Below are 112,867 nucleotides of genomic sequence, written 5' to 3'. Positions count from 1 at the left end.
CACGATGGTCGACGTGGACGCGGTGGTGATGTACCCCAACATCGTGGATTCCTTGTCGGCGTTCACCATTCACCGCACCGACGGTGAGATCCAGATCGACGACGAGGTTCCTTTCGTGCAGGCCGCGGCTGCGGCGATGGGTATCGACCGGTTGCGGGTGATCGACACCGGGCTCGATCCGGTGACCGCCGAACGCGAGCAGTGGGACGACGGCAACAACACCCTGGCCCTGGCGCCCGGCGTGGTGGTGGCCTACGAGCGGAACTCCGAAACCAATGCGCGGCTGGTTGATTCGGGCATCGAGGTGCTGCCGATCGAAGCCTCCGAGCTGGGTACCGGCCGGGGCGGGCCACGCTGCATGTCATGTCCGGCGGCGCGCGACCCGGTGATCTCGGCGCACACCTAACGCCAGGACGGCAGCCAGATCTCCAGGTTCCACGTCGCCTGCGAGATCGGAATCCCGGTGAGGACCGGATACAGCCACGCGAAATTGGCGATCACCAGCGCCAGGTACAGGCACACCGCCAGCAGCCCCAACGTCCGGCGCTCCGGATTCTGGTTGGGTTTGTAGAGGATGTCGCCGAGGATCAACGCGATCGCCAGCACCAGGAACGGCGCCATCACGGTGGCGTAGAAGAAGTACATCTGCCGGTCGATGTCGAAGAACCACGGCAGGAAACCGGCCGAATACCCGACCAGCACCACGCCGTAACGCCAGTCCCGGTGCACCACCGCCCGCCACAGCGACCAGCCCAGCACCGGCACCGCGATGAACCACATCGCCGGAGTCCCCACCAGCATCACGGCTTTCACGCAGGACTGCGCGCCGCAGCCGGCCACATCCTGGTTGTCGATCGCGTAGAGCACCGGCCGCAACGACATCGGCCACGTCCACGGCTTGGATTCCCACGGGTGGTGGTTGCCGTCGGCGTTGGTCAGCCCGGCGTGGAAACGGTAAGCCGCATAGGTGTAATGCCACAGTGAGCGCAGCGCGTCGGGCATCGGGATGATGCTGTTCTCACCGATGGACTGGCCGGCCTCGTAGCGGTTGATGCCGGTCTCGGAGGCGAACCACGGCCCGTAGGAGGCCAGGTACACCGCGACCGGGATCAGTCCGAACACGTAGGCGGCCGGCCCCAGATCGCGGCGCAACGTGCCCCGCCAGGGCTGCGGCACGTGGTACTGCTTGCGCGCGATCGCGTCGAGCACCAGCGTCATGACGGCGAAGAACGCCACGAAGTACAGCCCGGACCACTTCGTCGCGCAGGCCAGACCGAGCAGCACCCCGGCGCCGAACCGCCACCACCGCACACCCAGCCGCGGACCCCACGGCGTCTCCGCGATCCGACCTGCCATGAACGCGTTGTGCATGCGTCGGCGGACGTCGTCGCGGTCGACCATCAAACAGGCGAAGGCCGCCACCACGAACATCACCAGGAACACGTCCAGCAGCGCGGTACGGGCCGAGACGAAGCTGACCCCGTCGGCGATCAACAGCAACCCGGCGATGCCACCCACCAGGGTGGAGCGGCTGATCCGGCGGGCGATGCGCACCACGAGCAGCACCAGCACCACCCCGCACATCGCCCCGGAGAACCGCCAGCCCAGGCCGTTGTAACCGAACAGCGCCTCGCCGATCGCGATGAGTTGCTTGCCCACCGGCGGATGCACCACGAGCCCGTAGCCCGGGTTGTCCTCGACGCCGTGATTGTGCAGCATCTGCCAGGCCTGCGGCGCGTAGTGCTTCTCGTCGAAGACAGGCGTGCCGGCATCGGTCGGTGACCCCAGGTTCAGGAATCGGCTGATCGCGGCCAGCGCCGTGATGATGGCCGTCATGGCCCAGCCCTGCAGTCGGTCCGTCGGCCCGAAATCCGGGGCCGGGATCAGCGGGGCGGGGCTGATCAACGGGACCGAGCGACCAGCCGACGGCGTTGCGGTGGCGGTGGCGGTCACGCAAGCGATCGTAGGCTGTCGGGCGTGACACCCGGCAAACTACTGATCGGCGCCACGCCGCTGGGTCGGCCCGATGATGCCTCGGCCCGTCTGATCGAGGCGCTGTCGACGGCCGACATCGTGGCGGCCGAGGACACCCGGCGGGTCCGCGCGCTGGCCCAAGCGCTGGGCGTGCAACCGGCCGGCCGGATCATGAGCTTCTTCGACCAGAACGAGGCGAGCCGGGTGCCCGGCCTGCTCGACGAGATCGCCGCGGGTGCGACGGTGCTGGTGGTCAGCGATGCCGGCATGCCGCTGATCAACGATCCGGGCTATCGGCTGGTGGCGGCCTGCGCCGAGGCTGATCTGCCGGTGACGTGCCTGCCCGGTCCGAGTGCGGTGACGACGGCGTTGGCGGTGTCCGGGCTGGCCTCGGACCGGTTCTGCTTCGAGGGCTTCGCCCCGCGCAAACACGCCGCCCGGCGGGCCTGGCTGCAGACCCTGGCCGCCGAACCACGCACCTGCGTGTTCTTCGAGTCCCCGCGCCGGCTGGCCGAGACCCTGCGCGACGCCGTCGAGGTGCTGGGGCCCGAGCGGCGCGCCGTGGTGTGCCGCGAACTGACCAAGACCCACGAGGAGATCCGCCGCGGCCGCCTGGGCGAGCTCGCCGAGTGGGCCGCCGACGGCGTGCTGGGCGAGATCACCGTGGTGCTGGCCGGGGGCACGCCGACCGTGGAGCTGGCGACGCTGGTGGCGCAGGTCGAAGAACTGGTGGCCGACGGGGCCCGGGTCAAGGACGCCTGTGCCCAGGTCATCGCCGCGCACCCGGGCGCACCGTCGCGGAATGAGCTCTACGATGCGGTGCTGCGCGCCCGCGACTGACACCACGGCTGCCGCGGCGGTGGCATATTTTCGTGCATCTGAGGGTGTGCGACCGCGGTTAGGGTGGGGCCATGGGTCCGGATTTCTCTATGGTCGATTCCGCGGAAAAGGCCGAACAGCTTTGTGCACAGGGACAACTGGAGCGGGTACTTCTCACCCCGGCGGAGTTCGGCGGGCCCGACCATCCCCAGAACGTGGTGTACTGTCCGCTCGGTTCGACGGAGTCGAAGGCCGGTGTCGACCTCAACATCATCGCTCCGCTCATCCAGGAGGGCAGGGTGCAGGCGTACGCCGCGATGCCCAAGTATGAAGGCAACAGCTTCGTACCCATCGCCCTTGAGATAACGGCCTGGCACCCCGAGTCCCCGGATGCGGGGGTGTTCGCCGCCACGCTCGCGATGTGGGGTTCGGCGCTGACGGCCGGCCCGGCCATCGCGGACGGCGGCCAGTTGCCCTGACCGCTGCGGTCAAACCCGTTGTACGCCAGGCGGAGTGAGGGCCGGAAGCTGCACGATCGATGCGGCCTTGTGCAGGCATTCGTCCCATTCGGCATCGACATCGGAATCGGCGGTGATACCGCCACCGACGCCGAGGATCGCCGAGCCGTCGGCGCCGAACTCCACGGTGCGGATCGCCACGTTGAGTTCGGTGCCGGCCACTGGTGAAGCGAGCCCAACTGTGCCGCAATAGATTCCGCGTCGATGCGGCTCCCAGTGCTGCAACAGCTGCCGGGCCCGCCGTTTGGGGGTGCCGGTGACCGAGGCCGGCGGGAAGGTGGCGTCCAGCAGTGCGCCCATCGGTACCCGCTCCGGCACCTCGGCGGTGACGGTGGAGACCAGGTGCCAGACCCCCGGCGCCGGGCGCACCGCGAGGAGCTCGGGCACCGTGACGCTGCCCGTCGCCGCCACCCGGCCCAGGTCGTTGCGCACCAGGTCGACGATCATGATGTTCTCGGCGACGTCCTTGACCGAGGTCAGCAGCCCGGCCGGGTCGGCGTCGCGGGGCAGGGTGCCCTTGATCGGGCTGGACGCCACGAGCGTCCCGGCCCGGTACAGGAACAGTTCGGGCGACAACGAGGCCACCGCGCCCCACTCGCCGGCCACGTATGCGGCCCGCGCCGGTGCGGTGCGGGCCACCGCGTCGGTGAAGAAGTCGAGGGGGTCCCCGTCGATGCGGCCGGTGAACCGGGTGCACACGCAGGCCTGATACACCTCGCCGGCGGCGATGGCCTCCAGGCAGGCCAGCACACCGCGGCGGTGCCGGTCCCGGTCAGGGGCGGTCCAGGTGAGCTGGTAGGGCCCGGGCGCGGCCGGCTGCAGGTGCCCGAGCCAGGTGGGAAGTGTTGTGCCGCTGAGGCTTTCGAACCACCAAACGTCGTCGGCGTCCTGGCGCAGCACGCAGTCCGACCAGCCGCCGGCGGCCACCGGGATGCGCGGCTCAGCGCCGTCGGAACCGGGGTCCGGGTAACACAGGTGGCCGAACCACCCGCCGCCGACGGCACCGGCCGGCCCCGAAGCCTGTTGCGCCACATCGAAGGCCGCGCCGGGGGCGACCGGCACCACCGACACCGACGGGGCGATGACCGCCCGGGAGGAAAACCAATCGCCGATCACCGCGGCCGGTGGGGGCAGACCGGCGACCCGGGCGGCCGCGGCCACGCCGCGCAACACCGCCGGGGCATCGCCCAGGGCACCGAGCCGCTCGATCCGCATGCCATCAGCTTGGCAGAACCTCAGCGGCTGATCACCCGCGGGACATCCACGCCGGTCAGCTTGTCGGGATTGCGCATGGCGTAGAAGTGGGTGATCTTGCCGTCGATGACCTCGATGGTGAACACCCCTTCCATGCCGGCATCGCTGCGGATCAGCATCGCCGGTTCGCCGTTGCACGTGATCAGTTCGAACTGCAGCCCCGGGATGCGGTCGGCGGCGCGGAACAGACCGACCAGCATTGCCGCCACCTTCGGCGCTCCCACGACAGGTCGCCGGGCCGCGCTGGCCTTACCGCCGCTGTCGGCGGTGTAGACCGCATCCGGTGCCAGCAGGGCCAGCAGGCCGTCCACGTCACCGGTGGACGCCGCTGCCAGGAACTGCTCGGTGACCCGGGTGGACTCGGCGAGGTCGACGGGCTCGAAGCGCTTGCGCCGCGCCTGCACGTGCTCGCGGGCCCGATGGGCCATCTGACGCACCGCGCTCGCGGATTTGCCGATGGCCGAGGCGATCTCGTCGTGGCTGAAGCCGAACACCTCGCGCAGCACGAACACCGCGCGTTCGTCGGGGGTCAGGGTTTCCAACACCACCAGCATGGCCATCGACACCGACTCGGCCAGCACCACATCTGCTGAAGCGTCACGCTCCTCGAGCAGCAGCGGCTCGGGTAGCCATGGGCCGACATACTCCTCGCGCCGGCGTGACTGGGCGCGCAGTGCGTTGAGTGCCTGGCGGGTCACCAGCTGGGCCAGGTACGCCTTGGTGTCCTGCACGGTATCGAGGTCCACCTCGGACCAGCGCAGGTAACTCTCCTGCAGCACATCATCGGATTCGGTTGCTGTTCCGAGGATTTCGTAAGCAATCGTGAACAGCAGCGGCCGCAGCAGCGTGAACCGTTCGGCGTGCTCGTTCGAGTTACCTGCGCCGGCGCCGTTCATCGGACCGGTGCCTCCTGCTGCGCTTCGGCGAGCTGGCGGGCCCGGTTGCCGCCCTTGAACCAGAAGTACGACCCCGGCTTGAGGCCCTCCTTGCGCATGAACGTCACGGTCGCGCGGCACACCTGCTCCTTGACGAAAGCCCCGGTGCGCCCGCCGAGGTAGGCCCGGCGCGGGCTGTCGTCGGAATGGCACAGCTGCACGGTCCCGGCGTGGCGTCCGACGCTCACGCACTGCCCGGCGAATGCCTGGTTGAGCACGGCCGGTTGCTCCCCGGCGATGCGGGCCAGCACGGTGTTGGCGGCCTGGATGCCCATCGGGCCCGCCGACTGGCAGCTCATCCGCAGCGGAACGCCCGACGGCGCGGCCGCATCGCCGGCGGCCACGATGCGGGCGTCGTCGATGCTGGTCAGGGTTTCATCGGTGAGCAGCCGGCCCAGCTCGTCGGTGCGCAGGCCGCTGGCGGCGCCCAGTCCGGGCACCCGGAATCCGGTGGTCCACACCGTCACCGCGCTGGGCAGCCGGTTTCCGTCGGCCAGCGTGACAGCGTCGGCCTCGACTCCGGTCACCAGGATCTCGGGTCCGTCGATGATCGAGACACCCAGCTTGGTCAGCGCCTTGACGATCGAGCGGCGCGCCCCAGTGCCCACCGAGGCGCCCACCACATCGGTGACCAGGGTGACGGCCCGGCCCGCCTCGGCAAGCTCGGCGGCCGCCTCGATCCCGGTCAGGCCACCGCCCACCACGACCACCGGCGCGGACGTCGGGACATCCTGCAGCCGGGCCCGCAGCCGGTGGGCTTCTTCGAGTTCCGAAAGGGGATAGGCGAATTCAGCGGCGCCGGGCACCGAGGCAGGCACCCCGCCGGTGCTGCCGACGGCATAGATCAGATAGTCGTAATCGAGCACCGTGCCGGACGTCAGCTGCACCTGCCGTAGGCCGGCGTCGATGCGCTCGGCACCGTCGACCACGAGCCGCACTCCGGCACCGAGCAACTCGGCGTAGTCAGCAGTGGCGGTGTGGTTGCCGGCGGCAAGCTGGTGCAGCCGGATCCGCTCGACGAACTCGGGTCGTGGATTCACCAGCGTGACAGCCACTCCGGGCCCGCTCTGCAGATGGTTGGCCGCCAGCACCCCGGCGTATCCGCCGCCGATCACGACAACCCGGGTGTGCTGTGCAGTTCTGTCGGTCATGGTGTCTCCTCTCAAAAGGCTTGTGCCCTCAAGACACCGCGCGACCCGGTTTTGTGACAGACCCTGCGAGGATGTGGGTCAGATCACGGTGCGCCTACACCACGCCCAGGGCCAGCATCGCGTCGGCCACCCGGATGAACCCGGCGATGTTGGCGCCGGCCACGTAGTTGCCCGGCTGGTCGTACTCGTCGGCGGTGGACAGGCAGCGGTCGTGGATGCGACGCATGATCTCGGCCAGCCGCGCCTCGGTGTCGTCGAACGTCCAGGAGTCGCGTGACGCGTTCTGCTGCATCTCCAGCGCGCTGGTGGCCACGCCGCCGGCGTTGGCGGCCTTGCCCGGGGCGAACTTGATCCCGGCCTCCTCGAAGTTCTTTACCGCCTCGGGGGTGCACGGCATGTTCGCGCCCTCGGCCACGATCTGGCAGCCATTCTTGATCAGCATGGCCGCGTCGTCGCCGGAAACCTCGTTCTGGGTGGCGCACGGCAACGCGATGTCGCACGGCACCTCCCACACGCTGCGGCCGGTCACCACGTGGGCGGCGCCGCCACGGGCCTCGGCGTAATCCTCGACGCGGCCCCGGCGCAGTTCCTTGACCTCTTTGAGCAGGTCGAGGTCGATGCCCTTGTCGTCGCGGACGTAACCGCTGGAGTCCGAGCAGGCCACCACGGTGCCGCCGAGTGCGTGCACCTTCTCGATCGCGTAGATCGCCACGTTGCCCGACCCGGACACCACCACCTGCTTGCCGTCGAAGGACTGCCCGCTGGAACGCAGGATCTCGTCGACGAAGAACACCGTGCCGTACCCGGTGGCCTCGGTGCGCACCTGCGACCCGCCCCAGGTCAGGCCCTTGCCGGTGAACACACCCGACTCGTAGCGGTTGGTGATCCGCTTGTACTGGCCGAACATGTAACCGATTTCGCGGCCGCCGACCCCGATGTCGCCGGCGGGCACGTCGGTGTACTCGCCGATGTGCCGGTACAGCTCGGTCATGAAGGACTGACAGAACCGCATCACCTCGTTGTCGGAGCGGCCCTTGGGATCGAAGTCCGATCCGCCTTTGCCGCCGCCGATCGGCAGGCCGGTCAGCGAGTTCTTGAAGATCTGCTCGAACCCGAGGAACTTCACGATGCCGAGGTAGACCGACGGGTGGAACCGCAACCCGCCCTTGAACGGCCCCAGCGCCGAGTTGAACTCGACGCGGAAGCCCCGGTTGATCTGGACGGTGCCCGAATCGTCGATCCAGGGCACCCGGAAGATGATCTGGCGTTCGGGTTCGCACAGCCGGCGGATGATGGCCCCGTCGGCGTAATCGGGATGCTTGGCGACGACCGGACCGAGGCTGTTGAGCACCTCGTACACGGCCTGGTGGAATTCCTGCTCACCACCGTTGCGTTGCGCCACCTCGTCGTAGATCGCGTGCAGATTCTCGTGTAGTCCAGCCATGTCAGTCCATCTGATAGCGGGGGAAAACCCCGGTCGGAGCGGGCAATTCGGTACCGGGCTTGATCCGGGTGCCGATCGAGCCGAAGTCACGGGCATCGGTCGGCTGGCCGAGCAGGTCCAGCAGCTTGGCCGTCGAGTCCGGCATCACCGGCTGCGTCAGCAGCGCGGCGATCCGCACCACCTCCAGCGTCGTGTACAGCACGGTACCGAACCGCTGTTGGTCGACGGGATCCTCGGACTTGCGCAGCACCCACGGTTCCTGCGCGGAGAAGTAGCGGTTGGCCGCACCCAGCACCGACCAGATCGCTTCCAGGGCAAGGTGCATCGCCGGCACGTCGTAGTGCGCACGCACCTGGCCGAGCAGATCATCGGCCAGGTCCAGCAGCGCGGTGTCCTCGTCGTCGAGCGTGCCCGGGTCGGGCACGATGCCGTCGAGGTTCTTGGCCACCATCGACAGCGAGCGTTGCGCCAGGTTGCCGAGTTCGTTGGCCAGGTCGGCGTTGATCCGGCCGATGATGGCTTCCTCGCTGTAGCTGCCGTCCTGACCGAACGACACCTCGCGCAGGAAGAAGTAGCGCACCTGGTCGAGCCCGAAGGTGTCGACGAGCGCGATGGGATCCACCACGTTGCCGACCGACTTGCTCATCTTCTCGCCCTTGACGTTGATGAACCCGTGCGCGAAAACCCGTTCGGGCAGCGCGATCCCGGCCGACATCAAGAACGCCGGCCAGTACACGCTGTGGAACCGGATGATGTCCTTGCCGATCATGTGCAGCTTGGCCGGCCAGTACTTCTGAAAGGACTCCGAGGCGGTGTCCGGAAAACCCACGCCGGTCAGGTAATTCGTCAGCGCGTCCACCCAGACGTACATGACGTGGTCGGGATGGTCGGGGACCGGCACACCCCAATCGAACGTGGTTCGCGAGATCGACAGGTCTTTGAGGCCGCCGGAGACGAAGCTGACGATCTCGTTGCGGCGCACGTCGGGGCCGATGAACTCGGGGTGGGCCTGGTAGTGGGCGAGCAGGCGCTCGGCATAGGCCGACAACCGGAAGAAGTAGGTCTGTTCCTCGGTCCAGGTGACCGGCGTGCCGGTCTCGATCGCGGTGCGGGTGCCGTCGGGACCTTCGATGGTCTCGTCCTCGGCGAAGAAGCGTTCGTCGCGCACCGAGTACCAGCCGGAGTAGGTGCCCAGGTAGATGTCTCCGGCCTCGTTCATACGGCGCCAGATCTCCTTGGACGCCGCATAGTGGTCGGCATCGGAGGTGCGGATGAACCGGTCGAAGGAGATGTTGAGCTTGCGTTGCAGCTGCTCGAACACGTCGGAGTTGCGGTTGGCCAGGTCGGCCACTGCGATGCCTTCGGCCGCGGCCGTCTCGGCCATCTTCTGGCCGTGCACATCGGTGCCGGTCAGGTAGCGCACGTCGTAGCCGTCGAGGCGCTTGAACCGGGCGATCGCGTCGGTGGCGATGTACTCGTAGGCGTGCCCGATGTGCGGCGCACCGTTGGGGTAGGCGATGGCCGTAGTTATGTAGAAAGGCTCACTCATTTGGTCCCACCTTATGGTGTTGCGGTGGGTTCGAAACGCTCAGCCAGGGAGAAGCCGCCGGCGCCGGAGCCGCTGGCGCCGTTGGTCGACGCGCACACGCACCTGGACGCCTGCGGCGCGCAGAGCGCCGAGGAGGTCCGGGCGATCGTGGACCGCGCGGCCGCCGTCGGGGTCGGCCAGGTGGTCACCATCGCCGATGACCTGGACTCGGCGCGCTGGGTGACGACGGCCGTGGAGGCCGACGACCGGGTCTTCGGGGCGGTGGCACTGCATCCCACCCGGGCCAATGCGCTCGACGAGGGGGCCAGGGCGGAGCTGGAGCGCCTCGCCGTGCACCCCCGTGTCGTGGCGGTCGGGGAGACCGGGATGGACCTGTACTGGCCGGGCCGGTTGGAGGGGTGCGCGACGCCGGCGCAGCAGCGTGACGGTTTCGCCTGGCACATCGATCTGGCCAAGCGCACCGGCAAGCCGCTGATGATCCACAACCGGGACGCCGACGCCGACGTGCTCGACGTGCTGCGCGCCGAAGGGGCGCCCGAGACAGTGATCTTCCACTGTTTTTCGTCGGGACCGGAGATGGCCCACACGTGTGTGGCGGCCGGCTGGGTGCTGAGCCTGTCGGGCACGGTGAGCTTCCGAAACGCCGCTGAGCTGCGGGAAGCCGCCCGGTTGATCCCGCCCGGGCAGCTCCTGGTGGAGACCGACGCGCCGTTTCTGACCCCGCACCCGTTCCGCGGCGCGCCGAACGAGCCGTACTGCCTGCCATACACTGTCCGGGCACTCGCAGAGTTGCTGGACCGGCCCGCCGAGGAGGTCGCGTCCGAGACCGCAGCCACTGCGGCGCGGGTGTACGGACTTAACGGGAGTTCCCGGCTCTAGTTGCCGCGGCTCGACCTTTTCGTTACCGTCTTGTGATCAAACCTCTACCGTCGGCGCTGACCGCTGCCGTCGGGCCGAAATGCGGGTGATATGGACGCGCTCAACAAACTTCATGAATCCCGATCGCCGCTGCTGCGTGGCGTGGTCGGGGCCCTGCTGGTCACGCTCACCGCGGCCGGCGGCTACGCCGTCGAGTCGCACAAGACCGTCACCTTGAGCGTCGACGGCGCGCCGATGACCGTGACCACGATGAAGTCCCGGGTGATCGATGTGGTCGAGGAGAACGGATTTTCCGTCGGTGACCGTGACGATCTCTACCCGGCCGCCGGGGAGGACGTGCACCAGTCCGACACCATCGTGTTGCGCCGCAGCCGGCCGCTGGAATTGTCGCTGGACGGTGAAGACAGCAAGCAGGTGTGGACCACCGCCTCCACGGTGGACGAGGCCCTGGCACAGCTGAAGATGACCGACAAGGCGCCGGCGGCGGCGTCTCGCGGTAGCCGGGTGCCGTTGGCCGGGATGGCCCTGCCGGTGGTCAGTGCCAAGGACGTCACCATCGACGACGGCGGCAAGGTGTCGACGGTGCATCTGGCCGCCCCGAACGTGGCCGGTCTGCTGGCCGCGGCCGGCGCGCCGCTGGAGCAGAACGACACCGTGGATCCGCCGGCATCGAGCCCGGTCACCGAGGGTATGCAGGTCCACGTGACCCGTATTCGGATCGAGAAGGTGACCGAGCGGGCGCCGTTGGCTCCGGACAACAAGCGCATCGAGGACACCACGCTCAACATGAGCCGTCAGGTCGTGGAGGATCCCGGCGCCCCGGGCACCCAGGACGTGACGTACGCGGTAGCCAAGGTCAACGGGGTGGAGACCGGCAGGCTGCCAGTAGCCAATGTCGTCATCACACCGGCCCGGGACGGCGTGCTGCGGGTCGGAGCAAAGCCCGGCACCGAAGTTCCGCCGGTCAGCAACGGGGCCCAGTGGGACTCGCTCGCGCAGTGCGAAGCGGGAGGTAACTGGGCCATTAACACAGGTAACGGATTTTTTGGCGGCGTCCAATTCGACCAAAACACCTGGGAGCGACAGGGCGGTCTGCGGTATGCTCCGAGGGCCGATCTGGCGACAAGAGAAGAGCAGATTGCGATTGCTACGGTGACGCAGGCCCGGCAGGGTTGGGGAGCTTGGCCAGTGTGTAGCGGGAGGATTGGGGCGCGCTGACTATTCGATTGCTCGGGCGGACCGAGATAAGACGCTTGGCGAAAGAAATCGACTTTCGGCCACGCAAGGCCTTTGGCCAGAATTTCGTTCATGATGCGAACACTGTTCGGCGCATCGTGTCGGCCTCCGGTATCCACCGGAACGACCATGTGCTGGAGGTTGGACCGGGTCTGGGGTCACTGACCCTGCCGCTGCTGGATCGCGGCGCGCGGGTGACCGCTGTGGAGATCGACCCGGTACTGGCCAAGCAATTGCCGGCCACCATCGCCGACCATTCACACAGCGAGATCAACCGGCTCACCGTTATCAACCAGGACATCCTGACGCTGATGCCGTCGGATCTGACCGAGCAGCCGACCGCGCTGGTGGCGAACCTGCCTTACAACGTGGCGGTGCCCGCGCTGCTGCACCTGCTGGCCGAATTCCCATCGATTCGCACGGTCATGGTCATGGTGCAGGCCGAGGTGGCCGAGCGTTTGGGGGCCGAACCGGGTGGCAAGGACTACGGCGTGCCCAGTGCCAAGGTGCGTTTCTACGGAAACGTGCGCCGGCACGGCATGGTGTCGCCGACGGTGTTCTGGCCCATCCCGCGGGTGTACTCCGGGCTGGTCCGGATCGACCGGTACGAGACGTCGCCGTGGCCCACCGACGCTGCGTTCCGCGATGAGGTGTTCGGGCTCATCGACATCGGTTTCGCGCAGCGCCGCAAGACCTCGCGCAACGCGTTCGCGGACTGGGCCGGGTCGGGCAACGAGTCGGCCGAGCGGCTGCTGGCCGCCAGCATCGACCCGTCGCGCCGCGGCGAGACGCTGGGGATCGCCGACTTCGTCCGGCTGCTGCAGCGGGCCAAGGAGGCCGAGGTCGAGGCCGCACACTAGGTCCGTGCCGAATGTGAAGAAGGTCGCGAGATTATCCGATAATCTCGCGACCTTCTTCACGTTGGGGAGCTGACCGCCGCGGTGAGCAGGCCGATGAACTCGGTGCACGACGCGTGCCGCCGTTCGGGGTCCTTGGCCAAGGCCCTGGCGATGATCGAGTCCGCGGTCCGCGGGATCTGACTGCAGCGCCGCGATATTCGTGGTGGCGGGCTGTGTAGCTGCTGGTCGATCAGGCTCGACGCGGTATCTGCGGTAAACGGTGGTGATCCGGTCAGCAGTTCGACGGCGGTGCAGGCCAGCGCGTACTGATCGGTGGCCGACACCGGATTGCGGCCGCACAGGAGTTCGGGGGCCGAATACGGCAGTGACGCTTGGACGTTCGGGTGCGGTGCGCGGGCCTGACGGGTGATGCGTCTGGCCGGGTCGAGGCTCAGCCGGGTGCCCGGGCCGTGGGCCAGTCGGGCGGCCACATCCTCGGCCATCGAATGCGCGACGCCGAAGTCCACCAGCACGGCACGGGAAAAGGGTTTGTCGACAAGGATGTTGGCGGGTTTGACGTCGCAGTGCACGATGCCGCGGCGGTGTGCGTGGTCGAGTGCGGCGGCGATCTGGGTCGACGCCAGAAACCGTTGTGCCGGGCCGGGCAGCTGGGTCACCGTGCCACCGCTGAGCAGTTCCATCACCAGCCAGCCCGGGCCCGCGTCGTACACCGTGACGATGCCGGGGTCGGAGAGCCGGCGGGCGAAGTCGACCTCGCGCTGGAGCCGGGCCAGCTGCTCGGGTGCGCGGTGCGCCTCGTCGAGAACCTTGAGTGCGACGGTGGCGCCGTCGGCGGAGCGGGCCGCATAGACCACCGCCGAGCCGCCGTGGCCTATGACGTCGACCGCGGTGTAGCCGGCGACGAACACCTGCGGTGAGGGCACCGTCTCAGCTTAAGTTCACCGACAATCGGGCGGGGGCGGCGATAGTGTCGTGGCCGTGTCAGCATCCGACGGCAGCACCGCGTCCGAGTGGGTCCCCACCGGCTCGGTGACCGTACGCGTCCCCGGCAAGGTCAATCTGTACCTGGCGGTCGGGGACACCCGCGACGACGGCTATCACGACCTCACCACGGTGTTCCACGCCGTGTCGCTGCTCGACGAGGTGACGGTGCGCAACGCCGACATGCTGTCGCTGACGGTCGAGGGGGAAGGCGTGGAGTCGGTGCCCACCGACGAACGCAACCTGGCCTGGCAGGCCGCCGAACTGATGGCCGAGCACGTGGGCCGCTCACCGGACGTGGCGATCAGCATCGACAAGTCGATCCCGGTGGCCGGGGGCATGGCCGGTGGCAGCGCTGACGCGGCCGCGGTGCTGGTGGCCATGAACACGCTGTGGGAGCTCGGGGTGCCCCGGCGTGATCTGCACGCCCTGGCCGCCCAACTGGGCAGTGACGTGCCGTTCGCCCTGCACGGCGGTACCGCCCTGGGCTCGGGCCGGGGCGAGGAACTGGCCACCGTGCTGGCCCGTAACACCTTCCACTGGGTGCTGGCCTTCGCGCACCGCGGGTTGTCCACCCCGAAGGTGTTCGGTGAGCTGGACCGGTTGCGGGCCGACGCCTCGGCCGGCGGCCCGCCGCGGGTCGAGGATCCGGAACCGGTACTGGCCGCGCTGGCGTCCGGTGATGCGGCCGAACTGGCCGCCCTGCTGGGCAATGACCTGCAATCGGCGGCGCTGAGCCTGTATCCGGATCTGCGCCGCACGCTGCGGGCCGGGGTGGAGGCCGGTGCGCTGGCCGGCATCGTGTCCGGATCGGGCCCGACGTGCGCGTTCCTGTGTCCGTCGTCGACGACGGCGGTGGACGTCGGGGTGCAATTGGCCGGCGCCGGGGTGTGCCGGACGGTGCGGGTGGCCAGCGGGCCGGTCAGTGGTGCCCGGGTGGTTCCGGCGCCGTCCACCTCGGTATGAGCCCTGCGGTGAGGTGTGACCCAAGACTCAATCGACGCGAGGGTTTGGCAGTTACTTAAGGGTCTCTTAAGATGATCGACGGTGAATGCTAGCGGTCTTTCTTCGGAGTCGACTTCCGCGCCCGCCACCTCTGCGGGTGGACGGTCGCCCAGGTGTGAAACCGGTCCGGCAGCATCACCTGATCGAGACATAACTGCTCCCCAATTGTGTGCGCGCGCCTATCCAAAAGCGGTGCACGGCGGGCGGAGCATGGATACCCGGGCTACTGCACGCGGCGCACTGTCGTCTGCGGCGGGGCCGCGGAAGCCAAGGAGGTCGTCGTGAGCAGATTCACCGAGAAGATGTTCCGCAATGCTCGGGAGAGCAAACGCGGCATGGTGACCGGCGAGCCGCACGAGCCGATTCGCCACACCTGGGGTGAGGTTCACGAGCGGGCTCGGCGCATCGCAGGCGGTCTGGCCGCCGCCGGTATCGGTCACGGCGACGCCGTCGGCGTGCTGGCCGGCTTCCCGGTCGAGATCGCCCCGACCGCCCAGGGCGTCTGGATGCGCGGCGCGAGCCTGACCATGCTGCACCAGCCGACCCCGCGCACCGACCTCGCGGTGTGGGCCGAAGACACCATGAACGTGATCGGCATGATCGAGGCCGACGCGGTCATCGTCTCCGAGCCGTTCCTGGTGGCCATCCCGGTGCTCGAAGAAAAAGGCATCAAGGTCGTCAAGATCGCCGACCTGCTGGCCGCCGACCCGATCGACCCGGTGGAGACCGGCGAGGACGATCTGGCGCTCATGCAGCTGACCTCCGGATCCACCGGATCGCCCAAGGCCGTGCAGATCACCCACCGCAACATCCACTCCAACGCCGAGGCGATGTTCATCGGCGCCCAGTACGACGTCGACAAGGACGTCATGGTGAGCTGGCTGCCCTGCTTCCACGACATGGGCATGGTCGGCTTCCTGACCATTCCGATGTACTTCGGCGCCGAGCTGGTCAAGGTGACGCCGATGGACTTCCTGCGCGACACCCTGCTGTGGGCCAAGCTCATCACCAAATACAAGGGCACCATGACCGCGGCGCCCAACTTCGCCTACGCGCTGTTCGCCAAGCGGCTGCGTCGCCAGGCCAAGCCCGGCGAGTACGACCTGTCCACGCTGCGCTTCGCGCTGTCGGGCGCCGAGCCGGTGGAGCCGGCCGACGTCGAGGACCTGATCGATGCGGGTAAGCCGTTCGGGCTGGCGCCGTCGGCGATCCTGCCGGCCTACGGCATGGCCGAGACCTGCCTGGCAGTGTCGTTCTCACCGTGCGACGCCGGCCTGGTGGTCGACGAGGTCGACGCCGACCTGTTGGCCGCGCTGCGCCGCGCCGTGCCCGCCACCAAGGGCAACACCCGGCGGCTGGCCTCGCTCGGCCCGCTGCTGCAGGACCTGGAGGCCCGCGTCGTCGACGAGAACGGCGACGTGATGCCGGCCCGCGGCGTCGGCGTCATCGAGTTGCGCGGCGAATCGCTGACCCCGGGCTACATCACCATGGGTGGCTTCCTGCCGGCCCAGGATGAGCACGGCTGGTACGACACCGGCGACCTCGGCTACATCACCGAGGAGGGCAACGTCATCGTGTGTGGCCGCGTCAAGGACGTGATCATCATGGCCGGACGCAACATCTACCCGACCGACATCGAACGAGCGGCGGGCCGGGTGGAGGGCGTGCGCCCCGGCTGTGCCGTGGCGGTCCGGCTGGATGCCGGGCACTCGCGCGAAACCTTCGCTGTCGCAGTGGAATCCAATGCCTGGCAGGATCCGGCCGAGGTGCGCCGGATCGAGCATCAGGTGGCCCACGAGGTGGTCTCCGAGGTCGACATGCGGCCGCGCAACGTCGTGGTGCTCGGGCCGGGCAGCATCCCGAAGACCCCGTCGGGCAAGCTGCGCCGGGCGAACTCGGTTTCTCTCGTCACCCAGTAACCCGTTATCGGGACTTGTCTGCGGGTTGAACACTGCCCGTCGGCGCGTTTTGTTGTCGCGCGAAACGGCGAACATGCTGGTTATACTGCTGCAGAATTCAATAAGACGAGAGGACCAGCATGGTCAATACCCGCTTGATTTCGGCGATCGCGGCAGCGGGCGTTATCGCTGCGGGCGTCACGGCAGGCACTGCATGGGCCGGTGGTCCAGGTGGCTATGTCGAGGATCCTGAAGACATCTTTGCCGCCGTCGGTACCGGCGAATTCATCGACACCATTGCGGGTTTCACCGCCACCGGTGACACCAGTGAAGAGGCCTCGGCCGCGGTGATCGCGGCGTGCACGCAGGCTGGTGGTGTCGAGTGCACCGCCGACGAGGTCACCAACGACAGGCTGTGCATCGTGTCGGTGGCCAGCCCCAGCAACCATGCCGTGGCCGGCGGCGCCGGGACCACCGTCGAGGATGCTCGTGCGGATGCCTTCAACCGGGCGGCGGCGAACAACACCCCGCTCGATGCGGATTCTCCTGTCGTCGTATCGGCCTGCCCCTGATGAGCGAGCGGATGCCAGCGCCTATCGCGCCTGACAACTCTGGTATCTCGGTCGTAGCCCGGAAGGGGAAATTGATGATGACAACTCGCAGCAAGACGGCGTTGCTGATGGCGGGTTTGGCTGCGGTGTCGATGATTTCGGCTCCGGTCGCCAGCGCCCGGCCGACGTGCCAGGACACCGCCACCAAGACCATCTGCACCACCAACGGCAGCACGTCGATCAAGGCCCGGCCCGGCACCGTGGCGCCGCCGGCCAACATCCCGGTGTTCCCGTGGCTCGGTATGCCCGGTGGCCGCCGGTAACTGCCGCTGACTGCCGGCACTGCCGGTAACCAACGCTGCACCGCGAGCGTGCGTGTCTGCCTTGCCGACACGCCGCTCGCGGCATCATTTTGCGCACCTTCGCGGGCTGTCCACCCGTCGAATCACGATGAGGACAATGGCCGACCAGCCCCGCCGCGGCGACTAGCGTTCTGCGGCAATGGGGACACAGCATGACGAGTTTCGGCTCTGGGCATTCGGTGACGCCCACGTCGGTACCGACAAGCCCTTCGGCAGAGACAGCCTGGCCGAGGCCATCGGGCACTCCGAATTCGGCGGTGCACAGGGTGGTCCGCCATTCGACTGGGACATCGCCGTGGACGTCGGGGACATGTCCGGTGCGCATCTCAGCCTCCCCGACGACGCCGAGGGCCGCGAGGTCGTCCGGCAGTTCGCGGCGCTGCGCAGGCACCGCCGCGAGGATGTCTACTCCGTCTGCGGAAACCACGATCGCAGTGGGCTTTGCGAACCCGACGCGTGGTGGTGGCAGAAGTGGATCGACCCACTGGGTGCGCACACCGCGCATTCGGGCGTCGACGCCGGCGCCCGGCCCTACCCGGTCAGCGGGACCTGGGAACGGTATTCGTTCCGGGTGGGCAACCTGCTGTTCCTGATGCTCAGTGACCGCAACGAGCCGTCACAGACGGTCGGCAGGGGCACCCTCGGCGGCAACCCCGGCGGCGTCGTGTCCGCCGAGACATTCCAGTGGTGGGCGAACATGGTTGAGCATAACCGTGATTCGATCATCATCACGGTGCACCACTACGTCCTCAAGGACACCACGGTGGCGTCCGGGGAGTGGGAAGGAGTGCGTCGCGGTGCCGACGGGAAACTCTACGAGCACTACCACCGGCCGTTCCTGGAGGGGACGCCGCAGGCCGCGTCCTATCTTTACTGGGTGGGCGGCAAGCCGGATTCCGGGGCCTTCGAGCGCTACCTCAGCGAGCATCCAGGTGCGGTGGCACTGTGGTTGGCCGGACACACGCACACCCATCCCGACGACCGTCACGGCGGCAAGTCGCATATCGAGAAGGCTTGGGGTGAAACGTATTTCATGAATGTGGCGTCGCTCAGTCGCCATCACATGCCGATCACAACACTACCGATCAGCCGGCTGCTCACCTTCCGCCCGGGCAGCCGCGAGGTGCGGGTGCAGTGTTACCTGCACACTGACCAATACGCACCGCAGGGCTGGTATGGGCCGGCCGAACGGATCCTGACCCTCGACCGCGCGTTTTCCTGGTGAGGTGCTCGCGCGGGGAAATCACCAGGCGTGCACGGTGTTCTGGGCCGGCTCGAGGCCTTGGGCGATCAACAGCTCGGTGGCGTCGGCGGCCTGCTCGCAGATCGTCGGCACCTCGGCGCGTTCGGCGGCGGTGAACGCCTCCAGCACGAAAGCAGCCGGATCCTTGCGACCCGGGGGGCGTCCTACGCCGATGCGGACGCGTTGAAAGTCCTTGCTGCCCAAGGCTGCTGCCACCGAACGCAATCCGTTGTGGCCGCCCTCGCCGCCACCGACCTTGAGCCGGATGCGGCCGAAATCAATGTCGAGCTCGTCGTGGATCACCACCACCCGGCCCGGCGGCACCGAGTAGAACTTGGCCAACGGCCCCACCTGACGGCCGGACTCGTTCATGTAGCACCGTGGTTTGGCCAGCACCACCGGAGCCCCGGCGAGCCGTCCGGTGATCACCTCGGCGCCGGATTTCTTGTGCACCTTGAAGGCCGAGCCGATGCGGGCGGCCAGCACGTCGGCAACCATGAACCCGACGTTGTGTCTGGTCTTGGCGTAGGCGGGCCCGGGATTTCCCAGGCCCACCACCAGCAGCGGCTCGGCCATTCGTGGAATGCCCTGAGTGTCTCGGCTCAGTGACTACTCGGACTCTTCGACGGCCTCGGCAGCCGGCTCCTCGGCCGGAGCCTCGGCGGCCTCGCCGGCGCCCTCGGACTCGAGTGCCTCGGCGCTCGGCGCCTCGACGATGTTGATCACCAGCAGCTCGGGGTCCGACACCAGCGACACGCCGGCGGGCAGCTCGATCTGGCCGGCCAGGATCTGGGTGCCGGCCTCGAAGCCCTCGATCGACACGGTCAGGTGCTCGGGGATGGACAGCGCCTCGGCCTCGATCTCGATGGTGTTGGTGTCCTGGGTCACCAGGGTGCCCGGCGCGGCGTCACCTTCGACGGTGATGGTGACCTCGACGTTCACCTTCTCGCCGCGGCGCACGACCAGGAGGTCGGCGTGCTGGATGTTGCGTCGGATCGGGTGGATGTCCAGGGCCTTGGTCAGGGCCAGCTGCTCGGTGCCCTCGATGTCCAGGGTCAGCACCGCGTTGGTGCCCGCGTGGCGCAGCACCGCGGCGAACTCGCGGGCGTTGATCTCCAGGTGCTGGGGGTCGGTGCCGTGGCCGTAGAGCACGGCGGGCACCTTGCCGTCCCGACGGGCCTGACGCGATGCGCCCTTACCGGTGCGGGTGCGCACGGCGGCGGTGAGCTTGTTGGGGACGTTGGCTTTGGTCTTGGCCATGATGTTGCTCCTCTATTGCGGTACTGCGGTCAGATCGTCAGCACGGCAAGGTCGCAACACTTGAGAAGTTCCCGTCGATAACGGTGGTCCACAGGGTCCACCCTCGCCGTGACGCCAGGTCAGGGTAGCAAAGAAGGCCGCCGGGCAAAAAATCGCGCCGCCGGCCTACAACGGATACCGGGTGCCGGTGAGCTGCTCGGAAAGCCGCCACAGCGCCTTCTGCGTCTCGACTTTGCGGGCCAGCGGGCTGCGCCCGACCGGCTGGCTGGGGCCGAACTGGCCGAACCGCGGGCCGATGAAGCTGTCCCCGGGGACGTCCTGGGACACGGCGTACAGCGTCTGACGGGCACCGAACGTCGGGTCGCTGGCGAATACCCGGTTGGCGACATCCATCATCCGCTCGCCGAACTTGTTGCCGGTCTGGCCCTGCAGGTTGGTGGCCGAGTAGCCGGGGTGGGCGGCCAGCGCGCGCACCTGCGAGCCCGACGCCGTCAACCGCCGCTGCAGCTCGGAGGCGAACATCAGATTGGCCAGCTTGGACTGCCCGTAGGCCAGCCACGCGGAGTACGGCCGCGACTTCCAGTTCAGATCCCGCAGGCTGATGTGCCCGATCCAGTGCATCAGCGACGACACCGTGACCACCCGGTCGGCGATCTTCGGCAGCAGCAGGTTGGTCAGCGCGAAATGGCCCAGGTGGTTGGTGCCGATCTGGCTCTCGAAGCCGTCGACGGTCCGGCTCAGCGGAACCGCCATGATGCCGGCGTTGTTGACCAGCACGTCGACGCTCTCGACGGTGTCGGCGAACTCGTGCACCGAGGCCAGGTTCTGCAGGTCGAGTTTGCGTACCTCGACCTGACCACCGGTCATGGTCTCGGCGGCTGCGGTGCCCTTCTCCAGGTTGCGCACCGCGACGGTGACCTTGGCGCCGGCTCGGGCGAGCTCACGGGCGGTGACGAGACCGAGCCCGCTGTTGGCGCCGGTGACGATCACCCTGCGGCCGGAAAACGAGGGCAGGTCGGCGCTGGTCCATCCACTCATGCCGATACCTTACGGTTACTTCTTGGCGATGTTGAAGCCCGCGATGATCGATTCGATGTCAGGCCCCTGCTGCTGGGCCTCGTCGGCGTAGGTGGTGACGGTCAGCTGCACGAGGTAGCGCTGTGGGGGTTGCAGGCTGTCGGCTGCGATGACGACGCGGTTGTAGGTCTGCATGCGCTTGCCGTTGAGGTCGTAGCTACCCTCGATCATCGACGACGGAAAGCCCTTCCAGTCGTCGTGGGAGGCGTTGAGCTGCTTGAAGTTTTCCGACAGTTTGGCGTCGGCGTTGCCGTGTTCTCTGAGCGCCTTGGGCACGTCGAAATCACCGTGCAATGCGAACACCAGCAGCATCGCGGTGGGATAGGTGTTGCCCTTGGCGATCATCCGGGTGCCCGGAGCCAGGTTCGGGTTGTTGTAGGGGTGCCATCCCCCCGGTGTCGGCATGGTGACGGTCAGGTGCGGGATCTTCTCCGGCGCAACGGGTTCGCCGACCACCCCGGACTCCTCCAGGTACTGCCACAGCGGTACCGGCTGACCTTCGGCGTCCGGGGGCGGAGTCGTCGAACTCGTGGTCCAGATCGACTGGTAGTCCGGGGTTTCGGAGCCACAACCGGTGAGCACGACCGCCAGCGCACCGGCCGTGGCGAGCAGCCGCCTCACAGAATCTCGCGCACCGAATCGATCGGCCGGGCCAACCGGGTGCCGTTGTCGGTGACGACGAAGGGACGTTCGATCAGGATCGGATGCTCGGCCATGGCGTCGAGCAGTTGCTCGTCGGTCGCGTCGGCCAAACCGAGTTCGGTGTAGAGGGATTCGCGTTTGCGTACCGCGGTGCGCACGTCGATCCCGGCGTCGGCGATCAGCTGCTTGATCTCGTCACGCGTCGGCGGGGTCTTGAGGTACTGCACCACCTCAGGCTCGATCCCGTTCTCGCGCAACAGCTCCAGGGTCTTGCGGGAGGTCGAGCATTTCGGGTTGTGATAGATGACAGCCACTGTATTGAATTACTCCTCGCGCAAGCGCTCGTCGTTAGGCCGACCCGTCGAACAGCCCGGTCACCGAACCGTTCTCGAACACCGCGCGGATGGTGCTGGCCAGCAGCGGCGCGATCGACAGCACGGTCAGCTGCGGGAACTGCTTGTCCTCGGTGATCGGCAGCGTGTTGGTGACGATCACCTCGCGGGCGCCGCTGTCGGCCAGACGCTGGGGCGCCGGTTCGGACAGCACACCGTGGGTGGCCGCGATCACCACGTCCTTGGCGCCGTCCTGCTTGAGCAGTTTGACCGCGCCGGCGATGGTGCCGCCGGTGTCGATCATGTCGTCGGTCAGGATGCAGGTCTTGCCCTTGACGTCACCGACCACCCGGTTGGACACCACCTGGTTGGGCACCAGCGGGTCGCGGGTCTTGTGGATGAAGGCCAGCGGGACGCCGCCGAGCGAGTCGGCCCACTTCTCGGCCACCCGCACGCGGCCCGAGTCGGGGGAGACGACCACCATGTCCGAGCCGGCGTAGTTGTCGGCGATGTAGCCGCACAGCAGGGACTGCCCCCGCATGTGATCGACGGGGCCGTCGAAGAAGCCCTGGATCTGATCGGTGTGCAGATCCACTGAGACGATGCGATCGGCACCGGCGGTCTTGAGCAGGTCGGCGACCAGGCGGGCCGAGATGGGCTCGCGGCCGCGGTGCTTCTTGTCCTGACGCGCATACGGGTAGAACGGCAGGATCGCGGTGATCCGCTTGGCGCTACCGCGCTTGAGCGCGTCGATCATGATGAGCTGTTCCATCAACCACTGGTTCAGCGGTGCCGGGTGGCTCTGCAGGACGAACGCGTCGCAACCGCGAACAGACTCGTCGAACCGGACGAAGATCTCGCCGTTGGCAAAGTCCCGGGCAGTCTGTGCGGTGACCTCGATGCCGAGTTCCTTGGCCACCTGCTCCGCCAACTCGGGGTGCGCACGCCCCGAGAACAGCATCAAGTTTTTTCGATTGTCGGTCCAGTCCGTGGCCACTATGGCTGCCTTCGCGGTTGGGGATCGATACGGAGCAATCGTACGTAGCGTTTCTGGTTGTTCGTAGCCGGGTTACCAGATTGCCAACGCGAAACGTCGGACAAAGACCATCAGCGCCGCGATCTGCAGCCGCATGCTGACCCCAAATCGCGGCACAACGGGTTATCCACAGACCGTCGATGCGGTACTGGTGGCTGGTGGCTGGTGGCTGGGGCGTACCACCATGGCAGCGTGGATATCGACCACGTGCTTCGACACCAGGCTGGGGTCATCTCGCGCCGACAAGCGCTCGATGCAGGAATGGAGCAGCACGATATCCGGAGGTTGCTCAGGCGCAACGAGTGGGCGCGGGTCCACGATGGCGTGTACGTCGACCACACCGGACCGTTGAGCTGGTTGCAACGGGCCTGGGCGGCAGTGCTTTATGCGGCTCCGGCCGCACTGTGCCTCGAATCGGTCTTGTCGGACGATGGCTCTGTGATCCACGTCGGCGTCGCCCGCAAACGGACCTCGTTGGCAGAGCCGCCCGGCGTCCGTATCCACCATTTCGCGCACCTCGAGGAGCGGGTCCTGTGGCATGTCGGGCCGCCGCGGATGCGCTACGAGGAAGCTGCGCTCGACGTTGCCTGCCGTGCGACGACCGAATTGGGCGCTGTTGCGGTCCTGGCCAATGCCTGTCAGTCGCGGCGGACCACAGCGCGGCATTTGCTCTCCGCACTCGATGCTCGCCGACGAGTGCGCCGTCGCCGCTGGATACGGGCAATACTGCTGGATATCGCCGAGGGCACGTGCTCGGTCCTCGAACACGGGTATCTCAGTCGCGTGGAGCGGGCGCACGGGCTGCCGCGGGCGGATAGGCAGAAACGGTCTACCTCGTCGGTAGGTGTTTGTTATCGCGATACCGAGTACGGGCAACGGCTTGTGGTCGAACTCGACGGTCGCGTGTTCCACGATTCGTTGTCGGCGCGGAACAAGGATTTCGAGCGTGATCTCGATGCCGCGGTGGAGGGCTTGTCGACTGTCCGGCTGTCATACCGGCAGGTATTCGACCGACCGTGTCGGACTGCTGCGAAGGTTGCCCAAGTGATGCGGCGGCACGGGATCGAGGTGAGCGGGCATGTCTGTGGGCCGGGCTGCGAGTTCGATCTGCTCGACCTGGCGGCCTGACTGGGCTTTTGAAATCTCGGACAAAGACCGTCAGCGCCGCGATCTGCAGCCACATGCTGACCCCAAATCGCGGCACAACGCGTTCTCAACGCTCAGTCGTCGGCCTCATTTGCCTTGCGGGCCGCTTCCGCGGCGGCCGAGCCGGGACGCTTGCGTTCCACCCAGCCCTCGAACACACGCTGGGCGTTGTCGGAGACTGCCAGCGCACCGGGCGGGACGTCGTCGCGCAGCACGGTGCCGGCACCGGTGTAGGCACCGTCGCCGACGGTGACCGGGGCGATGAACATGGTGTCCGAGCCGGTACGCACGTGGGAGCCGACGGTGGTGCGGTGCTTGCTCTCGCCGTCGTAGTTGACGAACACGCTGGAGGCGCCGATGTTGCTGTGCTCGCCGATGTCGGCGTCGCCCACGTAGGTCAGGTGCGGCACCTTGGTGCCGGTGCCGATGGTCGAGTTCTTGGTCTCGACAAACGCGCCGAGCTTGGCGTCGGTGCCCAGGACGGTGCCGGGCCGCAGGTAGGTGAACGGGCCGACGGTGGCGCCGGGCCCGATCACGGCGAGCTGACCGTGGGTGCGTACCACCGACGCGCCGTCACCGACCTCGACGTCGGTCAGCGTGGTGTCGGGTCCGATCTCGGCATGGGCGCCGATCTCGGTGGTGCCGAGCAGCTGGGTGCCGGGGCGGACGACGGTGTCGCGGCCGATGGTGACGTCGACGTCGATCCAGGTGGTGGCCGGGTCGACGATCGTCACCCCGGCGCGCTGGTGGCGGGCCACGATGCGGCGGTTGAGCTCGGCGGCCAGATCGGCCAGCTGCACCCGGTCGTTGATGCCGGCCACCAGGGCACTGTCGTCGACGTGCATGGCCCGTACGGCGCGGCCGTCCTGGCGCACGATCGCGATGACGTCGGTGAGGTAGAGCTCCTGCTGGGCGTTGTTCGAGCTCAGCCGGCTCAGCGCCGAGCGCAGGTCGGCGATGTCGAAGGCGTAGACCCCGGCGTTGATTTCCCGGATCGCCCGTTGCGACTCGGTGGCGTCGGCCTGCTCGACGATGCCGATCACTTCGTTGTCCTGCGTGCGCAGGATGCGACCGTAGCCGGTGGGGTCGGGCACGGTGGTGGTGACCACGGTGGCCGCCGCCGTCGCGGCGCTGTGGGTTTCGATGAGCCCGGCCAGGGTGTCGGCGTCGAGCAGTGGGACGTCACCGGAGGTCACCACGACCGTGCCGGCGAATGTGTCGGGCAGTGAGCTGAGGCCGCAGGCCACGGCGTGGCCGGTGCCCAGCTGCTGGTCCTGGATGGCGATGTCGATGGTGCGGCCCAGCTTGTCGGCCAGTTCGCCGACCGCGGGGGCGATGCGCTCCCGGTCGTGGCCGAGCACCACCACGAGGTGCTGGGCGGTGGCGTTGGCCACGGTGTGCACCGCGTGGGCGAGCATGCTGCGCCCGGCCAGGGTGTGCAGGACCTTGGGGGTGTCCGAGCGCATTCGGGTCCCGGCACCTGCTGCCAGTACGACGACTGCGGCCTCGGTCGACACAGGGGTTCCCCTCTCTCCGCGAGCGACGGTGTCTGTGCATCGACACGCACGCAGCACTGGCCTTTGGCGGTCATTCGCCGAAGTTTGAGCTCCGTCGCCAGGACTCGAACCTGAACTATCTGAACCAAAATCAGAGGTGCTGCCGATTACACCACGACGGAATGTTCGGGAGAGACTCTAGTCGAACGGTCTAGCCTGATACGCGTGGCAGCACCCGACAAGGAAGTGCGGGCTCCCCGGGCCCGGATGACCGGTAACGAACGACGACAGCAACTGATCGAAATCGCCAAGTCGTTGTTCGCCGAGCGGGGCTATGAGGGCACCTCGATCGAGGAGATCGCGCTCCGCGCCAACGTCTCCAAACCGGTGGTCTACGAGCATTTCGGCGGCAAAGAAGGCCTCTATGCCGTGGTGGTGGACCGGGAGATGTCGGCGCTGCTGGACGGCATCACGTCGTCGCTGACCAACAACCGGTCGCGGGTCAGGGTCGAGCGGGTGGCATTGGCGCTGCTCACCTACGTCGAGGAGCACACCGACGGCTTCCGCATCCTGATCCGGGACTCACCGGCGGCGATCACCTCGGGCACCTACGCCACGCTGCTCAACGACGCGGTCAACCAGGTGTCCTCGATCCTGGCCGGCGACTTCTCCCGGCGCGGGCTCGATCCGGACCTGGCGCCGCTGTACGCCCAGGCGCTGGTCGGTTCGGTGTCGATGACCGCGCAGTGGTGGCTCGACGTGCGCGAACCGAAGAAAGAGGTGGTGGCCGCGCACGTGGTGAACCTGGCCTGGAACGGGCTGACCCATCTGGAATCCGACCCCGTCCTGCACGAGGAGTAACTCGAACTGCAACCTGAGGGTTGCAATCCCGGGACCTCATGTGCAACCCTTGGGTTGCAGCAGGCTGGAGAGGAAACCCCGACATGACCACCGACTACGACCGCATCGAGCGCGAGATCACCATCGACGCACCAGCGCAACGCGTCTGGGACTTGGTGAGCGAACCCGGCTGGTACATCAACGACGAGCAGATCACCGAACACCGCATCGACCGCGACGGTGACGTCGCCATCGTCACCGACCCCACGCACGGGAGGTTCGCGTTGCGCACCGTCACCCTCGATGCGCCACGCTATGCGGCGTTCCGGTGGCATATCGACGCCGACGACCCGGACAGCTCGTCCACCCTCGTCGAATTCTGGATCACCCCAACGTCATCCGGCGTGGTGCTGCGGGTCGTCGAGAGCGGGTTCGCCTCGCTCGCCGAGCCTGAGGCCGACCGCCGGTCCCGGTTCGACGATCACAGTGACGGCTGGGCGCTTGAGCTCGGGCTCGCCGAGCAGTACCTGGTCGGGGCCGCCTCGGATGCCTGACCAGATGCATGAAAATGCCTCGCCGGTACAGGTTTTCGCCGCGCTTGCCGACGACAGCCGCTGGCAGGTTCTCGTCGCACTCGGGCGCCGGCCCGCATCCGCGTCGGCGCTGGCCGACGAGCTCCCGATCAGCCGCCAGGCCATCGCCAAACACCTGAAAGTGCTCACCGACGTCGGTCTGGTGCACGCCGCACGGGTGGGGCGGGAGATCAAGTACGAGGCGGTGGGCACTCGGCTCAGCGAGGTGGCGCGCCGGCTCGATACCATCGCCGCCGGTTGGGACCGCCGGTTGGCCAGGATCAAGGACGCTGCCGAGGACGGCTCATCCCAGATCCCGGGCTAGCAGGTCCGCCGTCGACCGGCTACTTGGGTGCGGCTTCGCGCGCCTTGCGCTTGTTCTCGGCGGTGAGGTAGCAGCCGGTCACGACCTGCAGCACCGCGTTGGTCTGCGAGCCGAATGACAACCTGCCGTCCTCGCTGTCGCTGATGGTCAAGTCGGTAGCTTGGTCGCCGACGGGGTTTTCGCTACGTCCGGTGACATCGGTGTAGCCGTATTTGGCGGCGATGTCGATGACGGCCTGCGACGCTTGGTCCCAGAGCGCGGCCGGCACTGGGACTTTCGAGACCCAGTTGCGGCCGAAATAGCGTTCGGCGTCGGTGGATCCGAATTCACCACATTCGCTGCTGCGTTCATCGCGGTTCGGTAGCCAGGTCGAGCCCGGCACAATCCGAGACAGTTCGGCGGTGATCTCGGTGATCATCCGGTCGCGGTCGGCCAAGACTTCTTCGGCGTCGCGGCGGGCCAGGAGTGGTTCGAGTTCTGCTGGAGCTCCGTAGCCATAGTCACCTTCGGCGGGCCCTTGGTACTCGGACTCAAACATGGGACCGCAGCCGGTCAACGCGAAGGCCAGCAGAAACGTGATTACCAAACGCCACATCAATCCTCCACCTTCACGAAATCCTCGTCCTGCCCCAACCCTGCCACGACCACCGCCTGGTTGTAGAGCGCAGTGGTGTCCACGAAGGAGTACTTGCTGTGCCCGGTCGACTCGTCGCGGGGACCCAAAGCGGTGGTCTCGCCGTTGGTGGACAGGTCGATGAAACCAGGCAGGCTCGACGGGATCGTGGAACCGAAGCGGCCCAGGTTGGCGACGACATCGTTCTTGGCGTGCTCGACGAACACGTGGCCTTCGGTCAGATGCAGATCCGACGGTGTGGTCTGCCCGGCGAACTGCCACGGGTTGGTCTCCAGCCCCGGTGAACCCATGAACACGACGTCGTCGGTGGCGGTGCCGCGCTGCAGTGCCTCGCTCGCCAGCGTCGAACCGTAGGAGTGCCCGAGCACGGTGAGATGCGGATCGGTGTCGCGGGAACTGTCGAGCCCGTTGATGAACGAGGCCAGCTCGGGAGCATTGTCGTCGGCGTAATGGGCGCTGCCGGCCTGGGCGACATTGGACGGCGGCTCGTAACCCAGCCACGCCACGGTGGCGACGGTCTCGTCGCCCTTGCCGGCTTTGTCGAGCACCCGCTCGGTCTCACTGCGCAGCCACTCGGACTGCTCCACATACGTGGGCAGATCATTGCCCTCGTTGGGCTTGTCGTAGGGCACCGAGCCGGTTCCGGGCACGTACACGCTGACGTGGTCGGCCGTGTCGACGTTGCCGACCGCGACGGCGACCTTCGGGTGCTCGCCGTCGAAATCCAGGACGAGCAGCTGCCGGTCGTCTTTGGACAGCGCATCGTCGATCGCGGCAATGGTGCCTTTTTCCTCGTCGGTCAGGTTGGGATCGTTGCGCAGTGTCCCCAGCCGATTGCGATTGGCCAGGTCCCGTGCGGTGCCGGGTACCCCGTCGAGGTTTCCGATCCAGTCGGGCCGCTCGGTGACGATCCGGTTCTGTTCTTCCTCGCTCAACGAGTCCCACCACTGATTGACCTCGGTATCGGTCGCACCTTCGGGTGGCTTGAGGCTGTCGAGATCGCGCTTGGCCGGCGATCCGGGTTGATCGCCCAGGTTGCCCGCTTTCGGGTCGCCAGTTCCCGTCGTGCTCATTTTGATGGAGTTGGCAGTGGATTGGTCGACGGAATCGAACTGCTGCAGAAGGCTTTTCAGTGCTGATGTGTATGCCGCGGCCAGCTTGGGTGTCATGAGCCGGCTCGCGCCCGGGGCGGTGACAGTGCCGTCGTCGCTGACGGTGGCGCCGAGGCTCATCGCCTGGTTGGCGACGTTGTGGATTTCGGTGCGCAGCGGGGTGAGGTTGGCCCCGCCCACCCGCAAGGCGGTCTGGGTGTTCTCCAGGCGAGTCCGCAGCTCCGTCTGTATTTCCAGATTCTTGTTGCCGCGTGCCTGGGCCGCGTCGGCCGCGGGACCTTTCCAGCCGCCGGCCAGATTGGTCAGGGTGTTGCGTTGGGTGTCGATCAGCCTGTTGAGCTGATCGATCTTGCCCTGTAATCGTGCGCCGGCATCGGACAGTGCGGCGGGGTCGGTCGCGGTCACGGTGGAGATCGTGACGGTCATCGGCAGGCTCCGCCCATCGCTGCTCCGGTCTGAAGGTTTGCTGTGAGAAACCTAGCACCGTCCGGAGCGAGCTCAGATCACCAAAGTCACGTCCGTCCGAACATCGTCGTCCCGGTGGCGGTGGCGATGAACCCGTTGCCGTTGACGGGATCGGCCATGCGGCAGGCCAGCCGGATGTCGTCGGTGTGGAGGCAGGTGGCATTGCCCACGTCGAAGCGTTGCCCGGCCGGCAGGAGTGGTGCCTCCTCCTCGCTCAACCCGTCGACGGGGGAGAGTGGCTCGTCGGTGTGGGTGAAGCTCATCGGGATTGCGCCGTTGGCGGTGCCGTAGCTGAACAGGTGCGCGAGGTTGGCCCCATCGGGTGCGCCGACGAACGGGCCGCGGCAGTCCAGGGCGTACATCGCCCGGTGCTGGGTGGTCATGCAGACGAAGCCGTCGGTCGTGCGGAACCCCTGGACCGGAAACCCCTGGCCTGTGCGCAGGATGTACTGCGTCGGATCGACGGCGGGGTACGCGGCGAAGTCGGGTACGCCGTCGGGGTCGAGGTGGGTCGGTACCGCGGGCTGCGGCGGGGCGCCTCGGGTGGTCAGCCACAGCACGGCCAGCACAGCCGTGAGCACCGAGACGACGGCCACCGCGACACGCAGCATTGCTCCATGATCGCCCGTCGAGAGCGGGGTGGGCGGAAAAATCGGGCGCCGTAGAATGGGGCCCATCATGACCGCACCGGGGCACACCCATGTCCAGACCCCGATTGCGGGTCTCGTTGAGCTGGCTTTGACCGATCCGTCCCTGCAGGACGTCGTTGACCGCGCCGCCGACCGGCCCGCCGATCTGGCACTCGTCGGGCCGGCCAGCGCCCGCGTGCTGGTGGCCACCGCGCTGGCTCAGCACGGCCCGTTGCTGGTGGTCGCGGCCACCGGCCGGGAGGCCGATGACCTGACCGCGGAGCTGCGCGGCGTGTTCGGCGATTCGGTTGCGCTGTTCCCGTCCTGGGAGACGCTGCCGCACGAGCGGTTGTCTCCGGGGGTGGAGACCGTCGCCGCCCGGCTGTTGCTGCTGCGCCGGCTGGCCCATCCCGACGACGCGACGCTGGGTGCGCCGCTGCGCGTGGTGGTCACCACGACGCGCTCGCTGCTGCAACCGATGGCGCCCGACGTCGTCAACGTCGAGCCGGTCACCCTCACCGTCGGCGCCGAGACCGAGTTCGAATCCGTCATCACCCGGCTGGTCGACCTGGCCTACACCCGCGTCGACATGGTCGGCAAACGCGGGGAGTTCGCCGTGCGCGGTGGCATCCTCGACGTCTTCCCGCCCACCGCCGAGCACCCGGTGCGCGTCGAGTTCTGGGGTGACGAGATCTCCGAGATGCGGATGTTCTCGATCGCCGACCAGCGTTCGATCCCCGAGATCCCGGTGCAGAACGTGGTCGCCGTACCGTGCCGCGAACTGTTGATGACGCCCGACGTGCGGGAGCGGGCCGCGGTGCTCGCCGCCGAACACCCCACGCACGAGAACAGCGTCCCCGGCAGCGTGCCCGACATGCTGGCCAAACTCGCCGAGGGCATCCCGGTGGACGGGATGGAGGCGCTGCTGCCGTTGCTGCACCCGGTGCAGCCGACGACGCTGACGCACCATCTGCCCGACGGCGCCCCGGTGTTGCTGTGCGACCCGGAGAAGGTGCGGACCCGGGCGGCCGACCTGATCAAGACGGGGCGGGAGTTCCTGGAGGCCTCGTGGTCGACGGCTGCTGTCGGCGGGGACGCCCCGATCGACATCGAAGCGCTGGGCGCGTCCGGGTTCGTCCCGTTCGACCAGGCCTGTGAGGACGCCATCGCCGGTGGGCACCCGTGGTGGACCCTGAGCCAGCTGCCCGACGGCAAGACGCCCGAGCTCGATCTGCGTCCGGCGCCATCGGCCCGCAGCCAGCAGAGCCTCGACGAGATCTTCGCGATGCTGCGCGCCCACGTCGCCACCGGTGGGTACGCCGCGGTCGTCACGCCCGGTACCGGTACGGCCCATCGTGTCGTGGAACAGCTCGGCGAATCCGATACGCCCGCAGCGATGTTGGAGCCCGGCGCGGCGCCGAAGCCCGGCGTGGTCGGGGTGCTCAAGGGTCCGCTGCACGACGGTGTCGTCCTGCCCGGCGCCAACCTGGTCATCATCACCGAGACCGACCTCACCGGTAACCGGGTCACTGCCTCGGAGGGCAAAAAGCTTGCTGCCAAACGCCGTAACGTCGTCGACCCGCTGGCGCTGACCGCCGGCGACCTGGTGGTGCACGATCAGCACGGCATCGGCAAGTTCGTCGAGATGACCGAGCGGGTGGTCGGCGGCGCCCGTCGCGAATACCTGGTGTTGGAATATGCCTCGTCCAAGCGGGGCGGCGGGTCGGACCGGCTGTATGTGCCGATGGACTCGCTGGATCAACTGTCGCGCTACGTCGGCGGTGAGGCGCCGTCGTTGTCCAAGCTCGGCGGTAGCGACTGGGCGAACACGAAAACCAAGGCACGCAAGGCGGTTCGTGAGATCGCCAGTGAACTGGTGGCGCTGTACGCCAAGCGGCAGTCGGCGCCCGGCCACGCATTCGGACCCGACACCCCGTGGCAGAACGAGATGGAGGACGCGTTCGGCTTCACCGAGACCATCGATCAGATGACCGCCATCACCGAGGTGAAATCCGATATGGAGAAGCCGGTTCCGATGGACCGGGTGATCTGCGGCGACGTGGGCTACGGCAAGACCGAGATCGCGGTGCGCGCGGCGTTCAAGGCCGTGCAGGACGGCAAGCAGGTGGCGGTGCTGGTGCCGACGACGCTGCTGGCCGATCAGCATCTGCAGACCTTCACGAACCGGATGGCAGGTTTCCCGGTGACGGTCAAGGGGTTGTCGCGGTTCACCGATCCGGCCGAATCGCGGGCCACCATGGAGGGCATGACCGACGGGTCGGTCGACGTGGTGATCGGCACGCACCGGCTGCTGCAGACCGGCGTGACGTGGAAAGACCTGGGGCTCATCATCGTTGACGAGGAACAGCGCTTCGGCGTCGAGCACAAAGAGCACATCAAGTCGATGCGCACCCACGTCGACGTGCTCACCATGAGCGCCACCCCGATCCCGCGCACCCTGGAGATGAGCTTGGCCGGCATCCGCGAGATGTCGACGATCCTCACCCCGCCCGAGGAGCGCTACCCGGTGTTGACCTACGTCGGCCCGCACGACGACAAGCAGGTGGCCGCGGCGTTGCGCCGCGAGCTGCTGCGCGACGGGCAGGCGTTCTACATCCACAACCGGGTCCGCACGATCGACCAGGCCGCCGCGAAGATCCGCCAGTTGGTGCCCGAGGCCAGAGTCGTTGTCGCGCACGGGCAGATGAACGAGGAGACCCTGGAGAAGACCGTCGAGGGCTTCTGGAACCGCGAATACGACATCCTGGTGTGCACCACGATCGTCGAGACCGGCCTCGACATCTCCAACGCCAACACGTTGATCGTCGAGCGGGCCGACACGTTCGGCCTGTCACAGCTGCACCAGTTGCGTGGTCGCGTCGGCCGCAGCCGGGAACGTGGCTATGCCTACTTCCTGTATCCGCCCAACTCGCCGCTGACCGAGACGGCCTATGACCGCCTGGCCACCATCGCGCAGAACAACGAACTCGGTGCGGGCATGGCGGTGGCGATGAAGGACCTGGAGATTCGCGGCGCCGGCAACGTGTTGGGGGTTGAGCAGTCCGGCCACGTGGCGGGCGTCGGCTTCGACCTGTACGTGCGGCTGGTCGGTGAGGCCGTGGAGGCCTACCGGGCGGCGGCCGACGGGAAAACCGTTGCGACCCCGCAGGAGCCGAAGGAGGTGCGGGTCGATCTGCCGGTCGATGCGCACCTGCCACCGGAGTACATCGGCAGTGACCGGCTGCGCTTGGAGGGCTACCGCCGGCTGGCCGCCGCCTCAGACGAGGACGCGGTACGCGCCGTCGTGGACGAGCTCGTCGACCGGTACGGTCCGCTGCCCGAGCCCGCGCAGCGTCTCGTTGCGGTGGCCAGGCTCCGGCTGTTGTGCCGCGAGTACGGCATCACCGAGATCGGTGCGGTGTCGGCCTCGACGGTGAAACTGTCCCCGATGGTCCTGCCGGACTCCGCCCAGCTGAGGCTCAAGCGGATGTACCCGGGTGGCCACTACCGGGCGACGACGTCCACCGTGCAGGTGCCCCTGCCGCGTGCCGGTGACGGTGTCGGTGCGCCGCGTATTCGCGATCTGGAATTGGTCCAGTGGGTGGCCGGGCTGGTCCTGGTACTCAACGGGCAAACACAGAGCAGTTTCGACATCACCGCGGGACTGAATTCTGCGGACTGATCGCCTGGTGGTGGTGCCTTTTTGGGCTTCCGCGCCGGCCGAATCGCCGAACCGCTGTTAACGCACCGACGCTGCGACCCGACATACCTGTCGGGGGGTCGAAGGTATTGCGCTGTCGTCCGGACGAGACGGCAGGTCGTCGGACATATGGCGGTCACGCAATTTCCCAAACCGAACATCACGCGATATCGCCACCACCTGGTGGATTTCGTCGCGATGACGCAAGGCGAAGGAGCGATCATGGACTTCAAGAAGTTCGCAGTAACCACCTCAATGGCCGGTGCACTGGGTCTCGGAGCGTTTGGCCTGGGTGCAGGCTTGGCGCACGCCGTTCCGGACGTGCCGCCGCCGCCTCCGGTTCCCGGGCCGGCCGTGCCCGGGGTGAATGTTCCGGATGTGAATGTGCCGAGTGTGAACGTTCCGGACGTGAACGTGCCGACTGTCCGGTTTCCCGAGGTAGACAATTTCTTCCGGCAACCGAACGGCAATATCGCACCTGGCCAGCTGGTGAATTCGCCGACCATCAACGGAGTTGCGAATCCGTTCTTCGGAATTCCGCCCGGCCAGCTCGAGACGCAGCCCACGGTGAACGGGGTGGCCAACCCGTTCTACAACCAGACCCCGGGGCACTGGGTGATCCCGGAGGGCCAGTTCCCGCCGGCGTCGTAGGCCACGGCCTGTGACATGATGGCCGCCTTGCCTTCGGGCAGGGCGGCCATCCCGTGGGGGCCCCGCCCGGTGTCGGTGAATCGCCGCGTTGGCCGTGTTCACCAGGTGCATCGAAGTCCGGCCAAGTGTTGGTATAACCGAGATCAGCAAATCTCGTCGTCAAGGTGAGGGGGTGGAGCCCGATGACCGTGGTACTGGTTGACCCCCGCCGCCCGTCGCTCATCCCGGTCGACGCGATCGACCTGCTCACCGGCGATGTGCAATACACCGAGGAAATGCCGGTCAAGGTGCCGTGGTCGCTGCCGGCCGCGCGGCCCGCGTACGACGGGGAGGACGCTCCGGTTCTGCTGTCCTCGGACCCGGAGCATCCAGCGGTCAAGGCCCGTCTGGCGGCGGGGGACCGGTTGATCGCGGCCCCTCGGGCGCAAGCTGGGGAGCGGATTGTGGATGCCGTCGCGATGATGGACAAGCTGCGCACCGCGGGGCCGTGGGAGAGCGAGCAGACCCACGATTCGCTGCGTCGCTACCTGTTGGAAGAGACCTACGAACTGTTCGACGCGGTGCGCGGTGGGAACGCCGACGAACTCCGCGAAGAACTCGGTGACGTGCTGCTGCAGGTGCTGTTCCATGCCCGCATCGCCGAGGACGCGCCGGTGCACCCATTCGACATCGACGACGTCGCCGACGCGCTGGTACGCAAACTCGGCAACCGGGTGCCGGCAGTGCTTGCCGGAGAATCGATTTCACTCGACGAGCAGCTGGCCCAGTGGGAAGAGCGTAAGGCCCAGGAGCAGAAGGTGAAGGCGCGTGGCTCGTCGATGGACGACGTGCCCACCGGGCAACCGGCGCTGGCGCTGGCGCAGAAGGTGCTGGCCCGAGTCGCCCAGGCCGGGCTGCCCGCCGACCTCGTTCCCGCCGCGTTGACCTCGGTGACGGTATCGGCGGACGTCGACGCCGAGAATGACTTGCGCTGTGCGGTTCTGGAGTTCATGGACACGGTGCGGTTGGCGGAATCCGACATCGCCGCCGGCCGTCGGGGGGAGGACGTTCCCGAGGAACTCGACGTCAAACCGTTGGGGACGATCACCGAGGACGAGTGGCGGACCTACTGGCCGGATGCGGTTGTGCAGCCTGAGCCTGAGGACGAGCCCGAGGACGAGCCCGAGGCTGAGGTGGAGGACGAAGCTGAGCCCTGAGCTCTCAGCTCGTCGAACGTGACGCAAACGTCGTCGGAAGCGCCGCCAACCGACGTCTGCGTCGCACTCGACGCGCAAGGCCTACTCAAACAAGGCCGAACCCCAGTATCCCGAGGTATCCCCGTCGCGCAGCCCGGGCGGGCAGGCGAAGATGGCCGTCCCGGTGTGGGTGATGTACTCGTTGAGCAGATCCTTGCGGGCCAGTTCCCGTTGCATCGGGATGAATTGCTTCTCGGGGCTGCGCACGAAGGCGATGAAGAACAGCCCGGCATCGAGGTGGCCGAATCCGTCTGAGCCGTCGGTGAAGTTGTAACCGCGACGCAGGATCTCGATGCCGCCCAGGTGCTCGGCCGAGGCCAACCGCACATGCGCGTCCACGTCGATCTTCGGATTGCCCCTGCCGTCGGTGATCTCGAAATCGAGCTCGTCGAACTCCTGCTGCAGGCCGTTGGGTGCGCCGCTGCCCTTCTGGCGCCCGATCACCCGCTCCTGCTCCAGAAGGGTGGTGCGGTCCCAGTTTTCGATCCGCATCCGGATGCGCCGGGTGATCAGGTAGCTGCCGCCGGTGAGCCAGGCCGGCCCGTCGTCGTCGGCCACCCAGACGTTCTTGTCCAGGAGCTCGGTCTCATCAGCCTTGAGGTTGTTGGTTCCGTCCTTGAACCCGAACAGGTTTCGTGGAGTGGCCTGGTCCCGCGTGGTCGAGGAGGTGCGGCCGAAACCCAGCTGCGAGTACCGCACCGCGACCGTGCCGAACCCGACCCGGGCCAGGTTGCGGATCGCGTGCACCGCCACCTGGGGATCGTTGGCACAGGCCTGCACGCAGATGTCGCCCCCGCAGCGGGCCGGGTCCATCGTCTCGTTGGGGAACTTGGGCAGGTCCTTGAGTTCGGCGGGCTGTTTGTCGGCGATACCGAAGCGGTCCTTGCCGTCCTTGACGAAGAACGACGGCCCGAACCCGATCGTCAGCGTGAGCTGCGAGGCCGGAAGGCCCAGCGCCTCACCGGTATCGGCCGGCGGTGCATAGGGATTGCCGCCCACCGCACCGCCGGCTTCGGTCTCGTCGCCACGGGTCATCCGCTCGGCCATCTGGGTCCACTGCTTGAGCAGGGCGATGACGTCGTCACGGTTGTCGGTGGTGACATCGAACGAACAGAAATGCATCCGGTCCTGGGCTTCGGTGATGATGCCCGCCTGCCGCTCCCCGCGGAAGGGGACCGGCCCCTGCAAGGCACCCGGCGCGGTGCCGGCCGCCGAGGCGCGGCCCGCCAACGCGCCCGCGCCCGCGGCACCGACTACCGCGGCGGTGACACCGGCGGCACCGAACAGCTTGCGCCGGGAGAAACCTGCGGTCTGCGCGGCCACCGGGGGCTCCGCCGCAGCAGATTCAGGCGAATCACTGGTGGGCGATGACACCTTGCACCTGGCTCACCTCTTTGCTCAGCGCGTCGATGGCGCGTGACAGCTCTTGGCGTTGCGGCTCGGTCACCTTGTCGTAGGAGACGAAACCGTCCCGCTCACGATACTTCTCGAGCAACGCCTCGACTTCGGAGAAGCGCTGGTCCACGCGCTTGCCCAGTTCGGCGTCACGCTCGTCGAGAATGGGGCGCACCGAGGCCACCGCGGTCTGCGAACCTTCGACGTTGGCCTTGAAATCCCACAGGTCGGTGTGGCTGAAGATGTCCTCTTCGCCGGTGATCTTGCTCAGCGCGATCTCGTCGAGCAGGCCCTGGGCGCCGCCGGCGATCTGGGTCGAATCGATCGTCCAGTCCGCTGCCTTGACCCCGGCCTCGAGCTCCTTGACGTCGGCCAGCAACTGATCGGCCAGGGCGTCGGCGTCGGGCTGCAAGCCGGTCACCCACAGCTGCTTTTCCAGCGCGTGGAAACCGGTCCACTTCTGGCCCGGCTCCAGGTCGGCCTCGCGCAGATCGATCCGCGGGTCCAGATCGTCGGGGAAGGACTCGGCGACCGGCTCGATGCGCTCGTAGTAAGTGCGGGTGGTCGGGAAGAGCTCCTTGGCCTTGGCGACGTCCTTGGCCTTGACGGCCGCCACGAACGCCTCGGTGGACGGCACCAGCGCATCGGTCTGGCTGAGGACGTAGCGCTTGTAGCTGTCGGCGGCTTCCTTGAACTTGCCCTCGGTGTCGATCTGCACCGCTTCGCCGGTGACCTCGAAGTTGCCGCGGATGCCCTCGCCGACCATGCCGGGGCGGCACGAGGTCTGGTAGGTGCCCGGCTGGGTCAGCTGCACGATCAGCTGGCGGCGCAGGCCGGGGGAGATGTTCTCCACCTCGCCCATCACCCGCTCGCCCTTGCCGTAGACGTAGAACTCGGTGACCTTGTTGCCGTTGTTGGTGACTTCGAAGGTGGCCGGCCCCGTCGTCGCGGTCGTCCCCGACAGCGTGCATTCGGTGTCGGTGGCGTCGACGGTGATCGGTGTGCCCGTGGCTCCGGCACTGCCGTTGTCGGCCTCCTTGGCCTGGCAGGCGCTCAGCGAGATGCCGGCCAGGACCGCGACCGATGCCGCGAAACCGGTCTTGACGGCGGGAGTGATCTTCACTTGGTCGACCTTTCGGATGCGTTGGAGGTCTCCGGCCCGACAGTCGGCTCGGAGGTCGTTTGAGACGGCCCCGGCGACGCGCCCTCAGCGGTCCGCGCCGGCTTCAGGAACAGCGCGAGCACCACGACGATGTAGGCCAGCCACGCGCTGAACTGCAGCACGGTCGGCGTCGGGTCGATGTTGAACACACCCTGGATGATCTCGCCGTAGGCGGCCGACCAGTCGAAGGCGCCGCTCATGTCGAAGGCTTTGGCGCCCAGCCCGGGCAGCCAGCCGACGGTCTGCAGCGCCTTGATGCCGTAGGCCAGGATTCCGGCCGCCACCACGATCAGGAAGATGCCGGTGTATTTGAAGAACTTGGCCAGGTTGATCCGGACGGCGCCGGCATACATGCCGTAGGCGATCGCCGCGGCGATCAGCACGCCGATGATCAGCCCGGTCAGCGGCCACAGGGTCTCGGCTTCGGCGTAACCGACCATGAACAGGGCGGTTTCCACGCCTTCGCGGCCCACCGCCAGGAACGCCAGCAGCGCGACGGCCACCCCGCCGGTCTCCAGGGCCTGCGACATCTCACCGCGGAGTTGTCCCGACATGGAGGCAGACGCCTTCTTCATCCACAGCACCATGGTGGTGACGATGACGACGGCGATCAGCGACGCGACGCCGGCGATGGCCTCGGCACCCAGACCGCTGATGGTGTTCTCGCCGAACTGGATGATCAGGAAGATGGTCACGGTCATGGCGATCGCCGCGCCCACGCCCAGCCACACCCATTTGAGGACGTCGCGGCGCTCGGATTTCACCAGGAACGCGACCAGGATCGACACCACGATCGCGGCTTCGAGACCTTCCCGCAAACCGATCAGCCCGCTGCCGAACACCTGGGATGTGACGTTGGATGCGGCCAGCGTGCTGGTCGGAACGTTCGAGATGGCAGTCATCAACGCGTCCTCGTTCGACCGGAGTGAAACACCGTGGAAAACGTCGCCTCGCGCTGTCCGCAGCAAGGTCCATAGCAAGGCGTGGCTCACCTTAGCAGGGGGTACTGGGAGTGCAGCCGTCTCCACGTGCCGCGCCCGCGCACCGGCCCGTCGCCCGACACTGTGCCGCCCGCGCATGCGACGATGGCCAATCAGAAAGAGCGGGTTGAGGGAGTCCGGTGTCGCCAGTGCGTTGGCTGCGGGCTGTTGCCGTAGTTGCTGCGACAGCGCTGCTGTTGGCCTCTTCCTGCTCGTGGCATCTGGGTACTCCGATTCCCGAGGGGGTGCCGCCGCCGGTCGGAGATCCGGTCCCGGCTGTGGACACCTATGCCAAGGGCCGGCCCGCCGATCAGCTGCACGATTGGGCGGCGCAGCGGGCTCCGGCGTTGGGCTTGCCCGTCAATGCCCTGGAGGCCTACGCCTACGCCGCCCGGGTCGCCGAGGTGGAGAACCCCAACTGCCGGCTGGCCTGGCCCACGCTGGCCGGGATCGGCCAGGTCGAGAGCCACCACGGCACCTATCGGGGCGCGATGATCGCGCGCAACGGCGACGTCACGCCGCCGATCCGGGGGGTGCAGCTGGACGGGACCGCCGGCAATCTGCACATCCCCGACACCGACCGCGGCAAGTTGGACGGCGACGCGGAGATGGACCGGGCGATGGGGCCCATGCAGTTCATTCCGGAGACCTGGGGCCACTTCGGGGTGGACGCCAACAACGACGGGGTGGTGAGCCCGGACAATTTCGACGATGCCGCGCTCTCGGCGGCGGGCCTGCTGTGCTGGTACGGCAAAGACCTGTCCACCCCGCGGGGCTGGATGAAGGCGCTGAAGGCCTACAACAATTCCGAGCAGTACGCCCGCTCGGTGCGCGATTGGGCGACGGCGTACGCGGCCGGCCACGCGCTGTGACGCCGGAGCGACACGCCCAAACACGACTTGATGCGCTCCACGATCTAGTCTCATCCCTACACGCAGGACTCAATAAGGAGAAGCCAGTGCCCATCATCGAGCAGGTTGGAGCCCGCGAGATCCTCGATTCGCGTGGCAACCCGACGGTCGAGGTCGAGGTGGCCCTGACCGATGCGACGTTCGCCCGGGCGGCGGTGCCGTCGGGCGCCTCGACGGGTGAGCACGAGGCGGTCGAGCTGCGCGACGGCGGTTCCCGGTATGGCGGCAAGGGCGTGGAGAAGGCCGTCGAGGCCGTTCTCGACGAGATCGCTCCGGCGATCATCGGGCTGGCCGCCGACGATCAGCGCCTGGTCGATCAGGCCCTGCTGGATCTCGACGGCACACCCGACAAGTCCCGGCTCGGTGCCAACGCCATCCTCGGGGTCTCGCTGGCGGTGGCCAAGGCCGCTGCGGACAGTGCCGCTCTACCCCTCTTTCGGTACCTGGGCGGACCGAACGCGCACATCCTGCCGGTGCCGATGATGAACATCCTCAACGGCGGCGCCCACGCCGACACCGGGGTGGACGTCCAGGAGTTCATGGTTGCCCCGATCGGCGCACCGTCGTTCAAGGAATCGCTGCGCTGGGGCGCCGAGGTCTACCACGCGCTCAAGTCGGTGCTCAAGAAGCAGGGGCTGTCCACCGGTCTGGGCGACGAGGGCGGGTTCGCCCCCGATGTCGCCGGCACCAAGGCCGCCCTGGACCTGATCGCGACGGCCATCGAGACCACCGGGTTCAAGCTCGGCAGCGACGTGGCCCTGGCCCTGGATGTCGCGGCCACCGAGTTCTACACGGAGGGTTCGGGTTACGCGTTTGAGAAAGAGACCCGCACCGCCGAGCAGATGTCGGAGTTCTACGCCGGCCTGATCGAGGCCTACCCGCTGGTGTCGATCGAGGACCCGCTGTCCGAGGACGACTGGGACGGCTGGGTGGCGCTGACGTCGGCCATCGGCGACCGGATCCAGCTGGTTGGCGACGACCTCTTCGTCACCAACCCCGAGCGCCTGGAGGACGGCATCGAGCGGGGCGCCGCCAATGCGCTGCTGGTGAAGGTCAACCAGATCGGCACGCTCACCGAAACCCTGGATGCCGTTGCGCTGGCCCACAACAGCGGATACCGGACCATGATGAGCCACCGCTCCGGCGAGACCGAGGACACCACCATCGCCGACCTGGCGGTCGCGGTGGGCAGCGGCCAGATCAAGACCGGTGCCCCGGCCCGCAGCGAGCGGGTGGCCAAGTACAACCAGTTGCTTCGCATCGAGGAGGCCCTCGGCGACGCCGCGCGCTACGCCGGCGATCTGGCCTTCCCCCGGTTCGAGGCCAAGTAACTAGGCGTCTGCGCCCCAAAAAGTCGATGCCCGAAGCGAAGCGGCCCGATCCGAAGCGACGGTCCCCGGCCTCCCGACCCGGCAAGCCGGGCAAGACCGGGGAGTCGAATCGGCCGCGCGCTTCCCAGGCCCGGCGCCGGGTGGCCGACACCCGCTCCGCGCAGGGGGAGTCGGCTCCCGATGAGAAGGTCACCAAAGCCATTGCGGTACAGGCTCAGCAGCAGGCCGAGCTGGTGTCCGAACAGCGGTTCGGGTCCACCGCGCGGCGGGCGGCAATCCTGGCCGCGGTGGTGTGCGTGCTGACCCTGACCATCGCCGGGCCGGTGCGCACCTACTTCGCCCAGCGCACCGAGATGAAGCAGCTCAAAGCCAGCGAGCAACAGTTGCGAGCCCAGATCGCCGACCTGGAACAGCAGAAGGTCAAACTGGCCGACCCGGTGTACATCGCGGCGCAGGCCAGAGAACGCCTGGGTTTCGTCATGCCCGGCGACACTCCCTATCAGGTTCAGCTGCCCCCCGGCGCGGTGGATTCCGAGCCCGGGGCGACGGTGCTGCCCGGTTCGACGACGCCTGCCGGGCAGCCGTGGTACACCTCGCTGTGGCACACGATTGCCGATGAGCCGCATGGGGTTTCGCCGACAATCGGCGGGCTCCCCGCGCCGGGCGGGCCGCCGGCTCCGCCTGTTCCGCCGGTTCCGCCGGCCGAGCCCAGAGGTCCCAATGGTTGATCCCGCCGACCTCGAGTCCGTCGCCCGGCAGCTGGGCCGTGAACCGCGCGGTGTGCTGGAAATCGCCTACCGCTGCCCAAACGGTGAACCCGGTGTCGTCAAGACGGCACCGAAATTGCCTGACGGCACACCGTTCCCCACGCTGTACTACCTGACCCACCCGGCATTGACCGCGGCGGCCAGCCGGCTGGAGTCCGCCGGCCTGATGCGGGAGATGACCGAACGGCTGCAACAGGATCCGGAGCTGGCCGCGGCCTATCGGCGGGCTCACGAGTCCTACCTTGCCGAGCGCGATGCGATCGAACCCCTGGGCACCACGTTCACCGGCGGCGGCATGCCGGATCGGGTCAAGTGCCTGCACGTGGTGATGGCCCATTCGCTGGCAAAAGGTCCGGGGGTCAACCCCTTTGGAGATGAGGCGCTGGCGGTGCTGGCAGCCGAACCGGCAATGGCCGGGATTCTGGATCGCGAGGTGTGGGTGTGAATCGGGTCGGCGCAATTGACGGCTCGCGCCGGGTCGGCGCAATTGACTGTGGCACGAACTCGATCCGGTTGTTGATCGCCGACGTGGTCGACGGCACGCTGCGCGACGTGCACCGTGAGATGCGTGTGGTGCGGCTGGGCCAGGGTGTCGATGCCACCGGCCAGTTTGCCCCGGAGGCGTTGGCGCGCACTGAATCCGCGCTGGCCGACTATGTGGCAATGATGGCCGAGCACTCGGTGGCCGCGGTGCGGATGGTGGCCACCTCGGCCGCGCGCGATGCCGGCAACCGCGACGAGTTCTTCGCGATGACCGCCTGCCTGTTGGGCACGGTGGTGCCAGGGGCGGTGGCCGAGGTGATCACCGGCACCGAGGAAGCCGAGCTGTCGTTCCGGGGAGCGGTCGGTGAGCTCAATCCCGCCGCGGGACCGTTCGTGGTGGTCGATCTGGGCGGGGGCTCAACCGAACTGGTGCTGGGTGACGCGGCGGTGCGGGCCAGCTTCTCGGCTGACATCGGCTGTGTCCGGCTGACCGAACGGTGCCTGCACTCCGATCCGCCGAGTGCGGCCGAGGTGGCCCGGGCGCGGGCGGTGGCCCGTGATGGGCTGGCCGAGGCGCTGGCCGTGGTGCCGGTCGACGGCGCGCACACCTGGGTGGGCGTGGCCGGGACGATGACGACGCTCTCGGCGCTCGCGCAAGGCATGACGGAATACGATCCCGAGGCAATTCACCTGTCCCGCATCGGATTCCACGATCTGCTCAAGGTGTGCGAGCAGCTGATCGGGATGACCAAAGCCGAGCGGCTGGCACTCGGGCCGATGCATGCCGGCCGGGCCGACGTGATCGGCGGCGGCGCGATCATCGTCGAGGAGCTGGCGGCGGTGCTCGCGCAGCGGGCCGGTATCGGCGAACTGGTGGTCAGCGAGCACGACATCCTCGACGGCATCGCGCTGTCGATCGCCTGACCGGTTCTCGGTCACTGGCAACGCTTTCTGCGTGCCGATTTCTACCGCTGGGTCGTTCAGCCACGTGATCGACAACCCTGGTGTGGAAAACGGCGGCGGGTGAGCGACCCGTCACACAAAACAACGGCCGGCCGCGGTTGCCCGCGTCCGGCCGTTGCCTTGACTACTCAGATCAGGAGGCAGTCCCGTGGTTGCTCGCCGGGGCCACGGCCGGAGCCGGGCTCGGCGTGATCACCGGCTGGGTGCCGGCCGGAACCAGCGCCGGCTCGGTGGCCGCCGGAGCGCCCGGTGCCGGAGCGGCGGGTGCCGGTGCGCCCGGTGCCGGAGCGGCGGGAGCCGGAGCGCCCGGGGCCGGAGCCGCCGGAACGCCCTCGGCGGGAACGCCCTCGGGTGCGATCGCGGTGGCAGCGCTGCCCGCACCGGCGGGTGCCGGGACACCCTCAGCGGCCGGCGTGCCGTGTGCGACCGGGGCCGACTCGGGAGCCGGAGCACCCGGGGCCGGAGCAGCGGCCGGAACGCCTTCGGTGCCGGCCGGGGTCGCCGCCGGAACACCTTCGGTGGCTGCGGCAGCGGCAGGCAGGTCCGCGGCACGGCTACCGGCGCCCGCAGCGGCCGGAACCGCCGGGGTGGTGGCAGCCGGGGCCGGGGAGGCCACAGCCGGAGCAGCGACCGGAGTCTCGGCGGCTCCGGCAGCGGCCGGAGCCGCCGGGGTGGCGGCCGAGGCGGCGGGTGCCTGGCGCTTCGGAGCGGCGGGAGCGCCGGCAGCCGGAGCGGCAGCAGGCGCAGCGGCCTTGTCCCACACCAGCAGGTCGCGACCGCCGGCGTTGTAGACGACGCTGGTCGGCTGCTCACCGGTCACGTCGAAGTAGATCTTGCCGCTGGTCTTCTGGCCCTCGGCGAGAGTGGCCGGGTTGACGCCCTGCGAGCTGGGCACCTGGAACAGCGCGCGGTAGTTCTGCCCATCGGCGGCGCGGGTGTTGAAGTTGGAGACGATCGGCGTCACCGAGCCCTGGAGGGCTTCGTTGGTGGCGGTGACCTCCCACAGGGTGCCGCGGACCGGGTAGTTGATGGTGTCGCTGCTGGGCTTGAGATCGGTGATCGTCCAGCCCTGGCTGCCGTTGTCCAGCTTGGCCTGGCTGCCGAGCGAGTTGGTGGTCACGGCGCTGTCGTCGGCGAGCGCCATCGGGGCGCTGGCGACGATCGCCGCGGCGGCAATGGCCGCGGCGGCAAAAGCCGTACTGATGTTTGTCATCTTCAAGGCATTCACTCCTGATTGATCCAAAACAGGCGGCAGGCCCCCCGACAGTGGGACACCCACTTCATTGCAAGTTAGCAGCTTAAGAGGACGGTTAGGAACAGTAGTTCACAGTTGGTGCCACTACAGTCTGGCAGAAACATGTCCCGACCAGCGGTTCAGGCCATCCGCACATTCGTTCACAATCCGCCGCTACCTGCACGATCATTGCGCGAATACCGCGCAAACCCCGCTGACCTGGCAGTTCTTCTGGTCATCGAATCTCGATGAGCGGTAGGCCGGCACCGGCCGACAGGGACAGCCGCTGCCGGCCGAGGGCGGGCCAGGCCTGCACCGCGCAGAACGGGGCGCATTGGTGTGCGGGCGGTTCGACCGCGTCCGAGCTCCCGGATCGGGTGCCGACGTGCACACAGCATTGGGTGAGCCGCTCTTCGATCATCGTGGACATGTCCATGAACGGCTTGACGGTCAGCCGCACCACGCGCTCGCCGAGCAGCCGGCGGATCTTGCGGCGGCGGCCCGGCAGGGCCGAGGAGGCCAGGGTCAGCAGTGTCCCCATGCCCAGGTCGCAGCTCTCGCAAATGGCACGCCAGACATCGCCGATCTGTGGATGCGACAGCGACGATTGCTCCGAGAGCAGTCCCAGCAGCGATTCCTGCACCGCCAGGCGTAGTTGGCGGGGGATCTCGGTGTCGGCGATCCGGTTGGACACCAACCCCAGCTTGTCCTTGAGGTTGTCGGTGCCGATCAGCGACACCAGCGAGCGCCACTGCTCGCTGTCGTCGCGCACCAGGTATCCGACCGAACAGCAATGCGGATGCGAGCAGGGCAGCGCGGTCAGGTCGCGCCAGGTGACCGCGCCTGCGGTCTGCGGGCCCAGCCGTTTGAGCACGCCGGTGTGGGTGAGCCGGTGCAACGGGTCGATGGCGGCGGAGCGTCCCGACCCGAACTGCGGTTGGATGGTGAGGCCGCCGACATAGGGGGTGTCCAGGGCCAGCCGGACCATGTCGCCGATCTCGTCGTCGTTGACGCCGAGAGCCGCCGTCATCACCAGGGTGGTGAAGATCTCGCGCTCGGAGAGCCGTTGCAGCGCTTGGCTCTTGGCGCGCCGCAGATCGCCGCCGCGATGGTGGCGGTGAGCCTGCTCGGACAGCCCGTCGTACTGCAGATACACCTCGACGCGTTCCCGGTGGGCGGTCAGCAGATCCAGCAGCGCGTCGTCGGTGGCGATGCGGATTCCGTTGCTGTTGATCAGGATCCGGGTGATGGGACGGGACACCAGCTCGTCGAGCAGGGTGGGCAGGTCCGGGTGCAGGGTGGGCTCGCCGCCGCTGAGCATCAGGACGTCGAGGCGACCGTTCTCGCGCGCCAGCCGCTGATCAACGTTGGACAGCACGTCGTCGGTAAGCACCACGTGGCGGAGATCGGGCGAACTGTCGGTGAAACAGGTGGGGCAGCGCAGATTGCAGGTTTCGGCGATGTCCTCCAGCAGGATGCAGGTGTGCTGCGTCTGCATCTCGGGCAGGCCACGCAGATACGCCGAGGGAATGGGGTCGAAGTTGCCTGCGACGTCGGGAATGTGGGCCTTGGTCGGGGCGGTCCACTCCTCCAGGTAGGACAGGATCTCCGGATCCTCGTCGTAAAGGGTGCGCACCAATCCGTGTGTGCGACATCCACGTTCGAGCCAGATCTGACCGTCCCGTTCCACGAGGACGCCGGACAGCCGGGCGACCTCGGCCAGCGGGCGCTCGGGTGCCTCCTCGTGGCAGTGCGGGCAGAACGCGGTGACGTACCGGTGCAATCGGTCGCCGCGCAACCCCATTCCGGTGCTCACAGGTACATCGAGGGGTTGACGCCGGTGCAGAACCCGGCGGTGACGACGGAAGTCAGCGCCCAGCCGATCATCAGACCGAGGCCGACACCCCGCCTGTCGGGGTCGGCCGATCTCAGCAACAGGGCGCCCCATCCGAAGGCGATGAGCGCCAACAGGACTGCGCCGAGGGCGAGCACGGTGTCGGAGCTGATACCGAGATGGTCGACCAGCCCGGTGACCATGACTGTGGCGAAGCCGACGGCGATGTTGATGGCGATGAACAGCAGCGGGCCCACGAACACCATGCCGATCGAGATTCGCCGCCGGGGCTGCTGCGGGGGCGGGCCCGGCGGGTACTGGTACGCCGGGTACTGCTGCGGTGGCCCACCGTGGTAGCCCGGCGGGATACCTTGGGGCTCAAAATGTTGCGGGCCGGGGACAGGTGGGCCGTATGCCGGGGGCACCCAGCCCTGCGGGGGCGTGTCGTCGGGCGGATCGGGCGGTGTCGTCATGCGAGCACCTCCTGAGTGTGGGCCGGCTTGCGATAGTACCCGCGGCGGTAGCCATACCACAGCCGAAACCCGATGATCAGCAACGAGGGCAGCAGGAACCATTGCGGGCGGGTCAGATCGAGCCAGACGGTCTCATTGGCCCGGACGAATTCGACGAGAAAGCGGAACACCGCGTATGCGGCGACATAGAGCACGAAGAGCTCACCGGGCCGTCCGATGCGCGGGCGCAGCCAGAGCAGCACCGCGAAGGCGGTGAGCTGGAAGGCGATCTCGTAGAGAAACGACGGGTGCATCGCGGCCCCGGTCAGACACCCGGGGCAGCCGGGGGTGTCGGCCGGTGCATGGATACCCCAGGGCAGCGCGGTGGGGCGGCCCGGGGCTTCGGTGAGGTGACAGCCGATCCGGCCGATTGCCATTCCGAGGGCCACCGCCGGGGCGAACAGGTCGCCGGTTTTCCCGCGATAACCGCCGAGGCGCTTGGCGATCAGCACGCCGAGATAGGCGCCGAGCAGCCCGCCCAGGATGCTGCGTGAACCTAACTGCCACGCGTGGGCCAGGGTCGGATTCGCGCTGAAGTCCAGGTGCCGCACCCAACCCGAGAGCCGCATCCCGATCGCTCCGCCGATCAGCGCCCCGGCGACGGCCACCACGGACTGCTCATTGACCGCCCCGCGTCGTCGCGCCTCGGCGACGAACACCACCAGGGCGGCGAACACCCCGAGGGCGACAAACAGGTTGTGCACCCCGATGTCGAGCGGCCCCAGGTGCCACTGCGCATTCACCTGCCGAACCTAACTCCGTAGTGGTTCACCCGGCCACCGACAGGCCCGCGGCGACGGCGAATCCGAGGACGGCCGCCAACCCGGCGTTCTCGCCGGCCTTCTCCGTCGCCTCCGGGATCATCGAACCCACCAGCATCACCAGCAGCGCCCCGGCGGCGAAACCGTTGATCGCACCCTCGAATTGAGCGCCGACGACGTTCTGGAGCTGGTAGCCGCCGACGGTGGCCAGGGCGCACAGGGCGGCGATCAGGGCCCAGCCGCCGACAATTTTGGCGGCCGGATGCCCGGCGTCTTTCATATCGGTGGCCGACCCGATCGACTCGGGCAGGTTGGACACGAAGATCGAGACCACCAGGGCCAGGCTGACGCCGGCCCCGGTGGCGATACCGATGCCGAGCGCGGTCTGTTCGGGGATGCCGTCGAGCAGGGCGCCCAGCAGCAAGGGCAGCCCGGCGGTCTGGGTTCCGTTGCGGCCCATGCGGTCTACCGCCTTGTCGGCGGCGTAGAACACCACGGCCCCCAGCGCCAGGCCCAGCGCGACGGCCCACGCACCGCTGGCCCGGAAGCCCGCCTCGGCGAGTTCGAAGGAGATGCTGGCGATCAGTGCCCCGGCGCCGAAGCCGAGGACGAGGCCGACGAGGCGTCGATTCCAATCGCGGATCACGCCACCCACCGCTCCGATGAGCAGTGAGGATGCGGCGATCAGTCCCCAGATCAGCGCGGTGAGCACAAGCGGCAGCATAGGCCAGCGCGGGGGTGACGCGCGGGACGTCGACTACGTGGGAAGATGGCGTGAAGTGGCGCTGAGCAGCGCGAAGTCGCACCACCGATCGGTGCGATCGATGAGTGCGGCCCGAGACCGGGCGGCGTAGCTGCGGTGGTGGCCTGCCTCCGGTTGTCTCCGGTGGCAGGCCACCGACGGCGTCAGCGCCGTGCGTTGCAGTTCGGGGGGTTTCCGCAGTGGTGGCCACCGTCGCAGGCATTGCAGCGACAGGTGCACGATCCCTTGGTTGCCATGCGCATCGTTGTTCAACTCCTCACTTTTCGGGGACCACCGGAGGCCGGTAGCAAACTCCCGAGGATGGGCGGACATCAACATATAACGACTTCACAATAGTTCGGGCCACCAGGAAAATAAAGGATTCCGAAAACGGCGCAGGTTGTTGCCACCCGGCCTGATCCGTGGTGGGACGCCCGGGTGAACGGCGCGTGAAACTCGTTGTCCGAAGCGGCTTTGGGCCCTCAGGCGGTGGTGTCGTGGGCGCCGAGTCGGAGATGCTCGATGTGGTAGATCGCCTCGTCGAGCAGTTGGGCGACGTGGGTGTCATAGAGCCGGTAGACGATATTGCGGCCAGACCGGTCACCGGCCACCAGGCCGAGTGCCCGCAATAGCCGGAGCTGGTTGGAAACGGCGGGCTGCTCCATGCCGACGGCGGCGGACAGTTCGGTGACCGAACATGGTGACTCGCGCAGCCGGGTCAGGATCAGCAAGCGGTTCGGGGAGGCCAGGGCCTGCAGCGTCTCGGCAACTTTGGCCGCCGAGGCGGCATCGAGAGACGCCGCCGGCGTCGCGCGCCCCTCAACTCCGTGACCCATGGGATTCATTCAAGCATGCGGCCAAAAACGTAGCTCATACATTTCTATCTATACATGTTTAAATGTGTTCGTTGTATGAGGTGATCCCGAACGGAAGGCGCGCCCCGTGACTGCTCTGCCGACCGACTGGCACCCGGTCCAGGGCGTCGATGCGCCGTCCGGCGGACCCCGTGGCCTCGGCTCCTGGGTCTGGTCGCTGGACTCGGTGCGCTGGGCGGCGGCGGCCGTGGTGCTGATGCTGTGCGGGGTGGTGACGCACCTGGCCGACGCTCCGGCGCCGCTGTGGTGGACGCTGTATCTGAGTTGCTATGCCGCAGGTGGTTGGCAATCCGCGGCCTCCGGCGTGCAGGCGCTGCGGCACCGCTCCCTCGACGTCGACCTGTTGATGATCGTGGCGGCGATCGGGGCGGCATCGATCGGGCAGGTGTTCGACGGTGCGTTGTTGATCGTCATCTTCGCGACGTCGGGCGCACTGGAGGATGTGGCCACCGCGCGCACCGAACGGTCGGTGCGTGGATTGCTGGACCTGGCCCCGGCCGACGCAACCGTGCTCGCGGCCGACGGGACCGAGCGCGTGGTCGGCGCGGACTCGTTGCGGCCCGGCGATCAGATCATCGTCCGCCCCGGCGAACGGATCTCGGCCGATGGCACCGTGACCGACGGGTCCTCGGACGTCGACCAGTCCTCGATCACCGGCGAACCGCTGCCGGTCGCCAAACAGACCGGTGACGAGGTCTTCGCCGGCACCCTCAACACCACCGGTGCGCTGCGGATCACGGTCACCCGCGACCCGTCGAGCACCGTGATGGCCCGCATCGTCGCCGCTGTCGCCGAAGCGTCGGCGACCAAGGCGGCCCGGCAACTGTTCATCGAGAAAGTCGAACAGCGCTATTCGATGGTCGTGGTGGCCGCCACCGTGGCGCTGTTGGTCGTGCCGTTGGTGTCGGGTGCTGATCTGCGCTCAACCCTGTTGCGCGCCATGACGTTCATGATCGTGGCCTCGCCGTGCGCGGTGGTGCTGGCCACCATGCCACCGCTGTTGTGCGCGATCGCCACGGCCAGTCGTCACGGCGTGTTGGTGAAGTCTGCCGTGGCGATGGAGCGGCTCGCCGATGTCGGCGTCGTCGTCCTCGACAAGACCGGAACCCTGACCACGGGCACGCCCCGGGTGGTGCGGGTGGTGGCGTTGCGCGACATCGATGTGCTCGCAACCGCAGCTGCCGCAGAGCAATTCAGTGAGCACCCGATCGGGCGCGCGATCGTCGCCGAGGCCGCCGCCCGCGCCGTCGTCGTCCCCGCAGCCAGAGACTTCACCGCGCACGGTGGCCGGGGAGTGGCGGCCCTCGTCGAGGGCAGTCGGGTCGAGGTGCTCAGCCCGGCGGCGTATCGAGGCCCGGCGCTGCCGGCGGTGGCCGAGATCGAGGTCACCGGGGCCACCGCCGTCGTCCTCACCGCCGACGGTCAGGCGGCCGGGGTGATCGGGTTGCAGGATCAGGTGCGCCCCGGCGCTGCCGCGGCCGTGCAGAAACTGCGCGCTCTCACCGGCTGCTCGCCGGTGCTGCTCACCGGTGACAATCACACGGCTGCAACGCAGTTGGCCGGCGAACTGGGTATCGACGACGTCCGGGCCGGGTTGCTGCCCGAGGACAAGGCCGGCGCCGTGCGGGAATGGGAAGCCGGGGGCCGGCGAGTGCTGATGGTCGGCGACGGAGTCAACGACGCCCCGGCCATGGCGTCGGCGCATGCGTCGATGGCGATGGGGCGCTGCGGAGCCGATCTCACAGTGGACACCGCAGACGTCGTCACCGTCGGCGACGACCTTTCGGCGATCGCCGCGGTCATCGCCTTGGCCCGGCGGGCCCGACGCCTGGTCAAAGCGAACCTGGCGATCGCGGCCACCGTCATCACCGTCCTGGTGGCCTGGGACCTGTTCGGGCACTTGCCGTTACCGCTGGGCGTGGCCGGCCACGAGGGATCGACCATCCTGGTGGCCCTCAACGGGCTGCGGTTGCTGAGTAACCGTGCCTGGCCCTCACTTTTCTAGCGCGAGCAGACACAAAACTGCCTTGTTTCCATGGAAACATGGCAGTTTTGTGTCTGCTCGCGGGAAAAGCTCACGGGCGCAGCACGGCTTTGAGCGCATCGAGCACCGCGGGGTCCTCGATGGTGGAGGGCACCGGCTCGTCGAGACCGTCGGCGATACCGCGCATCGTCTTGCGCAGGATCTTGCCCGAGCGGGTCTTGGGCAACGCCGAGACCACGTCGACCGTCTTGAAAACCGCTACCGCACCGATGCTTTCGCGCACCCGGTTGATGAGTTCGTCGGTGATCTTCTCGGTCGAGGCGCCGGACTTGAGAACCACGAAACCCCGCGGCACCTGACCCTTGAGCTCGTCGGCCACACCGATCACCGCGCACTCGGCCACCGAGGGATGGTCGGCCAGCACCGCCTCGATCGACCCGGTCGACAGCCGGTGTCCGGCCACGTTGATGACGTCGTCGGTGCGGCCCATCACGAACAGGTAGCCGTCGGAGTCCAGGTAACCGCCGTCGCCAGTGAGGTAGTAGCCGGTGAACGCCGACAGGTACGACGCCACGTAACGGTGGTCGTCGCCCCACAACGTGGGCAGCGTGCCCGGCGGCAGTGGCAACCTGATGCAGATGGCACCGTCCTCGCCGGCCTCGCACCGGGTGCCGTCCGAACGCAGGATCTGCACGTCGTAACCCGGCATCGGCACCGTGGCCGAACCCGGCTTGATCGGAAGGGCTTCGACACCCATCGGGTCGGCGGCGATGGCCCATCCGGTCTCGGTCTGCCACCAGTGATCGACCACCGGAACACCGAGTTTGTCGGCGGCCCAGTGGTAGGTGTCGGGGTCGAGCCGCTCGCCGGCCTGGAACAGGTAGGCCAGGCCCGACAGGTCATACTTGCCGATGAACGCGCCGTCGGGATCGTCCTTCTTGATCGCCCGAATCGCCGTCGGGGCAGTGAACAACGCCTTGACGCCGTACTCGGCGGCCACCCGCCAAAACGCCCCGGCATCCGGGGTGCCAACCGGTTTGCCTTCGTAGAGAACGGTTGTCGCACCCAGCAGCAGCGGCGCGTACACGATGTAGGAGTGCCCGACGACCCAGCCGACATCGGAGGCCGCCCAGAACACCTCGCCGGGCGCGATGTCGTAGATGTGGCGCATGCTCCACAGCAGGGCCACCGCGTGCCCGCCGTTGTCGCGGACGATGCCCTTGGGTTTGCCGGTGGTGCCCGAGGTGTAGAGCACGTACAGCGGGTCGGTGGCGGCCACCGGCACCGGGGCGGCCGGCTCGGCCTCGGCCACAAGTTGTCGCCAGTCGTGGTCGCGTCCGTCGACCAGCTCGCACGGACACTGCTCGCGCTGCAGGATGACGCAGGCCCGCGGCTTGTGCTCGGCGATCTCCAACGCTGTGTCCAGCATCGGCTTGTACTCGATGACGCGCGTCGGCTCGATCCCGCACGATGCGCTCACCACCGCCACCGGCCGGGCATCGTCGATCCGGGCGGCCAACTCGTGGGCGGCGAACCCACCGAACACCACCGAGTGCACCGCGCCCAGTCGCGCGCAGGCCAGCATCGCGATGACGGCTTCGGGGACCATCGGCATGTAGATCACCACGAGATCGCCCTTGTGCACCCCGAGCCCGCGCAGCGCCCCGGCGAACCGGGCGGTGGCCTCGCGCAACTCGCGGTAGGTGTAGGTGGCCTTGGTGCCGGTGACGGGGGAGTCGTAGATCAGGGCGGTCTGATCGCCGCGTTCGGCGACATGGCGGTCCAGGGCGTTGGCGCAGGTGTTCAGCTCCCCGTCGGGGAACCACCGGTAGAACGGTGGATTGGTGTCGTCCAGTACACGCTGGGGTTCGGTCGTCCAGGTCACCGACTTGGCGGCGTCGGCCCAGAATGCGGTCGGGTCATCGAGGCTGGCCTCGAACAGGGCGCGGTAGCTGGCGCGGTCACCGGACATAGCAGGAACCGTAGCGTGTGCGCGTGCCCGAATCCGGTGATTGCTGCTGGGTCCATTCCTAGCGCGAGCAGACACAAAACTGCATATTCTGGCGGCAAAATGGGCAGTTTTGCGTCTGCTCGCGCAAGCAAAGGTGCGTCGAGGCGCCACCTCGCGACCCTGTACAGCAGCCGGGTAGCGGGCATAAATTGAGCCGTGGGCCCAAAATGGCCCCAGCGCCGGTACCGCACTGCGCCAGCGCCGAAAGGACCGCTGCGGATCCTTGTCGTCGGCGCTGGAGTGGGCGGTGTCTCCATCGCCCGTGGGCTGTTGCGCGACGGTCATGACGTCACCGTGTTCGAGCAGCGTCCGGCCGTACGGGCCGGCGGCGGCGCGGTGACCATCTGGCCCAACGGCGAAACCGTGTTGGCGCAACTGGGCGTCGACATGCGCGGTGCGGGCCAGCAGCTGTCCACTGTGCGGGTGCTGACCTCGACGGGACGCCGGGTGACCACCCTGGACGTCACCGCGATCGTGAACCGGCTGGGTGCACCCGTGCAGATGGTGCCGCGCCGGGTCCTGCTGCAGCGGCTGCTGGAAAGGTTTCCGGCGGAACGGATCAGGGGCAACGCGCGGGTGGTCGGTGTCGTCAGTGGAACCGGGGAAGCGCGGGCCGTTTTCGCCGACGGCAGTTGTGCCGAAGGTGATCTGGTGATCGGCGCGGACGGTTTGCACTCCACGGTTCGCGAGATCGTCGGCGCACCGCACGCCGAGCCCACCGGCTGGTGCAGCTGGCAGGGGCTGGGCGTCCTTCCCGACGGCATGGACAGACACGTCGCGATGGTCGTCATCGGTGAGCACGGCAACCTCGGCCTGTGGCCGGCCGGAAACAGCGAGGTGCAGTGGTGGTTCGACCTGCCCTGGGCATCGGATTTCGTCCGACCGGAACGCCCGATCGCAATGATCCGATCCCACTTCAGCGGGTGGTGCGGGCCGGTCGATGAGCTGCTCGCGACGTTGACCGACGACGATCTCACCCACTCGCCCTATCCACATTTCCGGCATCCCGTTCCCGGGCCGGGCCGGGGCCCGCTGACGTTGCTCGGCGATGCGGCCCACACGATGCCGCCCACCCTGGCGCAGGGCACCAACCAGGCGTTGCTCGACACAATGGTGTTGTGCAAGGTGCTGTCGGACTTTCAGCGCGGCTCGGATCTGGATCTGTGTGCGGCGCTGCGCCGCTACGAGCGGACCCGACGACCCCGGGTGGCGGCCGTGTCCAGGGTGGCCTCGTTACCGGTATCGCACGGTGAAGCGGTGCTGGCGCCCGCCGCGCTGATCTCCGATCGGGTGATGACCTGGACCCTGATGTCTTTCCTGCAGGCGGTGAGTCACCGCCGGATGGCCGCGGACATCGGCCGAGACCTCGCCGCGACAGCTTGCCGGCTGAGATGAACATGACGTCCGGGCCGGCGGTACGGGTACGCGGCGCCATCGACGCCCCGTCGCGTTGGCTGTGGCTCGTGAAGTGGTGCGTGCTGGCGGTGCCGCACTATCCGATACTGATCGGCCTCTACCTGGTGTATCCGCTCCTGACTTTCATTGCGGGCGTGGCTATCTTGTGCACCGGCCGGTATCCGAGAGGACTGTTCGACGTCAACGTCGGTGTGTTGCGCTGGTCGTGGCGGGTGATGAACTACCGGTTCCCGATGAACACCACCGACCGCTACCCGCCCTTCACGCTGGCGCTGTGCCCCGACTACCCGGGCGATCTCGAAGTCGACCATCCCGAACACCTCACCAGGTGGACGGTACCGGTCAAGTGGCTGTTGGGGTTTCCGCAGATCGTCCTGTGCTGGGCCATGGAGCCGCTGCTGCAGGTGCTGTGCGTCATTTCCGCGGTGCGGTTACTGGTCCGGGGGACGGTGTCACCGGACATGTTCGACCTGCTGATGGGCATCGTGCGGTGGCGGTACCGGGTGGCGGTGTACGTCTCGTTGATGAGCGACGACTATCCACCGTTCCGACTGGATCGTGGGGCCCGGGAGTGAGGCACCGTAATCCGTTGTTCCCGTATGTGTATCGGCTCGGCATGCCGGTGTTCGACCGGCTGTTCTACCGCCGGTACCGACGGGACGCGATGAGCCACGCGACGGGCCGGCTGCTGATGGTCGGGATCGGTCCGGGCCGCGATCTGATGTTCCTGCCGACTGCCGTGACGGCCGTCGCGGCGGTGGAACCGGATGCCGCGATGCGCCGGATGGCCGGTGCGCTGGCCCGGCGGCGCGGCATCGCCCTCGAGATTGTCGACGGGTCAGGAGAGTCGATCCCATTCGGCGACAACAGTTTCGACACCGTCCACGCCGGGCTGGTGTTGTGCTCGGTGGACGACGTGGCCGCCACACTGGCCGAGATCCGGCGCGTGCTGGCGCCCGGTGGCCGCCTGGTGGTGCTCGAACATGTGCGTGGCGACGGCCTGATGGGCTGGTTCCAGGACCGGATCGCGCGGCCGTGGGCGTGGCTGTCGTCGGGCTGCGAGCCGAACCGCCGCACCGTCGACGCGATCGCCGCGGCCGGGTTCGACATCGGCGGGCTGCGCCGCATCCGCCGGACCTTGGTGCCACCGCCGTGCACCCCACATCTGCTGGGGGTGGCGACTATTCGACGCTGACCGCCTCGATGATGTTGAGCCGCGCGGCGCGTCGGGCCGGGGGCAGCGAGCCGAGGAGGCTGAGCGCCACCGCGCCGGCGGTGAAGACCAGCGCCATCGCAGTCGGCCGGAATGTGACGTCGAAGTTCATGATGTCTGCGCTGACGAGGCTGAACAACCATTGATCGACCAACCCCAGAGTCAGCCCGAGCAGCCCGCCCAACATGCCGATGGCCGCGGCCTCGGCCAGCACCATGGCCAAGGTGTAGCGTCGGCTGGCTCCCATCGCCCGCAGTACCCCGATCTCGCGGCGCCGTTCGAGCACCGACAGGGTCAGCGTGTTCAGCAGCGCGACAGCGGCGACGAACGCCACGATGATCCACACGGCGTTGGCGATCAGCATGCTCTGGTGCAGCGGCGCCTCGAGGCCGGCCAGTGCGGTGCGGCCGTCGTAGACGTGGTTCGGCGCTGGCACCGCCTGGCGGAGGTTGTCCAGCAGCCGCTGAGGATCGGTGCCCTTGGTGGCGGTGATCTGCAGCGTCGTCGTGCCCGGACGGTCGAACCAGGTGCGCATCTGATCGAGATCCATTCCGACCGTGCCGATCACCGTGGAGAAGTAGGGGACCAGGGCCAGCACCCTCGCCCGCTGCGGGCCGTGTGGCGTCTGCATGGTGAGCTCGTCACCGGCCTGTACGTCGAGAGTTTTCCCTAGATTCTGCGACAGCACGAGGCCCCGGCCGGCGAGCACATCGCTGCGGGTCTGGTCGTCGAGCGCGCGGAAGAGGGCGTCGTGGCTGCCGGGAGCGAAACCGTCGAGCAGCACCCGGGTGCCGCCGACGACAGCGAAACCGAGGGCACCTTCGGTAACGCTCGCAACGCCGGTCACCTCGGTGACATTCGCGGTAAGGCCTTGTGGCAGAACATCGGTGGGGTACTGGTCGGGTGAGTTGGCGCTCACCCACACGTCGACCTCGGCCACCGGGGCGAAGATGTCGCGGGCCGAGCGGATCATGTCGGTGTTGGTCCCGGTGATCACCACGGTGGTGACGACGGCGATCAGCACCGTCATCACGGTGGCCCACACCCGCCGCGGGGCGCGTTCGATCGTCGCGGCCGCCAGTGCCCCGGCCGAGCCGCACCGGCGGGCCAGCGAGGCGGTACCCGCCACGATCGGCCCGGCGAACGCGAACCCGAGCGCGATCTGAGCGGTGAACAGCGCGGCGATCGCCAGGAACGCCAACGACCCCGGTTGGAAGAACACAATCAGAAGCGCGGCCACCAACGCGGCCACGGCGCCGATTCCGGTGGCGATGCGCAGCCGGCGCGGCACATTGTCGGCCGCCGACACCCCGACCGGGGCCAGCGACTCGATCGGTGACACCTTGTAGACCTGCCGCGCCGCCATCGCCGAGGCGGCCACGCTGGTCAGTGCGGTCACCGCGATGGCGACCGGGAGTGCGTAGCCGGGCAGCCAGTACTCGATGCGGGCTTCCAACCCCTGGGTCACCGTCGGCGGTAGTCGGCCGATTGCCAAGCGGCCCAGGACTATTCCGAGGAGGGAGCCGATGGTTCCGCCGATCAGCCCGAGGACGGCCGCCTCGGTGAGCAGGTCGCGGACGATGGTGGCGCGCCGGCCACCGATGGCGCGCAGCATCGAGATGACCGGGCGGCGCTGCGCGATGGCCATCGTCATCGTGGTGTAGATCAGGAAGGCGCCGACCACCAGGGCCACCGCGGCGCCCATCAACGCCATGTAGTTCATCAGCTTGACGCCGTCGCCGGCCCGGGCGGCCCGCAGGCTCGGGTCGGCGACGATGGCCCGGCCGTTGACCGCGGCGCTGACCTGGTCTCTGACCGCGTAGAGGTCGGCGTCCGGTGCGGTGGTGATCAGGATCGAGTCGAGTTGACCCTGCCGCCCGGTTACCTGCTGCGCCAACGGAAGCGGGGCCAGCACGTAGTGGCCGCCGTTGAGTTCTGCGAGCTGCCGGCCGGTGAGCACCTCCGCGACGGTGACCGACCCGGAGCCGAGCTGGAACGTCTCGCCCTGGGCATGGCCGACGGCCGGACCGACGCGGACCCCCTCCGCCACGGTGGGGGCCTGAACCTGCACGCCCACCGCATCTTTGAGGGCGCCCTCCAGTGCTCGGCTGCGGTCGTCGGCGCCGAACAACAGCACCGGTCCGGTGGCCGTCGGCGCGGACATCCGCAGCATCGGTGCCGCCGTGGAGACCCCGGGCACCGCGGCCACATCGGCCAGGACCGATTCGGGGAAGCCGGCGTCGGTGATACCCGAGACCTCCAGTGCGGCGACACCGGCAATGCCGTCCGCGAGCCGGTTGACCGATCCGGTGATCGAACCGAAGATGCCGATGATCGCCACGAGATACATTGCCGAGACCGCCATTACGGCGATCGAGGCCAGTGTGCGGCGCCGGTGCACCGTGAGTTCCCGCAGGCTGAACACTCGGAGCCGACTCGCCGACGACGCCAGCACGGCGGCGAGTGTCACCCCGGTGCCACCGACATGTCGTCGGAGCCGAGCCGCCCGTCCTGCAGCGTGATCACCCGATCGGTCGCGGCCGCGGCGTCGGCGTTGTGGGTCACCATCACCACCAGCCGGCCCAGGCCCTCCTCGTGGGCCACCTCGGCCAGCAACGTCAGGATCGCCGCACCCGTCGTCGAATCGAGGTTGCCGGTGGGTTCGTCGGCGAGGATCAGCGGCGGGTCCATCATCATGGCCCGGGCCACCGCGACCCGCTGCATCTGGCCGCCGGAGAGCTCGGACGGCCGGTGCTCGGTGCGGTTACCCAGGCCCACGCGCTCCAGCAGCGCCTCGGCCTGCGGCTTTACCCGGCCCAGCCGCACCCCGTCGAGCAGCTTCGGCACGGCCACGTTTTCCCAGGCCGACAGGGTGGGCAGCAGGTTGAAGAACTGGAAGACGAAGCCCACCCGATGGTGGCGGAACGCGGACTGCTGCTCGTCACCGAGACGGCCGATCTCCTCACCGTCGAAGCTGATCGAGCCGGAATCGGGGGAGTCCAGCGCGCCGAGCAGATGCAGCAGCGTGCTCTTGCCCGCGCCGGAGGGGCCGACGATCGCGACGAACTGCCCACCGTCGAGCCGCAGACTGACCTCGTCGAGGGCGCGGACGGTCTGGCCGCCGACCCGGTACTCGCGCACCACGTCGCGCAGTTCGATGGTCAGTCCGCCCATGGCGACCTCCCGAAACTCGGGATATGCGCAGCCTACGCCCGGCCCCGACCGCCCAACCTGCACTTGGGTACGAGATCTCGGCCGAAATTCGCCAACAACGTCAGGCTCGCGGCGCCAAGGACGCGACCAATCGGGCCTTCTGATCGCAGGCGGGAATGATCCGGGGTTCGGAGAGCCGATACCGCCGGCCCCGATGCACCACCTCGGCCGCCCCCGCGGCCCGGACGTTGCGCACCCAGTCCGAATGCTCGCCGTAATTCAGCACGACCCTGACCGACTTGTGGTCGACGAACGCCATCACCGGGGTCCGGTACGGCTTGCCCGACGTCCGGCCGGTGTGCTCGATGACCGCCATATACGGCAGCCACGGCGCCCAGAGCCGCTGCAGTGGATTGGTGACGTACTTGTTGAACTGCGCGATCATCCGCATCGCCCGTGGCCCCAGGATCGATGCGAACCGTTCGGCAACCACGGCAATCGAATTCGCGATAGTGCTTGGCATATCAGGTCCCCACGCTGTCCCCACCCCTTGCGCCTCATTCAACACTCGCGACATTGCGATGGGAATAGGGGCATCGTCGACGCGGTTGCAGCCGCGCGTGGCCGGACGGCATCTGGCCGGTGAGGTAGGCGAATATGTGGCAGTTCCACAAGGATTGGGCTGTCCGGGCACCCGCTATCCATCGGCGGCCTTCCCGCCGCGCTCGACCATCTCGACCGCGGTCCGTTCGGCGAGGGTGTCAGTGGAGGCGGGTGGGTCGGGTCGAAGCTGCCTCAAATATGCTCTGCTGCGTCGCCCCCATAGCCCAATTGGCAGAGGCAGCGGACTTAAAATCCGCCAAGTGTCGGTTCGAGTCCGACTGGGGGCACTGGAACTTGACACGCAGCCCGTAGTTTTATCCCGGCCCGAGATCGCCAACCACTCACGGTGTGCGCCGCAGCGCATGCGCGGCCACCCACCGGAAAACGGCGTTGAGCGCCGCTGAGGCGTTCTGCGGCATGACGACCAAACTGGACCTCTGACCCTCCAGACTGGTATCGCTACATGATGTCATTCTGCATACCAAATTGGTATTATTTGCTGGTATGACCCAGCGGCAAATTGCCATCCGGCTCGACTCTGACCTCGTGAGCTTCGTCGACGGCGAAGTCGCAGCTCAGCACGTCAGCTCTCGCGCCGAGCTCATCAGCCGTGCCTTGCGCCGGGAGCGTCGTCGTCTCGAAGCGCTACGCGATGCCGCGATCTACCGCGCCACTGCAGACCAACCCGACGATCTTGACCAGCTCGCGTCCTGGGCGGCTCACGCACCGATGGACATCGACTGATGCGCCCGATTCACAAGGCCCGGTTGGACAAGACTCGGCCGGTCCTGGTGCTCACTCGTGAACTCGCCAGGCCCGCCATGGCCAGCGTGACCGTCGCGCCCATCACGTCGACCGTGCGCGGCTTATCCACGGAGGTGCCCGTCGGTCCTGCCAACGGGTTGGCGAATGCGTGCGCCGTGTCCTGCGACAACATCCAAACCATCCCGGCATCCGTGCTCGGAGAGTTCATCGGTTTCTTGGGCGATGAGCAGGAACCCGCTCTGGCCGAAGCGATCTGCAAAGCATTCGACCTCGACACCTGAGCCAGGCTCAGGGCGGGAGATCAACTGATCAAGGCGAGCCGTCTACGCATCAGTGATGTCGGCATACTCCGGGTGTTTGTCGATGTAGTCGGCCACCATCGAGCACGTCGGGACGATCCGCAGGCCGGCCGCGCGCGTCGCACGGAGGGCTTCGGAGATCAGGATCGTGGCCAGCCCACGCCCGCGATACTGCGGCTGAACCTCGGTGTGCGGAAAGATGCGCCGGCCGTCGCGGTCGTGGAAGTCGGCGAGCCCGACTGTGGTGCCCTCGACCTCGATCGTGAACCGGTCCGGGTATTCGGTGACGGTGGTGGCAGCACCGGTGCGGTCGTGCGGTGTCTCGGAACTCATCTGGCCCTCCATTCGCCGAAAACTCCACGATAGTCACCGGCTGGGCGAAACGGATTCGTCCACATGGTGTTACGGGCTTTGCCGAAGTGGGGGAACAAATTTCGGGCCGCGACCGGTGCTTGCAGCGTAGAATATCGGGCGAAAGAGCCTACTGGTTCCAGATATTGGTCTCACGGTATTTGCTGACGAGCTGTTGTCTCCGGTGTTACGTTCGGAAAATGAACCCAAAGCTGATCAAACGCACAGGTGTGCTCGCTGCAGCTTTCGCCATTGCAGGTGCGGCTGCCGTTGCATGTTCCGAAGAAGCAAAAGACCAGACCAAGGATGCCTTGTCGAGTGCGACGAGTGCGGCATCCTCGGCCGTAGATGCCGGCACGAGCGCGGCGAAATCCGGGGCCAGTTCTGCCTCGAGCGCCGTCTCGTCTGCCTTGGAAGGCGCTCCCAGCACGATCAACGCTCCGGGCGTCGGTGAGGTGACGCTCGACGGCCCGACGGCAAAGGCCTATTCGGAGGCCGGTGGTGAAGCCACGCTGGGCGCTCCGACGGCGCAACCCGAGAAGGTCGGCGACGGCACGGTGCAGGCCTTCGCCAACGGCACCATCTTCTCCTCCCCGGCGACCGGCGCCCACGTGGTACAGGGTGAGATCTTGCGGGTCTACACCGAAAACGGTGGTCCGGCAGGCCAGTTGGGCTTCCCCACGGAAGACGAGGATGAGACCGGCGACGGTCCGGATGTCGCCAACGGTGGCTGGGTCAGCGAATTCGAGCACGGCACGATCACCTGGTTGAACCAGGGTGACGGCACCTTCAAGGAGACCGTGACACCGAAGTAGCCGCAGCAGCGGGTATCAGTCGACCGCCACGCCGCCACACACCCATCCCGCGGGAAGTTCGGCCGTGCTGAGTAGGCCGGCCAGTTCGTCGAGGTCGCCCGGCGGGAGGGCATCTGCCTGCGGGTAGAGAATCCGCTCTTCCTTCATGTTGTGAGAATTAAGCTGTTCCAACAGGTCTCGGCAGAGCTGCCCCGCAGTGCCGGTGTCGCCGGCGGCGGCCGCCTGCTCGATCCGGTCGAGCAACGGCCACATCAGACCGTGCTCACGCACCATCACCATGATCGGGCCGACCAGGCCGGCCGCCCGCAACGGAGGGAAGAGGTACTCCTCTTCGAGATAGATGTGACGGCGCAGCACGGCGATGGCCTCGAGTAACGCCGTCGGGTTCACCGCGCGGGGATCGGCATCGGCGAAATCGATGATCCCCGCATCGATCAGCCGGTGTTCGTGCTCCAGGGTGGGGCTCACGGAGGTGCTCATACCAGTTCGGCTTCCACGCTGATCGTCGCGCCGGCGAACAACCGCGATACCGGGCACAGTGCGGCGGCGTCATCGACGATGCCCTGGAATGTCGCCGCGTCCACCCCGCTGACCTGGGCCTTGACGACCAGTGCCGACGAGACGATGGTGGGCAGCCCGTCGACCTCATCGAGGGTGACGGTGGACCGCACGTCGAGCCGTTGCGGCGTCAGGTGCTTTTCGCCGAGTTTGAGGGCCAGTGCCATCGAAAAGCACGAGGAGTGCGCGGCGGCCGCCAGTTCCTCCGGGCTGGTCTTGCCGCCGGGCGCTTCGGTGCGTGCCGCCCAGGTCACGTCGAGCCCGGTCAAGGCTCCGCTGCCGGAGTTCAACTGACCCGTCCCCGAGGCAAGCGGCCCCTCCCAGACGGTGTTTGTGCTGCGTGCGGCGATGCTCATGACCCACCCTCCGTGTTTTTACAACAATGACTTGTAAAAAACCTACGCCCCGCAGCTGGAGAAGGCCAGGGTCTAGAGCTCGGCGAGCCGGCGCCGCAGTTCACGGGTCTCCTCGAAACGGGCGGTGACATCGCGCAACGTGGCGGCAACGCCGAGCAATTGCCCCTGGGCATCGGCTATCGGATGAATCACGAACTCGACCGAGATCGTCGACCCGTCCGCCCGCGCGGCCGGCACCGCGAGCAGATCTCCATCGCCGTAGCGGCTCTGTCCGGTTTCCATGACCCGGTGCCACCCCTCCCAATGCCGTGCACGCAGGCGCTTCGGAATGATCAGATCCAGCGACTCGCCGACGGCCTGATCGGCGGAAAAGCCAAACAACCTCTCCGCGCCCACATTCCAGAACGTGATCAACCCGTTTCGGTCCGCGGCCATGATCGCGTCCGGGCCTGACAACAGTGCAGTGGCGATCATCGTCTCGTCCATGACACCCAAGGTATTGCATAAAGCAAGAGTTGTGATACGCAATGAGCAAGGCCGATGGGTGCGATGCGACGGCACCGGTGCGCCCACGCTCAACGGATCCCGCACCGCAAACTGCCCGGCAATCCACGACAATCCATGGGCCCACCATCTCGCCGAATACCGCCCGCGACACCGCCGAATCCCGCTAGCGTGCCAAACGTCAATATCGACGCACAGGGGGGCGGAATGACGCGAGTCGCAGCATGGGTGGGTGCCGGGGTCTTCACGGCGGGATTGTCGGCAGCGATGCTCGCGGGGGCGGGCACCGCGCACGCCGACGACGACGGCGCCTCGAAGAAAGACACGAAGTCGGCGGCTACGCACAGCGACACCCGTCAACGGTCTCAGCGCCACAGCGAACGCGCCGCCAAACACCGGCCCACATCCAAGATCTCAAACCACACGGCGGCCACGAAGGTCAAGGCCACCCAACGCACGGCCCAGACCGAAAAGTCGACCCAGACGGAAGAATCGGACCGGTCGGCACCTCAGCGCGCCGATTCCGGTGCGGGGATTGAGGCGAAGGCACGCGCGGTCTTCCGGGATTCCGCCCGCAACGTCGAAACGAAGGCGCGCGACGTCGAGGCGAAAGTGCCTGACGTCGCTCAAGCCGCCCCCGAGCCCACGCCCGCGGCCGCCGCCGCGAAGAACGACGCCGCCGAACCCACAGCCGAGATCGCCGCCGAGAGCCCCGCTGATGTCGTGGTCCGTCCGGTGATAGATGTCCGGGCGGCGGCACGCTCCGCGGTTTCCCCGCTGCGGGAGCACCTGCAGGCCGAGCGCAAGGACGCAGCCGTCGCGCAACGTGACATCACGACGATGCGCACCGCGTCCACCACAGCCACCCCGAACGACCCCGTCGAGGCCATCCACGACGTGCTGCGCAGCCTCGGCGGGCTGGTGCTCAACCCCGAGCCGCAGGATTACCCGGCGCCGTTGTCGGCGTTCGGCGACATTGTCTTCGACACCCTGGCCACGCTCGAACGTGCGGTCGGCGGTGATCCGGTGGTTCCGCCGGAACTGCGCGACGCGGTCGAGGTCAGCACGTCCACGTTGGTCGTCTCCGAGGGACACGAAGTCGAATCCAATTGGTACATCCCCACATCCGATTCCGATGATCCGCCCACCCGGTTGATCTATCTGCAGCACGGCTTCCTGGCCAACGGTCCGCTCTACAGCTACACCGCGTCCTACCTGGCCACGCAGACCAACAGCATCGTCGTCACCACCACCTACACGTCGAATCCGTTTGAGGCCGACGGAATGTGGCTGGGCGGCGACAACCTGCACGCCGCGGTGGCCGAGTTGTTCCTCGACCCCGACCGCAAGGCCCTGAACACCAGCTTGGACACCGCCGAGCTGAAGGCCGGCCGCACCACCGATCTCGACGTGCCCATGCAGTTCGTGCTCGTCGGGCACTCGCTGGGCGGCGGCTTCGCCCCAGGGGTCGCCGGATACTACGCCGAGGGCCTGAGCCGGCGGCGCCAAGCAGGATTCGACGCGCCCAACGACCTTGCCGGCGTGGTGGCCTACGACGCGGTGCCGATGGGCTCGATCGTCCCGGATGCCATGGCTCGATTGGACGAGCTGGAGGCCAGCGGCGATCCGAACGATTACATCCCGATCTACGAGATCGGCGCCCCGTTGAACTACCTCAACGTGTTCAGCGACGTCAACGACCAGCTGACGGAGGCCCGCCCGGGCCAGTTCACCGGCGTGGTGCTTCAAGACGGCGTGCACATGGACCCGATGCAGGGCGCCAACCCGCTGATCCAGGTCGCCGCCTACGTCATCGCCGGGTTCCCGCAGCCGCAGAACCCGTTGGCCGTGCGGGAGTTGTCGGCGGGGTGGATCAACGACATGTTCGACGAGCGGATCGACCCCGAAACCGGGGCCTGCGCGTCAGACTGCGCAGGATATTACGGCGAAGACTCGTTCACGATCAGCACCCCGGAGGGCGAGGCCGTGGCGGTGCCGATCGGCACGCCGGAGGCCACTCATCTGGCCTCACTGCACAACATCAGCCTGACCGATTTCATCTCCGCGATCCCGGCCGGGGTGCTCAACGGCCTGGAGACCACCTGCGACCTGTTCTCCGGGGGCAGTTGCGCGGTGTAGCGCCTACCAGACGCGCACCCAGTCCACGAGCATGTCGGCCGGGTAGGTGCCCCCGCTGGGATCCTCGCCACCGGACCCCGCGACCGCCAGGTTCAACACCACGAACATGGTGTAGCCCGGCTGGCTGAACGGCCAATCCGGCAACTGACTCGCGGTGACCTCGAAGTAGGGCTTGGCACCCTCGGTGTAGTCCTGCCAGAACTGCACCTTGTCGGTGTCCCAGTGGGTGCGCCACGTGTGCCAGGCGTTGTCCACCGCGACGTTGTGGGTCTCCCATTCGCCGCCGTTGGACTTGGCGTGCACGGTAGTCGCCGACGGCCATTTGCCGTTGCCGTACCACTCGATGATGTCGAGTTCGCCCTCACCCTGGTTGCCCAGCCAGAACGCCGGCCAGGCCCCCGGCGTCAGGCAGTTGAACTTGATCCGCGCCTCCCAGGTGTGGCCGGCGCCGCCCTCCCACACACTGGCCAGCTTGGCGCTGTAGTACGTGTCGCCGTCCTTGGCTGCGCGGATGACGAGATTGGACTTGCCGTCGAGGTAGACGTTCTTGCGGTCGTTGCGGTACTGCCCGATGCGGCCGGGCTCTTCCCAGTAGGTGGGGTCCTTGATGACTTCGCGCGCCTTGGCGATGGTCCACTTCGACGCGTTCGGCGCCGAACCCGCGGGCCCGTCGAACTCGTCGGTGAACACATAGTTCACGGCGGCCTGTGGGGCAGACGGTGCCGGTACGCGGGGGCTCTGGGGCTTGGCCGGGACCGCGCCGGCTTGCGGCGCCGGAATTGCGGCGGCGAGCGCCCCGAGACCCGACAACATCATCATCTTGCGACGATCCAAGTTGGCCATAGCCGACCACCTTAGCTTTTCCGAGGTGCCACAGGCGGTAGGTCCAGTTGACAGCATTTCCATAACGAACGCTTCGAGACTCCTCAGCCGCGGTCAGGACAGTGGAAGACATGACCACGCCCAACCCATCGACGCGCCGGGTGCAATGGTGGCGAAGTGCGCTGACGGCCCGGCTCGCACTCGCCGGAGCCTTTGTCGCCCTCCTGCTCGGCGCCGTTGACCTCGGGGCCAATGGCGTGGGCGCGGGCTGGTCGGGCGCAGCGGCATCGTTCGCAGGTTTTCTGACGGCCATCACCGTGATCGCCGCCGTGGCCACGAGCTGGGAACACCTGGTGGTGAACGCCCGCAGCGCCGGTCTGGTGGCTGCCGACGACCCGAGCGTGACGCGCTGAGAAGTTGGCCGCGCCGCTGGATGGGGAAGTCCTACCATCGGTCGGTATGACCACCAAGCCCGCCATGCTCTTGGTTCTTGCCGCTCTGGCCGCTGCCGTACCGATGGTTACCGCCGCACCGGCGGCCGCCGCGCCGTGTCCCGATGTCGAGGTGGTGTTCGCCCGCGGCACCAACGAGCCGCCCGGCCTGGGCAGTGTCGGCGGCCCGTTCGTCGACGATCTGCGGGCGCGGGTGGCGCCGCGCACGGTCGACGCAGCGGCCGTCGACTATCCGGCCACCAACGACTTCAACACCAGCACCCCGGCCGGCACCGACGCGGCCCGGTCGCTCATCGAGTCCATCGCGGCCGGCTGCCCGGACACCGAGATGGTGCTCGGTGGCTATTCACAGGGCGCGGCGGTCATCGAGCTGGCCACCAACGAGGCGTCGCCGCAGACCGCCCAGCATGTGGCGGCCAGCGCCCTGTTCGGCGCGCCGCGCACCGGGTTCTCCGGCTTGCTCGCCGGGAGGTCACTGCCGACGCTGGCGCCGGCGTACGCCGCCGACTCCATCGACCAGTGCAACCAGGGCGATCCGATCTGCTGGGAAGGCGGCTGGGACATGGGCGCCCACGTGTCCTACGTGCAGTCCGGAAAGGTTGCGCAGGCAGCCGATTTCGTCGCCGGCCGACTCTGAGGTCCGCGGATCAGAAGTCCGGGGTGCTGACGTCCTGAAGTTGCTGCTCAGGGCCGGTGGGTGCGAGCGGGGCCAGCGGTGGCCGCTGCAGCGGCCCGGCTGGGGGCTGCGCCGAACCGCACTCGGAGCCGCTCACCCCGGGCGGACACAGGCTGGCGCCGCTCGGTGAATTGGGCACCAGATACGGGACGCAACTTCCGGTGTAGGTGTCGCTGTCCTCACCCGACGGACAGGTCGCGAGCGTGGCGCCGGGCGCCGGCCAACCCGAAACGGCCCCCGAAACCATCGTCGCCGCAACCGCGGCCGCACAGCAGGCCGTGACGATCAGACGTCCAGTCTTGCGCAGCGTTGCCATCTCCTACCCGCTTTCCTCCGTCGTACGGTCAATCGATGACGGCCGTGGCCCGGTGGACCGTGATCGGAGCGGCCAACTGCTGGTCATCGCAGATCCGTTGCAGCTTCTTCAAGGTATCCCCGAACCCCGGACCGGTGCGGCGACCGGGCGTGAATGTCGCCGGCAGATGCTGCATGCCCTGGATCACCCCGATGGTTTGGTAGTGCACGGCACCGGCCGGATCGCAGTGGTAATCCGGTATCCGATCGAGCACCGCGGTCAGCATCGACTTGAACACCATCCGTGCCACATTCGATCCGATGCAACGGTGTACCCCGAGGCCAAAGCTGAAGTGACGGTTGCCGGTTCGGTCCAGCCTCAGTTCGTTGGGGTTGTCGAAGACGCGGGGATCGCGGTTGGCCATCGCCCAGGACAACCACAGCCGCTCACCCTCTTTGAGCGGTATGCCGTCCACCTCGATGTCCTCGGCCACGGTCCGGCCGTCGCCGGGCGCCGGGGTGAAGAAACGCAGGAATTCCTCGGTGGCCGAGTCGAGCAGGGTGTCGCGGTCGCGGCTCAACCGCTCTCGCTGATCGGGATGCTGGGACAGCCATTCCAGGGCATGGGCGGTCAACGCGGTCGTGGTGTCGAAGCCGCCACCGATCAGCAGCATGAGCATGCCCAGGATCTCCGAATCCGGTGCGGGCTGCCCGTCGATGCGCATCCGCACCATGGCGTCGATCAGCCCTGGTCGCGGCTGCTCGCGGATCACTGCGACATGCCCCATCATGTGCACGGCCGAGGCCACCGACAGATCGAAAACCCGTTTGGCGTCGGGGGAGTCCGCGGGCGTGTATACCGACGCGTGCGCGGGTTCGCAGTAGATCTCCCACTCGTCGAGCGGCACCCCCAGTAGTCCCAGCGTGAGTACGGCCGGGACGATGTTCGCCAGATCATCGACGAAATCGATGCTGCCGCCTTCGATCTTCTCGTCCAGGCAGGCCCTGACCAGCTCATCGATCACCGGCTTCCACCGCGCCACCGCCGCCGGCGACAGGTAGCCGTTCAGCGGGGTCCGGTAGGCGCGATGCTCGGGATCGTCCATCTCCAGCATGCCGCCGCGGAACTGGGCGCTGACCTCGGCGCGCGGGATATTGATGCCCCGGTAGCCTTTTCGGTCACCGACCACATCGTTGTCATTCGAGATGTGTGGGCAACGGGCCAGTTCGAAGACCTCGTTGCTGCCGGCGGCCACCCAGTGGCCGCCATAGGTGTCAGTCCACGCCAGCGGACAGGAGCCCAGCATCTCCGACGCTATGGGCTCGAACTGATCGCGATATTGCGGGGTGTGCCGGTCGAAGTGGTATCGGTGCTTGTCGAATCGAGCCTCGTGCCTGGTTTTGGCCATCGCACCCTCGGGCATCTGCACCCCCAACGTCGTGTCGGTCTGCAGATTCGAGAATAGAAATTGTGCGCCGCCACGGGTGCGATTCGCGTGGATCGGCGGTCAAACCGTGACCGGTGGCAGCCGCGAGCCACCGGTCCCGCTGCGGCACTGGCCGAGTGCTACACGCACTCGACGCAGAGCTGCTGATCGCCCTTCTGCAGCGCCAGCCGGTTGCGGTGCTGCACCAGGAAGCAGCTCGAGCAGGTGAACTCGTCGGCCTGCTTGGGCACGACCCGCACGCTCAGCTCCTCACCGGAGAGGTCGGCGTCGGGCAGGTCGAACGAATCGACCACCTCGTCCTCGTCGATGACCGCGGTGTTGGCCGCTGCCCTCCGCTGTGTGGCCAGCTCTTCCAGCGACTCGTCGCCTACCTCGTCCGTCTCCTTGACGCGCGGAGCGTCGTAATCGGTAGCCATAGATGATCCCTCCTCTATCAAGACCAATGCTTGGCCAACGCCGCAGCGGGAATTCTTGTTCCCCGGGCGAACGGCCTGTAAACGTCGGATGCACGTTAGCGTCTGGAGGCGCGATGGTCTTCATCGGAAGACGTGATTCTGGGTACAGTCTTCTCCCGTGCATGACGATGTCAGGGACCCGGACGCCGAACTGTTCGACGAAGCTGAGCTCGAGGACTACGACTCCGAGCTGGAGGACCTGGACTCCAATGGTCAGGTGATCTCGATCCGCCGCGCCGACGGTGAGGAGGTCCTGACCATCGTCGCCCAGGACGACGAGTGGAATGTCGACCTGCAGCCCGGTGGCGCCGTGCAGAGCGCCTTCCTGGGCTCGCGGCGCGACACCCCGGTGTGGATCAATGCCCTCGACGGGCAGATCGAGCGCGACGAGGATGGCACCTACGTCATCCGGATCGACTGACCCGTACCCGCCTTTGCGCTCGCGCTGAGTGCAAAGGTGGTGCTCAGGCACCGAATCGCCGACGGTGGCGGGGTGTCCACTCTGCGTGTAGTGAAGCTCGGTGCCCACATCGGGGCCCGAATCGATGGAATCGACGTCAGCGGCAGCCTCGACGCGGCCACAGTCTCCGCGATCAACGATGCCCTGCTCGAACACAAGGTCATCTTCTTCCGCGGGCAGCACCACCTCGACGACGGCCAGTTGGCGTTCGCGAGCCTGCTGGGGACGCCGACGGGCGCGCATCCGACCGTCACCTCGCGCGGCGATCGCATCCTGCCGATCGACTCCCGGTATGACAAGGCCAATAGTTGGCACACCGATGTGACGTTCGTCGACCGCATCCCCAAGGCATCGCTGCTGCGGGCAGTCACCCTGCCCAGCTACGGTGGCACCACCACCTGGGCGTCGACCGAGGTGGCCTACGACAACCTGCCCGAGTCGCTGCGTGCGCTGACCGAGAACCTCTGGGCGGTGCACACCAACCAGTACGACTACGCGACCGATTACGACGGGCGTCACGACGATCTGGCCGACGGCCAACGGCAATACCGCGAAGAGTTCGTGTCCGAGTACTACGAGACCGAACACCCGGTGGTGCGGGTCCATCCCGAGACCGGCAAGCGGGTGTTGCTCCTCGGTCACTTCATCAAACAGTTCGTCGGGCTCGGTGTCGCCGAGTCGGCCGCCCTGTTCCAGCTGCTGCAGAACCGGGTCATCAAGCTGGAAAACACCATTCGGTGGAACTGGGAGCCGGGTGACCTGGCGATCTGGGACAACCGGGCCACACAGCACTACGCGGTGTCCGACTACGACGACCAGTTCCGCCGGCTGAGCCGGATCACGCTGGCCGGCGATGTACCGGTGGACGTGTACGGCCGGCGCAGCCGGTCGATCGCCGGTGACGCCTCGCTCTACTCCGACGTGGTGGCCCCGGTCGCGTTGGCCGGCTGATTCAGAGCCGGTCCATCTCCCGGGCCATCAAGCTGTCTTCGAGGTAGCTCAGCCGGGACGGATAGTGTGGGCGGACCGAGCGCCGCTCGGTGCGGGTACGCCACTGTGCCGCAACAGCTGTCATCGCTCCGGTGACCAGGGTGACGACGTTTCGGCGGGCGGGCGGGCGCACCACGGCGGCGGTGCCGAACCGCACCTCGTTCTCGGTGATGAGGACCGGTGCGTGGCCGTCGCAGCGGGCGGTCTGTTGACGGGTTTCCAGTTTGGCGGCGGCGGGCACCGAACTTGCCCCCAAAGTTGCGCCGGAAGTCGGGCCCGAAGTCTTTGTCATTTTGATCATTTCGAACTTCCTCTGGTCGAGGCTCCGCGACCGCTGGTGCCTCTTGAGGGAAAGTTACGGCGACTGCCACTCGAGTTCACGAGTAGTGCACTACCTCTTTATCGGGCTACCCGCCTCTGGGCGGTTGATGCAGGTAGATGTTCGTCCTGGTGGATGCGGCAAACAATGATCGGTGTGCTGGGATCACCGTGCAGTGATGAAACCCCGATCCACCATCCAATCGCGGGCCACCACGCTGGGATCGCGGCCCTCGACGTCGACCTGCTTGTTGAGCTCGATGATGACGTCGTTGGTGAGCGCGGCGGTGACCGGCGCGGTCACCTCGGCGATCTCCGGATGGGCGTCGAAGAACTCCTGCTTCATGGTGACCGACGGGTTGTAGTGCGCAAAGAACTGTTTGTCGTCGGTGAGCACCACGAGGTCGAGCGCCGAGATCCGGCCGTCGGTGGTGAACACCTCGCCGAAATCGCACTGCGTGCCGTCCGCGGTGGCCTGATAGATGATGCCGACCTGCAGGATGGGGGTCTGGGCCCGAGCCGGGTCGAAGCCATAGGCGGCCGCCATGCCGGGGTAACCGTCCTGGCGGGCCCGGAACTCGGTGTCCACGCACGTCCGTGCCGCCGCCGGATTCGTCTTGACCAACTCGGCGTACTGCGAGAGTGTGCGCACCCCGGTGGCTTCCACCACCGGCCTGCTCGCCGCCAGTGCATAGGTGTCATCCATCGGCGCCGGGTCCAGCCACACCATGCCGTTGCGGGCCAGGTCCTCGTCCCGCACCGCCTCGAACTGGGCACGACTGTCCGGGATCGGTTTCTCATGTCCCAGGTAGTTGATCCAGGCGTTCCCGGTGAACTCATAGGCCACGTCGACCTGCCCGGAAAGTTGTGCCCCCCTTGTGCTTCGGGAACCGACGATACCGCTCAGATCGCGCACATCGGCGCCGGCCGCAGCCAGGGTGAACTCCAGGATGTAGCCGAGGATGACCTGTTCGGTGTACTCCTTGGAGCCGACGGTGATCTTCACGCCCTCCAGGGCCGGGTGCGGTGTGATCGATCCCGGGCCCACCTGCAGCGGCACCGTCCCACCGGACCCGAGACCGCAACCGGCCAGGACGAGGGCACACAGCACCGCGGCCACCGGACGTCGCATCACCGAAGCCCCTTGGGGTTCAAGGAAAATTCGGCCAGACCGCCGAGCCAGTCCACCAGGAGCGCCAGGCACACGGCCAGCACGCTGCCGAGGATCAGCGTCACGTTGTCCTGCAACTTGTAACCGGTGTCGATCAGGATGCCCAGTCCGCCGGCGTTGACCAGGAACGACAACGTCGCGGTGCCGACCGCGAGCACCAGCGACGTGCGCAACCCGGCGAGGATGAACGGGACGGCGAGCGGCAGCTCGACGCGCAGCAGCAGCGCGCGCCGTGACATGCCCAATCCGTGGCCGGCGTCGATCAGTGACTTGTCCACCTGGTCGAGCCCGAGGATCGTGCTGGCCAATACCGGCAGCAGCGAATACAGCGCGATCGGCAGCACGCCGATCCAGAATCCGGTCCGGGCCGTCCACAGGAACAACAGCACCAGCAAGCCGATCGCTGGTGCGGCCTGCCCGATGTTGGCGATCCCGACGATCAACGGCCGCAAGAGTTTCACCCCGGGCCGGGTGACCAGCACGCCGAGCGGAACACCGACCGCCAGCACGATGACGGTCACCGCGAAGGTGATCAGCAGGTGCTGCCAAATCAACGTCATGACGTTTCCGGCGTTGATGTTCTCGTTCTGCGTTGCGGTCAGATCCCGGTTGAACGCCCAGAACACCACGGCCGCACCGACGATGAGTACGAGGACGGGCTGGACCAGCAGCCGCAGCCGCTCGGCGGCGGTGATGCCGGTTGTGGATTGCTCGACGGTGGTGGTCACGGTTGTCCGGCCGCGTGTTTCGCTTCGGCCCGTAATCGGGTGATCGTCTCGATCAGGGTGTCGAGGGTGACCACACCCGCGTACCGGTTGCCCGCGCCGGTGACGACCGCGGAAGCATGTTGTTCGGCGAGAATGGCTTCCAGCGCGTCTTCGAGGGTGGACTGGGTGCTGACCACATCGAGCGGTTCGGCCACCTCACTCAGGGAATTCGCGTGGGCCAGCCTCTTCTCGCGCACCCAGCTGACCGGCCGGCTCCGCTCGTCGAGCACGACGGCCCAGTCGAACTCACTGGCCGCCAACTGCTCCCGTGCCCGATCCAGACTGTCGCCGGTGCGCACTGTCACGTGCTCATGCAGCGGGACGTCCTTGACGCGTTGCAGGCCGAGCTGACGCAGCGAGGCCCCCGACCCCACGAAACCGGCGACCGTGTCGTCGGCGGGGTTGGCCAGAATGGTTTGGGGCGTGTCGTATTGGAGTACCTTCGAGCGCTGCCCGAGCACGGCGATGCGGTCACCGAGCTTGACGGCCTCACCGAAATCATGGGTGACGAACACGATGGTCTTGCGCAGTTCAGTCTGCAGCCGCAGCAGCTCGTCCTGCAGGGTGCTGCGGGTGATGGGGTCGACAGCGCCGAACGGTTCGTCCATCAGAAGTGCCGGCGGATCGGCGGCCAGCGCCCGGGCCACCCCCACCCGCTGCTGCTGACCGCCGGACAACTGGCGCGGATAGCGCTCGGCGTACTGGGCCGGTTCCAGCCCCACCAGGTCAAGCAACTCATCGACACGATCGGCGATACGTGTGCGGTCCCAGCCGAGAAGCCCGGGCACCAGACCGACGTTCTGCCGGATCGTCATGTGCGGGAACAGTCCGGCCTGCTGGATCGAGTAGCCGATGGATCGCCGTAACTCGGTGGGCTTGATCGACAGCGCGTCCTTGTCACCGATCATGATGCGGCCCGAGGTGGGTTCGCTGAGCCGGTTGATCATCCGCATCGTCGTGGTCTTGCCGCAGCCGGACGGACCGACGAACACCACCACCTCGCCGGCCGGGATATCCAGCGAAACATCTTCGACCGCAGGCTGTTTGGCGCCGAGATACACCTTGGACACGTGATCGAGCACGATGCGTGCCCCGGTCACTGCGGTTGTCATCGAATACCTTTCGATGTGGTGAGCCGTCCGATCAGCACCAGCACGGCGTCGAGAACCAGCGCGAGAACGACGATGAGCAGGGTGCCGGTGAGGGCCATGGGCAGCGCGGTGGGGCTGCCCACCCGCGCCAGCCCGGTGAAGATCAGGTTGCCCAGCCCCGGGCCTTTGACGTAAGCGGCGATCGCCAGTACACCCATCGACATCTGGGTGCTGATCCGCACGGCTGACAGGATCGAGGGCCAGACCAGCCGCAGCTCGACGCGACCGAGTGTGCTCAGCCGCCCCATGCCGATGCCGCGCGCGGCATCGATCAATGCCGGATCGATTGAATTGAGCCCGACGATGGTGTTGCGAATGATCGGTAGCAGCGAATACAGCACCAGCGCGGCGATGCTGGTGGCCACACCGAGACCGAACAGCGGGATCAGCAGACCGAGCAGGGCGAAGGCCGGAACGGTCAGGATCACGCTCGAGGTCGTCGTCGCCAGATTGGACGCCAGCGTGCTCCGGTAGGTGAGTACACCGACCGCGACCCCGATGACGGTGGCGACCAACACGCTCTGCACCACGGCGCTGACGTGCTGATACGAGTCGAAGATCAATTGCGAGTGGTGGGTGGTGAGGTAGTCCCACAACGCTGTCATGGTGGCCGAGCCCTCATGGCCGCCCCTCCCGATCGCTGTCGTGGACCAATTGTGCTGGTACCCCGACCTTATTGAAACAAAACTGGCGGGTTTGCGCCGGATTGCGTTCTCGATGAGCCGAACACTGGTGCTCGGGGAGGGATACGGTGGTGCAGCCCGCACCACCGTCACGAGGGGAGCAGCAGTATGCGAGTCGGTTGGTCACAGCGCGTCTCACGATCACCTGTACGGCTGCTCGCCGCGGCGCTCGCGGTCCTGATCGGGTTCGCGGCATTCGCGATGCTGAGCCCGCCCCGTGCCGCGGCCGAAGGGGAGAATTACGTCGTCGCCACCGACATCACCTTCGCACCGTTCGAATTCCAGGATGCGGAAGGCAAATTCGTCGGAATCGACATCGACCTCCTCAACGAGATCGCGGCCAACCAGAACTTCACCGTCACCATCAAGCCGCTGGGCTTCGACGCGGCGCTGCAGGCCGTTCAGGCCAACCAGGCCGACGGGGTGATCGCCGGCATGTCGATCACCGATGACCGCAAGAAGGTCTTCGACTTCTCCGACCCGTACTTCGAGTCCGGCGTGCAGATGGCGGTGTTGGCCACCAACGAGGACATCAAGTCCTATGCCGATCTCAAGGGCAAGCGGGTCGCGGTCAAGAACGGCACCGAGGGCGCTGAGTTCGCGCAGTCGATCCAGGACAAGTACGGCTTTCAGATCGTGTCGTTCGCGGATTCCGCGTCGATGTTCGAGGAAGTCAAGACCGGCAACTCCGTGGCGATCTTCGAGGATTACCCGGTGCTGAACTACGGCATTCAGCAAGGCAACGGCTTCAAGACCGTGACACAGAAGGAGAAGGGGTCCAGCTACGGCTTCGCGGTCAACAAGGGCCGTAATGCCGAGCTGCTGGCGAAGTTCAACGCCGGGCTCAAGGAACTCAAGGAGTCCGGCCGCTACGACGAGATCATCGAGACGTACCTCGGCGAGGGGGCCTCGGAGGCCGACAACTCGTTCTTTGGGCTGCTCAAGAGCACGTTCCCGTTCTTGATGGCCGGCCTGAAGATGACCCTGATCCTGACCGTCGTGTCGATCGCCATCGCGCTGCTGCTGGGCATCGTCTTCGGGCTGCTGCGGGTGTCGCGCTCGATCATCCTGCGGGCCATCGGCACCACGTACGTCGACATCTTCCGCGGCACCCCACTGCTGGTGCAGGCGTTCTTCATCTACTTCGGCATCCCGACCGCCCTGGGGTTCCAGATGACCGCGCTCACCGCAGGCATCATCACGCTGTCGCTCAACGCCGGGGCGTACATGACCGAGATCGTCCGTGGCGGAATCCAATCCGTGGACAAGGGGCAGATGGAGGCGGCCCGCAGCCTGGGTATCGGCTACCTGCCGACGATGCGCAAAGTCATTCTGCCCCAGGCGATCCGCACGATGATCCCGTCGTATGTCAACCAGTTCGTCATCACCCTCAAGGACACCTCGATCCTGTCGGTGATAGGGATCGCCGAGCTGACCCAGACCGGACGGTTGATCATCGCCCGCAACTACCAGTCGTTCACGATGTGGCTGATCATCGGCATCGTGTACTTCGTCGTCATCATGGCGCTCACCAAACTCTCTGATCGACTTGAGAAGAGGATCTCCCAATGACCCAGCTGGTACCGGAAGCCGCAGCCGCCGAGCCCGAGGGCACCGTCAAGATCCGCATCGAGGGCCTGAAGAAGTCGTTCGGGGATCTGGTGGTCCTCGACGGAATCGACACCACGGTGAGCAAGGGCGAGGTGGTCTGTGTCATCGGCCCGTCGGGATCGGGCAAATCCACGTTCCTGCGGTGTCTCAACAAGCTCGAGGACATCACCGCGGGCAAGGTCACCGTAGACGGGTTCGACCTCACCGACCGAAAGGTGGACCTGGACAAGGTCCGTCAGCACATCGGCATGGTGTTTCAGCACTTCAACCTGTTCCCGCACATGAGCGTGATCGACAATGTGACCCTGGCGCCGCTGGTGACCAAGAAGATGGACAAGGCGGCTGCCGAGGCACGGGCCATGGAACTGCTCGACCAGGTGGGGCTGGCGGAAAAGGCACACGTCAAACCGGCCACCCTGTCCGGCGGTCAGAAGCAGCGGGTCGCGATCGCCCGGGCCCTGGCGATGAACCCGTCGATCATGCTGTTCGACGAGGCGACCAGCGCGCTGGATCCGGAAATGGTGGGCGACGTGCTGCAGGTGTTGCGGGACCTGGCCCAGGGCGGCATGACGATGGTGGTGGTCACCCACGAGATGGGTTTCGCCCGCGAGGTGGCCTCCCGGGTGATCTTCATGGCCGACGGGAACATCGTCGAGGACGACACGCCGGCCGAGGTCTTCGACAACCCCAAACATCCTCGGCTGCAGGAGTTCCTGTCGAAGGTGTTGTAGCGCGCTACTGTCCGAAGAGCCCGTCGACCAGGGCCCGGGCCGCCACGCCGGCCTCGCCGCGGGCGGCGTCCGGATCGTCGGCGGTCGCGATGAGCAGGGCCGCCTCGTCCAGCGCCCCGATGATCATCGACGCCAGCGTGTCCACCGGGAGGTCCGGCAGTTCACCGGTCTCGATTGCGGTGCGGAGGCCGTCGCGCAGCGCGCCGAGGTAATTGCGATTGTCGATCTCTCGCATCTGGGTGAATCCGAGTGCGGCCGGGGCCTCCAACACGCTCACCCGGGCGACGGTGGGATCGAGGCAGCCGTCGAGGAACTCTTCGATGCCGGCTTCGAGTTGGCCTCGGACGGTGGTGTGGGCCAGTGCCGCCGGGATCACCCGTTGGGCCAGTTGGCCTTCGACGTCTTCGTAGACCGCGCGGAACACCGCCTCCTTGTTGGGGAAGTGGTAGTAGAGCGCATTGCGGGTGACGGCTGCGACGCGGGCGATGTCGCCCGTGGAGACGCCGGCATAGCCGCGCTCGACGAACAATCCGCGTGCCGCGGCCACCAGCGCGGAGCGGGTGCCTTCACTGCGCTGTTCCCGGCCGTCGCGCGGTGCGTCGCTCATCAAAGAATTTTAACAAGCTGTATGTATTGATGTCCGGCGAAACCTGTGTTTCCATACAGTCTGTATTGATTTTACCGACGCGCCCGGAGGGACGGTCGACATGGACACGCTGAGCTCCCGACGACTCATTCACCTGCCCTGCGGTCCGGTCGGGGTCCGCGAACACGGCAGCGGCCGGCCCGTCGTGCTGCTCCACGGCCTGGTGGCCAACGGATTGGTGTGGCGCCACGTGGTCGACGGCCTGGGGTCTGGGTTTCGTTGTATCGCACCGGATCTGGCCCTCGGATCGCATACCCCGGCAGTGCCGGACGCCGATGTCACCCTGCCCGGTCTGGCCGGCACCGTCATCGATCTGCTCGACGCGCTCGGCATCGAGCGGGCCGTGCTGGTGGGCAACGGGTATGGCGGCGACATCGCCCAGGTCGCCGCTGCGCGCCATCCGGAGCGGGTCGAGGCCCTGGTGCTCGTCGCGACCAATGCGTTCGACTCCGATCCGTGGCCGGTCAAGGTGCTGTCCCGGCTCGTCTCACTGCCCGCGGCGGGGCTGGTGCAGTCGAAGGCCATCGCGTTGAAACCCGTGCAGCGACTGCGGATCACCTACGGTGGTGCGACCAAGCGCCCGATCCCGGCCGACATCATGGCCGAGTACCTGCGTCCGCTGCGCAGTGATCCGCTGGTGCGCAAGGACTTTCGCCGCTTCCTCGAGGCGCTGTCCCCGACGTACCTGGCGAAGTACTCGCCCATGCTGGCCGATTACCACCGGCCCGCCCTGGTGGTCTGGCCGCGCGACGAGCGGTACTTCCCCGCCGAAGGCGCCGCCCGGCTGGCCCGCACGCTGCCGCACGCCACCCTGGAATTCGTCGACGACTCCTACGCCTGGGTGCCCGAAGACAACCCGGGCCCACTCGTGAGGCTGCTGGGCGAATTCCTCGGCCGGCTCGAGCCCGCTTCCGGGTCCGATCAGCCCTGCTCGACGACGTTGGACTGACCCGAGTTGCTCACCTCGGGTTGGCCACTGCGGAAGGTCACCCGATTCTCGAATCCTGACACCCCGATGGTGTCGGCGGCCTCGACGGCGACGGTGTTCTCGACACCGGACACCGTCACCGCGAGGCAATGACCGGTGATCTCCAACCGGTTCTCGATACCGCTGACGATCACGTTGTTGCCCTGGCACTCGATGGTCCGCGTCTCCTTGATGCCTGAGACGATCAGGGTCTGGCCCGGTGGAACCTTTGTCGGGGCAGCCGCTTCGGGCACCAGGTTGGGGCTGACGGTGGAGGGTCGGATGGTGGTCGACTCACTGTCGGAAAATGCGTCGGTGGGATCGGATCCGGACGTGCTGAAGAAGACGAATGCTGCGGCGCCGCCGGCGATCAGGATCATCGCCACCGCGCCGAAGAGAGCCAGGAACACCCCGCTCGAGCTGCGCCGCGGCGGTCCCGGATACGGCGGGGAGGTTTCGTAGCCGGGCCACGGAGCCGGAGGCCCCGGAGGCGGCGGCGGGAAACTGCCCGAGCCGCCGACGCCGAGTTCCGATGCGCGGGCGGCGTCGGCCAGCGGGCGCTCCAGTTCCCGGATGCGGGCCTCGGGGTCGTCCTTCGGATCCATGCCGAGATGCTTGCACACCGGAGCGTCGACCGGTGCGGGAAAGTCGGCGGCCAGCGCGGAGAGGCTTTGCTGGATCGGCTCTCCGCCACATCGCCCGCGCGGGTGTGCGCAGGTCCGGCATCGGCCAGCAAAGTTCCTGATTTGTAACCGGTCTGAGTGGCGGCGGGACCGTCCCGGGATGTCGGCCTCCCGGGGTAGCCTTGATTGCAGAAAAGGTTTGCTGCGTCGGAAAAGGAATCTCAGTGCCGCAGACAACACGCTGGACCGGCGACCCGGTCTGGCTGGCCGATGTACTCCGGGCCGAGGGCGTCGATCTCGTCGAGTATCCCGGCTGGCGCACCCGCGGCCACGGCGATTTCAAGGACATCCGCGGCGTGATGGTGCACCACACCGGCTCGGATACCGCCACTGCCGCCTCGATCGCCCGGGGCCGGCCCGATCTTGCCGGCCCGTTGTCGCAGTTGCACATCGCGCGCGACGGCACGGTGACGGTCGTGGCGCTGGGGGTGGCCTGGCACGCCGGTGTCGGAATGTATCCGTGGTTGCCGACGAACATGGGCAATTGGCATCTGATCGGGATCGAGTGCGCCAACAGCGGCACCAGTCCGACCGCCCCGCACCGTGAGAACTGGCCTGATGCACAGTATTTCGCGTTGGTGCGGTGCTGTGCCGCGATCAATCGCCGGTTGGGGCAGAGCTCGGCGCGCACCATCGGCCACAAGGAGTACGCCGGTCGCGCCCAAGGGAAATGGGATCCGGGCGCCATCGACATGGACATCCTGCGCGCCGACATCGCGGAGCAGATCGGCGCCATCGCCAAACCGGCACCGACGCCACGACCGCCGGCTCCGGTGGGCCGCTACGCCGAGGTTCTGCTGTTCCGCCCGATGGAAGGCCCGCAGGTGGCGGTGTTGCAGAAGCGGCTCAAGACCGCCTACGCGTCCTATGCGGGTGACCTGACGGTCGACGGCGTGTTCGGCCCGCGGACCGAGGCGGCAGTGCGGGAGTTTCAGCGCCGCACACCCGGGCTGCGGGTTGACGGCATCGTCGGCCCGGCCACCGCCGCCGCGATGCGACTCCCGCTCGAGGTGTCGGACGGCAAGACCGTTGGCGCCCAGCTATTGCCTTAGGCTAACCAAACTTCTAGAGTTAAACGCATACTTTTCCTCCAAATTAAGGACCACAAGATGACCAGCAAGAACGATCTGCCGTTGGCGCAGCGGTCCGATGCGGATCTGCCCGGGCACTGGCTGTTGGCCCGGCTGGGTAAGCGCGTGCTGCGCCCGGGTGGTTTGGAGCTGACCACGCGGCTGCTCGGCGCGGCCAAGATCAAGGGCGCCGACGTCGTCGAACTCGGGCCCGGGCTGGGCCGGACCGCCACCGACATCGCCGCGCAGGGGCCGCGCTCCTACGTGGGCGTCGACGACAGCTCGACGACGTCGGGGCCACTGCAGCAGGCCATCACCGCCACCGGCGGCCGACTGGTCGCCGCCGATGCCGCCGAGACCGGCCTGGATGCGGGCTCGGCCGACGTGGTCGTCGGCGAGGCGATGCTGACGATGCAGGGGGAGAAATCCAAGAAGGCCATCGTCGACGAAGCCTTCCGGGTGCTGCGCCCCGGCGGTCGCTACGCGATCCACGAACTGGGACTGGTGCCCGACACGCTGGCCGACGGCATCAAGGACGACATCCGCCGCGAGATGGCCCGGGCCATCAAGGTCAACGCGCGGCCCCTGACCGTGGCCGAGTGGACCGAGCTGCTGACCGGCGCCGGTTTCGAGGTGGCCAGCGTCGACCGGGCTCCGATGGCGCTGCTGCAGCCGCGCCGGATGATCGCCGACGAAGGGCTGTTCGGCGCGCTGCGGATTGTCGGCAACGTGCTGACCCACCCCGCCGCCCGCAAGCGGGTGCTGCACATGCGCAAGACCTTCAACCGCTACGGCAAGCAGTTGACCGCGGTGGCGATCGTCGCGGTGGTGCCGGCCACAGCAGCGAAATGACCTCTGCGCCAGTGCATGACGCGTCCGCGCCCGCCCATGGCGGGCGGGCCGAGTCCGAGCGCGCCGCCGGCCGGCAGCGCATGCGGGTACTCGACGTGCTGCGCTCGGCGAGTCACCCGGTCGACGCCCGGCAGGTCGCCGAGGCCCTGCAGATCCACGTCACCACCGCGCGATTCCATCTCGGTGCTCTGGAGGGCAGGGGAGTCATCCGCCGGCGCACCGCCGCAGCCGGGGCAGGTCGGGTCGGGCGGCCCCGGCTCACCTACGAGATCGCCCCGCGGCTGGATTACGCCGACATCGTCGCGTTGTTCGCGGCACACCTGGGGGGTACGTCCGAGGAGCGGGAGGAACGGGCGCAGGCGATCGGTGCCGACCTCGCGCACCGGGTGCGGGTGGCGCGGCCCCTCGCCGAGACCACGATCGGCGACCTGGTGGTGGCCACCCTCGGCGAGCTGGGCTTCCAGGTCGGGTCCGTGCTGACCTCGTTCGGCGAAGTGCAGGTACAGATCTGCACGTGCCCGCTGGCCGAGGTCGCCGTCGATTCCCCCGAGGTGGTGCGCGGCATCCAGCGGGGCATGATCCAGGAGGTCATCGACCTCAACGCCGAGCTCGTCGGGCAGTACACGGCGTCGGTGCGGCCCGACGCCCGCCACGGTTCGTGCGAGGTCAGCGTGGTGGTGCGGCCGGTGCCCGAGTAATTCAGACCGGTTCGAGCCACCCAGCGAACAGCCCTCCCCCTCCGGCTCACCATTCACTGCCGTCACAATTGCCCGGCCCCGGCGTCGACCCCTGGGCTTTGAGCTCCGAGAATGTTTGCTGACGTGTCGGAGTGTGATCTGCCGCTCACTTTTGCCCGGGCGGATAAGAAATGCCCCCGACGGCCGCCTCGGCCGGGAAAACTCCAATGATTGTCTAATGTTGAGAAATTCCTGGTAACAGGCTTTTAATCGGGCGCGACCAAAAGGTAACGGATTTATAACCAAGAATTTTCTAAGCGCATTCTGAGAGAGTGTCCACGGCTGTCGGGAATTCGCTGTGAAGTGGTCTGGGGCCTGTCGATTTCGTCGCTAGACTCAATGCAACCGCGCCACTCCCGGCGCAGATGGACCTGGAATCTATAGCCGGTTTAAGCCTTGCCGGCGGAGGTGCCGATACACGATGGCAAAGAACTTCTTGCGTGTGCTGACCGCTGCGGTGCGCGCTGACCGAAAAGACCGGGCCATCGATGACACCACCCTCCGCAGCGTCGCCTTCGACGGTGTCCTCGACGACATCGATGTGGCCGGCCTGACCGAGATCGGCCTCGGACCCATCGGCGACATCGCGGTGGATCCCGACCGTGACACCGTCGTGGTCACCAACGTCGGTTCGGAGAGTCTGACCGTGGTCAACCCGCACACGATGGGGCCGGTGGGTTCTGTCCGGCTGGCCGGGGACCCGTTCGCCGTCGTCGTGGCCGACGACCACGCCCACGTCAGTGTCTCCTCCGCTGGGCATGACTCGATCGTCACGGTCGACACCATCACCGGCGCCGTGCTCGCCGAGTACCCGCTGGCCTTCACCGTCACCGCCCTGGCGATCAGCCCGGACGGCAAGCGGGTGTTCGCCGGCCGCGCCGGGCACGAGCGCATCGACATCGCCGTCATCGACACCACCGCCGAGCGGGTCGGCACGATCGACGTCGCCACCGGCGCCGGGGTAAACCTGGATGCCCTGCAGGTCGACGCCAGCGGCAGCCGCCTCTACGTCGCCACCTCCGACGTCCGCGGCAGCCGGTTGGTGATCATCAACACCGAAACCGCCCAGGCGCAGGCCACCGTGTGGATCGGCGCGCCGATCCGCGACCTCGCGATCAGCGATGGCGTCGCCTACGTACTGACCTCCGACCTCGAACACCGTGGCGTGGTGCACACCGTGGACCTCTCCGCTGCCACCGTGGTCGATGCCGTCCAGGTCGGCGGCGCGCCCACCCAGCTGGTGTTGAGCGCCGACGCCACCCGTGCCTACCTGGTCGACTACGACCGGGTCGTCGTGTGGAGCACCCTCACCGGTGCGATCCAGGGCAGCATCGATGTGCACGTCCAGCCCGCGGCGGTCGCCGTGTGCCAGGACGGCGCCCGGCTCTACATCGCCGACTACGCCGGCCAGATCAACGTCTTCGAGGTCGCCGAGTCGCTGTACGCACAGCTCGCCGTCACCGATGCCGTCGAGATGCACGCGCTGCCCGCGCTGGAGGCGGCCGGCGCCTGATCACGCCGGCGCCTCGATGCTGGACATGACCAGCTGCAGATAAGGACGGTAGAGGTCTTGGCCGGCGAGGTGGCTTTCCAGGGTGATGCCGTCGTTGGCGGCCAAGATCACCCGGGCCAGCGTCTCGGCGTCGATCGTCAGCGTGCCGCCGATACGGGCCACGTTCTTGCTGATGAACTCCCCGAGTGCCCGGACGGTCTCGAGCCGTTGGGCGGCCACCCGTTCCCGCGCGCCGGGATTGCGTAACAGGAACAGCGTCAGCTCGCAGCCCAGGGCAGCGCGGTCCGGCCCACTGCTCAATTCCCGCCACCTGTTGGCGAGTTCGTCGATGTCGACGTCGCCGAGGCGGCGGAAAGATGTCATCACGTCGGTGAATCCGTCGAGGAACCGTTGCCGTTGCCGGTCGACGACCGCGAGGAAGAGCTTCTCCTTGGCACCGAACTGCGAGTAGATGATGCCGCGGGTGAAACCCGCGGTCTCGGCGATCTCTTCGAGCGCCGCACCGGTCAATCCCTTGCGCGCGAACACTTCCTCGGCGGCATCGAGCACGATCTGGCGGCTGTGTTCGATGCGTCGCTCTTTGGTCCAGCGTTCTGCCATGGGCGGCACCTTCCTGGCGTCCCCGGATGTGATGCCGACCACTTTAATACAGTCTTGTATCCCCGATACATCTACGTATATCGTGAGGCCCGTCACACACGGCGGCGCGCAGCATCGCTCGTCCCAACAGGCCCTCGTTGGCGGCGAAGCCTCCGCCGCTGTGCAATGCCGTCGATCGAGGAGGACTCCATTGATGCCAGCAACGCGACCCGGGGAGTGGCTCGACCCGGATTCCGGTCTCGGTCTCGGCCTGGAGGACGTCAAGCCGGGAACGTTCAACTTCACCATCCCGACGGACCGTTACACCTCGCGCGAGTACGCGCAGCGTGAACGCGAAGCGATCTGGCTGCGCACCTGGCAGATCGCCGGCCGCGCCGAGGACATCCCCAAGCCCGGCGACTGGAAGCGGTACGAGATTCTCGACCAGTCCTTCCTCGTCGTCCGCGGAAAAGACGGCGTCCTGAGGGGATTCGTCAACGCCTGCCGGCACCGTGGCAACGCGCTGTGCACCACCGACACCGGCAACGCCAAGCGGGGATTTCTCTGCCAGTACCACCTGTGGTCCTACGACCTCGACGGCAGGCTGAAGGGAATGCTGCGCGAAAACCTCGCCGGCCCCATCGACAAGTCCGAGAACTCCCTGCTGAAAGTATCCGTCGACACCTTCGCCGGCTTCATCTTCCTCAACCCGGATCCCGACGCCGTGCCGCTGCGCGAATACCTCGGCGAAGACGTCGTCACGCTGCTGGAGCCATACAACATCGAACGGTTCACCACGGTCATGGACGTCACCGAGGCCATCGAGTGCAACTGGAAAGTCGTGATGGATGCCTTCGAGGAGGGATACCACATCAACGGCATCCACCCGCAACTGCTGCAGGTGCTGCACATCAACCCGGCGACCGCGCGGTACCGGTTCTTCGAAAACCACAGCGTCGCAATGGCTCCGTTCGAAGTGCAGGGGGCCAGCGTGCAGGAGCAGGTACAGGGCATGCTGGCTCTGCCCGAAACCTTCCCGGGCACCGTCGCGGTGATACCGCGCTTTCAGGAACTGCTCGCGCCCTATCAGGCCGACGACGGAAGCGTGGACTTCCCCGACGGTGTCACCGCCCGCCAACTGCTGCAGCAGGCCACCCGGGATGTGTTGACCGGCATGGGACTCGACGTCAGCAACCTGACCGATGACCAGATGGTCGACAACCAGGGGTGGGTGCTGTTCCCCAACTACTTCATGACCGTCCGCGCCGGCGAGTGCCACGTCATCATGTCCGCACCACACCCCAGCGGCGACCCGAACCGCTGCATCTGGCACGTGGCCAGCTACATGTATGTGCCCGAAGAGTTCCGCGACGCCGTGCGGGCCGAGGCGATCGTCGTCGACACCCCCGGCAGCCACAAGTACTTCGAGGCGCTGCAACAGGATTACGAACAGATGCCACGCCAACAGAAAGGCCTGCGCGCCGACCGGCTCGACCACATGACGCTGGTCAAAGAGGAAATCGTCATCGCGCACTTCCACTCGGTGGTGGACCGCTATCTGGCCACCACCACCCGCTGACCCGCCAGACCCCGAAATGCACAGAGAGAAGGACACGTTGAACATCGAAGAACGCATCGCCCACCACGTCCGCATGGCCGAGGCCTACCGTGACGCCTACCTGAACCAATCAGTTCAGGATGGTGCCGCCTTCGCCGACGCCTGGAAATTCGCCGACGAAGGGGTGTACGTGTCGCCGTACTTCACCGGCGACCAGGTGTTCCCGTTCAGCGAGTTCCCCACCGACACCGCCAAGGCCTCCACTATGGAGGCCAAGGCCTACTCGCTGACCTTCCCGGACTGGAAGCCGGCGAGCTTCGACTACTGGCCGGCCAGCAACGGCGTCGTGATGAAGACCCGCTGGGAAGGACACACCAAAGACGGTGTGAAGATGGGCTTTTACTCCTACAGCTTCATCGAGACCAACGACGAGGGACAGCTCACCCGGTGGGAGACCCACGTCAACGACGAGTACAACGCCTTCCTCGACGTCGCCATCGGAGTACACGGCCCATTCAACGGCACCAGTGAATATGTCGAGGCGCTGGAGCGGACGCTGGCCGCCGCCGGGGTGACGGTGTGAGCGCTCTCGACGACGTCATCGCCGATTCCACCGGCCGGTCGCGCACGGTGCTGCAGTACAGCCAGATGATGAAGGATCTGGTGAAAAGCGCCAAGCAGCCCGGCTTTTCGGCAGCCAGCTGGGCGCCGCTGGCCGAGTTCATCACCACCGAGGATTTCGTCCGGATCGGCCCGTTCAAAGAGGTGATGAACTGGACGGAGTACACCGAGTTCCTGACGAACTGGGCGAAATCCTCGGACTGGGACTGCTCGCTGCAGCGCGTCACCGAGGCCGGCGAGCTGGCGTTCCTCGAGCTCGAGGAACGCAGCCAGATCGGCGACTTCAGCAGCGTGGTCAATACAGCCTCGGTGTTCGAATTCACCGCCGAGGACAAGATCCGCTACATCGCCGTCTACCTCCAGATGGAGCTGCCGGATCCGGCGGCGCTGCCCGACTTCGCCTCGGCCGAGGATGCCGGCTGATCGATCCGCACGTCAGCGCTGGCAGTCCAGCGAGACCGACACGGTCTGGCTGGTGATCGTGGGCAGCAGGATGCGATCGCCACCCAGACCCGGCCCCGGATAGGGCACCAGCTGGCTGACCTGATGCGGGTTGCGCACGTTGGTGACGATGCACTGCTCCAGCGGCGCGGTGCCGATGCGATCGATGGTCACCGTGTAGCCCTCGGACTGCAGCCGGTCGATCACCTGCTGGGCCGTCTCCTCGGCCGAGGCCACCGCAGACGACGCGCCGATCACCCCGAGAACAGCCGCCGCTGCCGCCAGGGACCACTTCATGCGCATCGAGCTCAACTTTCCGTCGGTACCGACCATCTTCCGCTACTTATATCGTCGGGGGAATTCGAATCGTTCCCGCCGGTACCCGCCGGCGAACGCATACCATCGCGGCCGTGAACAGCACGATGCAGAACTGGCCGTTGACGATCACCGCGATCCTGCAGCATGCCTGCGGGGTCAACGGCGACCGGACCGTGACCACCGCCGACGGAGACAGCCGGTACCGCACGATCAGCTATCGGGAACTGGGGGCGCAGGCCGGCCGGCTGGCGCATGCGCTACGCGGGCTGGGCGCCGAGCGTGACGACCGGGTGGGCACCTTCATGTGGAACAACACCGAACACCTGGTGGCCTACCTCGCCGTCCCCGCGATGGGCGCAGTACTGCACACCTTGAACATCCGCCTGTCGCCCGAGCAGATCGCCTACATCGCCAACGAGGCCGAGGACCGGATCATCATCGCCGATGCCTCGGTGGCCGGACTGCTGGCCCCGGTGCTGCCGCTGCTGCAGACCGTGCACACCGTGATCGTGGTCGGCGACGGCGACGTGAGCGCGCTGACCGGGGTGACCGTACTGCGCGCCGACGAGCTGCTGAGCGCCCAGCCCACCGAGTACGAGTGGCCCGAGATCGACGAGAACTCCGCAGCCGCAATGTGTTACACGAGCGGCACCACCGGAAACCCGAAAGGCGTGGTGTACAGCCACCGGTCCAGTTACCTGCACGCGCTGAGCACCTGCACCGCCAACGCGCTCGATGTCAGCTGCGGTGACACGGTGCTGCCGATCGTGCCGATGTTCCACGCCAACGCCTGGGGACTGCCCTATGCGGCCCTGATGGCCGGCGCCAACCTGGTGATGCCCGACCGGTTCATGGACGGAACGTCCCTGATCGACCTGATCGAATCGCAACGCCCCACCGTGGCCGGTGCGGTGCCGACCATCTGGAACGACGTCATGCACTGCCTGGAAAAGAGCCCGGGGCATGACATTTCGTCGCTGCGACTGGTGGCCTGCGGCGGATCGGCGGTGCCGCTCTCGCTGATGCGGACGTTCCAGGAGCGCTACGGCGTGTGTATCCAGCAGGCCTGGGGCATGACCGAGACCTCGCCGCTGGCCACCGTGGCCAAGCCGCTGCCCGGGGTCACCGAGGAACGACAGTGGCAGATGCGGGTCAGCCAGGGCCGGCCGATGTGCGGCGTGGAAGTGCGCGTCGTCGACGACGAGGGCCACCCGCTGCCCAACGACGATGTGGCGGTGGGCGAACTCGAGATCCGCGGACCGTGGATCACCGGCGCCTACTACCTGGGCCGCGATGCCGAGAAGTTCGACTCCGGCTGGCTGCGCACCGGAGACGTCGGCCGCATCGACCCACAGGGCTACGTGACCCTGACCGACCGGGCCAAGGACGTCATCAAATCCGGCGGAGAGTGGATCTCGTCAGTGGAGTTGGAGAACCATCTGATCGCGCACCCGGCGGTGCTGGAGGCGGCCGTGGTCGGCGTGCCCGACGAGCGCTGGCAGGAACGTCCGCTGGCCGTCGTCGTGCTGCACGACGGGGCCTTGGCTGAGCCGGCCGAATTGCGGGAGTTCTTGGCGGACAAAGTGGTTCGCTGGTGGCTGCCGGAGCGGTGGACGTTCGTCGCGCAGGTGCCACGCACCAGCGTGGGCAAGTACGACAAGAAGACCATCCGGGCGCGGCACGCCGACGGTGCCTATGAGGTGGTCTTCCTCTGATCTCCCGCCGAAACGGCATTCCAGCAGGAAAAGTCCGAGAGCGGGCCTGCTGGAATGCCGTTTCGCGCGGAAGGGGGTCAGCGTTCGGCGCGCTGGTAAGCCGTCACGACGGCTGCGCCGCCGAGGCCGATGTTGTGCTGCAGGGCCGCGTTGACGCCGGAGACCTGACGCTTGTCGGCGGTGCCGCGTAGCTGCCAGGTCAGCTCCGAGCACTGGGCCAGGCCCGTCGCTCCCAGCGGGTGGCCCTTGGAGATCAGCCCGCCGGACGGATTGACCACCCAACGGCCGCCGTAGGTGGTGTCGTTGTCGTCGATCAGCCGCGGCGCCTCACCTTCGCCGCACAGGCCCAGCGCTTCGTACAGCAGCAGCTCGTTGGCCGAGAAGCAGTCGTGCAGCTCGATCACCTGGAAGTCCTCGGGACCCAGGCCGGACTGGGCGTACACCTGCTGGGCGGCCTGCACGTTCATGTCATAGCCGATGATGTTGGCGGCGCTGCCGTCGAACGTGGAAACGAAGTCGGTGGTCATCGCCTGCCCGACGATCTCGACGGCCTGCGACGCCAGCCCGTGCTTGTCGACGAACGCCTCGCTGGCCACGATCGCCGCGCCCGACCCGTCGGAGGTGGGGGAGCACTGCAGCTTGGTCAGCGGATCGGAGATCATCTTGGCCGCCAGGATGTCCTCGAGCGTGTACTCGTCCTGGAACTGCGCATACGGGTTGTTCACCGAATGCTTGTGGTTCTTGTAACCGATCTTCGCGAAATGCTCGGCCGTGGTGCCGTACTTCTTCATGTGCTCACGGCCGGCCGCACCGAACATCCACGGCGCAACGGGGAAGGCGAACTCATCGATCTCGGCCAGCGCTTTGACGTGCCGGCCCAGCGGGGACTCGCGGTCCTGCGCCCCGCCGCCCAGCGAGCCGGGCTGCATCTTCTCGAAGCCCAGCGCCATCGTGCAATCGGCCAGCCCGCCCCGGATCGCCTGCGCGGCGAGGTAGAGCGCCGTCGAGCCGGTCGAACAGTTGTTGTTGACGTTGACGATCGGAATGCCCGTCATCCCCAGCTCGTAGAGCGCACGCTGGCCCGAGGTGGAATCACCCGAGCAGTACCCGACGTAGCCTTGCTGGACCTGGTCATAGGAGATGCCGGCATCCTCCAGCGCCTTGGTGCCCGACTCCCGCGCCATGTCCGGGTAGTCCCAGCCTTCGCGGCTGGACTCATGGTCCGCTCCGCGAGCTTCGCGTCCGCCCGGTTTCTCGAACTTCGTCATCCCGACCCCGACGACGAAAACTTTGTTAGCCATGCCGAGAAACATACAGATCACGGTTTCCGTGGTGTAGAGATAGTTGGAACACGTTCTAGTTCTGTGTCGATCCCGGGAAGGGGTGCACCCGTGCTCAAAGTCGTGCAGTGGGCAACCGGCGGGGTCGGCGTGGCCGCCATCAAAGGCGTGCTCGAACACCCCGACCTGGAACTCGCCGGCTGCTGGGTGCATTCGGACGCCAAGAACGGCAAGGACGTCGGGGAGATCATCGGCACCGAGCCGCTCGGCGTCACCGCGACCAATAGCGCCGAGGAGATCCTGGCGCTGGACGCCGACGCGGTGATCTACGCACCGCTCATGCCCAACCCCGACCAAGTCGCGGCGCTGCTGCGGTCCGGCAAGAACGTGATAACCCCGGTCGGCTGGCTGTACCCCAGCGAGAAGCAGGCCGCGCCGATGCGGGCCGCCGCACTGGAGGGCAACGCCACCCTGCACGGCACCGGCATCGCGCCGGGCGGGATCAGCGAGAAGTTCCCGCTGGTGTTCTCCGCGATGGCCACCGGGGTGAACTTCGTTCGCGCCGAAGAGTTTTCCGACCTGCGCACCTACGACGCGCCCGACGTGGTGCGCCACGTCATGGGATTCGGCGGTACCCCCGACACCGCGCTGAGCGGGCCGATGCAGAAGATGCTCGACGGCGGCTTCATCCAGGCCGTCAAGATGATCGTCGACAACGTCGGGTTCGAGATCGACCCGCGGATCCGGGCCACCCAGGAGATCGCCGTGGCCACCGCGCCCATCGACTCGCCGATCGGCGTGATCGAGCCCGGGCAGGTCGCCGCCCGCAAGTTCCACTGGGAAGCCCTGGTCGACGGCGAGCCCGTCGTGCGCGTCTCGGTGAACTGGCTGATGGGCGAGGAAAACCTCGACCCCGCATGGACTTTCGGTCCGGAAGGGCAGCGCTACGAGATGGAGGTCCGTGGCAACCCGGACTTCACGGTCGTCATCAAGGGTTTCCAGGGGGAGGCCGGCGAAGAAGGCCCAGAGCCTGGCGTCGTCGCGACCGCAGCGCACTGCGTCAACTCCGTGCCCGCGGTGTGCGCCGCACCCCCGGGAGTGGTGACGTACCCGGACCTGCCGCTCATCAGTGGCAAGGCCGCACCGAAGCTCGCCACCTGAAACCTCAGGGCCGCACCAGGATCCGGATCGGATTGCCCTCGCCGCGCTCCAGCTTGTCGATGCCGGCGGCGATGTCCTCCAGGGACACGATCTCGCTGATCGAGCGGGACAGATCCAGCCGGCCCAGGGACACCAGCGTCGCCAGCGTCGAAATGTCGACGTTCTGATAGCCCAGATGGCCGAGCACCTGCTTCTGGGTGAGCCCGAACATCGACGTCGGCCCGATCGTCGGTTCCTGGGCACTCATCCCGACCGCGACCAGCCGTCCCCCGACCGTGAGCTGCCCCAACGCCTGCTCGAACGTCGACTTCAGCCCGACGGCGTCGAACGCCACATCCAGCCCCCGGCCTCCGGTGACCTCGGCGATCTTCTCGTCCAGATGCTCGTCGTCGGCGCTGAATGCGTAGTCGGCCCCGACCGCCACCGCACGGTCCAGCACCTCGGGCTTGATGTCGACGGCCACCACCGGCACCGCGCCCACCAGCCGGGCCAGTTGCACGATGTGGGTGCCCACCCCGCCCAGGCCCCAGACGCCCACCGACTCGCCGATGCCGACCTTGCCGGTGCGCACCACCGCGCCATACGGGGTGGACACCGCGTCGGCCAGGATCGCGGCCTGCTCCAGCGGCACATTGTCGGGTACCCGGGTCAGCCCGACCGCCTGCGCCAGCGTGTACTCGGCCCAGGCCCCGTCATAAGCGAAGGCCATCAACTGGATTCGCATGCAGTTGGCGATGTCGCCGCGTCGGCAGTTGGGGCATTCCAGGCACGGCCGGCCCGCCGCGACGATCACCCGGTCACCTTCGGCCCACCCGGTGACACCCGCACCCAGCTTGGCGATCGTGCCCGACGCCTCATGGCCCTGCGTGACCACCGGCGCCTGCGCCGGAAAGGTGCCGTTGATCAGGCTGAGGTCCGAATGGCAGATACCGCAGAACGCCACCTTCACCAGAACCTCGCCCGGCCCCGGCTCGGGAATTGGAACATCCTCCACCACAACAGTTTTGGTATCCGCATAGAAGCGTTCCGCCCGCATCGTCGGCCCAGGTTCGGATGTCATGGCGTCCCCTTGTCTGCCCGGTTACTATCCGCATCATGGCACTAGATCGGGCACGCTGAGGCCATGTGCCGATTGTTCGGCCTGCACGCCGGCCGCCAACTGGTGCCGGCGACGTTCTGGTTGCTCGACGCGCCGGACAACCTCGCCGCGCAGAGCCGCCGCAACCCCGACGGCACCGGGCTGGGATTCTTCGGGGTCGACGGCGCACCGGTGCTGCACAAGGAGCCGGTGGCGGCGTGGCGGGACTCCCAATTCGCCACCGAGGCACACGATGTCACGGCGACGACGTTCATCGCACACGTGCGCTACGCCTCGACCGGCGCGCTCGACGTGGCGAACACCCACCCGTTTCTGCAGGACGGCCGGATCTTCGCGCACAACGGTGTGGTCGAAGGGCTCGAGGCGCTCGACGACCGGCTGCACGAGCTGGGCGTCGCCGACCTGGTGGGTGGCCAGACCGATTCGGAACGCGTCTTTGCGCTCATCACCGCGGCGATCCGGGCCCACGACGGCGACGTCGGCGCCGGCATCGTCGACGCCGTCGGCCGGCTCGCCGAGTCGGTACCGATCTACGCCGTCAACCTCCTGCTCAGCACGGCCACCGACATGTGGGCACTGCGCTACCCGGACACCCACGAGCTGTACCTGCTCGACCGCAGACACCCCGAGGAGCGCGGGCTGCACCTGCGCAGCCGACGCATCCGCGCCGAATCCGCGCACATCCGACCGTCGGTGGTGTTCGCCAGCGAGCCGATGGACGGTGAAGGCTGGCGGCTGCTTGCCCCCGGCGAACTCGTGCACGTCGACGCAGATCTGCAGATCGACGCCCGGCAGGTGTTCTCCGATCCGCCACGTCACCTGCTGCGCCCCGAAGACCTGTCCGCCACGGCGGCCGCGTCGCAGCGGAACTAGCCCTGGCACACTCGACCACCGTGACCTCCAAACGTGCACTGGTGCTCGCCGGCGGCGGCATCGCGGGTATCGCCTGGGAGACCGGGATTCTGCAGGGCATCGCCGACGAATCGGCTGCCACCGCCGACGCCTTACTGGCCTCTGACGTGCTGGTCGGCACGTCGGCGGGGTCGACGGTGGCGGCGCAGCTGAGCAGCGGGCTGAGCCTGGCCGAGCTGTTCGAGCGCCAGACCGGTGCGGATTCCGCCGAACTCGATCCCGGCGTCAGCATCGACAACGTCACCGACCTGTTCGTCACGGCGATGCTCACCCCCAACACCACCAAAGCCCAGAAGCTGCAGGGAATCGGGGCCGTCGCGGCAGGAACCAGCACCGTGGACCCCGCGGTGCGGCACGCGGTGATCTCCCAACGGCTGCCGTCGCACGACTGGCCCGAACAGGTGCTGCGGATCTCGGCGATCGACATCGACACCGGCGAACTGGTGACGCTGGACCGCGACTCGGGCGCGGCACTGGTCGACGCTGTTGCGGCCAGCTGTGCGGTGCCCGGGGTGTGGCCGGTGGTGACGATCGACGGCCGGCGGTTCATGGACGGCGGGATCGGCAGCGCGGTCAACATGGCGCTGGCCGTCGACTGCGACGTCGCCGTGGCGCTGGTACCGCAGGGCCGCTCGACGCCGTCCCCGTTCGGTATCGGGGCGGCCGAGGAGGTCGACGGCTTCGCCGGCCGGTCATTGGGGATCTTCGCCGACGACGACTCACTGGCGGCCTTCGGCAAGAACCCGCTCGATCCCGCTTGCCGGGTGCCCTCAGCCCAGGCCGGGCGGGCGCAGGGACGACGGGTGGCTGCCTCGGTGGCCGAGTTCCTGGCCGGCTAGTTTTCCCGCCGAAACCGCATTCCAGCAGGCGCCTTCTCGCACTTTCTCTGCTGGAATGCCGTTTCGGCGCAGAAGGGATCAGCCGTCGAGGGCGCGGGCGGCCAGTTCGCGGCCCACGTCGATCACTTCGGCGGCACGGTGAAAGTCCAGGCTGCGGCACACCGAGCGCGGCACCTCGATGAGCCGATCCGGCGGATACGCCGCCAGCGTGTGCCGGGCCAACGCGGCCTGCGCGATGTCGATGGTGCGGTTCATCACCTCGAAACTGCCCAGCTTGGGCACCACCGGTTCCACTTCCGCTGATTCTTCCCGGGGCACCAACGGAGACGCCGCATCATCCCCGCCGTCCCCGTCGTCCGCGCCGTCCGGGTCGCCCCCGTCCTCCGCGTCGTCCGGGTCCGGCTCGGCCGCCGCACCGGAGCGGCTCGGCACCACGGTGTCCATCAACGCCGTCGTGCTGCGCAGCACCCGGTTCAGCAATTCGGTCGTGGGCCGCGATTTGGCACCGGTGTCGGGTTCGGCCTCGACCCCGCCGGCCTCGCTGCCGGCCAGGCTCACGGCGATGGTCAGGTCGGCGTTGACGGCCGCGATCGGCGCCATCGGCAGGGGATCGAGGATGCCGCCGTCGCCGAGCAACCGGCCGTCGAGGACGTGCGGCGCGATCACGCCCGGGATGGCTATCGACGCGCGGATCGCCTCGTCGACCGGGCCCCGCTGCAGCCACACCGACTTACCGGCGATCAGATCCGTGGCCACCGCCGTGTAGGGAATCGGCAGGTCTTCGATGAGGGCCTCGCCCAGGATGTCGCGCACCGCGTCGAGAATCTTGCCGGCCCGCAGCACCCCGGCCGCGCTGATCGACGGATCCAGCAGCCGCAGCACCGCCCGTTGCGTCAGCGTCCGGGCCCACTCGGCGAAATCGTCGAGCTTGCCCGCCGCGTGCAGGCCACCGACCAGCGCGCCCATCGACGAGCCGGACACCCCGACCACCTCGTAACCCCGGTCGCACAGTTCGTTGATCACCCCGATGTGCGCGTACCCGCGGGCGCCACCGCTGCCGAGGACCAGAGCAACACGCATACGTCCATTCTGAGGCACCTCGCGGCAGTATCGCCCGTAGCGCAATCATCCGTGGCAAGGTCGACCTGTGGCTGCGCCGGCATTTGCGCGAAAGTTAGGTCGTCCCAGGCCCCGTGATGTTCTCGCCGGGCTGGTGACAGGGCTGTTCTCGATACCCGAGGGCATGGCGTACGCCAGCATCGGCGGGTTCAACCCGGTCACCGGCATCTACGCCGGCATCATGCCCGGCATCATCGGGTCGCTGTTCGCCCGCACGGTGCTGATGGTGACGACGTTGACCAGTGCCATCGCGCTGACCTCGCGCAGCGTGCTCAAGGAGGCCGGGCTCGACCCACAGGACCCCGCCAACGTGGCCGCCCTGGCCCTTGTCGTCGGCGCGGTGATGCTGCTGTTCGGGCTGCTGCGGTTCGGCTCGATCATGAACTTCGTCTCCAACGCCGTGATGACCGGATTTTCCACCGGCATCGCGCTGCAGATCGTCGCCGGCGTCCTGGGCGACGCCACCGGCTACAAACCCCAGAGCGGCAACACCATCGGCAAGTTCATCGACTCGCTCGCGCACGTCGGCCTATGGCATCCGGCGGCAGTCGCGGTGGCAGTGGGTACGGTCGCGGTGTGGGCGGTGTTCCACTTCATCAAGCCGCTGGAATCCTTCGCGACCCTGCTGGCCCTCGTCGTGGTGACGGCCGCGACCGCGGCGTTCAAGGTCGACGTCGAAACCGTGGGCGACATCGCGTCGATCGCCAATGCGCTTCCGCCGGTGACTGTTCCGAACTTCGCGGCCATGCCCGAACTGATCGTCGGCGGGGTCGCGGTGGCACTCGTCGCACTGGCCCAGGCTGCCGGAATCTCGGCCGCGGTGCCCAACCCCGACGGCAGCCGCACCAATATGAACGGCGACTTCCTGGCCCAGGGCGCGGCCAACGTGGCCGGCGGGATGTTCGGCGCACTCCCGGCCGGCGGCTCGCTGTCCCGCACCGGGGTGTCGACCTCGGCCGGTGCCCAGACCCGGTGGTCGGGCATATTCGCCGGGCTTTGGCTCGCGCTGCTGGTACTGGTGGCCGGGTCAGCCGCCGAGATCATCCCGATGCCGGTGATCGGCGGGCTGATCCTGGTGATCGGCGCCGAGCTCGTGGTGGGCCGGCTGCCCGACATCAAACTGGTGCTGCGGGTGGCGCCGCTGTCGGCGCTGGCGATGCTGGTGACGTTCGCCGCCACCACGCAGCTGCCGTTGCACACCGCGATCCTGATCGGCGTGATCACCTCATTGGTGCTCTACTGCGCCAAAGCGGCCAAGGCAGCACAGCTACAGGCGCTGACCCCGGCCCCGGGTGGCGGCTGGGAGCAGGCGCCGGTGCCCGAGCGGTGCGCCAGTGACGATGTCACCGTGTTGCATTACGCCGGCGTCGGACTGTTCGCCGAGGTGGCCCGTATCGATGAGGACTGGCCGCGCGCCGAGGGCACGTCCAACGCCGTGGTGGTGCTCAGCATGCGGGCGCTGCCCGACGTGCCGTCGTCGGTGACGATCAAGGCGCTGCGCCGCTGGGCCGGCCAGCTGAAAGCCAACGACGGACGGCTGATCATCGCCGGGGTCGACCGCGCGACCACCGAGGTGCTGCGCCGGGGCGGTCTTGATGACCTGCTGGGCGACGACGGCATCGTGCCGGCCACCGACCGGATCTTCGGCGCACTCGACGTGGCCGTCGAGCGCGGCCGCGCCTGGGTGGCCGCCCAGGACGCCGGACCCGGAGATTTACCGCAGCGTGATTCGAACTAGCTGCAGAGCTCGTCGGCGGCGGCCCGCGCCGCGACGATCACCGCGGCCTGGCGGGCCGGCTCCAGCTGGGCCCACGCCACGTTGTAGGTGCCCGGCCCAGGTGCCGCGTCGGGCGCCTGCACGGTCGCCAAGTACGGCTCGATCTGCGCCTTGAGATCCCCGCCCTGGGCCTCCATCCACACCTTCGCAGCGTGACAGGCCTGGAAGTACTCCTCTTCGGTGGACTGCGCGTCGGCGCCGACGGCGGTGGTGACCCCGCCGGGGGACACCGCCACCTCGCCCGGCGCGGCCGTCGGGGTCGGTGCCTCGGTGGTCGCGGTGGCTTGCGGAGACGACGCCGTGGACTCCTCGGTTTTCTGTTGGTCGCCGTTCTGTGTCGAGCATCCGATCAGCAGGCTCAGCCCGGCGGCGATGACGGTGCCGACGGTCAAGCGGGAGGTCCATCTGTAACTGCGCATGCCGCCAATCTATGCAACACTGGCCGCCGTGACGGAACGGATGGATTTCCAGGAGTGTTGTCGGGCCCGCTAGCGCGCCCGTCTGCCCTGTTCCGCCGTCATTCCTGGAGTTCTCCCGATGCTGTCCACACTGGCGCCCGTCCCTGCCGTCTCCGCGCCGACCCGGCTGCGGCTGCCCGATCTGATGCACACCACCGACCGCGCCGCCGACGATGTGCTGTCCGGCCGCTACGACCGGCTGCTGCGCGGCTTGCCGACGCACGAGCGGTGGTACACCCGACTGTCCGGCGACGACGAACTCGACGTCTGGCTGATCAGCTGGGTGCCCGGCAAGTCGACCGAACTGCACGACCACGGCGGCTCACTGGGCGCGCTGACCGTGGTGTCCGGCGCGCTGCGCGAAACCCGTTGGGACGGCGAGCTGTTGAAGAACCGGCGGCTGGCCGCCGGCGATCAGGCGGCGTTCCCGCTGGGCTGGGTGCACGACGTGGTGCACGCCCCGGCCGCCATCTCGGGGCCGACGCTGAGCGTGCACGCCTATTCGCCGCCGCTGACCGCGATGTCCTACTACGAGGTGACGCCACAGAACACGTTGCGCCGCAAGCGCACCGAGCTCACCGACGCCCCGGAAGGATGACGATGAGCCGAATCGACACCGTGCTCGCGCAGGCCCGCGCCCGGCTGCACCGACTGCCGGCCGAGCAGGTGCCCGCGGCGCTGCACGACGGCGCCGTGCTCGTCGACATCCGGCCGGCCGCCCAACGGGCCGTCGAGGGGTCGGTCCCCGGCGCGCTGGTCATCGAACGCAACGTGCTGGAGTGGCGCTGCGACCCGACCAGTGACGCGCGGATTCCGCAGGCGGTCGATGACGACGTCTACTGGGTGATCCTGTGCTCGGAGGGCTACACCTCGAGCCTGGCCGCGGCCGCGTTGCTGGACCTGGGCCTGCACCGGTCCACCGACGTGATCGGTGGTTATCACGCCCTGGTGGCCGCCGGCCAGGTGTAACCGACTGGCGGTCAGGCGTTTTCGTTGCTGGACAGCAGGGGACGCAGCTTCTCGGTCTTGTCCGGCGTCCAGCCCGGAGGCTGCATGATCGCGGCCCACGCATTGGCCACGTCCTTGACGAACACGTGGCCGTGCCCGTCGGGCACCTCCACCGCTACCGCCATATCGGCCGACATCTGCAGGAACGTCACCACCGGGATCCACTCCATCCGTCGTGACACGTCGTACCCGCGCGGTTCACGCAACCAATCCGGTTTGGTGAACAGCAGATCCGGCGTCCACCACGAAATCGGGTCCGACGCGTGCTGCAGATACACCACCCGCGGATGGCCCCACGCGGCATCGGGCCGATCCAGATTCGTTGCCTGGGCGCTGAATCGGACATTCTGGCCGTCGTCGTAGATCGGCAACCACTGCGGCGATCCGGCGTCACGCTCACGGGTCAGCGTGGTCCAGATCGTGTTCTTGAACGTCGGCCCGGAGAACAGCGCGCCGTCGGTGCGGGCGATCAGGTTGTTCAACGCCAGGAACGGCGCCTCGCCGCCGAACGAACCCAAGCTCTCGCCGAACACCACGAGCTTGGGCCGCTTGCCCTCCGGCCTGGCCCGCACCCGCGCGTCGACCGCCTCGAACAAGGCCTGCCCGGCCTGGCGGGCGTTCTCCTGGTCCACCAGGAACGACAACCAACTCGGCAGGAACGAGTACTGCATCGACACGATCGCGGTGTTGCCGTTGTACATGTATTCCAGGGCCGAGGCCTCGGCCTCGTTGATCCAGCCGGTGCCCGTGGTGGTGGCCACCGCGACCACCGCACGGTCCAACCCGCCGGTGCGCTCGAGCTCGCGGGCGGCCAGCTCGGCGGTCGCCTTGATGCCGTCGGCCGAATTCAGCCCGGCGTAGGCCCGAATCGGTTCGACCGCGGGTTCGCCGTTGAACCGGGTGAGTGCCGCCACCGAAGGCCCGGCCGAGACGAACACCCGGCCCTGATGCCCCAACGACTCCCAATCGGCCAGCGATTGCGGGCCACCCGAACGGAATTCCGATGTGGGGGCCGCGAAGTCGGGGTTGGTCTCGTCGTTGACCGAGGCGAACGTGTTGTTGATCGTGCGCATGGCCACCCGCACCACCACACCGTTGAGCAGCGCGATGCTCAACGCCAGCAACAGCGACACCGCCACCACAGCCGAAACCCTCGGTGGCAGAAAGCGATCCAGCCGCAGATCCAGGAAACGCACCAATTTTCGGGTCAACTGGCCGATCTCGACCAGGACGAACAGCACCACGACCGAGAGCACCGCGGTCAGCGGGTGGTCCCAGAACTTCAGCCGCGGCACTCCCATGAAGTCACGGATCTCGTCCTGCCAGATGTGGAAGTAGACGATCATCAAGATCTGGCCGACGATCCCGACGCCCACCAAAGTCAGCCAGGCCCAGCGCGGCGCCTTCGGGCTGGTGTCCTTCGACCGCATGAAACGCACCAGCCACACCGCGAACACGCCGAGCCCGTAGCCGACCGCCCCCGCGCCGCCGCTGACCAGGCCCTGGAACAGCGGGCCCCGGGGCAGCAGCGACGGCGTCAACGACAGCCAGATGAACACCAACCCCGCCGCAGTGCCGCAGAACGTGTAGTGGCGGGCCCACCACATGGGCTTGCCCGCGTCGTCCGGCGGGGCCTCGGAATTCTCGGCTTCGGTTGCGGCGGTGTCGGTCACCCGTCGACCTTAACGATGGGTGAAGTTCGCGGCGCGCTTCTCGGAGAACGCCGCCATGCCTTCCTTCTGGTCAGCGGTGGCGAACGCCGAGTGGAACAGCCTGCGCTCGTACAGCAATCCCTCGGCCAGCGTGGATTCGAAGGCGCGGTTCACCGCTTCCTTGGCCATCCGCGAGGCCGACAGCGACATGCCGGCGATGGTGCCGGCCACTGCCAACGCCTCGTCGATCAGGGAATCGGCGGGCACCAGTCGGGAGACCAGGCCGGCGCGTTCGGCTTCGGTGGCGTCGATGGTGCGGCCGGTGAGGATCAGGTCCATGGCCTTGGCCTTGCCGATCGCGCGGGTCAACCGCTGCGAGCCACCCATGCCGGGCAGCACGCCGAGCTTGATCTCGGGCTGACCGAACTTCGCGTTGTCCGCGGCGATCAGGATGTCGCACATCATCGCCAACTCGCAGCCGCCGCCCAGGGCGTACCCGGCCACCGCGGCGATCGTGGGGGTGCGGGTGGCCGCGAACTTCGACCACAGCTCGAAGAAGTCGGCCTCGTAGACCTCGGCGAAGGACAGCTCGGCCATCTCCTTGATGTCGGCCCCCGCGGCGAACGCCTTTTCGTTACCGGTGACGATGATGGCGCCGACACTCGGATCGCGGTCGAGTTCGGCTGCGGCCGTGGTCACTTCGGTCATCACCTGGCTGTTGAGCGCGTTGAGCGCCTTGGGCCGGTTCAGTTGGATGGTGGCGACGCGGTCGGTGCGGGTCACCAGGATGGTCTCGAACTCGCTCATGTGTGCTCCTCAGAACGTCAGGTCAGGGTCGGCCGGAACGAAATACGCGTCGACGTCGGCGGCGGTCACTTCCGCGATCGACGCCGGGGACCATTGCGGGTTGCGGTCCTTGTCGACCAACTGTGCTCGAATGCCCTCGACGAAATCATGTGACTTCAGTGATGCGCACGAGGTCCGGTACTCCTGGCGCAGCACGTCTTCCAGTGTGTCGAGCTTGGCCGCGCGGCGCACCGCTTCCAGTGTGACCGCCAGCGAGACGGGGGAGCGGGTCTCGATCAGGTTGGCGGCATCCCGGGCCGCTTGCTCGTCATGCCCCCGTAGGGCAGCGACGATGTCGGCCACGGTGTCACCGGCATAGCACTCGTCGATCCAGCCCTGCTGTTCCTGCAGGCCGCCGGCCGGCGGGTCGACGGCGTAGACGGCCAACGCATTCTCGACGCCGTCGGCGACGATCGCCTCGGTGAAGTCGGCCAACTTGTCGTGCGGCACATAGTGGTCGGCGAAGCCCATCGCGATCGCGTCGGCTCCGGTGAACGGGGCGCCGGTGAGCGCGGCGTGCAGCCCGAGCGCGCCGGGCGTGCGGGACAACAGATAGGTGCCACCGACGTCGGGGATGAAGCCGATACCGACCTCGGGCATCGCCATCTTGGTGGTGTCGGTGGCCACCCGGACGCTGCCGTGGGCTGCCACTCCGACACCGCCGCCCATGACGATGCCGTCCATCAGCGCCACATACGGCTTCGGGTAGCTGCCGATATAGGCGTTGAGCAGGTATTCGTCGTACCAGAACCGGCGGGCGTCGGCGCCGCCGGCTTTCGCGCTGTGATAGAGCGCGACGACGTCGCCGCCTGCGCACAGGCCGCGTTCACCGGCGCCGGTCAGCAGCACGGTGTGGATCGCGTCGTCGTTCTCCCAGGCGTGCAGCGCCGTGGACATGCCGGCGACCATGGCGTCGTTGAGCGAGTTGATCGCCTTGGGCCGGTTCAGGGTGAGGATCCCGACGCCGTTGCGGACACTTACTAGGACGTCCTCGTTTTCTGTCACAGAATGCAATCTAGTTCGGCCTCCCGAGGGCCGTGCGCTACGGGTAGGGTTTGCCTCAAGATCGAACCTGGACGTTTCCTGAGAGTCTTCTGGAGCCGACGGGAACCACGCCGCAACATTGATCGTTGAGCTAGTAGTTCGTACTCGAACACATCTCATAGGAGAGGAACCGACGGTGCGCGAAACCAGCAACCCGGTATTCCGCAGCCTGCCGAAGACGCAGGGCGGATACGCACAATTTGGTACCGGAGCCGCCGGCTTCGGTGCACAGCAGGTGCATGCGCAGCCCTACGCGCAGGAGTACCTGGAGCAGCCGCAGACCGGCGTTTCTCGTCCACTGACCATCGACGACGTCGTCACCAAGACCGGCATCACCCTGGCCGTCCTGTCGGCCGTCGCGGTGGTGTCCTACTTCCTGGTGGCCGGCAACATGTCGCTGGCCATGCCGTTCACGATGATCGGCGGCCTCGGCGGTCTGGCCCTGGTCCTGGTGGCCACCTTCGGCCGTAAGCAGGACAGCCCGGCCATCGTGCTGAGCTACGCAGCGCTGGAAGGCCTGTTCCTCGGCGCGGTGTCGTTCATCATCGCCAACGTCGCCTCGGTCGGCGGGGCCGGCATGATCGCGCAGGCGATCGTCGGCACCATGGGCGTCTTCTTCGGCATGCTCGTGGTCTACAAGACCGGCGCCATCCGCGTGACACCGAAGTTCACCCGGATGATCGTGGCCGGCCTGTTCGGTGTGCTGGCCCTGATGCTGCTCAACTTCGTGCTGGCGATCTTCGGCGTGGGCGGCGGTGCCGGCCTGGGCCTGCGGGACGGCGGCATGTTGGCGATCGGCTTCTCGCTGCTGTGCATCGGCCTGGCGGCGTTCAGCTTCCTGATCGACTTCGACGCCGCCGACCAGATGGTCCGCGCCGGTGCGCCGGAGAAGGCCGCATGGGGCATCGCCCTGGGCCTGACCGTGACCCTGGTCTGGCTGTACATCGAGATTCTGCGGTTGCTGTCGTACTTCAACAGCGAGTAGCAACCCTGCCCCGAGAAAGGCGTCCGCGATTGCGGGCGCCTTTTTCTTTTGCGTTGAGTCTGCGGTGAGGACGCGGGTTACTCGTACTTTTGCGCCCTCACCGCAGAGTCAACGGCACATCAGGAGAGGCGCTCCACCACCATCGCCATACCCTGCCCGCCACCGACACACATGGTCTCGATGCCGAAGGTCTTGTCGTGGGTCTGCAGGTTGTTCAGCAGCGTGGCGGTGATCCGGGCACCGGTCATGCCGAACGGGTGGCCCAGCGCGATCGCGCCGCCGGAGACGTTCAGCTTGTCCTCGTCCATGCCCAGCGCCCGGGCCGAGCCGAGCACCTGCACCGCGAATGCCTCGTTGATCTCGTACAGGTCGATGTCGCCGATGCTCATCTTGGCCTGCGCCAGCGCCTTCTTGACGGCCTCGATCGGGCCCAGGCCCATGATCTCCGGTGACAGGCCGGACACACCGGTCGACACGACCCGGGCCAGCGGGGTCAGGCCCAGCTCCTTGGCCCGCACATCGCTCATCACCACGAGTGCGGCGGCGCCGTCGTTCAGCGGGCAGGCGTTGCCGGCGGTGATGGTGCCGTTGGGCCGGAACACCGGCTTGAGCTGGCTGATCTTCTCGTAGGTGGTGCCGGCGCGGGGGCCGTCATCGGTGGACACCACGGTGCCGTCGGGCAGCGTCACCGGAACGATCTCACGCTCGAAGAAGCCGCTCTTGATGGCTTCCTCGGCCTTGTTCTGCGACCGCACGCCCCAGTGGTCCTGGTCCTCCCGGCTGATGCCGGTGTGCAGCGCGACGTTCTCGGCGGTCTGGCCCATGGCGATGTAGACGTCGGGCAGCAGGCCGTCCTCGCGCGGGTCGTGCCACTCCTCGGCGCCCTCGGCGGCCTTGGTCGAGCGGGCCATGGCGTCGGCGTACAGCGGGTTCTTGGTGTCGGGCCAGCCGTCGGCGTTGCCGCTGGCGAAGTTCGACACGGTCTCCACCCCGGCGGAGATGAACGCGTGGCCCTCACCGGCCTTGATGGCGTGGAAGGCCATCCGGGTGCTCTGCAAGGACGACGAGCAGTAGCGGTTGACGGTGGTGCCCGGCAGGAAGTCGTAGCCCAGCTGCACCGCGACGGTGCGGCCGATGTTGAAGCCCGACATGCCGCCGGGCTGACCACAACCCATGATCAGGTCGTCGATGTCGCGCGGATCCAGCGCGGGCACCTTGTCCAGGACGGCCTTGACCATCTGGGCGGCCAGGTCATCGGGCCGCATGCTGACCAGCGATCCCTTGTTTGCCCGGCCGATCGGCGAGCGGGCGGTGGCGACGATAACGGCTTCAGGCATGACGGCTCCTGCTCATCGGTGGCTTGGAAAACTCAGCTGTGAAACTAACCCGCGGGCACCACCACGGGCGCGGGCACCCCGGTCGAGCGGCGCCACAGCCTGCTCACGCCGCCCAGCCGGGACAGCCAGTCCGATCCGTCGGCGGCGCCGGATTCCAGCGCTGCGTCGCCGTCCCATTCGCCCAGGGCGCCGCACAACGCCGGGAGCAACTGCTTGGCGGCCAGGGCATAGCCGGCGGCCGACGGATGGAACATGTCCTCGGAGAACAGCAGGTCAGGGGCTTTGTAGAAGTCGGGGGCCAGTAGGTCCGAGAAGGGTACCGGCACCCCGCCGGCAGCGCGGACCGCGGCGGCCTGGGCGCGGGCCAGCCGCAGACCGCGGCGGCGGGTGTAGGCCCGCAACGGCTGGGGGATGGCGGTGACCACCCCGAAATCCGGACAGGTGCCGACCACGACGACGGCCCCCGCCGAGCGCAGCCGGCGCACCGCGGCGCCGAGGCGGCGGGCCGACGGGCCGATGCCGTTGGGCTTGGTGATGTCGTTGGCGCCGATCATGATCACCGCGGCGTCCGGCGCCGGGCCCGCCACGAACATGGCGTCGATCTGACCGGACAGCCCCTTGGAGGTGGCGCCGACAATGGCCTTGGTGCTCAACCGGATTCGCTGGCCGAACTGCTCGGCCACCCCGCGCGCGATCAACACCCCCGGCACCTCGTCGGCGACCCGGCAGCCGTATCCGGTGGCCGTGGAGTCGCCGAAGATCATCAGGTGCACGTCGAACGGGACCCCGCGTTCCCACTTCTGCACGGGGCCACCGCCGGGGAGATAGACACCGTCGGCACGGGGCGGGATGTCCCAGGATTTCGGGATGACCTGACGGGCCTTGTCAGCCTGCCCGGTCAGCAGGTTGCGTGCTCCGATATAGCCCGTAGACGCCAGCGTCGCCACAGCGGCGAGGGCGACGGTCGACCGACGCGATGTGCCCACAGCGTCAGTTTAGGACGGGTGTGGCGGGTTCTCCGCGTGGCGGAACATCGATGGCGATCACGGTGCTGTATCAAGTCCGGTATCAATTCAGTTTATTTGACTGTTGAACTGTTTACAGATGTCAAGCTAAGTTACCCGGGTTGTCTAGTGACGAAGCTCACCTAGCACTACAAAGACGTAGGAAGTGGTGACAATGACCGCACCGAGCAAGGTAACCAGGTCGCATTACGCTGGCATAAGCCCAGCTAGACCCCATCGCGGGGGTAGGTTCCCGGTCAGTGACGGCGCGCCCGTCGAGGTGGTCGAGGACGGACCGAGCCTGGCCGGCCGATTGGCTTCGCTGGCAGCGATGCTGACAATCAAACCGACCTTGGCGATCGGTAGCCGTGCGCCGCATTTGCCGTGGCCTTTCGGCCTCGTCAATTTCGCTGCTCGGCTGCTGCGCCCGGCGCCCGGCACCATCAAGGCCACCATCGCGCTGCCGAACTGCACCGCGCAGCTGGTGCGGGCCGACGGGGTGCTCCCCGCCGACGGGAAGCGCAGCGTAATCCTGTACCTGCACGGCGGCGCGTTCCTGACCTGTGGGGCCAACACGCACTCCGGCATCGTGACCGCATTGTCGGGATACGCCGACAGCCCGGTGCTGGTGGTCGATTACCGGATGGTCCCCAAACACTCGGTGGGTACCGCCCTGGAGGACTGTTACGACGCCTACCGGTGGCTGCGGTTGACCGGCTACCGGCCGGACCAGATCGTGCTGGCCGGTGACTCCGCCGGCGGGTACCTGTCGCTGGCCCTGGCCGAGCGGCTGCTCGAGGACGGTGAGCTGCCCGCCGCCCTGGTGACGATGTCGCCGCTGTTCGAGATCGACAACGAGACCCGGGCCAACCACCCGAACATCCACTCCGACGCGATGTTCCCGGCCCGGGCGTTCGACGCCCTCGTCGAGCTCGTCGAGGCCGCCGCCAAGCGCCAGGGCGAGGACGTCTACGAGCCGCTCGATCACATCGAGCCCGGCCTGCCGCGGACCCTGATCCATGCCTCGGGCTCAGAGGTTCTGCTCAGCGATGCGCGAAAAGCCGCGCACATGCTGGCCGCGGCGGGAGTCCCGGTGGAACTGCGCATCTGGCCCGGTCAGATGCACGTCTTCCAGCTCGCCTCGCCGCTGGTGTCCGAAGCCAGGCGCTCGCTGCGCCAGATCGGCGAATACATTCGCGAGGCCACCTGGTAGCCCGCCTCCGGGCCTGAGACCATTGACGTATGCGCATCGCCAGCCACGTCAGTGAGCTCATCGGCAACACCCCGTTGGTTCAGCTCAACTCAGTGGTCCCCGAAGGGTCGGGCCGGGTTCTGGCCAAGATCGAATACCTGAACCCCGGCGGCAGCTCCAAGGACCGCATCGCCGCCAAGATGATCGAGGCCGCCGAGGCCAGCGGTGAACTCAAGCCCGGCGGCACCATCGTCGAACCGACCTCGGGCAACACCGGCGTCGGCCTGGCCCTGGTGGCTCAAACGCGTGGCTACAAGTGCATCTTCGTCTGCCCCGACAAGGTCAGCGAGGACAAGCAGAACGTGTTGCGCGCCTATGGGGCCGAGGTCGTGGTGTGCCCGACGGCCGTCCCGCCGGATCATCCCGACAGCTACTACAGCGTCTCCAACCGGCTGGTCACCGAGATCGACGGCGCCTGGAAACCCGACCAGTACTCCAACCCGATGGGACCGGAGAGCCACTACGAGACGACGGGCCCCGAGATCTGGGCCGACACCGACGGCACGGTGACGCACTTCGTGGCCGGCGTCGGCACCGGCGGCACCATCACCGGCACCGGCCGCTACCTCAAGGAGGTCTCGGCCGGCCGCGACCAGGGCCCCGTGAAGATCGTCGGCGCCGATCCGGAGGGGTCGGTGTACTCCGGCGGTACCGGCCGGCCGTACCTGGTGGAAGGCGTCGGCGAGGACTTCTGGCCGTCGGCCTACGACCCCGCGGTCCCCGACGAGATCATCGCCGTCTCCGACGCCGATTCCTTCGACATGACCCGGCGGTTGGCCCGCGAAGAGGCGCTGCTGGTCGGTGGCTCCTGTGGGATGGCCGTCGTCGCCGCGATCGAGGTGGCGAAGAAGGCCGGCCCCGACTCGGTCGTGGTGGTGCTGCTGCCCGACGGGGGACGCGGTTACCTCTCGAAGATCTTCAACGACGCCTGGATGTCGTCGTACGGCTTCCTGCGCAATCGGCTCGACGGTTCGGTCGAGGAGGCGACGGTGGGCGACGTGCTGCGCGGAAAGTCCGGGGCGCTACCGGATCTGGTGCACACCCACCCCTCCGAGACGGTGCGCGACGCGATCGGCATCCTGCGCGAATACGGTGTCTCGCAGATGCCGGTGGTCGGTGCCGAACCGCCCGTGATGGCCGGCGAGGTGGCCGGCAGCGTATCCGAGCGGGAGTTGCTGTCCGCGGTGTTCGAGGGCCGGGCGAAGCTGGCCGACGCGGTGGCCGATCACATGAGCCCGCCGCTGCCGCTGATCGGGGCGGGGGAGCTGGTCTCCACCGCGGCCAAGGCGCTGCGCGAATGCGATGCGGTGATGGTGGTGGAAGAAGGCAAACCCGTCGGCGTGATCACCCGGCACGACCTTCTGGGATTCCTGTCCGACGGCAGCGGCCGGCACTGAGGTACCGGCTCTCCTCGAGGCGCAGTCAGCAAACTCGGCCATGATCGCCACCGGCGGTGGCGGCCGCTCTTCATCACCCCCGGCCAACCCGGCCGTGTTGTGCCGCCAAAGCCGGTTGACGGTGCGTAATCTGCCTGTGGAGCAGTCTCGCACCTACATCCAGGTGCCGGCAGAAAGTAGCGTCCGCTCGCGGAGCGCTACCGGCAGATGAGGAGAGCTTTCGACGTGACCGATCAACCGCCGCCCGGGAACTACCCGCCGCCGCCCGAGGGCGGATATCCGCCCCCGCCGCCACCTCAGCAGGGCGGCTTCCCGCCGCCGCCCCCCGAAGGCGGGTATCCGCCGCCGCCTCCGCCCGGGGGTTATCCGCCGCCACCGCAAGGCAGTGGCTACCCGCCGTCGCCTCCGCCCGGAGGCTATCCGCCCCCGCCGCCTGCGCCGCAGGGCGGCGGTTACCCGCCTCCGCCCCCACCGCAGGGTGGTGGTTACCCGCCGCCGGGCGCCTACCCACCGCCCGGGGCGTACCCGGCGGGCTACCCGCAGGCCGGTGGCGCGGGATACGGCGCGGCACCGTACAACTTCGGTGACGCCTTCTCCTGGGCATGGAACAAGTTCACGAAGAACTGGGTTCCGCTGGTGGTCTCGACATTGATCTACGGCGTGATCATCGGTGTGCTCTGGGGCATCGTGTACGGCCTGGCGACGGCGTTGGCCCCCAGCAGCGAAGCCTCCTACGACGACTACGGGGTTTCGGCGAGTGTCGAATTCGGCGCCGCCAGCATGCTGGTCTTCTTCGTCGGGCTGCTGGTCTTCCTGGTGGTGGGCGGAGCGATCGCGTCGGCCTACCTCAACGGTCTGCTGGACATCGCCAACGGCACCCCGGTCACGATCGGCTCGTTCTTCCGGCCCCGCAACGTCGGAAGCTTCATCATCGCCAGCCTGATCGTCGGGATTCTCTTCTCGATCGGGTCGCTGTGCTTCATCGGTGGTCTGGTCGTGGGCGTCTTCACGTTCTTCGTCTTCCCGGCCTTGCTAGATCGCAACCTCTCGCCGTTCGAAGCCATCGCGGCCAGTTTCAATGTCGTGAAGGACAACTTCGGCTCGGTGCTCCTGACGTTCCTGGTGGTCTACGTGATGATCATGATCGCGTCCGTGCTCTGCGGTATCGGTCTGCTCGTGGCCGCACCGTTGGCCGAGCTCGTGGTCGTCTACACCTGGCGCCGGCTCACCAATGGCCCGGTGGCAGCGCTGACTCAGTAGGACCGCAGGCCCCGTCGTACCGACGACGCAACGCCCACGGCGCGAACGGCAGAAATGCTGCGCCGTGGGCGTTGTGCTGCGTGACATCATGTGCAGATGACTGCGCCACCACCGCCCGGCATGCCGGGGTACGGCCCTGGATACGGCCCGGGCCCCAACACCTTCGGACCCGGCCCCTACGCCGGGCCGGCCGCACCGTACCCACCGGGCTCGCCCTACCCACCGGCCCAGCCGGCTCCGTACTCAGCGCCGCATCCTGCGACTTACCCGTCGCCGCAAGGGTTTTACGGTCCGCCCGGGCCGAACCCCAACGCCTACACCCCGTGGATCGACCGGGTCCTGGCGTCGGTGATCGACCAGATTCCGATCGTCGTGATCTTCTTCGTCGGCTACGGCATCCTGATGGCGACCATGGTGAGTGCCGCTTCGAGCCGAGACGCGGGCGAGGAAATGTCCGGGCCCGTCGCCGCACTGGTGCTGCTGATGTCCTTCGCGATGTTCGTGGCCGCGATCGCCTACCCGGCGTGGAACTACGGCTACCGGCAGGGCACCACCGGCCAGAGCATCGGCAAGAAGGTGATGAAGTTCAAGGTGGTCAGCGAAAAGACCGGCCAACCCATCGGGTTCGGCCTGTCGCTGCTGCGCCAGATCGCCCACATCCTCGACGGCTTCCTCTACATCGGGTACCTGATGCCGCTGTGGGATGCCAAACGGCAGACCATCGCCGACAAGTTGATGACCACGGTGTGCCTTCCGGCGCCCGTCCCGGCTCCGGTCCCGGGCGCCGGTCCGCCGACCGCTGCCGGCCCGTATCCGTACCCGCCCCGATAGGCTCGTCACGTTATGAGTGAACAGCGCAGGTGGCACGGTCTGGCCACAAAAGCCATCCACGCCGGTTACCAACCCGACCCGGGCACCGGAGCCGTCAACACCCCGATCTATGCCAGCTCGACCTTCGCCCAGGACGGCGTCGGCGGGCTGCGCGGCGGGTTCGAGTACGCCCGCACCGGGAACCCCACCCGGCAGGCACTGGAGGCGGCGCTGGCCGCGGTCGAGGAGGCCGCCTACGGGCGGGCCTTCGCCTCGGGCATGGCCGCCACCGACTGTGCGCTGCGCGCGGTGCTGCGGCCCGGCGACCACGTGGTGATTCCCGACGACGCCTACGGCGGCACCTTCCGGCTCATCGACAAGGTGTTCTCGCAGTGGAACGTCACGCACACCCCGGTGCCGCTGAGCGACCTGGATGCGGTGCGTTCGGCGCTCACCCCGCGCACCCGGCTGATCTGGGTGGAGACGCCCACCAACCCGCTGCTGAGCGTGGCCGACATCGCCGCGATCGTCCAGATCGCCTCGTCAGCAGGGGTAAAGGTGTTGGTGGACAACACCTTTGCCTCGCCGGCCCTGCAGCAGCCGCTGTTGCTCGGGGCCGACATCGTGCTGCACTCGACCACCAAGTACATCGGTGGGCACTCGGATGTGGTGGGCGGTGCGCTGCTGACCAACGACGAGGAGCTCGACGCGGCGTTCGCGTTCCTGCAGAACGGTGCCGGCGCGGTGCCCGGCCCGTTCGACGCGTACCTGACCATGCGTGGCCTCAAGACGCTGGTGCTGCGGATGCGGCAGCACAGCGAAAACGCCGCCCTGATCGCCGAATTCCTCGACGGGCACCCCGCGGTCGAGACCGTGCTCTACCCCGGCCTTGCCGACCATCCCAACCACGAGGTGGCGGCGCGGCAGATGTCGGGATTCGGCGGCATGGTGAGCCTGCGGCTGCGGGGCGGACCCCGCGCCGCACGTGACTTGTGTGCGCGCACAGAGCTTTTCATCCTCGCCGAGTCGCTGGGCGGGGTGGAATCGTTGATCGAGTATCCGGGTGCGATGACGCACGCGTCCACCGCGGGGTCCCAACTTGAGGTGCCCGACGATCTGGTGCGGCTGTCGGTGGGCATCGAGCATGCCGCCGATCTGCTGGCCGACCTGGAGCAGGCCCTGGCCACCTAGCGCCGAGCAGACGCTAGGCCATCAGGGCCAGCCGCAGCGCCGACGTCGTCACTGCCAGATTCATCTCCGGCAGCGCCGACGCGGTCTCGTCCACCCAACCGCCCGTGGCGATCTCGGTGGCCCGGGCATGCACCCAGCGCCAACCCCGATCATTGAGGCTCAGCACGGCGCCCAGGCCGTCGACGGCGTGCAACAGGCAGATGATCGCGGCGATGGCCGGCACCGGGGTGTGCCCGTCGAACAGTGCCGCCAGCAGTGCGGCCCTGGCCTGGCTGACCCGTTCCCGGTCGGTCAGCGGCCAGCAGTACACCGTCCGGCCGGGAAATCCCTTGCCGGGCATCCGGACTCTGCGGATCTGCCCGATACGTTCGAGATGGGTTTCCAGGTCGGATTGCACCCGCCGGCTCAGCTTGGCCAGTGCGGTTTCGGCCTGCAGCGGCCGACGCTGCAGGAGTTCCAACGCGGCGCTGCCCACCTCGTCGACGGGCCAACCGCCGGCCAGCGCGACCAGGTGGCCGGCCTCGATGGGCTCACCGGCCATCGCCGGACGGATGCGGCACGCGTACGCCAGATCCAGCAGTACCGCCGCGCTGAGGACTTTTTCCCGGCGACGACGATCCAATCCGGGTTGCGCCGCAGCGTTGTCCAGCAACAGCAGGAAAAGGTCTTCGGCGATTTGCGCCATTTCCCCGACTGTAGTGCGTCGCCCCCGGGCCGACCGTCAGGCGTGGTAGGGCTCGGCGCTGACCAGGGTGACCTTGACGGTGTTGCCGTTGGGC

Annotated in this window: 116 protein-coding genes and 2 tRNA genes (2 of these 118 only partly in view); 59 read left to right on the top strand and 59 right to left on the bottom strand. The window is 67.5% G+C overall.

Annotation, left to right across the window (positions count from 1 at the left end; translation table 11 throughout):
• Positions 1-406 carry the 3' end of an arginine deiminase gene (gene arcA, locus FR943_RS21985; RefSeq protein ID WP_217160372.1) on the top strand. Its footprint begins 818 nt before the window's first position, so 406 of the gene's 1,224 nt are visible here — the last part of the coding sequence; its start codon lies off the left edge, out of view; the stop codon is at positions 404-406.
• Here the strand turns inward: arcA and FR943_RS21980 are convergent.
• Positions 403-1,953 carry a dolichyl-phosphate-mannose--protein mannosyltransferase gene (locus FR943_RS21980; RefSeq protein ID WP_217160371.1) on the bottom strand — a complete coding sequence of 517 codons (1,551 nt, stop codon included), beginning with the start codon at positions 1,951-1,953 and terminating at the stop codon, positions 403-405. The genes arcA and FR943_RS21980 overlap by 4 nt on opposite strands.
• Before the next feature lie 24 nt (positions 1,954-1,977).
• Here FR943_RS21980 and rsmI point away from each other — a divergent pair, with 24 nt between their 5' ends.
• Positions 1,978-2,814, top strand: a complete 837-nt coding sequence (rsmI, locus tag FR943_RS21975) for a 16S rRNA (cytidine(1402)-2'-O)-methyltransferase (protein WP_217160370.1) — start codon at positions 1,978-1,980, stop codon at positions 2,812-2,814.
• An 89-nt stretch (positions 2,815-2,903) separates the two neighbouring features.
• Positions 2,904-3,272 (top strand): hypothetical protein, encoded by a 369-nt coding sequence (locus FR943_RS21970; RefSeq protein ID WP_217160369.1) that lies wholly within the window; start codon positions 2,904-2,906, stop codon positions 3,270-3,272.
• Positions 3,273-3,281: 9 nt separating this feature from the next.
• Here FR943_RS21970 and FR943_RS21965 read toward each other — a convergent pair whose 3' ends face one another.
• From FR943_RS21965 to metG, 5 genes are all read right to left on the bottom strand, one after another.
• Positions 3,282-4,526, bottom strand: coding sequence for an aminodeoxychorismate synthase component I (locus tag FR943_RS21965; RefSeq protein WP_217160368.1), 1,245 nt, complete (start codon positions 4,524-4,526; stop codon positions 3,282-3,284).
• Between the two features lie 20 nt (positions 4,527-4,546).
• Complete coding sequence (locus FR943_RS21960) at positions 4,547-5,461, bottom strand: RNA polymerase sigma-70 factor (protein WP_217160367.1); 915 nt, start codon at positions 5,459-5,461, stop codon at positions 4,547-4,549.
• Complete coding sequence (locus FR943_RS21955) at positions 5,458-6,651, bottom strand: NAD(P)/FAD-dependent oxidoreductase (protein ID WP_217160366.1); 1,194 nt, start codon at positions 6,649-6,651, stop codon at positions 5,458-5,460. The genes FR943_RS21960 and FR943_RS21955 overlap by 4 nt, the downstream gene beginning before the upstream one ends.
• Positions 6,652-6,745: 94 nt before the next feature.
• Complete coding sequence (gene gdhA, locus FR943_RS21950; protein WP_217160365.1) at positions 6,746-8,095, bottom strand: NADP-specific glutamate dehydrogenase; 1,350 nt, start codon at positions 8,093-8,095, stop codon at positions 6,746-6,748.
• A gap of 1 nt (position 8,096) precedes the next feature.
• A complete protein-coding gene (gene metG / locus FR943_RS21945) occupies positions 8,097-9,644 on the bottom strand; it encodes a methionine--tRNA ligase (RefSeq protein ID WP_217160364.1) in 1,548 nt (515 codons plus the stop codon).
• Positions 9,645-9,668: 24 nt separating this feature from the next.
• Between metG and FR943_RS21940 the strand changes: the two genes are divergently transcribed.
• From FR943_RS21940 to rsmA, 3 genes are all read left to right on the top strand, one after another.
• Positions 9,669-10,523, top strand: a complete 855-nt coding sequence (locus tag FR943_RS21940; protein ID WP_217160363.1) for a TatD family hydrolase — start codon at positions 9,669-9,671, stop codon at positions 10,521-10,523.
• A gap of 90 nt (positions 10,524-10,613) precedes the next feature.
• Positions 10,614-11,741: a resuscitation-promoting factor gene (locus FR943_RS21935; RefSeq protein ID WP_217160362.1), complete on the top strand. Its 1,128-nt coding sequence runs from the start codon at positions 10,614-10,616 to the stop codon at positions 11,739-11,741.
• A complete protein-coding gene (gene rsmA, locus FR943_RS21930) occupies positions 11,738-12,619 on the top strand; it encodes a 16S rRNA (adenine(1518)-N(6)/adenine(1519)-N(6))-dimethyltransferase RsmA (protein ID WP_217160442.1) in 882 nt (293 codons plus the stop codon). The genes FR943_RS21935 and rsmA overlap by 4 nt, the downstream gene beginning before the upstream one ends.
• 56 nt (positions 12,620-12,675) lie before the next feature.
• Here rsmA and FR943_RS21925 read toward each other — a convergent pair whose 3' ends face one another.
• Positions 12,676-13,542 (bottom strand): serine/threonine-protein kinase, encoded by an 867-nt coding sequence (locus FR943_RS21925; RefSeq protein WP_217160361.1) that lies wholly within the window; start codon positions 13,540-13,542, stop codon positions 12,676-12,678.
• A 55-nt stretch (positions 13,543-13,597) separates the two neighbouring features.
• Here FR943_RS21925 and FR943_RS21920 point away from each other — a divergent pair, with 55 nt between their 5' ends.
• The 5 genes from FR943_RS21920 (at position 13,598) to FR943_RS21900 (ending at position 18,641) form a co-directional block, all read left to right on the top strand.
• Positions 13,598-14,566, top strand: coding sequence for a 4-(cytidine 5'-diphospho)-2-C-methyl-D-erythritol kinase (locus FR943_RS21920; RefSeq protein ID WP_217160360.1), 969 nt, complete (start codon positions 13,598-13,600; stop codon positions 14,564-14,566).
• Positions 14,567-14,886: 320 nt separating this feature from the next.
• The gene (locus tag FR943_RS21915) at positions 14,887-16,524 is read left to right on the top strand and encodes a fatty acyl-AMP ligase (protein WP_217160359.1); all 1,638 of its coding nucleotides are present in this window, start codon (positions 14,887-14,889) and stop codon (positions 16,522-16,524) included.
• Positions 16,525-16,643: 119 nt separating this feature from the next.
• Positions 16,644-17,075 (top strand): DUF4189 domain-containing protein, encoded by a 432-nt coding sequence (locus FR943_RS21910; RefSeq protein WP_217160358.1) that lies wholly within the window; start codon positions 16,644-16,646, stop codon positions 17,073-17,075.
• A gap of 74 nt (positions 17,076-17,149) precedes the next feature.
• Positions 17,150-17,377 carry a hypothetical protein gene (locus FR943_RS21905; RefSeq protein ID WP_246585174.1) on the top strand — a complete coding sequence of 76 codons (228 nt, stop codon included), beginning with the start codon at positions 17,150-17,152 and terminating at the stop codon, positions 17,375-17,377.
• 178 nt (positions 17,378-17,555) lie between these two features.
• Positions 17,556-18,641, top strand: a complete 1,086-nt coding sequence (locus tag FR943_RS21900) for a metallophosphoesterase (protein ID WP_217160357.1) — start codon at positions 17,556-17,558, stop codon at positions 18,639-18,641.
• An 18-nt stretch (positions 18,642-18,659) separates the two neighbouring features.
• On the opposite strand, the gene pth is transcribed toward FR943_RS21900, so the two are convergent.
• The 6 genes from pth to FR943_RS21870 all read right to left on the bottom strand — a co-directional run bounded on the left by pth (position 18,660) and on the right by FR943_RS21870 (position 22,967).
• Entirely contained in the window at positions 18,660-19,235 is a 576-nt protein-coding gene (gene pth / locus FR943_RS21895) for an aminoacyl-tRNA hydrolase (protein WP_217160356.1), read from the bottom strand.
• Between the two features lie 33 nt (positions 19,236-19,268).
• Positions 19,269-19,919, bottom strand: a complete 651-nt coding sequence (locus tag FR943_RS21890; protein ID WP_217160355.1) for a 50S ribosomal protein L25/general stress protein Ctc — start codon at positions 19,917-19,919, stop codon at positions 19,269-19,271.
• 165 nt (positions 19,920-20,084) lie between these two features.
• On the bottom strand, positions 20,085-20,957 hold the full coding sequence (locus tag FR943_RS21885) for an oxidoreductase (protein ID WP_217160354.1): 873 nt from the start codon (positions 20,955-20,957) through the stop codon (positions 20,085-20,087).
• A 15-nt stretch (positions 20,958-20,972) separates the two neighbouring features.
• Positions 20,973-21,617 carry an LpqN/LpqT family lipoprotein gene (locus FR943_RS21880; RefSeq protein WP_217160353.1) on the bottom strand — a complete coding sequence of 215 codons (645 nt, stop codon included), beginning with the start codon at positions 21,615-21,617 and terminating at the stop codon, positions 20,973-20,975.
• Positions 21,614-21,952: an arsenate reductase (glutaredoxin) gene (gene arsC / locus FR943_RS21875; protein WP_217160352.1), complete on the bottom strand. Its 339-nt coding sequence runs from the start codon at positions 21,950-21,952 to the stop codon at positions 21,614-21,616. The genes FR943_RS21880 and arsC overlap by 4 nt, the downstream gene beginning before the upstream one ends.
• Positions 21,953-21,986: 34 nt before the next feature.
• Positions 21,987-22,967 (bottom strand): ribose-phosphate diphosphokinase, encoded by a 981-nt coding sequence (locus FR943_RS21870; protein ID WP_217160351.1) that lies wholly within the window; start codon positions 22,965-22,967, stop codon positions 21,987-21,989.
• A 231-nt stretch (positions 22,968-23,198) separates the two neighbouring features.
• Here FR943_RS21870 and FR943_RS21865 point away from each other — a divergent pair, with 231 nt between their 5' ends.
• Positions 23,199-24,134 carry a type IV toxin-antitoxin system AbiEi family antitoxin domain-containing protein gene (locus FR943_RS21865; protein ID WP_217160350.1) on the top strand — a complete coding sequence of 312 codons (936 nt, stop codon included), beginning with the start codon at positions 23,199-23,201 and terminating at the stop codon, positions 24,132-24,134.
• A gap of 92 nt (positions 24,135-24,226) precedes the next feature.
• Here FR943_RS21865 and glmU read toward each other — a convergent pair whose 3' ends face one another.
• The gene (gene glmU, locus FR943_RS21860; protein ID WP_217160349.1) at positions 24,227-25,669 is read right to left on the bottom strand and encodes a bifunctional UDP-N-acetylglucosamine diphosphorylase/glucosamine-1-phosphate N-acetyltransferase GlmU; all 1,443 of its coding nucleotides are present in this window, start codon (positions 25,667-25,669) and stop codon (positions 24,227-24,229) included.
• A gap of 89 nt (positions 25,670-25,758) precedes the next feature.
• Positions 25,759-25,830: transfer RNA gene (locus tag FR943_RS21855), tRNA-Gln, on the bottom strand.
• An 85-nt stretch (positions 25,831-25,915) separates the two neighbouring features.
• Between FR943_RS21855 and FR943_RS21850 the strand changes: the two genes are divergently transcribed.
• The 3 genes from FR943_RS21850 to FR943_RS21840 all read left to right on the top strand — a co-directional run bounded on the left by FR943_RS21850 (position 25,916) and on the right by FR943_RS21840 (position 27,385).
• On the top strand, positions 25,916-26,509 hold the full coding sequence (locus tag FR943_RS21850; protein WP_217160440.1) for a TetR/AcrR family transcriptional regulator: 594 nt from the start codon (positions 25,916-25,918) through the stop codon (positions 26,507-26,509).
• A gap of 83 nt (positions 26,510-26,592) precedes the next feature.
• Positions 26,593-27,042, top strand: a complete 450-nt coding sequence (locus tag FR943_RS21845) for an SRPBCC domain-containing protein (RefSeq protein WP_217160348.1) — start codon at positions 26,593-26,595, stop codon at positions 27,040-27,042.
• Positions 27,035-27,385, top strand: coding sequence for an ArsR/SmtB family transcription factor (locus tag FR943_RS21840; RefSeq protein ID WP_246585173.1), 351 nt, complete (start codon positions 27,035-27,037; stop codon positions 27,383-27,385). The genes FR943_RS21845 and FR943_RS21840 overlap by 8 nt, the downstream gene beginning before the upstream one ends.
• Positions 27,386-27,404: 19 nt before the next feature.
• On the opposite strand, the gene FR943_RS21835 is transcribed toward FR943_RS21840, so the two are convergent.
• The 3 genes from FR943_RS21835 to FR943_RS21825 form a co-directional block, all read right to left on the bottom strand.
• Positions 27,405-27,980, bottom strand: a complete 576-nt coding sequence (locus FR943_RS21835) for an LppA family lipoprotein (protein ID WP_217160347.1) — start codon at positions 27,978-27,980, stop codon at positions 27,405-27,407.
• Positions 27,980-29,557: an alpha/beta hydrolase gene (locus FR943_RS21830; RefSeq protein ID WP_217160346.1), complete on the bottom strand. Its 1,578-nt coding sequence runs from the start codon at positions 29,555-29,557 to the stop codon at positions 27,980-27,982. The genes FR943_RS21835 and FR943_RS21830 overlap by 1 nt, the downstream gene beginning before the upstream one ends.
• 86 nt (positions 29,558-29,643) lie before the next feature.
• Complete coding sequence (locus tag FR943_RS21825) at positions 29,644-30,207, bottom strand: hypothetical protein (protein ID WP_217160345.1); 564 nt, start codon at positions 30,205-30,207, stop codon at positions 29,644-29,646.
• A gap of 67 nt (positions 30,208-30,274) precedes the next feature.
• On the opposite strand from FR943_RS21825, the gene mfd reads away from it, so the two are divergent.
• The 3 genes from mfd to FR943_RS21810 all read left to right on the top strand — a co-directional run bounded on the left by mfd (position 30,275) and on the right by FR943_RS21810 (position 35,772).
• On the top strand, positions 30,275-33,907 hold the full coding sequence (gene mfd, locus FR943_RS21820; RefSeq protein ID WP_217160344.1) for a transcription-repair coupling factor: 3,633 nt from the start codon (positions 30,275-30,277) through the stop codon (positions 33,905-33,907).
• Positions 33,908-34,054: 147 nt separating this feature from the next.
• Positions 34,055-34,576, top strand: coding sequence for a hypothetical protein (locus FR943_RS21815; RefSeq protein WP_308170625.1), 522 nt, complete (start codon positions 34,055-34,057; stop codon positions 34,574-34,576).
• 182 nt (positions 34,577-34,758) lie between these two features.
• Complete coding sequence (locus FR943_RS21810) at positions 34,759-35,772, top strand: nucleoside triphosphate pyrophosphohydrolase (protein WP_217160343.1); 1,014 nt, start codon at positions 34,759-34,761, stop codon at positions 35,770-35,772.
• An 81-nt stretch (positions 35,773-35,853) separates the two neighbouring features.
• Here FR943_RS21810 and efeB read toward each other — a convergent pair whose 3' ends face one another.
• From efeB to efeU, 3 genes are read right to left on the bottom strand one after another with little or no spacing between them, the layout of a single operon-like run.
• On the bottom strand, positions 35,854-37,185 hold the full coding sequence (gene efeB, locus FR943_RS21805; RefSeq protein ID WP_372448212.1) for an iron uptake transporter deferrochelatase/peroxidase subunit: 1,332 nt from the start codon (positions 37,183-37,185) through the stop codon (positions 35,854-35,856).
• A complete protein-coding gene (efeO, locus tag FR943_RS21800; protein ID WP_217160341.1) occupies positions 37,166-38,329 on the bottom strand; it encodes an iron uptake system protein EfeO in 1,164 nt (387 codons plus the stop codon). Before efeO ends, efeB begins: the two co-directional genes overlap by 20 nt.
• Complete coding sequence (efeU, locus tag FR943_RS21795; protein ID WP_217160340.1) at positions 38,326-39,270, bottom strand: iron uptake transporter permease EfeU; 945 nt, start codon at positions 39,268-39,270, stop codon at positions 38,326-38,328. The genes efeO and efeU overlap by 4 nt, the downstream gene beginning before the upstream one ends.
• Positions 39,271-39,488: 218 nt before the next feature.
• Here efeU and FR943_RS21790 point away from each other — a divergent pair, with 218 nt between their 5' ends.
• The 5 genes from FR943_RS21790 (at position 39,489) to FR943_RS21770 (ending at position 43,764) form a co-directional block, all read left to right on the top strand.
• Complete coding sequence (locus FR943_RS21790) at positions 39,489-40,220, top strand: lytic transglycosylase domain-containing protein (protein WP_217160339.1); 732 nt, start codon at positions 39,489-39,491, stop codon at positions 40,218-40,220.
• An 86-nt stretch (positions 40,221-40,306) separates the two neighbouring features.
• On the top strand, positions 40,307-41,590 hold the full coding sequence (gene eno, locus FR943_RS21785; RefSeq protein WP_217160338.1) for a phosphopyruvate hydratase: 1,284 nt from the start codon (positions 40,307-40,309) through the stop codon (positions 41,588-41,590).
• 26 nt (positions 41,591-41,616) lie between these two features.
• Positions 41,617-42,318 carry an FtsB family cell division protein gene (locus tag FR943_RS21780; RefSeq protein WP_217160337.1) on the top strand — a complete coding sequence of 234 codons (702 nt, stop codon included), beginning with the start codon at positions 41,617-41,619 and terminating at the stop codon, positions 42,316-42,318.
• On the top strand, positions 42,311-42,802 hold the full coding sequence (locus tag FR943_RS21775) for a DUF501 domain-containing protein (RefSeq protein ID WP_217160336.1): 492 nt from the start codon (positions 42,311-42,313) through the stop codon (positions 42,800-42,802). Before FR943_RS21780 ends, FR943_RS21775 begins: the two co-directional genes overlap by 8 nt.
• Positions 42,799-43,764: a Ppx/GppA phosphatase family protein gene (locus FR943_RS21770; RefSeq protein ID WP_308170624.1), complete on the top strand. Its 966-nt coding sequence runs from the start codon at positions 42,799-42,801 to the stop codon at positions 43,762-43,764. The genes FR943_RS21775 and FR943_RS21770 overlap by 4 nt, the downstream gene beginning before the upstream one ends.
• A gap of 172 nt (positions 43,765-43,936) precedes the next feature.
• Here the strand turns inward: FR943_RS21770 and FR943_RS21765 are convergent, their stop codons facing one another.
• From FR943_RS21765 to FR943_RS21740, 6 genes are all read right to left on the bottom strand, one after another.
• Positions 43,937-45,016: an MPT63 family protein gene (locus FR943_RS21765; RefSeq protein WP_246585172.1), complete on the bottom strand. Its 1,080-nt coding sequence runs from the start codon at positions 45,014-45,016 to the stop codon at positions 43,937-43,939.
• 256 nt (positions 45,017-45,272) lie between these two features.
• Positions 45,273-46,841 (bottom strand): radical SAM protein, encoded by a 1,569-nt coding sequence (locus tag FR943_RS21760; RefSeq protein WP_217160436.1) that lies wholly within the window; start codon positions 46,839-46,841, stop codon positions 45,273-45,275.
• An 8-nt stretch (positions 46,842-46,849) separates the two neighbouring features.
• Entirely contained in the window at positions 46,850-47,344 is a 495-nt protein-coding gene (locus FR943_RS26520; RefSeq protein WP_246585171.1) for a hypothetical protein, read from the bottom strand.
• On the bottom strand, positions 47,341-48,126 hold the full coding sequence (locus FR943_RS21750; RefSeq protein WP_217160334.1) for a prolipoprotein diacylglyceryl transferase: 786 nt from the start codon (positions 48,124-48,126) through the stop codon (positions 47,341-47,343). Before FR943_RS21750 ends, FR943_RS26520 begins: the two co-directional genes overlap by 4 nt.
• A gap of 25 nt (positions 48,127-48,151) precedes the next feature.
• On the bottom strand, positions 48,152-48,856 hold the full coding sequence (locus FR943_RS21745) for a ZIP family metal transporter (protein WP_217160333.1): 705 nt from the start codon (positions 48,854-48,856) through the stop codon (positions 48,152-48,154).
• A gap of 512 nt (positions 48,857-49,368) precedes the next feature.
• Positions 49,369-49,722: an ArsR/SmtB family transcription factor gene (locus FR943_RS21740; protein ID WP_217160332.1), complete on the bottom strand. Its 354-nt coding sequence runs from the start codon at positions 49,720-49,722 to the stop codon at positions 49,369-49,371.
• Positions 49,723-49,828: 106 nt separating this feature from the next.
• On the opposite strand from FR943_RS21740, the gene FR943_RS21735 reads away from it, so the two are divergent.
• Positions 49,829-51,766 (top strand): heavy metal translocating P-type ATPase, encoded by a 1,938-nt coding sequence (locus FR943_RS21735; protein WP_372448211.1) that lies wholly within the window; start codon positions 49,829-49,831, stop codon positions 51,764-51,766.
• A 70-nt stretch (positions 51,767-51,836) separates the two neighbouring features.
• Here the strand turns inward: FR943_RS21735 and FR943_RS21730 are convergent, their stop codons facing one another.
• Positions 51,837-53,717, bottom strand: coding sequence for a propionyl-CoA synthetase (locus FR943_RS21730; protein ID WP_217160331.1), 1,881 nt, complete (start codon positions 53,715-53,717; stop codon positions 51,837-51,839).
• Between the two features lie 258 nt (positions 53,718-53,975).
• Here FR943_RS21730 and FR943_RS21725 point away from each other — a divergent pair, with 258 nt between their 5' ends.
• Genes FR943_RS21725 through FR943_RS21715 form a run of 3 tightly spaced genes read left to right on the top strand, consistent with a single transcriptional unit; the run spans position 53,976 to position 56,367 of the window.
• Positions 53,976-55,151: an FAD-dependent oxidoreductase gene (locus FR943_RS21725; RefSeq protein WP_217160433.1), complete on the top strand. Its 1,176-nt coding sequence runs from the start codon at positions 53,976-53,978 to the stop codon at positions 55,149-55,151.
• A gap of 2 nt (positions 55,152-55,153) precedes the next feature.
• Complete coding sequence (locus FR943_RS21720) at positions 55,154-55,747, top strand: DUF4389 domain-containing protein (RefSeq protein WP_372448210.1); 594 nt, start codon at positions 55,154-55,156, stop codon at positions 55,745-55,747.
• The gene (locus FR943_RS21715) at positions 55,744-56,367 is read left to right on the top strand and encodes a class I SAM-dependent methyltransferase (RefSeq protein WP_217160329.1); all 624 of its coding nucleotides are present in this window, start codon (positions 55,744-55,746) and stop codon (positions 56,365-56,367) included. The genes FR943_RS21720 and FR943_RS21715 overlap by 4 nt, the downstream gene beginning before the upstream one ends.
• Here the strand turns inward: FR943_RS21715 and FR943_RS21710 are convergent.
• From FR943_RS21710 to FR943_RS21700, 3 genes are all read right to left on the bottom strand, one after another.
• Complete coding sequence (locus FR943_RS21710) at positions 56,354-58,855, bottom strand: FtsX-like permease family protein (protein ID WP_217160328.1); 2,502 nt, start codon at positions 58,853-58,855, stop codon at positions 56,354-56,356. The genes FR943_RS21715 and FR943_RS21710 overlap by 14 nt on opposite strands.
• Complete coding sequence (locus FR943_RS21705; protein WP_217160432.1) at positions 58,852-59,550, bottom strand: ABC transporter ATP-binding protein; 699 nt, start codon at positions 59,548-59,550, stop codon at positions 58,852-58,854. The genes FR943_RS21710 and FR943_RS21705 overlap by 4 nt, the downstream gene beginning before the upstream one ends.
• A gap of 109 nt (positions 59,551-59,659) precedes the next feature.
• Positions 59,660-59,989 (bottom strand): nitroreductase family deazaflavin-dependent oxidoreductase, encoded by a 330-nt coding sequence (locus FR943_RS21700; RefSeq protein ID WP_372448222.1) that lies wholly within the window; start codon positions 59,987-59,989, stop codon positions 59,660-59,662.
• A 365-nt stretch (positions 59,990-60,354) separates the two neighbouring features.
• Between FR943_RS21700 and FR943_RS21695 the strand changes: the two genes are divergently transcribed.
• The 3 genes from FR943_RS21695 (at position 60,355) to FR943_RS21685 (ending at position 61,187) form a co-directional block, all read left to right on the top strand.
• Positions 60,355-60,428 (top strand) — tRNA-Leu (locus tag FR943_RS21695).
• A 217-nt stretch (positions 60,429-60,645) separates the two neighbouring features.
• Positions 60,646-60,885 (top strand): antitoxin, encoded by a 240-nt coding sequence (locus tag FR943_RS21690; protein WP_217160326.1) that lies wholly within the window; start codon positions 60,646-60,648, stop codon positions 60,883-60,885.
• Complete coding sequence (locus FR943_RS21685) at positions 60,885-61,187, top strand: type II toxin-antitoxin system PemK/MazF family toxin (protein WP_217160325.1); 303 nt, start codon at positions 60,885-60,887, stop codon at positions 61,185-61,187. The genes FR943_RS21690 and FR943_RS21685 overlap by 1 nt, the downstream gene beginning before the upstream one ends.
• 42 nt (positions 61,188-61,229) lie before the next feature.
• Here FR943_RS21685 and FR943_RS21680 read toward each other — a convergent pair whose 3' ends face one another.
• Positions 61,230-61,538 (bottom strand): GNAT family N-acetyltransferase, encoded by a 309-nt coding sequence (locus FR943_RS21680; RefSeq protein ID WP_217160324.1) that lies wholly within the window; start codon positions 61,536-61,538, stop codon positions 61,230-61,232.
• Between the two features lie 218 nt (positions 61,539-61,756).
• Here FR943_RS21680 and FR943_RS21675 point away from each other — a divergent pair, with 218 nt between their 5' ends.
• Entirely contained in the window at positions 61,757-62,371 is a 615-nt protein-coding gene (locus FR943_RS21675; RefSeq protein ID WP_217160323.1) for an LGFP repeat-containing protein, read from the top strand.
• A gap of 15 nt (positions 62,372-62,386) precedes the next feature.
• On the opposite strand, the gene FR943_RS21670 is transcribed toward FR943_RS21675, so the two are convergent.
• From FR943_RS21670 to FR943_RS21660, 3 genes are all read right to left on the bottom strand, one after another.
• Positions 62,387-62,851 carry a hemerythrin domain-containing protein gene (locus FR943_RS21670; RefSeq protein ID WP_217160322.1) on the bottom strand — a complete coding sequence of 155 codons (465 nt, stop codon included), beginning with the start codon at positions 62,849-62,851 and terminating at the stop codon, positions 62,387-62,389.
• A complete protein-coding gene (locus FR943_RS21665) occupies positions 62,848-63,285 on the bottom strand; it encodes an OsmC family peroxiredoxin (protein ID WP_217160321.1) in 438 nt (145 codons plus the stop codon). The genes FR943_RS21670 and FR943_RS21665 overlap by 4 nt, the downstream gene beginning before the upstream one ends.
• A gap of 72 nt (positions 63,286-63,357) precedes the next feature.
• Positions 63,358-63,771: a PAS domain-containing protein gene (locus FR943_RS21660; protein WP_217160320.1), complete on the bottom strand. Its 414-nt coding sequence runs from the start codon at positions 63,769-63,771 to the stop codon at positions 63,358-63,360.
• A gap of 225 nt (positions 63,772-63,996) precedes the next feature.
• On the opposite strand from FR943_RS21660, the gene FR943_RS21655 reads away from it, so the two are divergent.
• Positions 63,997-65,928 carry a hypothetical protein gene (locus FR943_RS21655; RefSeq protein ID WP_217160319.1) on the top strand — a complete coding sequence of 644 codons (1,932 nt, stop codon included), beginning with the start codon at positions 63,997-63,999 and terminating at the stop codon, positions 65,926-65,928.
• Positions 65,929-65,931: 3 nt separating this feature from the next.
• On the opposite strand, the gene FR943_RS21650 is transcribed toward FR943_RS21655, so the two are convergent.
• A complete protein-coding gene (locus tag FR943_RS21650; protein WP_217160318.1) occupies positions 65,932-66,771 on the bottom strand; it encodes a glycoside hydrolase family 16 protein in 840 nt (279 codons plus the stop codon).
• A gap of 110 nt (positions 66,772-66,881) precedes the next feature.
• On the opposite strand from FR943_RS21650, the gene FR943_RS21645 reads away from it, so the two are divergent.
• Both FR943_RS21645 and FR943_RS21640 read left to right on the top strand, forming a co-directional pair.
• Positions 66,882-67,163, top strand: a complete 282-nt coding sequence (locus tag FR943_RS21645; RefSeq protein WP_217160317.1) for a hypothetical protein — start codon at positions 66,882-66,884, stop codon at positions 67,161-67,163.
• Between the two features lie 46 nt (positions 67,164-67,209).
• The gene (locus FR943_RS21640; RefSeq protein WP_217160316.1) at positions 67,210-67,839 is read left to right on the top strand and encodes a cutinase family protein; all 630 of its coding nucleotides are present in this window, start codon (positions 67,210-67,212) and stop codon (positions 67,837-67,839) included.
• A 10-nt stretch (positions 67,840-67,849) separates the two neighbouring features.
• On the opposite strand, the gene FR943_RS21635 is transcribed toward FR943_RS21640, so the two are convergent.
• The 3 genes from FR943_RS21635 to FR943_RS21625 form a co-directional block, all read right to left on the bottom strand.
• On the bottom strand, positions 67,850-68,194 hold the full coding sequence (locus FR943_RS21635) for a hypothetical protein (protein WP_217160315.1): 345 nt from the start codon (positions 68,192-68,194) through the stop codon (positions 67,850-67,852).
• Positions 68,195-68,222: 28 nt separating this feature from the next.
• Positions 68,223-69,581: a cytochrome P450 gene (locus tag FR943_RS21630; RefSeq protein WP_217160314.1), complete on the bottom strand. Its 1,359-nt coding sequence runs from the start codon at positions 69,579-69,581 to the stop codon at positions 68,223-68,225.
• A gap of 158 nt (positions 69,582-69,739) precedes the next feature.
• A complete protein-coding gene (locus tag FR943_RS21625) occupies positions 69,740-70,036 on the bottom strand; it encodes a DUF4193 domain-containing protein (RefSeq protein WP_217160313.1) in 297 nt (98 codons plus the stop codon).
• 157 nt (positions 70,037-70,193) lie between these two features.
• Here FR943_RS21625 and FR943_RS21620 point away from each other — a divergent pair, with 157 nt between their 5' ends.
• Positions 70,194-70,496 carry a hypothetical protein gene (locus FR943_RS21620; RefSeq protein WP_217160312.1) on the top strand — a complete coding sequence of 101 codons (303 nt, stop codon included), beginning with the start codon at positions 70,194-70,196 and terminating at the stop codon, positions 70,494-70,496.
• Positions 70,497-70,568: 72 nt separating this feature from the next.
• Positions 70,569-71,486: a TauD/TfdA dioxygenase family protein gene (locus tag FR943_RS21615; RefSeq protein ID WP_217160311.1), complete on the top strand. Its 918-nt coding sequence runs from the start codon at positions 70,569-70,571 to the stop codon at positions 71,484-71,486.
• 1 nt (position 71,487) lies between these two features.
• Here FR943_RS21615 and FR943_RS21610 read toward each other — a convergent pair whose 3' ends face one another.
• The 5 genes from FR943_RS21610 to FR943_RS21590 all read right to left on the bottom strand — a co-directional run bounded on the left by FR943_RS21610 (position 71,488) and on the right by FR943_RS21590 (position 75,537).
• Positions 71,488-71,817 carry a hypothetical protein gene (locus FR943_RS21610; protein WP_217160310.1) on the bottom strand — a complete coding sequence of 110 codons (330 nt, stop codon included), beginning with the start codon at positions 71,815-71,817 and terminating at the stop codon, positions 71,488-71,490.
• Positions 71,818-72,009: 192 nt separating this feature from the next.
• A complete protein-coding gene (locus FR943_RS21605) occupies positions 72,010-72,975 on the bottom strand; it encodes a glycine betaine ABC transporter substrate-binding protein (protein WP_217160309.1) in 966 nt (321 codons plus the stop codon).
• Complete coding sequence (locus tag FR943_RS21600; protein ID WP_217160308.1) at positions 72,975-73,742, bottom strand: ABC transporter permease; 768 nt, start codon at positions 73,740-73,742, stop codon at positions 72,975-72,977. The genes FR943_RS21605 and FR943_RS21600 overlap by 1 nt, the downstream gene beginning before the upstream one ends.
• Complete coding sequence (locus tag FR943_RS21595; RefSeq protein WP_217160307.1) at positions 73,739-74,893, bottom strand: ATP-binding cassette domain-containing protein; 1,155 nt, start codon at positions 74,891-74,893, stop codon at positions 73,739-73,741. Before FR943_RS21595 ends, FR943_RS21600 begins: the two co-directional genes overlap by 4 nt.
• Positions 74,890-75,537 carry an ABC transporter permease gene (locus FR943_RS21590; RefSeq protein ID WP_217160306.1) on the bottom strand — a complete coding sequence of 216 codons (648 nt, stop codon included), beginning with the start codon at positions 75,535-75,537 and terminating at the stop codon, positions 74,890-74,892. The genes FR943_RS21595 and FR943_RS21590 overlap by 4 nt, the downstream gene beginning before the upstream one ends.
• A 186-nt stretch (positions 75,538-75,723) precedes the next feature.
• Here FR943_RS21590 and FR943_RS21585 point away from each other — a divergent pair, with 186 nt between their 5' ends.
• Positions 75,724-77,187 (top strand): amino acid ABC transporter substrate-binding protein/permease, encoded by a 1,464-nt coding sequence (locus FR943_RS21585; protein ID WP_217160305.1) that lies wholly within the window; start codon positions 75,724-75,726, stop codon positions 77,185-77,187.
• On the top strand, positions 77,184-77,957 hold the full coding sequence (locus FR943_RS21580) for an amino acid ABC transporter ATP-binding protein (RefSeq protein WP_217160304.1): 774 nt from the start codon (positions 77,184-77,186) through the stop codon (positions 77,955-77,957). Before FR943_RS21585 ends, FR943_RS21580 begins: the two co-directional genes overlap by 4 nt.
• Before the next feature lie 4 nt (positions 77,958-77,961).
• On the opposite strand, the gene FR943_RS21575 is transcribed toward FR943_RS21580, so the two are convergent.
• Positions 77,962-78,564, bottom strand: a complete 603-nt coding sequence (locus tag FR943_RS21575; RefSeq protein WP_217160303.1) for a TetR/AcrR family transcriptional regulator — start codon at positions 78,562-78,564, stop codon at positions 77,962-77,964.
• A gap of 100 nt (positions 78,565-78,664) precedes the next feature.
• Between FR943_RS21575 and FR943_RS21570 the strand changes: the two genes are divergently transcribed.
• Positions 78,665-79,552, top strand: a complete 888-nt coding sequence (locus tag FR943_RS21570) for an alpha/beta fold hydrolase (protein ID WP_217160302.1) — start codon at positions 78,665-78,667, stop codon at positions 79,550-79,552.
• Here the strand turns inward: FR943_RS21570 and FR943_RS21565 are convergent.
• Complete coding sequence (locus FR943_RS21565; RefSeq protein ID WP_217160301.1) at positions 79,525-80,175, bottom strand: DUF3060 domain-containing protein; 651 nt, start codon at positions 80,173-80,175, stop codon at positions 79,525-79,527. The two genes, FR943_RS21570 and FR943_RS21565, sit on opposite strands and share 28 nt — an antisense overlap.
• Before the next feature lie 242 nt (positions 80,176-80,417).
• Here FR943_RS21565 and FR943_RS21560 point away from each other — a divergent pair, with 242 nt between their 5' ends.
• The 4 genes from FR943_RS21560 to FR943_RS21545 all read left to right on the top strand — a co-directional run bounded on the left by FR943_RS21560 (position 80,418) and on the right by FR943_RS21545 (position 84,425).
• Positions 80,418-81,305, top strand: coding sequence for a peptidoglycan recognition protein family protein (locus FR943_RS21560; protein ID WP_217160300.1), 888 nt, complete (start codon positions 80,418-80,420; stop codon positions 81,303-81,305).
• 57 nt (positions 81,306-81,362) lie between these two features.
• A complete protein-coding gene (locus FR943_RS21555; protein ID WP_217160299.1) occupies positions 81,363-82,175 on the top strand; it encodes a class I SAM-dependent methyltransferase in 813 nt (270 codons plus the stop codon).
• Positions 82,172-82,873 carry a helix-turn-helix transcriptional regulator gene (locus FR943_RS21550; protein ID WP_217160298.1) on the top strand — a complete coding sequence of 234 codons (702 nt, stop codon included), beginning with the start codon at positions 82,172-82,174 and terminating at the stop codon, positions 82,871-82,873. The genes FR943_RS21555 and FR943_RS21550 overlap by 4 nt, the downstream gene beginning before the upstream one ends.
• 460 nt (positions 82,874-83,333) lie before the next feature.
• Positions 83,334-84,425 (top strand): MmpL3/TtfA transport complex stabilizer, encoded by a 1,092-nt coding sequence (locus FR943_RS21545; RefSeq protein WP_217160297.1) that lies wholly within the window; start codon positions 83,334-83,336, stop codon positions 84,423-84,425.
• Here the strand turns inward: FR943_RS21545 and FR943_RS21540 are convergent, their stop codons facing one another.
• Positions 84,426-85,025 carry a TetR/AcrR family transcriptional regulator gene (locus FR943_RS21540; RefSeq protein WP_217160296.1) on the bottom strand — a complete coding sequence of 200 codons (600 nt, stop codon included), beginning with the start codon at positions 85,023-85,025 and terminating at the stop codon, positions 84,426-84,428.
• A gap of 193 nt (positions 85,026-85,218) precedes the next feature.
• Here FR943_RS21540 and FR943_RS21535 point away from each other — a divergent pair, with 193 nt between their 5' ends.
• From FR943_RS21535 to FR943_RS21525, 3 genes are read left to right on the top strand one after another with little or no spacing between them, the layout of a single operon-like run.
• The gene (locus tag FR943_RS21535; protein ID WP_217160295.1) at positions 85,219-86,583 is read left to right on the top strand and encodes an aromatic ring-hydroxylating oxygenase subunit alpha; all 1,365 of its coding nucleotides are present in this window, start codon (positions 85,219-85,221) and stop codon (positions 86,581-86,583) included.
• A 37-nt stretch (positions 86,584-86,620) separates the two neighbouring features.
• Positions 86,621-87,145, top strand: a complete 525-nt coding sequence (locus tag FR943_RS21530; protein WP_217160294.1) for a hypothetical protein — start codon at positions 86,621-86,623, stop codon at positions 87,143-87,145.
• Positions 87,142-87,606, top strand: coding sequence for a hypothetical protein (locus tag FR943_RS21525; protein ID WP_217160293.1), 465 nt, complete (start codon positions 87,142-87,144; stop codon positions 87,604-87,606). Before FR943_RS21530 ends, FR943_RS21525 begins: the two co-directional genes overlap by 4 nt.
• 12 nt (positions 87,607-87,618) lie before the next feature.
• Here the strand turns inward: FR943_RS21525 and FR943_RS21520 are convergent, their stop codons facing one another.
• Positions 87,619-87,927, bottom strand: a complete 309-nt coding sequence (locus FR943_RS21520; protein WP_217160431.1) for a hypothetical protein — start codon at positions 87,925-87,927, stop codon at positions 87,619-87,621.
• A gap of 107 nt (positions 87,928-88,034) precedes the next feature.
• Between FR943_RS21520 and FR943_RS21515 the strand changes: the two genes are divergently transcribed.
• Positions 88,035-89,657 carry a fatty acid--CoA ligase gene (locus tag FR943_RS21515; protein ID WP_217160292.1) on the top strand — a complete coding sequence of 541 codons (1,623 nt, stop codon included), beginning with the start codon at positions 88,035-88,037 and terminating at the stop codon, positions 89,655-89,657.
• A 77-nt stretch (positions 89,658-89,734) separates the two neighbouring features.
• Here FR943_RS21515 and FR943_RS21510 read toward each other — a convergent pair whose 3' ends face one another.
• Entirely contained in the window at positions 89,735-90,958 is a 1,224-nt protein-coding gene (locus tag FR943_RS21510; RefSeq protein ID WP_218046004.1) for a lipid-transfer protein, read from the bottom strand.
• Between the two features lie 90 nt (positions 90,959-91,048).
• Between FR943_RS21510 and FR943_RS21505 the strand changes: the two genes are divergently transcribed.
• Positions 91,049-92,098 carry an NAD(P)H-dependent amine dehydrogenase family protein gene (locus tag FR943_RS21505; RefSeq protein ID WP_217160290.1) on the top strand — a complete coding sequence of 350 codons (1,050 nt, stop codon included), beginning with the start codon at positions 91,049-91,051 and terminating at the stop codon, positions 92,096-92,098.
• A gap of 4 nt (positions 92,099-92,102) precedes the next feature.
• Here the strand turns inward: FR943_RS21505 and FR943_RS21500 are convergent, their stop codons facing one another.
• On the bottom strand, positions 92,103-93,158 hold the full coding sequence (locus FR943_RS21500) for a zinc-binding dehydrogenase (protein WP_217160289.1): 1,056 nt from the start codon (positions 93,156-93,158) through the stop codon (positions 92,103-92,105).
• A 63-nt stretch (positions 93,159-93,221) separates the two neighbouring features.
• Here FR943_RS21500 and FR943_RS21495 point away from each other — a divergent pair, with 63 nt between their 5' ends.
• Both FR943_RS21495 and FR943_RS21490 read left to right on the top strand, forming a co-directional pair.
• The gene (locus FR943_RS21495) at positions 93,222-94,070 is read left to right on the top strand and encodes a class II glutamine amidotransferase (protein ID WP_217160288.1); all 849 of its coding nucleotides are present in this window, start codon (positions 93,222-93,224) and stop codon (positions 94,068-94,070) included.
• A 20-nt stretch (positions 94,071-94,090) separates the two neighbouring features.
• Positions 94,091-94,948 (top strand): patatin-like phospholipase family protein, encoded by an 858-nt coding sequence (locus FR943_RS21490; RefSeq protein WP_217160287.1) that lies wholly within the window; start codon positions 94,091-94,093, stop codon positions 94,946-94,948.
• 78 nt (positions 94,949-95,026) lie between these two features.
• Here the strand turns inward: FR943_RS21490 and FR943_RS21485 are convergent, their stop codons facing one another.
• A complete protein-coding gene (locus tag FR943_RS21485; protein ID WP_217160286.1) occupies positions 95,027-96,028 on the bottom strand; it encodes a patatin-like phospholipase family protein in 1,002 nt (333 codons plus the stop codon).
• A 67-nt stretch (positions 96,029-96,095) separates the two neighbouring features.
• Here FR943_RS21485 and FR943_RS21480 point away from each other — a divergent pair, with 67 nt between their 5' ends.
• A complete protein-coding gene (locus FR943_RS21480; protein ID WP_217160285.1) occupies positions 96,096-97,805 on the top strand; it encodes a SulP family inorganic anion transporter in 1,710 nt (569 codons plus the stop codon).
• On the opposite strand, the gene lpqV is transcribed toward FR943_RS21480, so the two are convergent.
• Complete coding sequence (gene lpqV, locus FR943_RS21475) at positions 97,802-98,263, bottom strand: lipoprotein LpqV (RefSeq protein ID WP_217160284.1); 462 nt, start codon at positions 98,261-98,263, stop codon at positions 97,802-97,804. The genes FR943_RS21480 and lpqV overlap by 4 nt on opposite strands.
• A 118-nt stretch (positions 98,264-98,381) precedes the next feature.
• Between lpqV and FR943_RS21470 the strand changes: the two genes are divergently transcribed.
• Both FR943_RS21470 and FR943_RS21465 read left to right on the top strand, forming a co-directional pair.
• The gene (locus tag FR943_RS21470; RefSeq protein WP_217160283.1) at positions 98,382-98,900 is read left to right on the top strand and encodes a cysteine dioxygenase; all 519 of its coding nucleotides are present in this window, start codon (positions 98,382-98,384) and stop codon (positions 98,898-98,900) included.
• A gap of 2 nt (positions 98,901-98,902) precedes the next feature.
• Positions 98,903-99,271, top strand: coding sequence for a rhodanese-like domain-containing protein (locus FR943_RS21465; RefSeq protein ID WP_217160282.1), 369 nt, complete (start codon positions 98,903-98,905; stop codon positions 99,269-99,271).
• Positions 99,272-99,282: 11 nt separating this feature from the next.
• On the opposite strand, the gene FR943_RS21460 is transcribed toward FR943_RS21465, so the two are convergent.
• From FR943_RS21460 to FR943_RS21450, 3 genes are read right to left on the bottom strand one after another with little or no spacing between them, the layout of a single operon-like run.
• A complete protein-coding gene (locus tag FR943_RS21460) occupies positions 99,283-100,983 on the bottom strand; it encodes an alpha/beta hydrolase (RefSeq protein WP_372448204.1) in 1,701 nt (566 codons plus the stop codon).
• A gap of 9 nt (positions 100,984-100,992) precedes the next feature.
• A complete protein-coding gene (locus FR943_RS21455) occupies positions 100,993-101,769 on the bottom strand; it encodes an enoyl-CoA hydratase (RefSeq protein WP_217160281.1) in 777 nt (258 codons plus the stop codon).
• 9 nt (positions 101,770-101,778) lie between these two features.
• A complete protein-coding gene (locus FR943_RS21450; protein WP_217160280.1) occupies positions 101,779-102,813 on the bottom strand; it encodes an enoyl-CoA hydratase/isomerase family protein in 1,035 nt (344 codons plus the stop codon).
• A gap of 175 nt (positions 102,814-102,988) precedes the next feature.
• Here FR943_RS21450 and FR943_RS21445 point away from each other — a divergent pair, with 175 nt between their 5' ends.
• Positions 102,989-103,837 carry a Bax inhibitor-1/YccA family protein gene (locus FR943_RS21445; protein WP_217160279.1) on the top strand — a complete coding sequence of 283 codons (849 nt, stop codon included), beginning with the start codon at positions 102,989-102,991 and terminating at the stop codon, positions 103,835-103,837.
• Positions 103,838-103,956: 119 nt separating this feature from the next.
• Here FR943_RS21445 and FR943_RS21440 read toward each other — a convergent pair whose 3' ends face one another.
• Positions 103,957-105,174: an acetyl-CoA C-acetyltransferase gene (locus FR943_RS21440; protein ID WP_217160278.1), complete on the bottom strand. Its 1,218-nt coding sequence runs from the start codon at positions 105,172-105,174 to the stop codon at positions 103,957-103,959.
• A 44-nt stretch (positions 105,175-105,218) separates the two neighbouring features.
• Complete coding sequence (locus tag FR943_RS21435; protein ID WP_217160277.1) at positions 105,219-106,160, bottom strand: SGNH/GDSL hydrolase family protein; 942 nt, start codon at positions 106,158-106,160, stop codon at positions 105,219-105,221.
• Positions 106,161-106,353: 193 nt separating this feature from the next.
• On the opposite strand from FR943_RS21435, the gene FR943_RS21430 reads away from it, so the two are divergent.
• From FR943_RS21430 to FR943_RS21410, 5 genes are all read left to right on the top strand, one after another.
• Positions 106,354-107,391 carry an alpha/beta hydrolase gene (locus tag FR943_RS21430; RefSeq protein ID WP_217160276.1) on the top strand — a complete coding sequence of 346 codons (1,038 nt, stop codon included), beginning with the start codon at positions 106,354-106,356 and terminating at the stop codon, positions 107,389-107,391.
• 29 nt (positions 107,392-107,420) lie between these two features.
• Positions 107,421-108,827 (top strand): cystathionine beta-synthase, encoded by a 1,407-nt coding sequence (locus tag FR943_RS21425; protein ID WP_217160275.1) that lies wholly within the window; start codon positions 107,421-107,423, stop codon positions 108,825-108,827.
• A gap of 225 nt (positions 108,828-109,052) precedes the next feature.
• On the top strand, positions 109,053-110,087 hold the full coding sequence (locus FR943_RS21420) for a DUF2189 domain-containing protein (RefSeq protein WP_217160274.1): 1,035 nt from the start codon (positions 109,053-109,055) through the stop codon (positions 110,085-110,087).
• Positions 110,088-110,183: 96 nt separating this feature from the next.
• Entirely contained in the window at positions 110,184-110,918 is a 735-nt protein-coding gene (locus FR943_RS21415) for an Rv1078 family RDD domain-containing protein (protein ID WP_217160273.1), read from the top strand.
• A gap of 12 nt (positions 110,919-110,930) precedes the next feature.
• A complete protein-coding gene (locus tag FR943_RS21410; RefSeq protein ID WP_217160272.1) occupies positions 110,931-112,088 on the top strand; it encodes a cystathionine gamma-synthase in 1,158 nt (385 codons plus the stop codon).
• 13 nt (positions 112,089-112,101) lie between these two features.
• On the opposite strand, the gene FR943_RS21405 is transcribed toward FR943_RS21410, so the two are convergent.
• On the bottom strand, positions 112,102-112,773 hold the full coding sequence (locus FR943_RS21405; RefSeq protein WP_217160271.1) for a GOLPH3/VPS74 family protein: 672 nt from the start codon (positions 112,771-112,773) through the stop codon (positions 112,102-112,104).
• A 36-nt stretch (positions 112,774-112,809) separates the two neighbouring features.
• Positions 112,810-112,867, bottom strand: partial view of a transcription elongation factor GreA gene (greA, locus tag FR943_RS21400; protein WP_019346394.1) — the end only. 437 nt of this gene lie beyond the right edge of the window; 58 of the gene's 495 nt are visible here — the last part of the coding sequence; its start codon lies beyond the right edge, outside the window; its stop codon occupies positions 112,810-112,812.

Origin of the sequence: [Mycobacterium] fortunisiensis, from assembly GCF_019050325.1 — a bacterium.
Classification (GTDB): domain Bacteria; phylum Actinomycetota; class Actinomycetes; order Mycobacteriales; family Mycobacteriaceae; genus Mycobacterium; species Mycobacterium fortunisiensis.
This window is presented reverse-complemented; position numbering and strand designations above follow the sequence as displayed.

Coding starts and splice junctions, on each gene's coding strand:
- FR943_RS21910 (WP_217160358.1), top strand. CDS start 16,644: ATGGTCAATACCCGCTTGATTTCGGCGATCGCGGCAGCGGGCGTTATC.
- FR943_RS21580 (WP_217160304.1), top strand. CDS start 77,184: ATGACCCAGCTGGTACCGGAAGCCGCAGCCGCCGAGCCCGAGGGCACC.
- FR943_RS21635 (WP_217160315.1), bottom strand. CDS start 68,194: ATGGCAACGCTGCGCAAGACTGGACGTCTGATCGTCACGGCCTGCTGT.
- FR943_RS21900 (WP_217160357.1), top strand. CDS start 17,556: ATGGGGACACAGCATGACGAGTTTCGGCTCTGGGCATTCGGTGACGCC.
- FR943_RS21850 (WP_217160440.1), top strand. CDS start 25,916: ATGACCGGTAACGAACGACGACAGCAACTGATCGAAATCGCCAAGTCG.
- FR943_RS21835 (WP_217160347.1), bottom strand. CDS start 27,980: ATGTGGCGTTTGGTAATCACGTTTCTGCTGGCCTTCGCGTTGACCGGC.
- FR943_RS21845 (WP_217160348.1), top strand. CDS start 26,593: ATGACCACCGACTACGACCGCATCGAGCGCGAGATCACCATCGACGCA.
- FR943_RS21500 (WP_217160289.1), bottom strand. CDS start 93,158: ATGACATCCGAACCTGGGCCGACGATGCGGGCGGAACGCTTCTATGCG.
- FR943_RS21630 (WP_217160314.1), bottom strand. CDS start 69,581: ATGGCCAAAACCAGGCACGAGGCTCGATTCGACAAGCACCGATACCAC.
- FR943_RS21655 (WP_217160319.1), top strand. CDS start 63,997: ATGACGCGAGTCGCAGCATGGGTGGGTGCCGGGGTCTTCACGGCGGGA.
- FR943_RS21640 (WP_217160316.1), top strand. CDS start 67,210: ATGACCACCAAGCCCGCCATGCTCTTGGTTCTTGCCGCTCTGGCCGCT.
- FR943_RS21430 (WP_217160276.1), top strand. CDS start 106,354: ATGACCGCACCGAGCAAGGTAACCAGGTCGCATTACGCTGGCATAAGC.
- FR943_RS21440 (WP_217160278.1), bottom strand. CDS start 105,174: ATGCCTGAAGCCGTTATCGTCGCCACCGCCCGCTCGCCGATCGGCCGG.
- FR943_RS21685 (WP_217160325.1), top strand. CDS start 60,885: ATGCGCCCGATTCACAAGGCCCGGTTGGACAAGACTCGGCCGGTCCTG.
- FR943_RS21730 (WP_217160331.1), bottom strand. CDS start 53,717: ATGTCCGGTGACCGCGCCAGCTACCGCGCCCTGTTCGAGGCCAGCCTC.
- FR943_RS21405 (WP_217160271.1), bottom strand. CDS start 112,773: ATGGCGCAAATCGCCGAAGACCTTTTCCTGCTGTTGCTGGACAACGCT.
- FR943_RS21410 (WP_217160272.1), top strand. CDS start 110,931: ATGAGTGAACAGCGCAGGTGGCACGGTCTGGCCACAAAAGCCATCCAC.
- lpqV (WP_217160284.1), bottom strand. CDS start 98,263: ATGCGCAGTTACAGATGGACCTCCCGCTTGACCGTCGGCACCGTCATC.
- FR943_RS21545 (WP_217160297.1), top strand. CDS start 83,334: ATGGCAAAGAACTTCTTGCGTGTGCTGACCGCTGCGGTGCGCGCTGAC.
- FR943_RS21960 (WP_217160367.1), bottom strand. CDS start 5,461: ATGAACGGCGCCGGCGCAGGTAACTCGAACGAGCACGCCGAACGGTTC.
- efeU (WP_217160340.1), bottom strand. CDS start 39,270: ATGACTGCCATCTCGAACGTTCCGACCAGCACGCTGGCCGCATCCAAC.
- FR943_RS21605 (WP_217160309.1), bottom strand. CDS start 72,975: ATGCGACGTCCGGTGGCCGCGGTGCTGTGTGCCCTCGTCCTGGCCGGT.
- FR943_RS21675 (WP_217160323.1), top strand. CDS start 61,757: ATGAACCCAAAGCTGATCAAACGCACAGGTGTGCTCGCTGCAGCTTTC.
- FR943_RS21575 (WP_217160303.1), bottom strand. CDS start 78,564: ATGAGCGACGCACCGCGCGACGGCCGGGAACAGCGCAGTGAAGGCACC.
- FR943_RS21905 (WP_246585174.1), top strand. CDS start 17,150: ATGATGACAACTCGCAGCAAGACGGCGTTGCTGATGGCGGGTTTGGCT.
- FR943_RS21610 (WP_217160310.1), bottom strand. CDS start 71,817: ATGACAAAGACTTCGGGCCCGACTTCCGGCGCAACTTTGGGGGCAAGT.
- FR943_RS21665 (WP_217160321.1), bottom strand. CDS start 63,285: ATGAGCATCGCCGCACGCAGCACAAACACCGTCTGGGAGGGGCCGCTT.
- FR943_RS21415 (WP_217160273.1), top strand. CDS start 110,184: ATGACTGCGCCACCACCGCCCGGCATGCCGGGGTACGGCCCTGGATAC.
- FR943_RS21810 (WP_217160343.1), top strand. CDS start 34,759: ATGACCGTGGTACTGGTTGACCCCCGCCGCCCGTCGCTCATCCCGGTC.
- FR943_RS21765 (WP_246585172.1), bottom strand. CDS start 45,016: ATGACAAACATCAGTACGGCTTTTGCCGCCGCGGCCATTGCCGCCGCG.
- FR943_RS21680 (WP_217160324.1), bottom strand. CDS start 61,538: ATGAGTTCCGAGACACCGCACGACCGCACCGGTGCTGCCACCACCGTC.
- metG (WP_217160364.1), bottom strand. CDS start 9,644: ATGAGTGAGCCTTTCTACATAACTACGGCCATCGCCTACCCCAACGGT.
- FR943_RS21965 (WP_217160368.1), bottom strand. CDS start 4,526: ATGCGGATCGAGCGGCTCGGTGCCCTGGGCGATGCCCCGGCGGTGTTG.
- FR943_RS21595 (WP_217160307.1), bottom strand. CDS start 74,893: ATGACAACCGCAGTGACCGGGGCACGCATCGTGCTCGATCACGTGTCC.
- FR943_RS21470 (WP_217160283.1), top strand. CDS start 98,382: ATGCTGTCCACACTGGCGCCCGTCCCTGCCGTCTCCGCGCCGACCCGG.
- FR943_RS21815 (WP_308170625.1), top strand. CDS start 34,055: ATGGCGGTCACGCAATTTCCCAAACCGAACATCACGCGATATCGCCAC.
- FR943_RS21485 (WP_217160286.1), bottom strand. CDS start 96,028: ATGCGTGTTGCTCTGGTCCTCGGCAGCGGTGGCGCCCGCGGGTACGCG.
- FR943_RS21510 (WP_218046004.1), bottom strand. CDS start 90,958: ATGGCTAACAAAGTTTTCGTCGTCGGGGTCGGGATGACGAAGTTCGAG.
- FR943_RS21465 (WP_217160282.1), top strand. CDS start 98,903: ATGAGCCGAATCGACACCGTGCTCGCGCAGGCCCGCGCCCGGCTGCAC.
- FR943_RS21780 (WP_217160337.1), top strand. CDS start 41,617: ATGCCCGAAGCGAAGCGGCCCGATCCGAAGCGACGGTCCCCGGCCTCC.
- FR943_RS21740 (WP_217160332.1), bottom strand. CDS start 49,722: ATGGGTCACGGAGTTGAGGGGCGCGCGACGCCGGCGGCGTCTCTCGAT.
- mfd (WP_217160344.1), top strand. CDS start 30,275: ATGACCGCACCGGGGCACACCCATGTCCAGACCCCGATTGCGGGTCTC.
- FR943_RS21535 (WP_217160295.1), top strand. CDS start 85,219: ATGCCAGCAACGCGACCCGGGGAGTGGCTCGACCCGGATTCCGGTCTC.
- FR943_RS21775 (WP_217160336.1), top strand. CDS start 42,311: ATGGTTGATCCCGCCGACCTCGAGTCCGTCGCCCGGCAGCTGGGCCGT.
- gdhA (WP_217160365.1), bottom strand. CDS start 8,095: ATGGCTGGACTACACGAGAATCTGCACGCGATCTACGACGAGGTGGCG.
- FR943_RS21495 (WP_217160288.1), top strand. CDS start 93,222: ATGTGCCGATTGTTCGGCCTGCACGCCGGCCGCCAACTGGTGCCGGCG.
- FR943_RS21625 (WP_217160313.1), bottom strand. CDS start 70,036: ATGGCTACCGATTACGACGCTCCGCGCGTCAAGGAGACGGACGAGGTA.
- FR943_RS21555 (WP_217160299.1), top strand. CDS start 81,363: ATGACCAGCAAGAACGATCTGCCGTTGGCGCAGCGGTCCGATGCGGAT.
- FR943_RS21540 (WP_217160296.1), bottom strand. CDS start 85,025: ATGGCAGAACGCTGGACCAAAGAGCGACGCATCGAACACAGCCGCCAG.
- FR943_RS21955 (WP_217160366.1), bottom strand. CDS start 6,651: ATGACCGACAGAACTGCACAGCACACCCGGGTTGTCGTGATCGGCGGC.
- FR943_RS21520 (WP_217160431.1), bottom strand. CDS start 87,927: ATGCGCATGAAGTGGTCCCTGGCGGCAGCGGCGGCTGTTCTCGGGGTG.
- FR943_RS26520 (WP_246585171.1), bottom strand. CDS start 47,344: ATGACGACACCGCCCGATCCGCCCGACGACACGCCCCCGCAGGGCTGG.
- FR943_RS21760 (WP_217160436.1), bottom strand. CDS start 46,841: ATGGGGTTGCGCGGCGACCGATTGCACCGGTACGTCACCGCGTTCTGC.
- FR943_RS21570 (WP_217160302.1), top strand. CDS start 78,665: ATGGACACGCTGAGCTCCCGACGACTCATTCACCTGCCCTGCGGTCCG.
- FR943_RS21840 (WP_246585173.1), top strand. CDS start 27,035: ATGCCTGACCAGATGCATGAAAATGCCTCGCCGGTACAGGTTTTCGCC.
- FR943_RS21550 (WP_217160298.1), top strand. CDS start 82,172: ATGACCTCTGCGCCAGTGCATGACGCGTCCGCGCCCGCCCATGGCGGG.
- FR943_RS21700 (WP_372448222.1), bottom strand. CDS start 59,989: ATGCGGATGATCGCGCAGTTCAACAAGTACGTCACCAATCCACTGCAG.
- FR943_RS21565 (WP_217160301.1), bottom strand. CDS start 80,175: ATGGATCCGAAGGACGACCCCGAGGCCCGCATCCGGGAACTGGAGCGC.
- FR943_RS21885 (WP_217160354.1), bottom strand. CDS start 20,957: ATGAGTGGATGGACCAGCGCCGACCTGCCCTCGTTTTCCGGCCGCAGG.
- FR943_RS21585 (WP_217160305.1), top strand. CDS start 75,724: ATGCGAGTCGGTTGGTCACAGCGCGTCTCACGATCACCTGTACGGCTG.
- FR943_RS21660 (WP_217160320.1), bottom strand. CDS start 63,771: ATGGACGAGACGATGATCGCCACTGCACTGTTGTCAGGCCCGGACGCG.
- FR943_RS21830 (WP_217160346.1), bottom strand. CDS start 29,557: ATGACCGTCACGATCTCCACCGTGACCGCGACCGACCCCGCCGCACTG.
- FR943_RS21645 (WP_217160317.1), top strand. CDS start 66,882: ATGACCACGCCCAACCCATCGACGCGCCGGGTGCAATGGTGGCGAAGT.
- pth (WP_217160356.1), bottom strand. CDS start 19,235: ATGGCCGAGCCGCTGCTGGTGGTGGGCCTGGGAAATCCCGGGCCCGCC.
- FR943_RS21720 (WP_372448210.1), top strand. CDS start 55,154: ATGACGTCCGGGCCGGCGGTACGGGTACGCGGCGCCATCGACGCCCCG.
- FR943_RS21890 (WP_217160355.1), bottom strand. CDS start 19,919: ATGGCCAAGACCAAAGCCAACGTCCCCAACAAGCTCACCGCCGCCGTG.
- FR943_RS21455 (WP_217160281.1), bottom strand. CDS start 101,769: ATGAGCGAGTTCGAGACCATCCTGGTGACCCGCACCGACCGCGTCGCC.
- FR943_RS21825 (WP_217160345.1), bottom strand. CDS start 30,207: ATGCTGCGTGTCGCGGTGGCCGTCGTCTCGGTGCTCACGGCTGTGCTG.
- FR943_RS21590 (WP_217160306.1), bottom strand. CDS start 75,537: ATGACAGCGTTGTGGGACTACCTCACCACCCACCACTCGCAATTGATC.
- FR943_RS21650 (WP_217160318.1), bottom strand. CDS start 66,771: ATGGCCAACTTGGATCGTCGCAAGATGATGATGTTGTCGGGTCTCGGG.
- FR943_RS21935 (WP_217160362.1), top strand. CDS start 10,614: ATGGACGCGCTCAACAAACTTCATGAATCCCGATCGCCGCTGCTGCGT.
- FR943_RS21670 (WP_217160322.1), bottom strand. CDS start 62,851: ATGAGCACCTCCGTGAGCCCCACCCTGGAGCACGAACACCGGCTGATC.
- FR943_RS21690 (WP_217160326.1), top strand. CDS start 60,646: ATGACCCAGCGGCAAATTGCCATCCGGCTCGACTCTGACCTCGTGAGC.
- FR943_RS21425 (WP_217160275.1), top strand. CDS start 107,421: ATGCGCATCGCCAGCCACGTCAGTGAGCTCATCGGCAACACCCCGTTG.
- FR943_RS21970 (WP_217160369.1), top strand. CDS start 2,904: ATGGTCGATTCCGCGGAAAAGGCCGAACAGCTTTGTGCACAGGGACAA.